Source organism: Vibrio tubiashii (assembly GCF_028551255.1).
In the GTDB taxonomy this organism is placed as follows: Bacteria; Pseudomonadota; Gammaproteobacteria; order Enterobacterales; family Vibrionaceae; genus Vibrio; species Vibrio tubiashii_B.
In genome coordinates, this window is the sequence record NZ_CP117029.1 from 2363387 (window position 1) to 2478729 (window position 115343).

The 115343-nt window shown below is 44.2% G+C and carries 107 protein-coding genes and 17 tRNA genes (2 of these 124 running past the window's edge); 67 read left to right on the plus strand and 57 right to left on the minus strand.

All coding sequences use genetic code 11. The features are described from left to right. The 12 genes from LYZ37_RS10770 to LYZ37_RS10825 form a co-directional block, all read left to right on the plus strand. A tRNA-Leu gene (locus LYZ37_RS10770) sits at positions 1 to 2 on the plus strand (it extends 83 nt beyond the left edge of the window). A gap of 31 nt (positions 3 to 33) precedes the next feature. Beyond that, positions 34 to 108: transfer RNA gene (locus tag LYZ37_RS10775), tRNA-Gln, on the plus strand. Positions 109 to 159: 51 nt separating this feature from the next. Then, positions 160 to 244, plus strand: a tRNA-Leu gene (locus LYZ37_RS10780). A gap of 31 nt (positions 245 to 275) precedes the next feature. Further along, positions 276 to 350, plus strand: a tRNA-Gln gene (locus LYZ37_RS10785). 50 nt (positions 351 to 400) lie between these two features. After that, positions 401 to 485, plus strand: a tRNA-Leu gene (locus LYZ37_RS10790). Positions 486 to 516: 31 nt separating this feature from the next. Continuing rightward, a tRNA-Gln gene (locus tag LYZ37_RS10795) sits at positions 517 to 591 on the plus strand. A 51-nt stretch (positions 592 to 642) separates the two neighbouring features. Continuing rightward, a tRNA-Leu gene (locus LYZ37_RS10800) sits at positions 643 to 727 on the plus strand. 3 nt (positions 728 to 730) lie between these two features. Continuing rightward, positions 731 to 807, plus strand: a tRNA-Met gene (locus LYZ37_RS10805). 49 nt (positions 808 to 856) lie between these two features. Beyond that, positions 857 to 941, plus strand: a tRNA-Leu gene (locus tag LYZ37_RS10810). 25 nt (positions 942 to 966) lie between these two features. Next, a tRNA-Leu gene (locus LYZ37_RS10815) sits at positions 967 to 1051 on the plus strand. A gap of 2 nt (positions 1052 to 1053) precedes the next feature. Continuing rightward, a tRNA-Met gene (locus LYZ37_RS10820) sits at positions 1054 to 1130 on the plus strand. Positions 1131 to 1182: 52 nt separating this feature from the next. Further along, a tRNA-Leu gene (locus LYZ37_RS10825) sits at positions 1183 to 1267 on the plus strand. Between the two features lie 243 nt (positions 1268 to 1510). Here the strand turns inward: LYZ37_RS10825 and LYZ37_RS10830 are convergent. The 15 genes from LYZ37_RS10830 to LYZ37_RS10900 all read right to left on the minus strand — a co-directional run bounded on the left by LYZ37_RS10830 (position 1511) and on the right by LYZ37_RS10900 (position 17548). Next, the gene (locus tag LYZ37_RS10830) at positions 1511 to 2644 is read right to left on the minus strand and encodes a flagellin (protein ID WP_272785489.1); all 1134 of its coding nucleotides are present in this window, start codon (positions 2642 to 2644) and stop codon (positions 1511 to 1513) included. Positions 2645 to 3140: 496 nt separating this feature from the next. Beyond that, positions 3141 to 4286, minus strand: coding sequence for a flagellin (locus LYZ37_RS10835; RefSeq protein ID WP_272785490.1), 1146 nt, complete (start codon positions 4284 to 4286; stop codon positions 3141 to 3143). Between the two features lie 370 nt (positions 4287 to 4656). Continuing rightward, positions 4657 to 5850, minus strand: coding sequence for a flagellar hook-associated protein FlgL (gene flgL, locus LYZ37_RS10840; RefSeq protein WP_272785491.1), 1194 nt, complete (start codon positions 5848 to 5850; stop codon positions 4657 to 4659). 10 nt (positions 5851 to 5860) lie between these two features. After that, the gene (flgK, locus tag LYZ37_RS10845; protein WP_171325229.1) at positions 5861 to 7735 is read right to left on the minus strand and encodes a flagellar hook-associated protein FlgK; all 1875 of its coding nucleotides are present in this window, start codon (positions 7733 to 7735) and stop codon (positions 5861 to 5863) included. Positions 7736 to 7993: 258 nt separating this feature from the next. Next, positions 7994 to 8902 carry a flagellar assembly peptidoglycan hydrolase FlgJ gene (gene flgJ, locus LYZ37_RS10850; protein WP_171325231.1) on the minus strand — a complete coding sequence of 303 codons (909 nt, stop codon included), beginning with the start codon at positions 8900 to 8902 and terminating at the stop codon, positions 7994 to 7996. Positions 8903 to 8912: 10 nt separating this feature from the next. Further along, positions 8913 to 10004, minus strand: a complete 1092-nt coding sequence (locus LYZ37_RS10855) for a flagellar basal body P-ring protein FlgI (RefSeq protein WP_272785492.1) — start codon at positions 10002 to 10004, stop codon at positions 8913 to 8915. A 67-nt stretch (positions 10005 to 10071) separates the two neighbouring features. Continuing rightward, positions 10072 to 10851, minus strand: coding sequence for a flagellar basal body L-ring protein FlgH (flgH, locus tag LYZ37_RS10860; protein WP_171325235.1), 780 nt, complete (start codon positions 10849 to 10851; stop codon positions 10072 to 10074). 25 nt (positions 10852 to 10876) lie between these two features. Next, positions 10877 to 11665: a flagellar basal-body rod protein FlgG gene (gene flgG, locus LYZ37_RS10865; RefSeq protein ID WP_004746763.1), complete on the minus strand. Its 789-nt coding sequence runs from the start codon at positions 11663 to 11665 to the stop codon at positions 10877 to 10879. A gap of 19 nt (positions 11666 to 11684) precedes the next feature. Then, on the minus strand, positions 11685 to 12434 hold the full coding sequence (flgF, locus tag LYZ37_RS10870; protein ID WP_069666949.1) for a flagellar basal-body rod protein FlgF: 750 nt from the start codon (positions 12432 to 12434) through the stop codon (positions 11685 to 11687). A gap of 214 nt (positions 12435 to 12648) precedes the next feature. Then, the gene (gene flgE, locus LYZ37_RS10875) at positions 12649 to 13953 is read right to left on the minus strand and encodes a flagellar hook protein FlgE (RefSeq protein WP_171325237.1); all 1305 of its coding nucleotides are present in this window, start codon (positions 13951 to 13953) and stop codon (positions 12649 to 12651) included. 39 nt (positions 13954 to 13992) lie between these two features. Next, complete coding sequence (flgD, locus tag LYZ37_RS10880; protein WP_004746769.1) at positions 13993 to 14703, minus strand: flagellar hook assembly protein FlgD; 711 nt, start codon at positions 14701 to 14703, stop codon at positions 13993 to 13995. A 15-nt stretch (positions 14704 to 14718) separates the two neighbouring features. Beyond that, positions 14719 to 15135, minus strand: coding sequence for a flagellar basal body rod protein FlgC (flgC, locus tag LYZ37_RS10885; RefSeq protein WP_004746770.1), 417 nt, complete (start codon positions 15133 to 15135; stop codon positions 14719 to 14721). Continuing rightward, positions 15135 to 15533: a flagellar basal body rod protein FlgB gene (flgB, locus tag LYZ37_RS10890; RefSeq protein ID WP_272785493.1), complete on the minus strand. Its 399-nt coding sequence runs from the start codon at positions 15531 to 15533 to the stop codon at positions 15135 to 15137. Before flgB ends, flgC begins: the two co-directional genes overlap by 1 nt. 248 nt (positions 15534 to 15781) lie before the next feature. Next, complete coding sequence (locus LYZ37_RS10895; RefSeq protein WP_004746773.1) at positions 15782 to 16609, minus strand: protein-glutamate O-methyltransferase; 828 nt, start codon at positions 16607 to 16609, stop codon at positions 15782 to 15784. Positions 16610 to 16621: 12 nt separating this feature from the next. Beyond that, positions 16622 to 17548: a chemotaxis protein CheV gene (locus LYZ37_RS10900; RefSeq protein ID WP_272785494.1), complete on the minus strand. Its 927-nt coding sequence runs from the start codon at positions 17546 to 17548 to the stop codon at positions 16622 to 16624. 80 nt (positions 17549 to 17628) lie between these two features. On the opposite strand from LYZ37_RS10900, the gene flgA reads away from it, so the two are divergent. The 3 genes from flgA to LYZ37_RS10915 all read left to right on the plus strand — a co-directional run bounded on the left by flgA (position 17629) and on the right by LYZ37_RS10915 (position 19219). Next, complete coding sequence (gene flgA / locus LYZ37_RS10905) at positions 17629 to 18375, plus strand: flagellar basal body P-ring formation chaperone FlgA (RefSeq protein ID WP_272785495.1); 747 nt, start codon at positions 17629 to 17631, stop codon at positions 18373 to 18375. Positions 18376 to 18460: 85 nt separating this feature from the next. Beyond that, positions 18461 to 18775, plus strand: coding sequence for a flagellar biosynthesis anti-sigma factor FlgM (gene flgM, locus LYZ37_RS10910; RefSeq protein WP_272785496.1), 315 nt, complete (start codon positions 18461 to 18463; stop codon positions 18773 to 18775). Between the two features lie 18 nt (positions 18776 to 18793). After that, positions 18794 to 19219 carry a flagella synthesis protein FlgN gene (locus LYZ37_RS10915; RefSeq protein WP_272785497.1) on the plus strand — a complete coding sequence of 142 codons (426 nt, stop codon included), beginning with the start codon at positions 18794 to 18796 and terminating at the stop codon, positions 19217 to 19219. 64 nt (positions 19220 to 19283) lie between these two features. Here the strand turns inward: LYZ37_RS10915 and flgP are convergent, their stop codons facing one another. Then, positions 19284 to 19715 (minus strand): flagellar assembly lipoprotein FlgP, encoded by a 432-nt coding sequence (gene flgP / locus LYZ37_RS10920; protein WP_272785498.1) that lies wholly within the window; start codon positions 19713 to 19715, stop codon positions 19284 to 19286. 8 nt (positions 19716 to 19723) lie between these two features. Continuing rightward, the gene (locus LYZ37_RS10925) at positions 19724 to 20359 is read right to left on the minus strand and encodes a FlgO family outer membrane protein (RefSeq protein WP_004746784.1); all 636 of its coding nucleotides are present in this window, start codon (positions 20357 to 20359) and stop codon (positions 19724 to 19726) included. A gap of 163 nt (positions 20360 to 20522) precedes the next feature. Here LYZ37_RS10925 and LYZ37_RS10930 point away from each other — a divergent pair, with 163 nt between their 5' ends. The 3 genes from LYZ37_RS10930 to LYZ37_RS10940 all read left to right on the plus strand — a co-directional run bounded on the left by LYZ37_RS10930 (position 20523) and on the right by LYZ37_RS10940 (position 23124). Then, complete coding sequence (locus LYZ37_RS10930) at positions 20523 to 21659, plus strand: flagellar assembly protein FlgT (RefSeq protein ID WP_239825279.1); 1137 nt, start codon at positions 20523 to 20525, stop codon at positions 21657 to 21659. 52 nt (positions 21660 to 21711) lie between these two features. Next, positions 21712 to 21788, plus strand: a tRNA-Arg gene (locus LYZ37_RS10935). A gap of 682 nt (positions 21789 to 22470) precedes the next feature. Further along, positions 22471 to 23124, plus strand: coding sequence for a hypothetical protein (locus LYZ37_RS10940; RefSeq protein ID WP_272785499.1), 654 nt, complete (start codon positions 22471 to 22473; stop codon positions 23122 to 23124). A 282-nt stretch (positions 23125 to 23406) separates the two neighbouring features. Here the strand turns inward: LYZ37_RS10940 and LYZ37_RS10945 are convergent, their stop codons facing one another. Together LYZ37_RS10945 and LYZ37_RS10950 are read right to left on the minus strand one after the other, a co-directional pair. Continuing rightward, entirely contained in the window at positions 23407 to 23988 is a 582-nt protein-coding gene (locus tag LYZ37_RS10945; RefSeq protein ID WP_272785500.1) for an HNH endonuclease, read from the minus strand. After that, positions 23985 to 25226: an AAA family ATPase gene (locus tag LYZ37_RS10950; protein ID WP_272785501.1), complete on the minus strand. Its 1242-nt coding sequence runs from the start codon at positions 25224 to 25226 to the stop codon at positions 23985 to 23987. The genes LYZ37_RS10945 and LYZ37_RS10950 overlap by 4 nt, the downstream gene beginning before the upstream one ends. A 420-nt stretch (positions 25227 to 25646) precedes the next feature. On the opposite strand from LYZ37_RS10950, the gene LYZ37_RS10955 reads away from it, so the two are divergent. Beyond that, on the plus strand, positions 25647 to 26339 hold the full coding sequence (locus LYZ37_RS10955) for a hypothetical protein (protein WP_272785502.1): 693 nt from the start codon (positions 25647 to 25649) through the stop codon (positions 26337 to 26339). A 191-nt stretch (positions 26340 to 26530) separates the two neighbouring features. On the opposite strand, the gene LYZ37_RS10960 is transcribed toward LYZ37_RS10955, so the two are convergent. The 7 genes from LYZ37_RS10960 to LYZ37_RS10990 form a co-directional block, all read right to left on the minus strand. After that, on the minus strand, positions 26531 to 27229 hold the full coding sequence (locus LYZ37_RS10960) for a hypothetical protein (protein ID WP_272785503.1): 699 nt from the start codon (positions 27227 to 27229) through the stop codon (positions 26531 to 26533). Between the two features lie 170 nt (positions 27230 to 27399). Continuing rightward, positions 27400 to 28230: an MBL fold metallo-hydrolase gene (locus tag LYZ37_RS10965; RefSeq protein WP_272785504.1), complete on the minus strand. Its 831-nt coding sequence runs from the start codon at positions 28228 to 28230 to the stop codon at positions 27400 to 27402. 484 nt (positions 28231 to 28714) lie between these two features. Further along, entirely contained in the window at positions 28715 to 30037 is a 1323-nt protein-coding gene (locus tag LYZ37_RS10970; protein ID WP_272785505.1) for a hypothetical protein, read from the minus strand. 170 nt (positions 30038 to 30207) lie between these two features. Next, positions 30208 to 31455 (minus strand): VapE domain-containing protein, encoded by a 1248-nt coding sequence (locus LYZ37_RS10975; protein ID WP_272785506.1) that lies wholly within the window; start codon positions 31453 to 31455, stop codon positions 30208 to 30210. Next, positions 31448 to 31687, minus strand: coding sequence for a helix-turn-helix transcriptional regulator (locus tag LYZ37_RS10980; protein ID WP_069667283.1), 240 nt, complete (start codon positions 31685 to 31687; stop codon positions 31448 to 31450). Before LYZ37_RS10980 ends, LYZ37_RS10975 begins: the two co-directional genes overlap by 8 nt. Before the next feature lie 75 nt (positions 31688 to 31762). Beyond that, a complete protein-coding gene (locus LYZ37_RS10985; protein WP_272785507.1) occupies positions 31763 to 32770 on the minus strand; it encodes a hypothetical protein in 1008 nt (335 codons plus the stop codon). A gap of 21 nt (positions 32771 to 32791) precedes the next feature. After that, entirely contained in the window at positions 32792 to 34021 is a 1230-nt protein-coding gene (locus LYZ37_RS10990; protein ID WP_272785508.1) for a site-specific integrase, read from the minus strand. A 381-nt stretch (positions 34022 to 34402) separates the two neighbouring features. Here LYZ37_RS10990 and LYZ37_RS10995 point away from each other — a divergent pair, with 381 nt between their 5' ends. Continuing rightward, entirely contained in the window at positions 34403 to 34909 is a 507-nt protein-coding gene (locus tag LYZ37_RS10995) for a Fe3+-citrate ABC transporter substrate-binding protein (protein WP_272785509.1), read from the plus strand. A 63-nt stretch (positions 34910 to 34972) separates the two neighbouring features. Here the strand turns inward: LYZ37_RS10995 and LYZ37_RS11000 are convergent, their stop codons facing one another. From LYZ37_RS11000 to LYZ37_RS11015, 4 genes are all read right to left on the minus strand, one after another. Further along, entirely contained in the window at positions 34973 to 35947 is a 975-nt protein-coding gene (locus LYZ37_RS11000) for an OmpA family protein (protein ID WP_272785510.1), read from the minus strand. 271 nt (positions 35948 to 36218) lie between these two features. After that, positions 36219 to 37646 (minus strand): glutamate--tRNA ligase, encoded by a 1428-nt coding sequence (gene gltX / locus LYZ37_RS11005; RefSeq protein WP_272785511.1) that lies wholly within the window; start codon positions 37644 to 37646, stop codon positions 36219 to 36221. 120 nt (positions 37647 to 37766) lie between these two features. After that, a complete protein-coding gene (locus LYZ37_RS11010; RefSeq protein WP_272785512.1) occupies positions 37767 to 38423 on the minus strand; it encodes a DUF2057 family protein in 657 nt (218 codons plus the stop codon). A gap of 75 nt (positions 38424 to 38498) precedes the next feature. Next, a complete protein-coding gene (locus LYZ37_RS11015) occupies positions 38499 to 39644 on the minus strand; it encodes a porin (protein WP_272785513.1) in 1146 nt (381 codons plus the stop codon). 479 nt (positions 39645 to 40123) lie between these two features. Here LYZ37_RS11015 and LYZ37_RS11020 point away from each other — a divergent pair, with 479 nt between their 5' ends. The 4 genes from LYZ37_RS11020 to LYZ37_RS11035 all read left to right on the plus strand — a co-directional run bounded on the left by LYZ37_RS11020 (position 40124) and on the right by LYZ37_RS11035 (position 45808). Beyond that, positions 40124 to 42820, plus strand: a complete 2697-nt coding sequence (locus LYZ37_RS11020) for a heavy metal translocating P-type ATPase (protein ID WP_272785514.1) — start codon at positions 40124 to 40126, stop codon at positions 42818 to 42820. Then, a complete protein-coding gene (locus tag LYZ37_RS11025; protein WP_272785515.1) occupies positions 42817 to 43260 on the plus strand; it encodes a DUF411 domain-containing protein in 444 nt (147 codons plus the stop codon). Before LYZ37_RS11020 ends, LYZ37_RS11025 begins: the two co-directional genes overlap by 4 nt. Before the next feature lie 276 nt (positions 43261 to 43536). Next, positions 43537 to 44163 (plus strand): outer membrane beta-barrel protein, encoded by a 627-nt coding sequence (locus LYZ37_RS11030; RefSeq protein ID WP_272785516.1) that lies wholly within the window; start codon positions 43537 to 43539, stop codon positions 44161 to 44163. 145 nt (positions 44164 to 44308) lie between these two features. Next, positions 44309 to 45808 carry a winged helix-turn-helix domain-containing protein gene (locus tag LYZ37_RS11035; protein ID WP_272785517.1) on the plus strand — a complete coding sequence of 500 codons (1500 nt, stop codon included), beginning with the start codon at positions 44309 to 44311 and terminating at the stop codon, positions 45806 to 45808. 59 nt (positions 45809 to 45867) lie between these two features. On the opposite strand, the gene LYZ37_RS11040 is transcribed toward LYZ37_RS11035, so the two are convergent. The 4 genes from LYZ37_RS11040 to htpG form a co-directional block, all read right to left on the minus strand. Beyond that, positions 45868 to 46554, minus strand: a complete 687-nt coding sequence (locus tag LYZ37_RS11040; protein WP_272785518.1) for an oligogalacturonate-specific porin KdgM family protein — start codon at positions 46552 to 46554, stop codon at positions 45868 to 45870. 479 nt (positions 46555 to 47033) lie between these two features. Further along, positions 47034 to 47993 carry a ferrochelatase gene (gene hemH, locus LYZ37_RS11045; protein WP_272785519.1) on the minus strand — a complete coding sequence of 320 codons (960 nt, stop codon included), beginning with the start codon at positions 47991 to 47993 and terminating at the stop codon, positions 47034 to 47036. A 132-nt stretch (positions 47994 to 48125) separates the two neighbouring features. Further along, complete coding sequence (gene adk / locus LYZ37_RS11050) at positions 48126 to 48770, minus strand: adenylate kinase (protein WP_004748977.1); 645 nt, start codon at positions 48768 to 48770, stop codon at positions 48126 to 48128. Between the two features lie 316 nt (positions 48771 to 49086). Beyond that, complete coding sequence (gene htpG / locus LYZ37_RS11055; protein WP_272785520.1) at positions 49087 to 50991, minus strand: molecular chaperone HtpG; 1905 nt, start codon at positions 50989 to 50991, stop codon at positions 49087 to 49089. Between the two features lie 265 nt (positions 50992 to 51256). Here htpG and LYZ37_RS11060 point away from each other — a divergent pair, with 265 nt between their 5' ends. From LYZ37_RS11060 to LYZ37_RS11075, 4 genes are read left to right on the plus strand one after another with little or no spacing between them, the layout of a single operon-like run. Further along, on the plus strand, positions 51257 to 52123 hold the full coding sequence (locus LYZ37_RS11060) for a transcriptional regulator (RefSeq protein ID WP_272785521.1): 867 nt from the start codon (positions 51257 to 51259) through the stop codon (positions 52121 to 52123). 11 nt (positions 52124 to 52134) lie between these two features. Continuing rightward, entirely contained in the window at positions 52135 to 52650 is a 516-nt protein-coding gene (locus tag LYZ37_RS11065) for a regulatory protein ToxS (RefSeq protein WP_272785522.1), read from the plus strand. Between the two features lie 39 nt (positions 52651 to 52689). After that, positions 52690 to 53445: a sulfite exporter TauE/SafE family protein gene (locus LYZ37_RS11070; protein WP_272787169.1), complete on the plus strand. Its 756-nt coding sequence runs from the start codon at positions 52690 to 52692 to the stop codon at positions 53443 to 53445. 10 nt (positions 53446 to 53455) lie between these two features. Beyond that, positions 53456 to 53734, plus strand: a complete 279-nt coding sequence (locus tag LYZ37_RS11075) for a SelT/SelW/SelH family protein (protein ID WP_004748982.1) — start codon at positions 53456 to 53458, stop codon at positions 53732 to 53734. A gap of 60 nt (positions 53735 to 53794) precedes the next feature. On the opposite strand, the gene yfcE is transcribed toward LYZ37_RS11075, so the two are convergent. The 5 genes from yfcE to LYZ37_RS11100 are packed head-to-tail and all read right to left on the minus strand — an operon-like array spanning position 53795 to position 56660. Next, a complete protein-coding gene (gene yfcE, locus LYZ37_RS11080) occupies positions 53795 to 54343 on the minus strand; it encodes a phosphodiesterase (RefSeq protein WP_272785523.1) in 549 nt (182 codons plus the stop codon). Positions 54344 to 54393: 50 nt separating this feature from the next. Then, positions 54394 to 54798 (minus strand): CBS domain-containing protein, encoded by a 405-nt coding sequence (locus LYZ37_RS11085; RefSeq protein WP_004748984.1) that lies wholly within the window; start codon positions 54796 to 54798, stop codon positions 54394 to 54396. Then, positions 54795 to 55145 carry a P-II family nitrogen regulator gene (locus LYZ37_RS11090; protein ID WP_004748985.1) on the minus strand — a complete coding sequence of 117 codons (351 nt, stop codon included), beginning with the start codon at positions 55143 to 55145 and terminating at the stop codon, positions 54795 to 54797. Before LYZ37_RS11090 ends, LYZ37_RS11085 begins: the two co-directional genes overlap by 4 nt. Continuing rightward, positions 55135 to 55929, minus strand: a complete 795-nt coding sequence (locus tag LYZ37_RS11095; protein WP_272785524.1) for a DUF1538 domain-containing protein — start codon at positions 55927 to 55929, stop codon at positions 55135 to 55137. The genes LYZ37_RS11090 and LYZ37_RS11095 overlap by 11 nt, the downstream gene beginning before the upstream one ends. Next, a complete protein-coding gene (locus LYZ37_RS11100) occupies positions 55926 to 56660 on the minus strand; it encodes a DUF1538 domain-containing protein (protein WP_272785525.1) in 735 nt (244 codons plus the stop codon). The genes LYZ37_RS11095 and LYZ37_RS11100 overlap by 4 nt, the downstream gene beginning before the upstream one ends. Before the next feature lie 229 nt (positions 56661 to 56889). Between LYZ37_RS11100 and LYZ37_RS11105 the strand changes: the two genes are divergently transcribed. From LYZ37_RS11105 to LYZ37_RS11130, 6 genes are all read left to right on the plus strand, one after another. After that, on the plus strand, positions 56890 to 57804 hold the full coding sequence (locus LYZ37_RS11105; protein ID WP_272785526.1) for a TIGR01777 family oxidoreductase: 915 nt from the start codon (positions 56890 to 56892) through the stop codon (positions 57802 to 57804). A gap of 46 nt (positions 57805 to 57850) precedes the next feature. Further along, entirely contained in the window at positions 57851 to 58678 is an 828-nt protein-coding gene (locus LYZ37_RS11110) for an SDR family oxidoreductase (protein ID WP_272785527.1), read from the plus strand. Positions 58679 to 59008: 330 nt separating this feature from the next. Continuing rightward, positions 59009 to 59863, plus strand: a complete 855-nt coding sequence (locus tag LYZ37_RS11115) for a co-chaperone YbbN (RefSeq protein WP_272785528.1) — start codon at positions 59009 to 59011, stop codon at positions 59861 to 59863. A gap of 141 nt (positions 59864 to 60004) precedes the next feature. After that, a complete protein-coding gene (locus tag LYZ37_RS11120; RefSeq protein WP_004748991.1) occupies positions 60005 to 60928 on the plus strand; it encodes an SPFH domain-containing protein in 924 nt (307 codons plus the stop codon). 8 nt (positions 60929 to 60936) lie between these two features. Next, complete coding sequence (locus LYZ37_RS11125; protein ID WP_272785529.1) at positions 60937 to 61392, plus strand: NfeD family protein; 456 nt, start codon at positions 60937 to 60939, stop codon at positions 61390 to 61392. Positions 61393 to 61723: 331 nt separating this feature from the next. Beyond that, positions 61724 to 61891, plus strand: a complete 168-nt coding sequence (locus LYZ37_RS11130) for a hypothetical protein (RefSeq protein WP_239853765.1) — start codon at positions 61724 to 61726, stop codon at positions 61889 to 61891. 88 nt (positions 61892 to 61979) lie between these two features. Here LYZ37_RS11130 and LYZ37_RS11135 read toward each other — a convergent pair whose 3' ends face one another. The 4 genes from LYZ37_RS11135 to zipA all read right to left on the minus strand — a co-directional run bounded on the left by LYZ37_RS11135 (position 61980) and on the right by zipA (position 67628). Further along, positions 61980 to 62786 (minus strand): DUF2057 domain-containing protein, encoded by an 807-nt coding sequence (locus LYZ37_RS11135; protein WP_272785530.1) that lies wholly within the window; start codon positions 62784 to 62786, stop codon positions 61980 to 61982. A gap of 136 nt (positions 62787 to 62922) precedes the next feature. Beyond that, a complete protein-coding gene (locus LYZ37_RS11140) occupies positions 62923 to 64080 on the minus strand; it encodes a porin (protein WP_272785531.1) in 1158 nt (385 codons plus the stop codon). A gap of 496 nt (positions 64081 to 64576) precedes the next feature. Continuing rightward, the gene (ligA, locus tag LYZ37_RS11145) at positions 64577 to 66586 is read right to left on the minus strand and encodes an NAD-dependent DNA ligase LigA (RefSeq protein WP_272785532.1); all 2010 of its coding nucleotides are present in this window, start codon (positions 66584 to 66586) and stop codon (positions 64577 to 64579) included. Between the two features lie 151 nt (positions 66587 to 66737). Further along, the gene (gene zipA, locus LYZ37_RS11150) at positions 66738 to 67628 is read right to left on the minus strand and encodes a cell division protein ZipA (RefSeq protein WP_272785533.1); all 891 of its coding nucleotides are present in this window, start codon (positions 67626 to 67628) and stop codon (positions 66738 to 66740) included. Between the two features lie 194 nt (positions 67629 to 67822). Here zipA and cysZ point away from each other — a divergent pair, with 194 nt between their 5' ends. The 5 genes from cysZ (at position 67823) to crr (ending at position 72974) form a co-directional block, all read left to right on the plus strand. Further along, positions 67823 to 68560, plus strand: coding sequence for a sulfate transporter CysZ (gene cysZ, locus LYZ37_RS11155; protein WP_272785534.1), 738 nt, complete (start codon positions 67823 to 67825; stop codon positions 68558 to 68560). A 411-nt stretch (positions 68561 to 68971) separates the two neighbouring features. After that, a complete protein-coding gene (gene cysK / locus LYZ37_RS11160) occupies positions 68972 to 69940 on the plus strand; it encodes a cysteine synthase A (RefSeq protein WP_004746230.1) in 969 nt (322 codons plus the stop codon). 300 nt (positions 69941 to 70240) lie between these two features. Beyond that, complete coding sequence (locus tag LYZ37_RS11165; protein ID WP_004415108.1) at positions 70241 to 70498, plus strand: HPr family phosphocarrier protein; 258 nt, start codon at positions 70241 to 70243, stop codon at positions 70496 to 70498. Between the two features lie 137 nt (positions 70499 to 70635). Next, the gene (ptsI, locus tag LYZ37_RS11170; RefSeq protein ID WP_171325316.1) at positions 70636 to 72360 is read left to right on the plus strand and encodes a phosphoenolpyruvate-protein phosphotransferase PtsI; all 1725 of its coding nucleotides are present in this window, start codon (positions 70636 to 70638) and stop codon (positions 72358 to 72360) included. Between the two features lie 104 nt (positions 72361 to 72464). Then, positions 72465 to 72974 (plus strand): PTS glucose transporter subunit IIA, encoded by a 510-nt coding sequence (crr, locus tag LYZ37_RS11175; RefSeq protein ID WP_004746232.1) that lies wholly within the window; start codon positions 72465 to 72467, stop codon positions 72972 to 72974. A 72-nt stretch (positions 72975 to 73046) separates the two neighbouring features. On the opposite strand, the gene LYZ37_RS11180 is transcribed toward crr, so the two are convergent. Continuing rightward, positions 73047 to 74225, minus strand: coding sequence for a 2-octaprenyl-3-methyl-6-methoxy-1,4-benzoquinol hydroxylase (locus LYZ37_RS11180; protein WP_272785536.1), 1179 nt, complete (start codon positions 74223 to 74225; stop codon positions 73047 to 73049). A 286-nt stretch (positions 74226 to 74511) separates the two neighbouring features. Here LYZ37_RS11180 and miaB point away from each other — a divergent pair, with 286 nt between their 5' ends. The 5 genes from miaB (at position 74512) to lnt (ending at position 80145) form a co-directional block, all read left to right on the plus strand. Next, positions 74512 to 75936, plus strand: coding sequence for a tRNA (N6-isopentenyl adenosine(37)-C2)-methylthiotransferase MiaB (miaB, locus tag LYZ37_RS11185; protein ID WP_004746234.1), 1425 nt, complete (start codon positions 74512 to 74514; stop codon positions 75934 to 75936). A 108-nt stretch (positions 75937 to 76044) separates the two neighbouring features. Continuing rightward, positions 76045 to 77154 (plus strand): PhoH family protein, encoded by a 1110-nt coding sequence (locus tag LYZ37_RS11190; RefSeq protein ID WP_004746235.1) that lies wholly within the window; start codon positions 76045 to 76047, stop codon positions 77152 to 77154. After that, positions 77151 to 77615, plus strand: coding sequence for an rRNA maturation RNase YbeY (ybeY, locus tag LYZ37_RS11195; protein ID WP_272785537.1), 465 nt, complete (start codon positions 77151 to 77153; stop codon positions 77613 to 77615). Before LYZ37_RS11190 ends, ybeY begins: the two co-directional genes overlap by 4 nt. Positions 77616 to 77691: 76 nt before the next feature. Next, positions 77692 to 78591, plus strand: coding sequence for a CNNM family magnesium/cobalt transport protein CorC (gene corC, locus LYZ37_RS11200; protein WP_004746237.1), 900 nt, complete (start codon positions 77692 to 77694; stop codon positions 78589 to 78591). Positions 78592 to 78627: 36 nt separating this feature from the next. Further along, positions 78628 to 80145, plus strand: a complete 1518-nt coding sequence (gene lnt / locus LYZ37_RS11205; RefSeq protein ID WP_272785538.1) for an apolipoprotein N-acyltransferase — start codon at positions 78628 to 78630, stop codon at positions 80143 to 80145. A 396-nt stretch (positions 80146 to 80541) separates the two neighbouring features. Here the strand turns inward: lnt and LYZ37_RS11210 are convergent, their stop codons facing one another. Next, positions 80542 to 81012, minus strand: coding sequence for a zinc ribbon-containing protein (locus LYZ37_RS11210; protein WP_004746239.1), 471 nt, complete (start codon positions 81010 to 81012; stop codon positions 80542 to 80544). A 189-nt stretch (positions 81013 to 81201) separates the two neighbouring features. Between LYZ37_RS11210 and leuS the strand changes: the two genes are divergently transcribed. The 13 genes from leuS (at position 81202) to LYZ37_RS11275 (ending at position 94337) form a co-directional block, all read left to right on the plus strand. Continuing rightward, on the plus strand, positions 81202 to 83775 hold the full coding sequence (gene leuS, locus LYZ37_RS11215) for a leucine--tRNA ligase (RefSeq protein ID WP_272785539.1): 2574 nt from the start codon (positions 81202 to 81204) through the stop codon (positions 83773 to 83775). A 144-nt stretch (positions 83776 to 83919) separates the two neighbouring features. Beyond that, positions 83920 to 84567: an LPS-assembly lipoprotein LptE gene (locus LYZ37_RS11220; protein WP_004746241.1), complete on the plus strand. Its 648-nt coding sequence runs from the start codon at positions 83920 to 83922 to the stop codon at positions 84565 to 84567. Between the two features lie 8 nt (positions 84568 to 84575). Further along, positions 84576 to 85589 carry a DNA polymerase III subunit delta gene (gene holA, locus LYZ37_RS11225; RefSeq protein ID WP_272785540.1) on the plus strand — a complete coding sequence of 338 codons (1014 nt, stop codon included), beginning with the start codon at positions 84576 to 84578 and terminating at the stop codon, positions 85587 to 85589. Positions 85590 to 85634: 45 nt separating this feature from the next. Further along, complete coding sequence (gene rsfS / locus LYZ37_RS11230) at positions 85635 to 85979, plus strand: ribosome silencing factor (RefSeq protein ID WP_408068355.1); 345 nt, start codon at positions 85635 to 85637, stop codon at positions 85977 to 85979. 3 nt (positions 85980 to 85982) lie between these two features. Beyond that, positions 85983 to 86453, plus strand: coding sequence for a 23S rRNA (pseudouridine(1915)-N(3))-methyltransferase RlmH (gene rlmH, locus LYZ37_RS11235; protein WP_171325349.1), 471 nt, complete (start codon positions 85983 to 85985; stop codon positions 86451 to 86453). A gap of 6 nt (positions 86454 to 86459) precedes the next feature. Then, positions 86460 to 88346, plus strand: a complete 1887-nt coding sequence (gene mrdA / locus LYZ37_RS11240) for a penicillin-binding protein 2 (RefSeq protein ID WP_272785541.1) — start codon at positions 86460 to 86462, stop codon at positions 88344 to 88346. Positions 88347 to 88348: 2 nt separating this feature from the next. Continuing rightward, complete coding sequence (gene rodA / locus LYZ37_RS11245; RefSeq protein WP_171325351.1) at positions 88349 to 89470, plus strand: rod shape-determining protein RodA; 1122 nt, start codon at positions 88349 to 88351, stop codon at positions 89468 to 89470. Further along, positions 89471 to 90253 (plus strand): septal ring lytic transglycosylase RlpA family protein, encoded by a 783-nt coding sequence (locus tag LYZ37_RS11250; protein ID WP_272785542.1) that lies wholly within the window; start codon positions 89471 to 89473, stop codon positions 90251 to 90253. Positions 90254 to 90343: 90 nt separating this feature from the next. Beyond that, positions 90344 to 91522: a serine hydrolase gene (locus LYZ37_RS11255; protein WP_004746248.1), complete on the plus strand. Its 1179-nt coding sequence runs from the start codon at positions 90344 to 90346 to the stop codon at positions 91520 to 91522. A gap of 148 nt (positions 91523 to 91670) precedes the next feature. Beyond that, the gene (ybeD, locus tag LYZ37_RS11260) at positions 91671 to 91949 is read left to right on the plus strand and encodes a DUF493 family protein YbeD (protein ID WP_004415161.1); all 279 of its coding nucleotides are present in this window, start codon (positions 91671 to 91673) and stop codon (positions 91947 to 91949) included. A 178-nt stretch (positions 91950 to 92127) separates the two neighbouring features. Next, a complete protein-coding gene (gene lipB, locus LYZ37_RS11265; RefSeq protein ID WP_171325353.1) occupies positions 92128 to 92796 on the plus strand; it encodes a lipoyl(octanoyl) transferase LipB in 669 nt (222 codons plus the stop codon). A gap of 7 nt (positions 92797 to 92803) precedes the next feature. After that, entirely contained in the window at positions 92804 to 93769 is a 966-nt protein-coding gene (gene lipA / locus LYZ37_RS11270; RefSeq protein WP_004746250.1) for a lipoyl synthase, read from the plus strand. Between the two features lie 241 nt (positions 93770 to 94010). Next, positions 94011 to 94337, plus strand: a complete 327-nt coding sequence (locus tag LYZ37_RS11275) for a hypothetical protein (protein ID WP_171325355.1) — start codon at positions 94011 to 94013, stop codon at positions 94335 to 94337. Between the two features lie 159 nt (positions 94338 to 94496). Here LYZ37_RS11275 and glyA read toward each other — a convergent pair whose 3' ends face one another. Further along, on the minus strand, positions 94497 to 95747 hold the full coding sequence (gene glyA / locus LYZ37_RS11280) for a serine hydroxymethyltransferase (protein ID WP_272785543.1): 1251 nt from the start codon (positions 95745 to 95747) through the stop codon (positions 94497 to 94499). A gap of 363 nt (positions 95748 to 96110) precedes the next feature. Between glyA and LYZ37_RS11285 the strand changes: the two genes are divergently transcribed. Then, on the plus strand, positions 96111 to 96710 hold the full coding sequence (locus LYZ37_RS11285) for a YitT family protein (RefSeq protein WP_171383593.1): 600 nt from the start codon (positions 96111 to 96113) through the stop codon (positions 96708 to 96710). Positions 96711 to 96923: 213 nt separating this feature from the next. Here the strand turns inward: LYZ37_RS11285 and vexH are convergent, their stop codons facing one another. Together vexH and LYZ37_RS11295 are read right to left on the minus strand one after the other, a co-directional pair. Further along, entirely contained in the window at positions 96924 to 100046 is a 3123-nt protein-coding gene (gene vexH / locus LYZ37_RS11290) for a vibriobactin export RND transporter permease subunit VexH (RefSeq protein ID WP_272785544.1), read from the minus strand. Further along, positions 100046 to 101116, minus strand: coding sequence for an efflux RND transporter periplasmic adaptor subunit (locus LYZ37_RS11295; protein WP_272785545.1), 1071 nt, complete (start codon positions 101114 to 101116; stop codon positions 100046 to 100048). Before LYZ37_RS11295 ends, vexH begins: the two co-directional genes overlap by 1 nt. Before the next feature lie 287 nt (positions 101117 to 101403). Here LYZ37_RS11295 and LYZ37_RS11300 point away from each other — a divergent pair. From LYZ37_RS11300 to LYZ37_RS11315, 4 genes are all read left to right on the plus strand, one after another. Beyond that, positions 101404 to 101488, plus strand: a tRNA-Tyr gene (locus LYZ37_RS11300). A gap of 102 nt (positions 101489 to 101590) precedes the next feature. After that, positions 101591 to 101675 (plus strand) — tRNA-Tyr (locus LYZ37_RS11305). A gap of 102 nt (positions 101676 to 101777) precedes the next feature. Then, positions 101778 to 101862: transfer RNA gene (locus LYZ37_RS11310), tRNA-Tyr, on the plus strand. 102 nt (positions 101863 to 101964) lie between these two features. Further along, positions 101965 to 102049: transfer RNA gene (locus LYZ37_RS11315), tRNA-Tyr, on the plus strand. 135 nt (positions 102050 to 102184) lie between these two features. Here LYZ37_RS11315 and treC read toward each other — a convergent pair. The 5 genes from treC to gmhB all read right to left on the minus strand — a co-directional run bounded on the left by treC (position 102185) and on the right by gmhB (position 107539). Beyond that, a complete protein-coding gene (gene treC, locus LYZ37_RS11320) occupies positions 102185 to 103867 on the minus strand; it encodes an alpha,alpha-phosphotrehalase (protein WP_272785546.1) in 1683 nt (560 codons plus the stop codon). A 75-nt stretch (positions 103868 to 103942) separates the two neighbouring features. After that, entirely contained in the window at positions 103943 to 105367 is a 1425-nt protein-coding gene (treB, locus tag LYZ37_RS11325; RefSeq protein ID WP_272785547.1) for a PTS trehalose transporter subunit IIBC, read from the minus strand. Positions 105368 to 105576: 209 nt separating this feature from the next. Continuing rightward, on the minus strand, positions 105577 to 106524 hold the full coding sequence (treR, locus tag LYZ37_RS11330) for a trehalose operon repressor TreR (RefSeq protein WP_272785548.1): 948 nt from the start codon (positions 106522 to 106524) through the stop codon (positions 105577 to 105579). A gap of 70 nt (positions 106525 to 106594) precedes the next feature. Beyond that, positions 106595 to 106939, minus strand: a complete 345-nt coding sequence (locus tag LYZ37_RS11335) for an MliC family protein (protein ID WP_171381776.1) — start codon at positions 106937 to 106939, stop codon at positions 106595 to 106597. 48 nt (positions 106940 to 106987) lie between these two features. Further along, positions 106988 to 107539, minus strand: coding sequence for a D-glycero-beta-D-manno-heptose 1,7-bisphosphate 7-phosphatase (gene gmhB / locus LYZ37_RS11340; protein ID WP_004744827.1), 552 nt, complete (start codon positions 107537 to 107539; stop codon positions 106988 to 106990). Positions 107540 to 107761: 222 nt separating this feature from the next. Between gmhB and metN the strand changes: the two genes are divergently transcribed. The 3 genes from metN to LYZ37_RS11355 are packed head-to-tail and all read left to right on the plus strand — an operon-like array spanning position 107762 to position 110320. Beyond that, complete coding sequence (gene metN / locus LYZ37_RS11345) at positions 107762 to 108796, plus strand: methionine ABC transporter ATP-binding protein MetN (protein ID WP_272785549.1); 1035 nt, start codon at positions 107762 to 107764, stop codon at positions 108794 to 108796. Then, positions 108786 to 109463 (plus strand): methionine ABC transporter permease, encoded by a 678-nt coding sequence (locus tag LYZ37_RS11350; RefSeq protein ID WP_004744825.1) that lies wholly within the window; start codon positions 108786 to 108788, stop codon positions 109461 to 109463. The genes metN and LYZ37_RS11350 overlap by 11 nt, the downstream gene beginning before the upstream one ends. Positions 109464 to 109510: 47 nt before the next feature. After that, positions 109511 to 110320, plus strand: coding sequence for a MetQ/NlpA family lipoprotein (locus LYZ37_RS11355; protein ID WP_239853806.1), 810 nt, complete (start codon positions 109511 to 109513; stop codon positions 110318 to 110320). Between the two features lie 44 nt (positions 110321 to 110364). Here LYZ37_RS11355 and LYZ37_RS11360 read toward each other — a convergent pair whose 3' ends face one another. From LYZ37_RS11360 to LYZ37_RS11375, 4 genes are all read right to left on the minus strand, one after another. Beyond that, positions 110365 to 111147 (minus strand): substrate-binding periplasmic protein, encoded by a 783-nt coding sequence (locus LYZ37_RS11360; RefSeq protein ID WP_171322900.1) that lies wholly within the window; start codon positions 111145 to 111147, stop codon positions 110365 to 110367. Positions 111148 to 111370: 223 nt separating this feature from the next. Then, a complete protein-coding gene (locus LYZ37_RS11365; RefSeq protein ID WP_004744822.1) occupies positions 111371 to 112957 on the minus strand; it encodes an AbgT family transporter in 1587 nt (528 codons plus the stop codon). 388 nt (positions 112958 to 113345) lie between these two features. Continuing rightward, entirely contained in the window at positions 113346 to 113471 is a 126-nt protein-coding gene (ykgO, locus tag LYZ37_RS11370) for a type B 50S ribosomal protein L36 (RefSeq protein ID WP_004744821.1), read from the minus strand. Continuing rightward, positions 113472 to 113732 (minus strand): type B 50S ribosomal protein L31, encoded by a 261-nt coding sequence (locus tag LYZ37_RS11375; RefSeq protein ID WP_272785550.1) that lies wholly within the window; start codon positions 113730 to 113732, stop codon positions 113472 to 113474. It abuts the gene before it with no gap. A gap of 116 nt (positions 113733 to 113848) precedes the next feature. On the opposite strand from LYZ37_RS11375, the gene tsaA reads away from it, so the two are divergent. Both tsaA and LYZ37_RS11385 read left to right on the plus strand, forming a co-directional pair. Further along, on the plus strand, positions 113849 to 114544 hold the full coding sequence (tsaA, locus tag LYZ37_RS11380; RefSeq protein WP_272785551.1) for a tRNA (N6-threonylcarbamoyladenosine(37)-N6)-methyltransferase TrmO: 696 nt from the start codon (positions 113849 to 113851) through the stop codon (positions 114542 to 114544). 111 nt (positions 114545 to 114655) lie between these two features. After that, a protein-coding gene (locus tag LYZ37_RS11385; RefSeq protein ID WP_272785552.1) for a proline--tRNA ligase crosses the window boundary here: on the plus strand, positions 114656 to 115343 show its 5' portion. 1028 nt of this gene lie beyond the right edge of the window; 688 of the gene's 1716 nt are visible here — the first part of the coding sequence; it begins with the start codon at positions 114656 to 114658; its stop codon lies off the right edge, out of view.

Here is a 115343-nt window from a genome sequence, read left to right on the forward strand (position 1 = left end):
CATTATTTGAAGCCTCTTTAATTAGAGCACTGCAGGTCTATCGCCAAGCGGTAAGGCAGCGGCTTTTGATGCCGCCATTCCCTGGTTCGAATCCAGGTAGACCTGCCATTACAATTTCATATGGCTTTTACCAATTAGCGGTATGAATACAAAATTGATGCGGAAGTGGCGGAATTGGTAGACGCACCAGATTTAGGTTCTGGCGCCGCAAGGTGTGAGAGTTCAAGTCTCTCCTTCCGCACCATTATTTGAAGTCTCTTTAATTAGAGCACTGCAGGTCTATCGCCAAGCGGTAAGGCAGCGGCTTTTGATGCCGCCATTCCCTGGTTCGAATCCAGGTAGACCTGCCATTACAATGTCTAGTTGATTCTCCAATTATCAGCTAAGACTAAAAATTGATGCGGAAGTGGCGGAATTGGTAGACGCACCAGATTTAGGTTCTGGCGCCGCAAGGTGTGAGAGTTCAAGTCTCTCCTTCCGCACCATTATTTGAAGTCTCTTTAATTAGAGCACTGCAGGTCTATCGCCAAGCGGTAAGGCAGCGGCTTTTGATGCCGCCATTCCCTGGTTCGAATCCAGGTAGACCTGCCATTACAACGTCTAGTTGATTCTCCAATTATCAGCTAAGACTAAAAAATTGATGCGGAAGTGGCGGAATTGGTAGACGCACCAGATTTAGGTTCTGGCGCCGCAAGGTGTGAGAGTTCAAGTCTCTCCTTCCGCACCATTTGGCTACGTAGCTCAGCTGGTTAGAGCACATCACTCATAATGATGGGGTCACAGGTTCGAATCCCGTCGTAGCCACCATTAGTTTCGATCATTTGTGGTTATACACATGATCACGTAGTTTCAAGATGCGGAAGTGGCGGAATTGGTAGACGCACCAGATTTAGGTTCTGGCGCCGCAAGGTGTGAGAGTTCAAGTCTCTCCTTCCGCACCATCTTGAAGACTACAGCCATATTTATGCGGAAGTGGCGGAATTGGTAGACGCACCAGATTTAGGTTCTGGCGCCGCAAGGTGTGAGAGTTCAAGTCTCTCCTTCCGCACCATTGGCTACGTAGCTCAGCTGGTTAGAGCACATCACTCATAATGATGGGGTCACAGGTTCGAATCCCGTCGTAGCCACCATTTACAACTTCGTATTGCTTTTACCAATTAGCAATATGAATATAGATTTGTTGCGGAAGTGGCGGAATTGGTAGACGCACCAGATTTAGGTTCTGGCGCCGCAAGGTGTGAGAGTTCAAGTCTCTCCTTCCGCACCATTATTTAAAGAAACTCGGCTATTTAGCTGGGTTTTCTTTTATCTGCAATATGCTCTCCTCTACATCTCATACCTATTGGACTAATAGGTGATCAGATATTTATTCTGGTGGTATCACCACGATTCTGCTAATCGCCACTACGTATCTACACGACGCTTTTTGAACAGCTGCAAACATAAAAAATCCAGCCGAAACTGGATTTTAATTAAGTCATGACTTTTTTTGTGCTAAGAGACTAACTCTTTAGCCTAAAAGCCCCAACGCTGAGTTGGGCGCTTGCTTTGCTTGTGCAAGAACAGAACTTGATGCTTGCGATAGGATCTGAGACTTAGTAAGTGCCGTTGTCTCTTTCGCAAAGTCTGTATCCTTGATACGGCTCTTAGACGCATTCACGTTTTCGTTGATATTGTCTAAGTTGTTAATCGCATGGTTGAAACGGTTTTGGAATGCACCAAGCTCAGCACGATGGCTATCAACAAACTTAAGTGCTGAGTCGACAATCGCTACGGCTTGTTGCGAACCACCAACAGTTGTAACATCCATCGTATCGACTGTAACTGCTTGCGCGGCACCAATACTTAACTCACCAGCAAGTGCGCCACCAAAAGTCGCAACACCTTCAACTCGGTTGTTATCCGTGAATAACTGTAGCTTACCATCTTCGTCAACAGACGCTGTTACTAGGTCTGTTTGACCGTTGATGTAAGTGGCTAGCTCTTCGATGTCATCACCTTCTTTGGCATTAATGGTAACGTTTTGAGCCTGGCCAAACTTGTCAGTCAGTGCAATGGTCAGATCATTCGCGCCCGCTTGTACGCTCCAGTCTTTATCTTGACCGTTTGCGGCAACGTAACTATTACCACCCATCATTGCATTATCACTGCGCATGTTGTTCATGGTTAGCATTACTGCCTCACCATTATCCGCACCAATCTGGAAGGATTTGGTAGCAAATGTGCCGTTTAGTAGCTTGTTACCACCAAATGAAGTGGTTTCAGCAATACGGTTTAGCTCATCATTTAGCGCTGTTACTTCCTCTTGGATAGCAACACGCTCAGACTTAGAGTTTGAACCGTTAGCAGATTGAAGTGACAAGTCACGCATACGTTGCAGAATGTTAGTCGTTTCATTCATAGCACCTTCAGCAGTTTGTGCCATTGAAATACCGTCATTCGCGTTACGTACTGCGACATCTAAGCCACGGCTTTGCACATTCAAACGGTTAGAGATCTGAAGACCTGCCGCATCGTCTTTTGCGCTGTTAATCTTAAAGCCAGATGAAAGTCTTTCCATCGACGTTTGTTGGGCAGTAGTCGCACTGTTTAAATAACGCTGTGCTGTCATTGCCGAAACGTTTGTATTTACATTAACCGCCATAGTGGTTTCTCCTATTGATTTCCGTACACCGGAGGTAAAGGGTTTCCGACGTCTCGGTAAACCAATTAGTTCTCTCAAAGTAACCTTATTAACGACGTAAAATTGATTATCTTTAGAGCTAAATTGGCAAATATTTTAAAAAACCAAGGATTAGAAGGAGATATTGACACAGACCACAGATATGAAATCAATTGCTAAAGTTTTTCAATCGTCTGCCGATGCTGCGCGGTTTTGAGTTGAGTGGGGGATAGGAAGTAGATGGAATTTTCTTTAGGCAAAAGAAAAGCCCCTTTCCTTTGAGAGAACCGGGGCTATTTGGTAGCCAATGCCAATATGGAGATCGAGAGAAATGATCACAGCCTGGCTGCCGTGCTACATAAGTGACTCCAGTTATGGAGCAGGTGTGAGAGAGAGCTCCATTACCTGATCACCTATGTTTGCCGTCAAAATCACACTGCCCCTACGTCTAGGTTAATGTCAGTGTAAAGTTTGACTATTACTGCAATAGTGACATTGCAGAGTTAGGCAACTGTTTTGCTTGAGCAAGTATTGATGTACCCGCTTGTTGCAGAATTTGTGCTTTCGTCATCGCCGTCGTCTCTTTCGCGAAGTCTGTATCGCGGATTCGACTGTTCGATGCTTCAACGTTTTCCTGGATGTTAGCTAAGTTGTTGATACTGTGGCTCAGACGGTTTTGTTTCGCACCTAAGTCCGCACGTTGTGAATCCACATACTTAAGAGCCGCATCAATAATGCCTACCGCATTTTGCGCGCCACCTACAGAGCGAACATCAATGTTTTGTACTGAGGTTTGAACACCTGGACCACCACTTAAACCAAGCTCGCCAGCAAGGCCACCTGAAATATTCAAGTTACCCTGAAGGTTTGGTTCCGCGGCAAAGATTTGCAGTCTACCATCTTGGTCTACAGATGCTTTTAGTTTGTCTGTTTGACCATTGATGTAGGTTGCTAATTCTTCGATGTCATCACCCTCTTTGGCAATAACATCTAATGTCACAGCTTCACCATCTTTGGTTGTAAACTCAAACTTCAGATCTTTGGCCGTTGGAGGTACGCCCCAGTCTTTATCTTTCGCCTGTTCAGGTGCAGATATAAAGGATTGACCACCCATACGGAAATCATCCGCACGGATACTGGTCAAGCCCATAATAATAGCCTCACCAGAACTCGCGCCAATTTGGAATGATGCTTCACCAAATGAACCGTTTAGTAGCTTTCGACCACCAAATGATGTTGTTTCCGCGATTCGGTTAAGCTCATCTTGTAGCGCCGATACCTCTTCATGCAGTGCTTGGCGCTCAGAAGCTGAGTTAGTGCCGTTAGCCGACTGTAGTGACAAGTCGCGCATACGTTGAAGAATCGACGTCGACTCATTCATTGCACCTTCCGCTGTTTGAGCGATCGAGATGCCGTCATTTGCGTTGCGCATAGCCACATCTAAACCACGAGACTGAGCCGTCAATCGATTCGAAATTTGTAGGCCTGCCGCATCATCTTTCGCGCTGTTAATTCTTTGACCTGAAGATAGACGTTCCATGGAGGTATTTAACTCTCCAGTCGCCTTATTCAGGTAACGCTGAGCGGTCATCGCCGACACGTTAGTATTTACTGTAATGGTCATACTTTGCTCTCCTATTGAGTTCGCAAGTGCTTGCGAAGCGGCCAGCTTTGTCTCATTTGGAAGCACTGACCGTAAATGACTTGCTAAGTAGATCTATTGCCTACTTAAAACTAATTTGTTTAACTCTGCACTAACCAATTCAAGTTATGTGCCAATTTTAAATTAGTCACCAAATAAATTAATTTCCTTTTATTTATTAGCAACTTAAAAAGCAAGTTTATTATTCACTCGCATTGAACAAATATTACTCACTTAAAACGGCAAATTGATTGCCGCTCTTTTGCCACTAGATTGCCACTACTACCTTGGCCGCTTTATCCAATAGCTGTTTCTATCTCGCACTTATGGCATTGCACATAAGGCTTTGAGCTTAGATATAATTAAATAGTGTCAGGTCTTTGGTTTTGCCAAATGCCTGTTGAGATGCCTGGAGCGCACGAGAGTTCTCATTGAACTCAATGATCGCTTCAGCATAATCAAGATCTTCAAAATTACTTTTGGACTTGGCCAATGTCATATTGAAGTCATCATGCTGCTCTTCTTGAATGTCTAGCGTACTTAATCGAGCACCCACATCTGTACGTGCCTTGTTCAAGTGAATAAAAGCAGAGTGAAATTCTTCCACAACTCGGTGTAACTGAGCGGTGTTTGATGTGTCAGATACAGAGCCTTGCGACAGTGCCATCGCATCTTGAAAGGTTTCAAAAATGCTATAAGTGCGTTTGGGCTCTAAAGTAATTTGGTCACCTTTAGTAATTTGCCCTTTTACTTGAATCGACACATCTTCAAACTTGATACCCACGGCAGGATCGAAGGTATCGGCTTTTACCACTGCACCATCACGCTCAAGTTGATAACCGTATTTTCCATCAGGCATATCAACAAATGTCACCTTGTAAGTAGAGGTATCATCAGGGTTGATATTGTTCGCGCGCTCAAGTAAGAGCTCTGAAGTCTCGTTTAGAGTGTATTTAGGCTCAAAATCACCAAACGGGTTATCAATCTCCATAAACAATTTGCTGCCTGGATCGTTGATTGGCATTTCTAAACTGTTAGAGATTTTCATCTTGCGTTGATAATCATCGCCTGCATATACGACGTCACCATCTTTATCACGAAAGAAAGGCTGATTCTTAGGCTTAGTTCCAGCAAAAATATAGTTCCCAGACTCATCCTGAACATTTACTAGATTCAAGAAGTTATCGGCAATTTCCTGCATTTCACGGCGTTTCGCGAAACGGTCTTCCGGTGACAACGAACCATTGATCATTTCCATTACGGTTCGTTTTGCTTCATCAGCATAATCTTCCGCATTGGAGATAATGACTTCATGATGCTCTAGGCGATTACGGGAAAGAGTAATTGCATCGGTAAACTGACGCAGTTGCTCTTTCTGCTGACCGATGTTCTGTATGTAATGCGTGGCGAGTGGATCGTCACTCGCTTTCATTAACTTTTTACCCGATGCTAATTGCGCTTGGTTGTGATGCACTTTTGCTTCCGAGCGACGTAAGTCGTTCTGCACCGACTGATAGTTATGGAAGCTAGAAATACGATTCATCATTTATGCCTCCTTATCTCAGCGCAAGAATGGTGTTAAAAGTGTCGTTAGCCGCCTGCATGATGCGCGACGACGCCATATAAGCTTGCTGAAACTTCATCATGTTGGCCGCTTCTTCATCCAGGTTAACACCTGAAATCGATGCAACTCTTTCCTGTGCGGCTTCTTTCTCCAAACGAGAAACATCGGTTAAGCGCGAAGCCGTAGACATTTGAAGACCGACATCGGTATTGAGGTTGTGGTAAATGTCGAGAATGGTCGACTCACCATCATTAAGCTTCTTATCCGTTTGGATGTTTTGCATTTTTAGTAGATTGCCGTTGTCACCTTCAGAGGGGACAAGATTTGCCGTAAACTTATCATTTGGCAGAGCGCCTCCAGTAAGCTCAAATGAGGTACCCTGAACCGTTACAGCGCCACTAGGTGGATAAGCTTGTGGTTGAAGTAAAATGTTCCCTTTAGTATCCGTTACTGCAAACTGCTGACCATCAGGTGAAATAATCACTTCAAACTCTCGCAAATCGCCTGCTTGAGCAATGCTAAATTGCGCACTGCCTTGAGCAAAAGTCGTAGAGGCTTCATAACTTTGCGCGGCAATATCACTGGGATCATTGGTAGCCATTTGCATCTGAGCGGCGCCGCTCCGAGTCGGACGAATAAGTACTCTTTCACCGGCCTCTAAACCGTTGCGAATATCAATTCTCAAACCATCTAAAGCGATAGCATTATCGACAACCGGAACAATAAACTGCTCACCTGATGGACGGGTGACATAATAATCACCACCCACATATTGCAAAGAATATTGCCCGCCAACGAGCTGACTGGTGTCTTCGATATAAACCGCCAAGTCCGCTTTTGAGTTAGAAGAAGTGACAACACGGGACTCTGCAATAAAATCGGAGTTCACATCAGTGAACATCAACCCACCAATGTTTCCACGTAAATCTAGACCTTGGGACTGTAAGCTATTGACTTCGTAAGAGAAGGAAGTTGCAAGCTTACCAAGTTCATCCATCAACTGAGGAATCTTTTCGTCACGCATTGTTAGCATGGCACCGATTTTTCCATCAATATCTTTGGTGGTAATCGCTTTGATACCCTTACCTTCAATCATGGCTAAGCGACGTTGATGAACATCTGGATAGCCATCAATCATTTTTAGCTCACTGGCTTCAGTACCTGAAACCAAGGTATGGCCGTTACCAATATGAACGTTAAAACCCTCTGCGTTTTTGCGCGGCGTTACGGTAACTTTGGTGTACTCAGAGAGTTCTGCGATAAGCTTCTCATGCGTATCCATCAAATCATTATGTGGACCAGGTGTACGCATCATAAGACGGTGTAAATCTCGGATCTCTAAAGCAAGCTGGTTTACACGCTCGATACCTAAATCAAGCTTCTTGTTAGTCACATCAGACTGACGACGAACCGTTTCATGGAAGTCATTTAGGTTCTGGGTAATCAAGTTTGCCTTTTCAAGCACAACTTTACGCGCACCCACGTCATTCGGGCTGTCAGCCAATGACTTAACGGCATCAAACCACTCGTTGAGGTTTTCTGGAATTTTTTTCGAAGCAACCGATGACAACATATTGGAAAGCATTTCCAAATTGGCTTCGTCATCGACTTTATGGGCGTAATTGGTGGTGGAGACATTAAGTTCATTAACGGCAAACTGATCCCAAGAGCGGCGAACTTTTTCCACATGAACGCCCATACCATAGGTTTCCCCGCCATATTGGCGTGGCATATTTGTGCCTTGTATCACCGACTGACGGCTATAACCCTCTGTATTCACATTAGAGATGTTATGACCGGTGGTGTTTAATTGTCTCTGAGCTGTGAGAACGCTTTGCGAACCAAGATTCAGAAGATCAGACGACATATTGCCCCCAAGAAACCTTTTAAAATCAGCGTTAACTGAACATCTGAGATAAGAATAGCAATATGTGTGCCAAGTGCGGGATGCGGGATGCGGGATGCGGGATGCGGGATGCGGGATGATTTTATCTAGTTAGAGAGAAGCCCTGTCAATAGCTCCTCTCGCCTCTCGAAACGGAGTGTTCTGTAGGACGAAGTCCGTTCCGATATCTGTAGGGCGAAGCCCGTTCCAGTATCTCAGGACGCAATCCGTCCTTTCGCCTTACATCTGATCAATACGCGCTTTTACGCTGAGAACTTTGTCTGCGTATCTAGGGTCGGTTGCATAGCCTGCTTGGTGGATGCCGCGAATAAATTCTTCGTTATTGCCGCCATGACGTAAAGCTGTGGTATAGCGAGGGTTTTCATTAAGAAAACGCACGTAGTCGTTAAAGCTCTCTTCATAGTTAGCGTACGAGCGGAAAGCGGCATTCTCTTTAACTGGCACGCCTTGGTGATACTCTAAAGTTTGAGTAGAAACTTTATCACCTGACCAGCTTCGATCTGCCTTAATATTGAATAGGTTATTACTGCTGCCACGAGAGTTATTAACTACTTTCTGCCCCCAACCCGTTTCTAACGCGGCTTGAGCCAGTAGAAGCGATGAGTCGATACCAAGCGCTCTTGCCGCTTTTTCAGCATAAGGCTTCATTGACGTGACGAAGGTTTCCGGCGACTCAAAGCGAGATGGTTGAGGCTGTAAAGGTAATTCAACGCTAGTTGCATCAGCACGTTCATGGCGAATACGGTCAATTTTCTCCATCACAGCTTCAAAATCTTCATTGCGCGCTTTGGCACTCTGATTTTCAACGCTGCCCGTAGAAAGTTGAGCGACAATCATATCGGCCAAGCCAAGTGAACCTGAAGCGCTTAGCTCACTGGACATCTGCTCGTCCATCATTTGTCGATAAAACTGCTGGTTTTGACTGTCCATCAAACCCGACTCAAAAGTCGAGTTGGCATCACGCATGGATTTGAACAGCATCGAGGTAAAAATCGCTTCAAATTGCTTGGCTGCCGCGGTTAGCGCTGCTTTTTCACTACCTTCGTCACCTTCCACTGCTTGCTTACGTAACTTATCTAAGCCTGCAATATCGTGAATAAAGCCGATGTCATTACCATTGTTAATCATGCTCTACTCCTTAGATAACGATCAGTTGACCTTCAATCGCCCCTGCTTGCTTAAGCGCTTGCAGAATTGCCATTAAGTCCGAAGGTGCTGCGCCAACTTCATTCACCGCTCGAACCAGATCATCCAATGTCAGACCCGGCTCAAACTTAAACATTTTACCTTGCTCTTCCGTTACCTCGATATCCGTATCAGGCACGACAACGGTTTCTCCGCCACCAAACGCGTTAGGCTGACTAACATTGAGGTTTTCTTTGATCGCCACCGTCATACCGCCATGAGTGACCGCAGCAGGCTTCAAACGCACATGCTTACCCACCACTATCGTACCAGTGCGTGAGTTGACAATGATTTTTGCCGAGCCTTCAGCAGGATTAAATTCGATATTTTCAATTGCAGATAAGAAAGCCACGCGTTGAGTAATGTCACGCGGAGCACGTACTTTCACAGACGTCGCATCAACCGCAGCGGCCATTTGCGGACCAAGGAAATTGTTTACCGCATCAGCCATGCGCTGCGCAGTGGTAAAATCAGATTCAAGCAGGTTAAACGTGATGTAGTCACCACGGCTAAACGGAGTGGGTATCTCACGTTCAACCATAGCGCCATTAGAAATCATGCCCGCTGTCGGGTTATTGCCGACAATTTTTGAGCCATCCGCCCCTGTTGCACTAAAACCACTGACGACAAGGTTGCCCTGTGCTACGGCATAGATTTGCCCATCGAGACCTTTAAGCATTGTCTGCATAAGCGTCCCGCCTCGTAGGCTTTTAGCCGAACCTATCGAGGACACGGTCACATCAATGGTTTGGCCTTGCTTTGAAAAGGCAGGCAGCTCAGCAGTCACAATCACGGCAGCAACGTTCTTACTTTTTGGCTTTGTGCCCGGTGGCATTTGAATGCCAAAGTTTTGCAACATTGCATTAAAGCTTTGATCAGTAAAAGGTGTAGATTCTCCGGTGCCAGGTAAACCTGTGACCAAACCATAGCCAACCAATTGGTTACTACGCACACCAGCAACTTGCGAGACATCTTTGATACGTGCGGCCTGGACCGACGTCGCGACAAACATCATACTGGTTAAAAGGAGAAACAACTTTTTCATGATCATACCCTTGTTCTAATCTCTATGCCCACTTTACACGCTGCCAAAAAAGCGGCATCAGATGGATTTATAGGGAGACATTAAAGAATCGTGCCAAGAATCCCGGTTCTTGCATATCTTGTTGCGTTCCAGTGCCTGAGTACTGAATACGAGCATTAGAAATTCGGTTCGATGCAATCGTATTATCATACTTAATGTCATCCGGACGGATAGTGCCGCTCAAGCGAATGTACTCATCGCCAGTATTAAGTGTAAGCCACTTTTCACCGCGAATAATCAAGTTGCCATTGGCCAGTACTTCGATAACCTCAACCGTAATTGAGCCAGAAATACTGTTGCTCTGGTTGGCTGCTGCACTGCCCTTGAACTTGTTGTCGTTACTTAAGTTATAAGAGAAATTGTAGTCGCCAATATTCAGTTGTTGTCCACCAACTTCTAGTGGGTCCATTGACGCATCATTGTTTTTCGATAGATCTGCATCCGAGCTTTTCGCTGCTTTGGTGCTCTCATCAAGTGTTACGGTAATGATATCTCCAATGCCACGCGGTTTAGAGTCATCATATAGGCTATTAGTGCTTGCCGTGTCGAAGAGTGAACCTGTTGCCGCTGCATAGTGCTCAGGTTTGTGCTTAGGGTGAATTGGCGCCCAAGCCGGATCACCTGAGACAGGGTCTGTACGGTTACGTAGAGAATCAATTAGCCCAGAACTTTCCTGCTCCGATTTATCCCCTTCAACAGCATCGACAGTCGTCGTGCCTTGAGTCACATCTGGGGTTTCAATTGGCGGCTCTAACATCGAGCATCCAGACATCACTGCTACTGTAAAAAGTGCGATTATGCGTTTCATTATTTCTCTCCACCCTAAACAATGATTACAGCTGCTGATTCACGAAGCTCATCATCTTATCGACAGCAGAGATGACTTTAGAATTCATTTCATACACACGCTGAGCTTCGATCATATTCACTAGCTCTTCGGTCACGTTAACGTTGGAGGTTTCTAGCATCGATTGTCTGACTTCACCAAAACCGTCAAAACCCGGTACGCCCTCTTGAGGATCACCACTCGCACCTGTTGGTAAGTAAAGGTTTTGACCAATTGGCTCTAAGCCACCTGGGTTAATGAAATCCACCGTTGCAATCTGACCAACCACTTGGTTGTCTTGCTGACCACGAACGCGAACAGAGACCTCACCATCCGTACCCACCGTAATGCTAATCGCATCTTCTGGGATAGCAATTTCAGGCTCAAGGGCATAACCTGCACCTGAAGTCACAATGACCCCTTCGTCGTTAACAGTAAATTGACCGTTACGAGAATAACCAATGTTGCCGTCTGGCATCAGAATCTGGAAGAAGCCGTCACCTTCAATCATCATATCCAGGCTATTGTTAGTTGTTTGAGTGTTGCCTTGAGTATGGACTTTTTGTGTCGCAACAACCTTAGAACCTGCGCCTAGCATTAAGCCGCTTGGCAGTTCGGTGTTCTGAGAAGACTGACCACCTGGCTGATTGATGTTCTGGTAGAACAAATCTTCAAAAACCGCGCGGCTCTTTTTATAACCAACGGTTGAAGCGTTCGCCAAGTTGTTTGAAATGGTTGAAATATTGGTTTGTTGAGCGTCTAAGCCCGTTTTACTTACCCATAGTGCCGGATGCATAGCTCTCTCCTAGAATCTGTTAGCTCATACGAAGCAGAGAATCAGACGCTTTGTCCATATCTTCTGCTGTGCTCATCATTTTTACTTGCATTTCAAACTGACGTTGCAAGTCAATTAGATTGGTCATCTCGCCAATAGCATTGACGTTACTACCTTCAATTGCGCCTGTGAGCAGTTTTACACTGGCATCCGCTTCGTATGCCGCATTAGGATCTTTTGCACGGAACAAGCCGTTAATATCTTTGAATAGTGATTGATTGTTGGTGCGAGTGAGTTTGATACGGTCAACAACTTCAATTGCATCGGCTGGAGCGCCTTGAGGAACAACTGAAATCGTACCGTCGTTACCAATCTCAACTTTACTGATTGGGATAGGCAATGTGATTGGTGCACCCGTTTCACCTAGAACAAGATTACCGTTGCCGCTAACCAGCAAGCCATTGACATCAATCTTTAGGTTACCGTTGCGCGTAAGACCTTCTTTACCCGTTTTATCAAGTACAGAGATCCAGCCATCACCTTGGATGGTGACATCTAAGTCACGCCCAGTGGTAATCACGCTGCCTTGTTGGAAATTATGTCCCGGACGTTCTGTCATGCTAAACACACGGCTTGGTAGACCATCGCCGTACGCTTGCATTGAGCGAGCTTGCGCCAAATCAGCACGGAAACCCGTGGTACTGACGTTCGCCAAGTTGTTTGCTCTGAGCTGCAAAGCCTGCATATTTTGCTTGGCGCCGCTCATAGCGAGAAACAGTGCACGATCCATAATTTGCTCCAAAAATCACAATTCAGATCAATAAAAGCAATTGGCGTGCCAGTTTTATTTTTACTTAAAAATCAGAATATTAAATAAAAAACGGCAAGAGAATAAGAGGATTTACGGAGGGTTTTGCCGTAGTGGCAACAATAGCAAGCTGATCATTGCCACCAGCTTGCTATTCAGATGATTGCGACATCTCGCTAGGAATACCTTACAAAGATTAACGAATCTGTAAGATGTTCTGTTGCGTTTGGTTATGAACTTCTAGCGAGCGAGAGTTAGCTTGGAAGTTGCGTTGCGCAGAAATCAAGTCAACCAGCTCTTGAGTCATGTCGATATTCGACTGCTCTAGAGTACCGCTACTGATCGTACCGAATGAACCTTTATTGGACTCACCCCAAATCTTGTCACCAGAGAACTGAGTAGAATCCCACTGAGTACCACCCTTCTTATCTAGCCCTTGCTCATTCGCTACACGAACCAATGAAACACGACCTAGAACGATGTTTTCGCCGTTAGAGTAAGTACCTAAAACGCTACCATTCTCATCGAAGTCAACCTTAGTTAAGAAACCTGTCGTCGCACCATCTTCATCGAATTTAGTCAATTCAAATGGAGCAGCAAACTGAGTCGCATCTTGTAGGCCGAATGAAAGAGTCTGGTTTACGTCAGCACCGTTAAGCTCAATTGGATTTGCACCTGTACCTAGAGGCTCAGACACAATGTTTTGACCATTGTTAAGACTCGCTAAAGTACCATCATTATTGAATCTCATCGTATGACCAATATGGCCTGTAGGTGCTGTCGCATCACCACCTACAATATTGATCGGCTTCTCACCCGCACTATCGGTGACTGTATAGTAAGTCTGCCAAGTGTTTGGTTGAGTTTGATCTTTGAGGTAGTAAGTCGTCAGCTTGTACGATTGACCCATAGAGTCATAAATAGTCGATGAAGTTGAACGGTTGTAAGTTTCAGGGTCGGTGTAATCAAATAGCGCAGGATCTTTGAGATCACCACCAGCAGGAAGGTTAACACCTACATCAATGTTTGATGTCTGCTTTGGCTTACCGAACTCTTTTGGAATGTTGATTGGCGAAGGCTCATAAGAAAGAACATCACCTGTATCTTTATTCACCTGATAGCCTAGCAAAAACTCATCGTTCGCCGTGACCATGTAGTTATCTTTGTTTAGGTGGAATGCACCATTACGCGTTAACTCATTGGTCGTTGGTGTTAGACGATCTTTTGCTACTGCAAAAAAGCCAGTGCCGCTAATACGCAAGTCCATCGGGTTGTTAGTATAAATACTAGAGCCTTCGTGGAACTGCTGAGCAACCTTAGCCGCTTGCACACCTTGTCCGGGTGTTGTTTTCGCATGAGTAAAAAGTGAATTTGAGTAAACATCGCCAAATTCAGCACGAGACTCCTTAAAGCCGTACGTGTTCGCGTTCGCAATGTTGTTACTGGTTGTGTTCAGATCTAACTGAGCTGCGGACAAACCGCTTAGTGCAACATATGACATTCCAAAATCTCCTATCTAGCTAGCATATCTACTTATGAGTTACGCTTTGCCAACTTCTAGTACTTCAGCAAGTCGAACTGGCGACTCAAAGCCAGCCAGATTGAGTAGTACGTTACCATCGCCTTTACCTAAGAGAACGCTGTTTACATTAGCGTAGGTCGAAACCTCAAACTCTTTGGCCTTGCCATCTAGTAAACCCGATGCTTTCACATTGTATTTACCTGCCGGCAATGGATTACCGTTTTGATCTTTACCGTCCCATTCAATTCGGCTGTCACCTGGTGGTTTAGAGCCAACATCAAAGGTACGGATTAGCTGACCCATTTGATCTTCCACTCGCACCATCAAGTTATCGACAGATTGAGGAAGTTTCACCATGGCAGCCATTGAGCCGTCATCTGCTTTAACTCCTGCTGCACCAGGGACGAGAACGTCTCGACCAACAAGAGAAGAAGCTTGAAGCGCTTGGTTAGAAGTCATCGACGCATTCAGTGTTTCAAACTGATTGTTCATTTTGCCGATTCCGTCCACCGTCGCGAATGACGCCATCTGTGCAATCATCTGGTCATTGCTAACCGGCTTAAATGGGTCTTGCTGGGCAAGTTGCTTAGTGAGCAGAGATAAGAAGTCTTCTTGTTTAAGATCCTGCTTACCTGTTGTCTCGTTGGGCTTGTTCTTGTCCTGAAGCTGTTTAAGCTGGTCTACATAGGACAAGCCGCTTTGACCAACATTATTAATGCCATCGGCCATAGTTACCTCCTATCCTTATTGACCCATCTGCAGCGTACGCAGCAGCATTTGTTTGCTTGCATCTGCTACTTGAACGTTCGTTTGGTAAGAACGTGAAGCAGAAATCATGTTAGCCATCTCTTCCATCACATTAACGTTAGGTTTGTAGATATACCCTTCGTCATTTGCGAGTGGATGGTCAGGGTTGTACTCCGCATCTAGCGGCTTATCGCTTTCTACAATACCCATCACTTTCACTGGCACCGTATGATCGCGGCCATACTTTGCCTTACTTAACTCCGCACCGAACACAGCATGGCGGGCTTTATAAGTGTCTTTCGCTGAACTAGAGACACTGTCCGCATTGGCTAAGTTACTTGAGGTCGTATTTAGACGAACAGATTCAGCGCTCATGGCAGAACCAGTTACATTGAAAACGTTAAATAAGCTCATCAGTTACCACCTTTAATTGCTTTAGTTAAGTTCTTGAATTTACTTCCTAAGAAGTCAAGTGAAGCTTGGTGTCTGATTTGATTTTGCATAAACAAGTTACGCTCTAAATCCACATCAACCGTGTTGCCATCACCTGTGTCAGGTTGTGTAGGAAGACGATACAAGACTTCCCCTGTCACCCTAGTAGAGGCAGGAATATGCCGACTATCAGTACGGCTAAGCCCGATGCTTGCCTCTGATGTTGCCGCCTGCAAGGCCTTTTGGAAGTCCATTCCTTTCGATTTGTAGCCTGGCGTGTTCGCTTGAGCAATGTTGGTGGAAATCACCTCAGCATTGCGCTCACGTACGCCCACCGTGTGTTGGTGGATACCTAATGCGTTGTCGAAAGAAATAGCCATGTTAACCTCTACTCAAGAACTGACCGTTACTATTAAATCTAAAAGCAATTAGCGTACCAACTTTAGAAAAAACTTGTTCCACCGTTGCTTTCAATTGGATATTTAGCAATAAGTACGCCAACTCATATGGCGCCAGCATGCTAGAGAGTTTGGAATGACTCGTAAAAAAGTATACAAGTTAAATAGGGATTAAGTACAAAAATGCCCAGCATAAAGCTGGGCATTTGAAAGATTAAGACTCGATTCGATTATTTGAGTTTGTAGATAATACCTGGGTTACATCGAACCATCTCAAACCGGTCAGTAAGACCCGTTAAAGATTCAGATGCCCCCAACAGCAAGTAGCCACCAGGGTTTAAGCTATTTGCCATCTGGTTCAATACTTGCGACTTCATATCTGGCGAAAAGTAGATAAGTACGTTTCGACAGAAAATAATGTCGAATTTACCTAGCAATGCGTAACTGTCCATTAAATTCTGCGGTCGGAAGTTAACCAGACGCTTCACATTGTCTTTGACCTTCATTCGGCCATCGCCGGCATCTTCAAAAAAGTTGCGTCGACGTTCAGGTGAGAGACCTCGACCTAACGCCAGATTGTCGTAGACACCAGCGCGACACATATCAAGCATGCTCGCTGAGATATCAGTTGCAGTAATAGACACGCTCGGTAGCATGCCGGGCTTACGCTGCTGAGTCTCAAGTATCGTCATCGCCATGGAATACGGTTCTTGACCGGAAGAGCTTGCCGCAGACCAGATTTTAATTGGGCGCTTATTTGCCGCCGCTTCAGGTAACAGCTTATTAGCTAACACTTCAAACGGGTAAGTATCACGAAACCACAGCGTCTCGTTGGTGGTCATTGCATCAACAGCGGCAACACGCAATTCACGATTACGCCCAGTCACCACATCTCTAAGCAAGTCAGACAAAGTCGCTAACTTAAACTTAGTGACCAGTGGGCTTAGTCGGCTTCTTACTAGGTATTGCTTACTATCACCAAGCACAATGCCACATTGTGACTCTAAGAATCGGCTGAAATCACGATACTCTTGATCGCTTATAGTTATCGCTGTCATTAACTACTCTTTTTATTCTGTAAGTGCGGATTTCACCGCATTACCAAGCTCATCTGGATTGAATTTCGCAATAAAGGAGTTAGCTCCTACACGCTCAACCATCGCTTGGTTAAATACACCACTGAGTGATGAGTGAAGAATAACATACAGATCTTTAAGATCAGGATGGCGCCTCACCTCTGCTGTAAGAGTATAGCCGTCCATCTCTGGCATTTCGATATCTGAGATAACCAAAGAGATCTGATCGTAAATACTTCCTTCAGACGCCATCTCAATCAATTTATCGTATGCCTCTTTGCCGTCTTTGACCGAAACGACTTCAAACCCAAGCGAAGTAATTGCACGCTCTACCTGCTTACGTGCAACCGTCGAGTCATCCGCAATCAAAATACGACGAACAATTTCTTTCTCTGTCTCAACCTGAGCGATCTCTTCACTGATTGAAGAATCCATCGTCTCATCGATTGGCGCAATTTCTGCAAGGATCTTCTCTACATCGAGAATCTCTACGAGTTCGTTATCAATATTGGTTACCGCGGTTAGATAGTTCGCTTTGCCTGCCCCTTCTGGAGGTGGCAAAATCTCTTCCCAGTGCATATTAATAATACGCTCGACAGAAGTAACTAAAAACGCCTGCATAGTTCGGTTGAACTCAGCAATAACAACAAACGCTTTATCAACATCAACAGTTGGGCGGCCACCAATCGCTAAACTCAGATCGATAACCGAAACAGTATGGCCACGAATATGAGCCACACCTTTAACCAAGTGGTGTAAGTTTGGCATTGAAGTAAGCTTAGGGCACTGAAGTACCTCTTTTACTTTAAATACGTTAATTCCATAACGTTGACGCCCCATCAGGCGAAAAGTTAGGAGTTCTAATCGGTTTTGTCCGACGAGTTGCGTACGCTGATTCACAGAATCAAGAATACCCGACATAAGCTCATCTCCATCTCAAACTTTAATGCTAAAAAAAATGGTAGTCTACTAACGGCCATGTAAAACTTTAGAGAAACAGAATGACATACTTTAAATCACACTTATGCTCATTTTCCATAACTAATTGTAGAGCTTTCTATAAAAAGTTTTATAAGTCTATCGGCTTTTTGTTGTTTTTCTTTAGTTTTTCAGCGACATCTGCAACAGAAAACCAAATTCAAATTATTCAACAAGCTGCAGAAGAGTACATTCTTGCAACTATTGAGTGGCCTTCAGGTGGCACACTAGAGGCCAAAGCGGCAAATTTAGATAGCCGAATTTTCGCAACAGATTGCCCAAGCTCACTGAATAGCTCGTCTTCATCTACTAACCCCAACGCCAGTAATATTACCGTACTGGTGGAATGCCCCGACGATGATTGGCGAGTTTACGTTCCGGTACGTTTAACTCGCACTGGACCACAAGTTGTACTCACTACGCCACTATCACGTGGGCAAATTATTGGTGCTCAAGACATCACTATTAATATGGTAGACTTACAACGCTTTAGGCGGCAAGGCTTTTCCACAATTGATGCTGTAATAGGCGCAAAAGCAAAGAAAAACCTTCGCTCTGGTGACATTATAGAAGCTAGAGATATTTGCGTCGTATGTCGCAATGAAACCGTCACAATTAAAGCGGTAAAGTCTGGTATGACGATCACCACAAAAGGCGTTGCGCTCACAGATGGTTCACATGGTGAACAGATTAGAGTGAAAAATAGTAAATCCAACCGTATAATTGAAGGACGTGTAACTGGAATTTCAGAAGTGACGGTCATCTTTTAGAACTTTTTAAAAAAAGCTAAAGTTTTAACCGTGTTCGTCGATATTGACAGTACATATCGATAAATCTTCAAAAGGCTCAACAATTATGGCAGGTATTGACAACATACGCTCAGGGCAAACGCTATCGACTTCGACGCGTAGTTCTGTTCGTAACGAAAGCAGTCCAACAAGCAGCTCAGATTCAGCAAAAAAGTCTGATGTTGCTCAGGATGCAGTTTCACTCAGCTCACAAGGCAAGGCGGTGGGAGAAATGCATAATCAAATGGTCAGCCAACCTAGCTTTGACAAAGCTAAAGTAGCCGCAATCAAAGAAGCGATTGCCAACGGCTCATACAATGTCGATCCTCAAAAACTTGCCGACAATATGATTAAGTTCGAAAAAGAGCTTGGCGGATTATAATCTGCGAGATTGTTGACCATGGCTGCAATTTTAAGTTTGATCGAGTTTCAATTAAAAAATGCCCAAGAGCTGACTGATGTTCTTGAGCAAGAAAGAGCTGCGATTGCGAATCGAGTATCAAAAGATATCGAAGCCATCGCCAAAAAGAAAATAGTCTTAATTGAGCAGTTGCAGACCACTGACGAACGTCTTCGTCGACACCCTGAAGTAGACAGCTTATCGAGTGATCCAGAGTTGAGCCCTCTGGTTGATCAGATTCGCGCTTTAGTCAGTGATTGCCAACAAGCCAATGAAGTCAATGGCCAAGCACTGCAACGTGCGCAGCTAAGCTTTAATAAACTCAATAACTTAATGCAGCAATCTCAAGGCAAATTAGGTATGACCTATACAGCGGAAGGTCAAACTAAGAATGTCACCACGTTAGGCACTAATATCAAAGCTTAGCAACAGAAAACAAAAAGCGGCAACCAATGGTTGCCGCTTTTTGTTTGTTCGGAGATTCGAGTTTTTAAAATAGTGTCTGTTGACGTTTTTCAGGAACGGTTTGCACCTCACCATAGTCACGCAGTTTATTCATTTTCTGAATATCTAGTCTTAACTCTGTGACATAGCTATCGCCGACTTTATAACTGCGCACGACTTCAGCACCACGTATCACACCATCAACCGCACCAGATGTCAGTTCAGTGCCAAGACGTTGGTCTTGAAGATCCGCTCGGCCACTTACGCGCATCCCGTAGACTTGCTCAGCTAACTCACGATAAGCATCGATTTTAGACGCACGCATCGCACGAACTTGTTTCTCTTCTTCATTGCGACCTTTTTGTTCACTGATGCTCGCATAGCCAACAGCTGTTAACCAGTCATCTTTACGCATATCGCTCAATGGTTGGCAGCCGACCATAACTAAAGCAACAATCAGGAGTAATAGCTTTTTCATCTTGTCTCCTATGGACGCAATATAACCGTGTAAGGCTGAGTAATTGTTGGATCAGAACGGATTAAAACACCATCTTGGGTACGAATACTATTAAGGGTATCAAGATCTCGACCAATACGATCCGCTGGTAAGAAACCTTGCGCCGTAGCAACCACAACACGCGACTGCATGCCTACAACACGAGCGTTTACCAATACACCACCTTCTTGGCGTAACATCGTACCCGTTAGTACGTATTGAATATCTTGCTCTTGCGCCAAGTCTTTCCAATCGCGACTAAAGGCAAAATCGCCTTGATGCGTTACCTGAATAGACCCGGTTGTTTTGAAGTCTACCACTTTAAAGCCGCGACGTTGGAACTGATGGATAAAACCTTCAGACACAGAGTTACCTAACCAGTTGGTCGCATCCATATTTTGTAAGTCAACGAACGAGGTAACGGCAATTGGCGTGCGCGCAGACACACTGGTGTTCGAAACCATTAAATCTTCCGTCATACTCTCTACAAAGAAGTCAAGAGTATGACGCGGGCTCTCCATAAGCATAAACTGCGAGCCTGGGTACGGTTCTTTACCGTTATATATTGGAGCATAGGCACAAGCAGTGAGAAACACCACAGGGACTAGCGATAGCCATTTTTTCATTCTCAAATCTCCGATACATTAAGGCTTAAAATGTCAGATCTTTTAGCTCTCTTCTAAAAGTGGAACATTCCTTGCTTTTCTAAGTTTGCAACTATTTAGAAAGGCAATGCCTAAATCAGCTAAGATTTAACTAGCAAGAAATGAACCAACTTGGTAACTAGATATGAAAAAATCGCTTCTTCTCTTCTTCTCCACACTTTACCTAAGCGTATTTGCTACCACGGCATCTGCGGCGTGGTTCGAAGTGACAGGGACTGCCACTGTTGTCTCTTCGGAAGAAGTCGCACGTATCCATGCCTTGGAGGATGCTCTGTTCAAAGCCGTTAGCTTCTCAGGTGCAGATATTGGTAGTATTGCGAATCTACGCCCACTATTAGAAAGCGATAGAAAAGAGTATCAGTTTACCAATAGCGAAGTGCGCTACATATTAGTTGATGAGCAAAAAACGCGCAGTGGCGTTATGTTTGTCAAAGCTCGCATTGATATTTACCCATCGGCAACGGGTTGCCACGTTAGCCAGTATAAGAAGACGTTTCTAGTCGGCAATATAGACATTGCTTCTCCTCAACAAGCGGTAATGGGGCAAATCTATAGCGTGGGTGATGACTTCGCTAATGTCATCAATCGTCAGTTAGATCAGCAATCTGCCAACTTCGTTTCTGTTGGCACCACAGATTTTGAAATTAACAAGCGTTACCCAGAGCGACTTAAAATGATCGCTGAAGACACTGGCGCTCAATACATCATTGGGGGTGTGATTACAGATTTAACTGCCACCATTGAAGCGGGTGGTTTACTCAGTGATGACGTGATTAACCGCCAGTTTGCTTTGGAGATGCAAGTATTTGACGGAAAGACAGGCAACGAAGTCTATAACCGTAATTATCGCGAAGTCGCACGTTGGCCGTTTGCTAAAACCAGTCAGGTCGACACTCGTAGTGCGCGCTTTTGGGCTTCGACCTATGGCGACATGATGCTGCGCGTAAGCCGCAATATTATGTTAGACCTAGAGTCAGAAGTCTCTTGTAAAATCACCTTGCCAGAAGTGGTGGCCAAATGGGATAACACCATCACAATCGATCTCGGGCGCATTCACGGCGTAATGGAAGGCGACAAACTGCAATTGTGGCATACAGGTTCATTCATCGACCAACGTGGATTACCACGAAACAAGGTCACTGAAACCGATATTACACTAACGGTATCTCGCGTATACGAAAACGAAGCGGAGCTTACTGTTGACCAAGCAGAGCTTTCAGGAAGCATTCAAATCGGCGATGTCATGCACAAGCTACTATAAAAAACCACTTCGGACTTAACTTATGATTTGAAATCAGTATCATAAGAATAAAGCTCCCGTGGCACAGCTGGATAGCGCGATCCCCTCCTAAGGGATAGGTCACAGGTTCGAATCCTGTCGGGAGCGCCATATAAATAAAGGCCTGAGAGCAATTTTTCTGTCAGGCCTTTTTGGTATTTTGATCTATGTGTAGCAAATATGTAGCAAATGATTGTACTTGAAGGAAGTCACCTTGCATGGATTTGGACATAAATGCGTTACTAAAAATCGAATATTAGCAACTCACTAATAACTTTTCACAAGGCAAACATTGCAAGTCAATACTCCTTCGTACAGTACGCACTTAGCGTGTTTATGTTTAATGGAACTGGTATCGCATTAAATTATGAGCTCTTGCACTTTAGCGAGAGTAAATCACGAAGTATCACGAAATGACTAAAAACTACTTTTTTCGTGAATTTGAATGTGGATTGTCTGTAGAACAGACTGCTCAACTTTGTTTAAAGAGTGTGAGGACAGTCAAGGAATGGACAAAGGCAGAATAATACCTCGAGAATACCCCCCATATGCGCATGTCAAAAGTTAAAGAACTCTCTGTCTCAAAAGAGTGGCAATGGGTTGAATTGCACGGTGACAAGCCATTGATTCTGGAGAAAAAAAGTGTCACCACAAGAAGTGGTTACTGGAATCGCTTTACGAGATACGAGAAATTCAATCCGAATTAGAGATAAATACAACAACTAAAATATGTAAGAACAATAAAAGTGATAAAATTGCGCGAAAATACATGCTAGGAAATTCAGAGGATTGAATGAACAAAATAACAATAATGAACAACACGGTTAAAACAACATTGTGGATGTCAAGAGGCTTAGCAACCATTTCATTTGGCTATTTCATAGCAAGCTATGGCTTAGGGGCGGATAAAAGTAGCAGCCATTGGATGGAGCTACTAAATTTTTCATTCGCTATTTCATTAATCTCGAATACATTCGTTTGGTTTGTCGCAATGATTTATGACAATGACGTTAGGCGCTTTAATGAACACTTTACTATGGGCTACATAAGGTGGATACCAAGTATTAGCGCATTAATAGGGTTAGTCTCTGTTTTGGCCTTACTTTATTACATGTCAACTTATGTGTTAGTCGCATTTTTCTTATTATGTATATTGATTCCATATTTGTACAAGCTTTCATCCGATTATGAACGACAACCATCTGTTCAAGATATTCGTTCTGCGCAAAGGAGGATGTGGGATTTAACGGAAGAAATAGAGGCATTAAGGTACAAAAGCGACCTGATTAATGCGGAGGCTGATTATGTTAAAGAACATGATGTGAAAGAAGCACTTACAAAGCGACAGCAAGCAATCGAAGACCACATCAATTTTCTAAAAAAGATTCGAACTGACACACTTGCAACAATAAACGTTAACTCGGCTAAGCTTAAGAAAAGCGAGTAATATTTGAACTTTCGCCCCGTATTACATCTCGGGGACTAACAGCCAATAGCATGGGAAGAGTCGATAATTTTTAGTATTGCAAAAAACCGTGAATAGGGTGTGAATGAGTAAAAAGTCTAGCCAATAATGGGGCACTTTTGAGTTACAAAGTGCCAACTATGAAGGTTCTAGACATTTCTAAGTCAAATTAACTACTAATTTGATATGGATAACTTAAGTTATTGCATAGTCACTTGATACATTGTCCAGTCTTACTGGTGCCAATCAGTACAACGAGCTCACTTAGGCTGCATTTAACGCCATAAAGGATTTAACAAATAATGACAGTTCTTTATCTGCCTCACTCTCTTTTCGCAGTTCAGCTAAAGCCGCTTCTCGCAATACCTGAGAGGATGTTCTGAAACAAGCGTCAATTGAGCTTTTAAATTCCTCAATTCTCAATTGCCTTTTTTCTAGTAAATCAGGTCTATTAAGTTGTAAATCAGAGATAGTTAAATCACCTCTTTCGCACCCATTTTTAGAAAACAAATAAGTCCCAAATGCAACCAAATAATTCTCAGGTTCTTCATCATATGGGTTAATATATGGTGTATCCTCATAATACTTATCAGACTTAGCATTGTTACACTTTGGACAAGCATAACCTAGGTTGCTCCAAGTAAATTCTAACTCTGGATATTTTCCTTCTGCTTTCGGTTTTATGTGCTCTACGTGTGCAAAGTCAATATGTGATATCTTACATTCGCAGTACATACACTTATCATTGCTTGCATTTTTAAGCGCTTCTTTATTAATAGGATGTTTATAATTATTGGAGGCCAACGCTTCAGGGTGAGGACATGCTGGTCGTGTTAATCTAATCATTGCTTACTCTCCAATAATTTCTCAATTGCTTGAGGGAGTAGCTTTTCAAGTCCTAACTCTGCTAAGTCTTGTCTCATTTGAGAAAATATTCTCGGATCTTCTGCACCAGAAGAATATTTTTCATTAATGAAGTTTAATTTATCTTCTACCCAAATAGGCATGGTAAAAGATACACCTAATATTTCATCTAATACTTCGATAGCATTCTTAGCTTGATTATTAAGGTCAAGCCTATGTGAATCAACTTTTCCATTCGAATTGTTTTTTAGTGCATAAATAGAAGACTCTTTTACAGAACCAACAACTAAAGGACTATGAGTAGAAACAATAAACCGAGCTTTTGGGAATGCGTTTACAAGATCGGGTAAAATTCTTCTTTGCATTATAGGATGCAAATGGTTTTCAACTTCATCAATTAGTACTGTAAAATCGGATTTTTCACTTGTTGAAAACATATAAATTTGCCAAGCAATATCAATTAAAGCGCTTATCCCACCTGAAGCAGTCTCAAGTACAAATTCGTCGTCACCACCATTGCATACAAAAACGACTTCCATATTTCTAATTTCGATCTGCTCAAATCCGATATTTTGAGGAAGTATCTCTCGCAAAACCTGTTGGAACCCTTCAAAATTTTGAATTTGCTCCTGATCTGAAGGCATTATGGCTTGATTGGCGTTATGAACACCGTACCCTTGGATGACCCAGCCAATCAGAGTATTCTTCATAAAGAAACTACTAGATTGACTGTGGTTGCCGTTGTATCTCTGGATATTGCTTTGAGAAACCTCTTGAAAGGCACTTTGTTTATTTTTTTTCACTGTAGGAATACTTCCTACTTGCTGATACTTAAAAATTGACCTGTGTGAAGGAATATAAAAAGATTGAATGCCTTGCTGGTTTTGAATTGCTACATGATATTGAGCAGAATTTCCGTTGTTAGCTACTAAAGGGGAATTAATGTCATTAGAATAAATAATACTACCAATCGAGTTATTACTGCCTTTATCTTTACCTGAAAAAAAACGTGAGAAATATTTTATTACCCCAGTACTAGACTCAGCTTTAGGAGTGGCTAAAGAAACGCTATTCCAACCACTATGTCTCGCCAATATATTTAGAATAGTTGTTTTACCACTTCCATTTCCTCCCGTTAGAATAGTAACGCGATCATGAAAATCGATGTCTATGGTTTGAAATTGTTGCCATTCATTTAGGCTTATGTTTTTGAAGTACATGCTCTTCCTTCTTCATGCAGCATAACGCTTATCTACGGATCAAACCCGTACATTTAATTATGAGTTAAAATGCATATCAATTCGTTATAGTTCAAATTATCACCTAATACCCTAAAAAACAACAATGGCGATAATAGCATTGATATTTGTATGCCCCCCCCCCGAAGAAGACAAAACAAACTGTGGGACAATTTCATGTTACATGCCCTAGTGGTTCTGCTCTAGACAGAGATAAGTTAGCCGAAGCTTAGGCTTACAAATAGTGCTCTCAAGCATGTTTAAGCCTTTCAATTAATTGAATTATCGTATCTATCTCCTTATAATCCGGCATTTCCATCTAATCTACAGTTCATAATCTTAATGACAACATTACTCGCTCGACATCTTCATTTCATCATTGGCGACACATTGTGGACAGGTATGGATAACCAACCTGTGTATAGCCCTTGGAGAAAGTATATTAGTGAGCCTGATATCATAACGTTCTATGCAGGTGATGAATGTCCTATCGTACTAGAGAAAGCTCTTGCACTTGAGATTATTGATGACAATGTTTTTGACTATTTATGTAAACATCTAGATGAAGATGAAAGAGCAGCCTCTATAGCTTTTAGCTCTAGCGGCGAATTCCTTCCACAGATGTCAAATGATTGGGACTTCATAAAACTACCTTCTGATCTTGAAGGCGAAGTTTTGCACGCTGGGACTGGTGGAAAACCTGCTGCCGAATTTTATGTAAATAGTTGGGGAATACCTTTTGCAAATGAATCTACGAGAGTTGAAGCATCTATGACTGCTGCATTCGGAGCAGATCAATGTTCTGGTGGCCCATTGTCATTAAAAACTTGGGGAGATGAGTCCTCAAAAATTGACAATCTAGAACCAGTCTGTGTAAGATATAAACAGCGAATAGAGCAAGAGATTAAAGAATATATTCAATTTGCCAATGAGCAGGAAGAAGATATGAATAAGCAAGAATCTAAAGGCAAAGCGGCCTTAAAATCAGTACGTAAAACATCTCTCGGCGTCAATGGCTCTAAGTTTAACTCTCAGGCTGCATTAGCAAGAGCTGCCGCCAGAAAAGCTTACAGAGCAGAAATGGCAGCCCAATAATCAATCCTCTAAACACCCAAGCAGTTGCTTGGGTGTTTTGTTTAGACTCTATAAACAAACGCTTCTCGAGCATCGCTTTTAGATAACCTCTACTATACCAATGACACAGATTACAGTTATCAGCTATCAATCCAAGCAAAAGCGACTGAAATAATTCAATTCTCAATATGAGAGCGTCATACCTGTTGAGATCACTCGACAATAACTGGTTCTGGGTCATTAATTTTTAGCTTTGAGTTACTGTTGATGAATTGTGTGAAAAACAAATCCGCAGCCATGATAACCCCGTACATAGAGTTTATTAACTCTTCAAATTTCTCTTCAGAAATTGACTCCGTCTTATGTGGGTTATGGATAAGGAAGTGTCGAATTTCAAAAAGCTCTTGTAGATTATCCACATCATGTTTGTATAGCTGGTGAGCGTCTTTATCGTCGCTTTCACTCATTTTCCACTTTAGCTTTAATAGTTTCGCGATGAATCTATCATCAATTAAGATACTGAATACCTTATTAATATTTTCAGTGCTCTGGAAACTGTGAGAGGTTGCGATCAACTCTAGAGGGTGTATTTTATTTTCGTAAATGGAGATTACTTCATCAATTTTGTAACTTTTGTCGTGAAGCTTTCTTAATTTCGAGTTAAATACCTCTCGGTCACACATTCTAAATATGGCATCAATCATGTCTCTAAAGTAAACCTCTACAGCAGTTACCATATTTATAATCTGATTGTTTTTGAGCGTGTTCATAGTATTGACAGATAGATCCAACGTTGCAATCTCTTCCATCGCATTTGTAGTTGCCTGTGATATATCCATAAATGTAGCGAAAGGCCTTGGATTCCTACTGTTTCTAGCATTTCTATTTTTGTTTATCTTATTGATATCCATTAGTTAGTCACATAGCTTTTGATTGTCGGTATACATTACTAGTATAAGAAAAACTAAGTCAAATTAGCCCTAATGATTTGAGTTTTAAGATGTGTGAAATACGTAATGGGGCAAAGATAAGCCAACTGAGATCCTACTGACTCGAAGTTGGATAGGAGATAGTTTAGTGCTTAGTTGAGCTTAGTCACCTTTCCTTTAGCTAAGCTTTCTTGTTGCTCAATGAATTTAAAAAAATTGCTTTCACTAATGAATGGATTTCCGTTATTGCCAAGTTTATCTCTGTTCTCAAACAGATAGTTTTTGTGTGGATGATTGGAAAGGTTCACGCTAACAATTGGTGGCTGAAGCGCGATTTTTCTTATCTTACCCATACTGTTCAAAAACATTCCAATCATCTCTGGTTTTTTACCACTGTAGCTATGACCACCAACAATGAAGGCTCTATATTCTTTGTCGCTATCCTCGACAGTGAAATCCAATGAGTAGTCGCCAAGAGTATGACCAGGAGTAAGGTAAAACTTGAATTCTTTACCGCCAAATTCCATTGAGACATCGTCTTTGATAACAATATCTAGCTTGGGGGGTATGAACTTGTTTTGTTCCTTTACTCCCTTCGATTGTTGTAGAGACAGTTCGTGAGCACTCTTTGTCATTACAACCTTCGCATCATACATTTCTTGTAAATACTGGGCTCCACCAACGTGATCTGAGTGACCATGAGTCACTAGAACATGCGTGACTCCCCTATCTTCAAGTCCTAGCTTTCTAAGGTTTATAGGAATCCACTTAGAATAAGGGAAGTCAAGAGAATCAATTATCACTAACCCGTCATTGGTTTCTACCGCGTAAGAAGAAACCCATTTATCACCAACGTAATACAAATTATCGAACATCTTGAATGGTTCTATATAACCATTTTTATCGGTCATTTCTGGCGCTTGTTCGCCCGCCAATACAAACCCAGAACAAGACATAAGAAGACCTAGTAGAAACCTTTTCATTGAGTTACCGTTTATTGCTTATGCGAAATATAAGTGCGCTCGTGGTGCGTGGTATAGGTTTTTCACATTGGGATAGTTGCTACCAATACGATTAGGATAACCATCACGAACATAGTGACAGCTTATAGTGAGATAGCTAGAGCTAAGGCTATACAGGCAAAAAAGCTCCAACACCACAAAGAGTTAAGGAACATGATTACTTTAAATTTCGTCGAGTCAGTCTTGACTCTATGTTTTATAAAAGGGTAAGCAATACAATAACGATGGTATCTCCCACCAACGGATACAAGTGACTTACTTAACCAGCTGGATTCTAGTTTACGGGGTTCTAATGATAGCTGTTCATCCATGAACTTCATTCTCTCTGAATCACCAAGTATTGTCCTAGCCGAAATAAACACAAAAGGTAGAGTCCAGATAATCACATACCCCCAGAGAACCACTGCAATTATTTTTAATGCTAAATCTAATGAACCCAAATCAGCTACTCCTGCCCAATAAATGAATCATATACTTCTTCAGAAAACTCATACATAACATCAGCTAAAGCTTTACTACCCGCAGATCCAGCAAAGCCACCTGCAGCACCACCAACTACCGCTCCCCCAATAGCTGCAACCGCGAGAACAGGAGCCGAAGTAACTCCAACAACACCTAGAATAAGAACTGTACCTGCTGCAGCTAGTTCACCGCCAACCCAACCACCGAGCCAACCGCCACCGAAACCAACAATCTCTCTTGAAACCGTTTTTCCACATTCGCCTTGTCCATCTATAGAACAAGCATCAATAACATTTTTAGCGCCGCTTGCAGCGCCTAGAGCTAAACCGACATACCCAACACCTTTCGCACTAGAGACGCCTTTTGCAACGTTCGCTATGCGTTTACCTAAGTTTGGTACGACACCTTTAGCAATAATATGCTCAGCATTATGGACAACAGACTTTGTTGATAAATTCAGTGCCCTACGTATTTGAGATTGAGGTGGTAACTGAACCGTTCGTTTGGAAAGACTAGCAAAAGAACCGTCAAGCTTCTTAAATAGAGTTGCACGTTGAGATGTAAACTCTCCGTAATTTACCCCACCAGTTCTACTCGCCATAGCAACTTGGGCTACATATAAATCGTTAATTTCCTGCAAGACGTTATTAATGTTGGTAAGGTGTTGTCCTACACCTGTCGCTACAGCACCTACACCAACAGAGCTATATGCATAATAGTCACTAGGAAGCCCATCCGCTTTGAAACGCTCTAGTGCATTTGAAACATAGTAATCCAAGACCTCGAAATGTCTATTTACAGTTGTAAGCTCTTCATCGTTGAGAGCATTTAAGCTTTTACTTGCTGCACTAGCCTCTTCTATTAGCGCATATAACTGCTTTTGCTCATTCGCATCTGTCGGCTCTACTGTAGGGAGAACAACTATCTCACCTTGGCGTACTGGATTATTTAGGTGAGCATTAGCCTTTTTAACCAATTGTTTTTGTTCTGGCGTCGTTTCAGAAGTAAATAAACTTTCCCAAAGCTCACCTTGGGATTGGGTAGCCTCGCACTGCATCCAACCTAACGCAAATGCGACAGCTTTTTCCTGTTCCGTATTGTTAGCTTGAATTTGATTCCAGTTATTTTCACTCGCAGCGTGATTCTCTCTTCGCTGCTGGTCTAAACGTTCTTTAGTGCTTAGTTTTGGTTTTACTTCTTCTTTAGGGGCAAGTTCACGAGGGCCGAAACCCATAGGTGTTCCTATATCACGATATAAGTCTGTATTCTTTAATTTCTTGCCAAAGAATTCTTCTTCTAACGACATGATTTTAATACCAGTTCAACTAACGTTTTGGCGTAGCATACACTACTAATATTCAGGGTAAAAACTTGCTCAGACAGGCAGTTTTTCTCACCTAAAATCCCTGTAAACCTCCTCCACTTCCCCCACCTCAATAGCCGCCAAGTGGGGTAAGTGGATTGGAGTTCAAACCTTCATAAAGACTCCAAAGGAGTCACGGTGGGAAAACAATATCTATTCGTTCCATTGAGTAATTTCCTTTCTAATTTTCCTTCCTTACTTAACAGGGATAACGCTTTACCCACTGCATTACCTCTAGAGACATTTATGCCTATAAACTCGCAGATCTGTTTGGTCGTCATCCACTCTCGCGCTTTGTCTTCACAAGCGTTGATATGTTCTGAAAGCATGTTGTACCAAACACCCTTATCAACATACTTTTCGGATTCTTCTGCAATAAGCCTTTGTTCATCTCTAGTCAACGTCCAAGCATAGCCTTCGTTTAAAAGTAGATGCTTTACCTCAAGCCAAAACTGCTTCAACCGTTCGGGATTGATTAGCACCAACTCTCCAGAGCGAGAAAAGCGCCACCCTAAAACTTCATTGAGTAATGACATGTCTATCTCTTTCACTAACTCAATCACCGCATATCTTGAGTTTCCCGTTTCATCTTTAAGGAAGTCGGTACCATTTACGGTGGCGATTAAGTTCGTCTGTCTGGGCTTCTTAATATCCGTTCTCGCATACGGTGGTCTTATCGTGTCGCATGAGCGCGTAATAAAAGCCTTCAACGCTCCCTGACAGTTTCGCGTCGAACGCTCTAACTCTCCGAGTTCAACAATCCATGACCGAATTACCGAAAGAACGTTATCTTTATTGTCAGGGTTAAGCTCCGAGCCTTCTAAAAAGGCACCATGCATCACAGTAGCAAGACGCTCTACAAACGCTGTTTTTCGAAACGACTGTTCCCCTTGTAGAACTGGCACTAACTTCGACTTAAAGTTAGGGACGTATAGAGATGCAACGCATCCAACTAACCATCGTTTTATAACAACTGAAGCAAGTCCGTTGTTTTTGGCTCTCAAACAACTGATAACTTTGTCTACTCGCTTTTTTCCATCCCATGAGTCATTCAACCATTCCTCTATAGGGTGGTAACTATTTTCCAGTGCCACTGCTGCAAAGTGGTCATCAATTGAGGCTCTAGGTAGAGAGTGAATCGAGGCTAGGGATATCAATTCACTTCTGATGACTTCAGGAGTGCCTATGCACTCCTGACCACTATAGATATCCTGCTCCAATGTCATTTTGTTGTGTTTTGCTTCGTATCCCGCATATTCGAGTAACGCCTTCAGGTTGCTGGCTGTATTGAGTACGATTAGCTTTCCTGAATCCGTATACTTCACATGGGGAAATTGAAGTGTTTCCCCATCATTAGACATTGCTCAGCTCCCCCTGAAGAACATGCTCCAGTTTAGAATGGTTATCTAACCAGCTGTCTAGATCCTCTTTTAGATAGCGGACGGAACGGCCAATCTTGATAAATGGTGGTGCTGCAGTTCGATTGCCTCTCAGTCCTTCCATTCTCGCCTGTCTAAGAAAAGAACGACTCATTCCAATGTATTCTGCGGTTTCCTGCTCTGTATATGCTCGTTTGTTTAAGTAGACTGACATAACACTCATCTCCTTCGTTGTTCGTGACGGAACAATAAGAAAATGGATTATCTTCACGTGCATAAAACCGTGCATTTAGCCGTGCATGTTTTTCCTAACCTCACTCAAAATGTTTTGAAAACGTCGGTAGGACAGCCCTTCTTCTCCAGAACTTTTGTATATCAACCTTTCATCACTGATCTCATCTACAACCATATCAATATCGAATTCATAGACTTCTGTCCGAATATCCTGACGAATGCGATTCCAGACTTCTCTAGACTGAGCATCTGGATACTTCTCTAAAACTCGTTTCTGAATTTCTTTTATAGGATGTGTCTCTACCGATTGGTTAAACTCGGTTAGGTTTAGGTTGTCGTTTCGGTTAGCTAACCGCATAGAATCTGGAGATTGATAACTTCCTACAGCGCCAGTATTCACTTGGTTTGCTTCGGTTACTGTAACCGAATCTAAATGGTTACCTAAATCGAAATGCTGATAGAGAGCTTGACGGCTTAACCTAATAGACTCTGTTTTTAAACTAATAGGTTGCAGCATTAAATTACGAGTACTCTTAGAAAAAGCACTGATCCCTGAGTCAAAGATCTTCAGCGCTGCCGCAAAGCCCACTTCATTTGGCTTTTCATCCAATCTACACCCCATTTCTTTCTCAAAGGAATGCTTGAGGCTCGATTGTTCAGGAATCCCGAGTACTACACGTGAAACAATGTATTCAAGGCCTTCAAGCTCATCTAAGGAAGTAGCAATACGATTAAAACAACCCTCTGCACATTTGGGAAAAACATCACTAACTAATCTGTGTTTTGAACAACTCAAAAATTTAACGACTTCCAACGTTGTCAGCTTCAAGCTGCCGTCATTGATTAAAGAGAGAGACTGCTTATTGGTAAGTTTTACAATTCCTCTAAAATCAAAAATCGCTAGTAACGTGTTGTCGCTAGAAACTCCACCTGCACCCTGTAAATTTACTAGTGCGTTCAAGCAGAATCTGTCGTACTCAATCGCATCCATCACTTGCTCACGACTGACCGGAGTTATTTTTTCTAGCTCGGATAACCTTATAAACTCGCGCTTATCTTCCATGATTGATTCCAACATAATCAATTAGCCTATAAGACTAACGGCTGCGGCTTTGTGCTCCGGTGCTAAGTGGGCATACCTCAAGGTCATTTTCAGATCAGAGTGTCCCAATAGCTCACGTACCGTGTTTAAATCCACTCCAACCATGACTAATTTGCTAGCGAAGTGGTGACGGAGATCATGAAATCGAAAGTCGGTTATTTTTGCTTCCCGAAGAACCCTTAACCATGGCTTTTTAATATCTTTGATAGGAACATCAGACCTAGATGCAAACACATATTCGCGCTTCTTATTTTGAAGCTGCCAAGACTCCAAAACTTCTAAGACGGTATCATTGAGAGGGATATTGCGACTTTTTTTAGCTTTTGCGTTCTGGGCTCTCACGGAAAGATATTGCTGCTCAAAATCAACATCGTCCCACTTCAAAGCCAGTAATTCTCCTCTGCGTAAACCGGTGTTTATTGCCGTGATTACAAGGGGCTCTAGGTAATCGACAAATCTAACGTTATCAAAAGTTGGGTAAAGGTGTTGATTTCTCTCTTGTCGGTGTCGATTTCCAGAACGTCTCTGAGCTCTAATTTGCTCGTCTCTATTTCTAAGAGCTCGCATTAGTGTTCGTTCCTCCGTCTCTGACAAATACCGAACACGTGTGTTTTCTTCTCTTACTAACTTAACTTTGTTCAAGTTATGAGATTCAATCCACTCCCATTCAACAGCACGGTTGAACGCGGCTTTTAATCGATTAACGGCGTAGCTGATAGTGGCGGGAGAGCGACCAAGTTTACGCCGCTCCGTTACCCATTTCTGTATGTCCCAAGCATTAACCTCAGCCAGCGGTTTCTTGAGGATTGATTTGAAACTAGACGTGATAACTCGATAAGCATGGCGAGATGTTTTGGGGTTTAAAGATTCAAGATAGGGCAAATACGTTTCTTCAAGGTAAGCCCCAAGTGTTAGTTTAATTGTCTTTGCGGTTTTCAGCTCTCGCTTGTCGATATGAACATCAACACCACTAGCCACAAGCCCAGCAACTTCTTTTGCCTTGTCTCTTGCTTGATTCGGCGAGAGTACAGAACCAGAGCCAATAAAGTAGTTTCGTTGTTTACCATCGACACGGTAGTAGAAGTAATACTTCACTTTCCCCTGCAATGAGATGCGTGCATGAAAACCGTGAATTTCGGTATCATTAATTCTCCTATCCTCGATACGAAGACTCTTAATCGTTGAAACTGTTATCTTCTTCGTGATTGGCATTACGCGATTTCCATGTAGCAAATATGTAGCAGATGAAGCGTAGTTCCATCGACAAAGATGAACAATGAAGAACAAGATTATTAAAGTTAATTTATATATTTCAATGTGTTATAGCTCACCCTTGTACATCGCTGTTTATACATAAACAATTGAAAAATATACTCCTAAGGGATAGGTCACAGGTTCGAATCCTGTCGGGAGCGCCAGATATTATAAGGGGCTAAATAATCATTATTTAGCCCCTTTTGCATTTTGTCAGGTTCGGCAACAGCTATTTTGTAGCTCAGATGATACAAAAAGGCGGCCATTAAAAATCAAACCTTCTACATTTGTGGACATTCAACTAAAATAGCTATTAATAAAACTATTTATAAAAAATGAATGACCAAAAGTAACTTGACCACTAACACTGGTCACCGCTTTATTTCAAAAGCCAAGACAGCATTTAAGATTCATATCCACACTCCTGATGACAAAGTTCTTCATCGCTCAGTGGGATACGTACGTATTGGTGAGAAAAAAGGGTTAAAGAAAGCGATCAAACTTCGCAACGAACTTGGTTCAGAAATGTGGGGCAAGTTTTGGCGTAAGTTACTCAAAGACCCTTATTTGATGACTCGTCTGCCACATTCGCTAGAGCCTAAGATCATCTTTAAACCTAGACCAACGAAAGATAACCCAACTGCCAAAGACGAATGCTACATCGCTGCTTGGCGTAATTATGATGAGAATGGCAAACTGATCTATAAGAGTGTGGTGTGTTCAATCAAAAAACATGGTCGATTAGCCGCCTACTCGAAAACGAAAAAAGCCTTATTGGCAGCTAACAAAGAGAATCTAGAAATCCTAGAGTTTATGGGTCGATTAAACAGTATCGATTTGAAGTGATACCCGAGTGGATTGAAACAAAAGCCTTGGCACAACGCCAAGGCTTTTTGGATCTTATAGAGGTTACTCTGCTTCGTATTCAAACGCAGGGACAATGATTTCAACACGTCGGTTTTGTGCGCGACCTTCAACGGTGTCATTTGAAGCGATTGGGTTGTTCTCACCTTCACCTTTCGCCGTAATACGTGAACTGTCGATTCCTTCTTCTAGCAATGCATTCTCAATCGATTTAGCACGCTTTTCAGACAGTTTTTGGTTGTATGCAGCCGCACCACTTGAATCTGTGTAACCGGTGATTTCAACATTTGATTGAGGGTACTGCTTCATAAACTGCACTAATTCCTCTAGCATCGGTAAGCTTTCAGGCTTTAGTTCGGCACTATTTAAAGCAAACGCACCAGAGTCAACCACCTTAGTTTCAAAAGTCTTCAGAACTGGCGTGACAACCACTGTCTCTTCAACAACAACTTCTTCAACTACTTTCTCTTCTGCCACATACGGTTCAGAAACAGGCTGCTCACTAGCACCAAACTTATAAACAAACCCTAGCGTCGCTGAGTTCACTGCCGCACGTACATAATCGTTGTTTACGTCAGTTAAGCGCTGATACTCAAGACGAACTGTCACGTTTTTGTGCGAGTCTAGCTCAAAACCAACCGCACCAAGAAATGAGTTGTCATTCTTGTTGCCGTAATCGACACGTGCGCCACCGAACTTGCCGTAAAGAGAAATATCTTCAGTCAAAGACAGGTTGAGCTTAGGTGCTATAGTGAAGGCTTTTACTTTCTCATCAGCTAAACCGTCTGCTGTAAATTCACCTAGATAGTCATAGCCCGCTTCTAGCGATAGGAAATCCATGAACTGGTAACCCGCTAAAACACCTACTGTCATTGAATCATCATCACAATTGGCAGTAATTGAAGTACAAGCGTCATCCAACCATGACTTACCGACTTTACCACCTAAATAGAAATCTGCGTTTGCATTCATTGATGCCAGTGCAAGCGTACTTGAAATTACCACTGCTAACTTTTTCATGAGTCCTTCCCCATTTTTCATTATGTTTATGCCAATCAAACTACTTTAGACCAACTGCTCTAGTTTAGTCATAGAACTAGACGATAGCATTACTATTGCATATGCCAAGCAAAATAAATTGCAAGCCAGATTACCTGCGTCATTATAATTGGCTTAACCGTCTTACAAATAAGACATCACTACAACCAGTAACAGATATTGGGTCATCTCTCAGGCAACAAAAAAACCGCAGCAATTTGCTGCGGTTTTGGTTTCGATTCAGGCGAGCTTGCTATGCGTTAGCTTCGCGCTCAGCAACAAACTCTAGTGCCATCTTGATGCGAGCAATAACGCGCTCTTTGCCTACGAGTTCCATTACTGCGTCAACTGATGGAGATTGACCACCGCCAGTTACCGCAACACGCAGTGGCATACCGATTTTGCCCATGCCGATCTCTAGTTCTTCACAAACCGCTGCGATCACGCCTTGTTTGATGTTGTCCGTTGTCCACTCTTCTAGCGCTTCAACTTTTTCTAATGCTAGTGCTAGAGGCTCTTTAGCAACGCCACGAAGGTGCTTCTTCGCTGCACCCGCTTCAAACTCAGAGAAATCTTCGTAGAAGTAACGGATTTGCTCAGCTAGCTCCACAAGCGTATTACAACGCTCGCCAACTAAAGTGATCACTTCCGTGATTGCTGGGCCGTTTTCAACGTTTAGTTTTTGGTTATCTAGGTGCCATTGCAGATGCTCAGCTACGTATTCAGGAGCTGAAGTCTTGATGTAATGGTTGTTCAACCAAAGTAGCTTTTCAGTATTGAAGGCAGATGCTGACTTCGAAATCGCGCTCAAGCTAAATAGATCAATCATCTCTTGCTCTGAGAAGATCTCTTGGTCACCGTGAGACCAACCTAGACGTACTAGGTAGTTGTTCAGTGCATTCGGGAGGTAACCTTCATCACGGTACTGCATCACAGAGACCGCACCATGGCGCTTAGACAGCTTGGCACCATCATCACCAAGAATCATCGCACAGTGTGCAAATGTTGGTACAGGTGCACCTAGCGCTTCATAAATGTTGATTTGACGAGGCGTGTTGTTGATGTGATCTTCACCGCGAACAACATGAGTAATACCCATATCCCAGTCATCCACCACAACAACAAAGTTGTATGTTGGCGCACCATCAGTACGACGAATAATCAGATCATCTAACTGGCTGTTTGCGATTTCAATACGGCCACGGATTTGATCTTCAAATACCACGCTGCCTTCTTTTGGGTTACGGAAACGGATAACAAACGCGTCACCCTCTTTCGCTTCTGCGTTTGCAGCAACGATTTTCGGATGGTTTGCATCGTAGCGAGGCATCTCTTTCGCCGCTTCTTGCTCAGCACGGATCTCATCTAATAGCTCTTTAGATGCGTAACACTTGTATGCTTTGTCTTCAGCTAGCAGCTTATCAACCATTTCGTTGTAACGGTCAAAACGCTTAGATTGGAAGTAAGGACCTTCATTCCACTCTAAACCCATCCATTGCATACCTTCTAGGATCGCATCTACCGCTTCCTGAGAGTTACGTTCTAGGTCCGTATCTTCGATACGTAGAACAAATTCACCACCTTGGTTTTTAGCGTAAAGCCAAGAATAAAGTGCAGTACGAGCACCACCAACGTGTAGGTAGCCTGTTGGGCTAGGAGCAAAACGAGTTTTAACCGTCATGTAAAATACCTTGATTGTCTAAATGACCGCACCACTCTATTCAAATGAGGATGGTGCCAAAATTGCGCGTTATTTTAGCACCGATATGCAAATCTACAATCCATCTACAGCATGTTTTGTTTATTCATTGATGTGTTTGACTGCCCAAGAGATAAACTCTTGACGCTGAGTCGGCGTCATAGACAAGAAGTCGCTTTTAATTGAACTGCTTGAAGTCGAGATAGCTGTCTTCATCTCTGCTTGAGCACCTGTGCTCTTGATTTTCTCAGTGTGGCTTGCGTGAGGTGCTACAGCATCTGTGTGGGAGATAGAGGCAATGCCCCCAACTTGGTTATACTCAGCCACTGCCGCTTCATAATCATTGAACTGAGAAAAGCCTTTAATGTGTAGCAGATCAACCTGATAATCAACAGCCTTACCCTGAGCATCCAATAGTGAGAAATCCAATGCTTTACGGAACGTTTTTGCTTGGTCAACATGACGAAAAACCGGATAGCTAAGGGTGACCGGAGCAGACGCGGCATCAAATTTAATTACGACTGACGGAAACACCAGTTTGTTTCGACGACCATCTTCAACAACCAGTTGGTCAAGGGCGAACAAGAGCTGGTTTTGACCCTCTTGCAAATTAATCACTTGAGCGCTTTTATAATCGTTACGAGTCAGCTCTTTTCCATTTAGCACTAACGGCTCAATCTCGTTAATAATAGTCAGCTCAGCCGCTCCCACTGGCAGTGCCATCGCAGCGAATAAAAGTGCGCTTGTTAGTTTTTTCATAGATTCCTCGACGTCAAAGCGAATAGTAAACAACGAAGGGCGGCATAAAGCCGCCCATATAATTTTAATTAATAGTTAGAACCAGTATTCGATACCGACAGACGCTTCATCAAAGCTGTCTGACTTCCAACGGCCTTGGTAACCTTCACCAGTAGTACCAGTGTTTTCTAGGTCATTCATTGCGTAACGAGCGTACACAACCGCGTTAGTATCAACCGAGTACATTAACTGCATCGAAGTCACGTTGTCTTTAGTGCCTTCAATGTCTTTACCGTCCACTTCTAGGCCAAGGTTTTCAGCGCGAGCGATCTTCGCTTGCCACTTGTTACCTTCACCAAAGTTGTAGGTTAGACCCACTGAGTAAGAGTGCTCTGTCTCATCGCTGCCTTTGGTATCTTGCGCTTCAGCAATACGGTAGTAAGCAAAGTAGCCTAAGCCGTTAGAGAAACCACCTTGAGAGCCCAATAGGTAAGTTTGGTTATCCCAGTACTTTTCGTTCTTGCCTTCCATTGTGTCGTAGTTCATTTCGTACGCTAAGTCGAACTGAACCCAACCCCAGTCACCGTTGAACTGCTGGTGAGCAGCCATACCGTGCCAGTAGTTGCTACCCGCTTTTGTGCTACTTGTACCGCCCGCCCGATCTTGACCAGCACCTGCTGCGATATCCATGGTGAAGCCTTTCCACAACTCATTGGTATCCCAGCGAATGGTGTCGGATTGACGGTCATTAAAGTTGTTACCGCCAATATTGCCACCCCAGTCCCAAACGTTACCCATACCTGGGTTGGTCGCTGGCCAGTCAATCAATTCGTAAATTGGCGTTAGTACGCGGCCTAGGCGAACTTTACCAATCGTGTCATGTTCAAAACCAACAAAGGTATCACGACGACCTAGATAGCCATTACCACCATCTTCACCTGCAAATGACTCATCAACGTAGCCTGACTCGATTTGCCACAAGAATGTCCAGTTATCCCAGCTATCGAACTTCGCTGTACCACGCCAACCAAGGCGAGATTCGTTGTTGAACTGAACACCATCGTTCTGTGGTGAGTTGTCGTAATCACGGTTTGCTACCTGCATAGCAATCAAACCATAGATACCTTGCTCATATTTAGCTTCTGCGGGATTCAGGTTCGTATCTGCGGCGGCCATGCCAGAGAAACCTAATACAACGGTAGAAACCGCTGCGCCAAGAAGTGTCTTTTTGAACATAGACATAGTATTAACCCCTAGTAATTATTCATTTTGGTCGTTTTTCTTAGTACCCCTCTCCCACTTATCAATTGGTGTTCGAGGGGAACTATTTATGGACAGGGGCATGGTGACAAACTTTTTTCGCTGCAAAAAACGAGGCGAAAAATAATCTGACTACGTTCAAATCAAAAAAAACACAAACAAGATAAAACATTTAAAAACAGCAAGTTAAAATCACAAATCAATAAACAAAAACGTCAAAACACTCAGTTACAATCAAATCAACCAGTTAACTAAGGGAAATTTTCGGCGCAGATCACCGTAAATTTTTATTCCTTTATAGGTATTAACAAGTTTCCCAGTAAAAGTTTGAAATCTCTCGCAATCATCTGAGCTAACAATTTTCAAATAATTCTAATTTTGACGTTTTGGTTTAAAGGCTTGACCTTACCCTTGAGGTAAGGTTTAGGCTAAGTAACAGTTCCATTTTTCGAGGTGTTGATATGTCTAAGTTTGATATTCCATTGTCAGGATTAAACTGTATGGGATGCGCACGTAATGTAGAGCGAGCCCTTACCGCAGAACACCAAGTACAGATTCACCAGCTGTCCCCAACCTTTATCTCGTTGGATACCGACAGTTCATTCTCATCAATCGCGAAAGTGGTGGAGAAACTCGGCTATTCAGCAGGCAATCAGCATCATTTTTTCTTAACTGGACTAAATTGTGGTAAATGCGTCGCCAAACTTGAGCAAGCATTGGCACAAGATCCGCTCAATGGCACATTCGCAGTTTCGAAAACAGAATTAGCCATTACTACCCTACGAACAGCTGACGAAGTTACACAGTTAGTTGCATCACTTGGCTATCAAGCTAACCAAGAGACAATTGAACTTGATGAAATTGAAACTTCTACCACTGAGGCAGATATCCCTGTCAGCCCTATAGAAGAAGTATCGGCTCACTCCTTCCATCTACTTATATCCGGCATGACCTGTGCGAGCTGTGTCTCATCCGTGGAGAAGGCTCTGATTTCTGTTAAAGGCGTTCAAAAAGCTCAGGTCAATTTAGCAGAGCAAAGCGCGTTAGTTTTTAGTACAGAACCAAAAGAGCAGATTGAAGCCGAGCTTGTTACCACTGTCAAAGAAGCAGGTTATCAAGCTCAAATCATTGATGACCCAGCAACGCAGCAACAAAAACAGATTGAGCAACAAGAGCAGGCGCAAACACAGCATAGAAAAAGTGCGTTAGCAGGTATTGTTGTCGGTGCTCCACTGATGCTCTGGGGAGTGTTTGGCGGCAACATGATGATTCGCAACAGCCAAGACCAACTGGCTTGGGGAGTCATTGGTGTTATCTGCTTTTGGCTATTAGCAACCGCAGGGCGAAGCTTTTTTACTAATGCATGGCAAGCGCTTACTCACAAACGAGCGACGATGGATACCTTAGTCGCGCTTGGTACAGGCGCAGCTTGGTTGTTTTCCATGTTAGTAGTCACTATCCCAGAATGGTTTCCACTTTCTTCAAGACACGTTTACTTTGAGGCGAGCGCGATGATCGTCGGATTAATCTCACTCGGTCACTATATAGAGGCTAAAGCGAAAGCTAAAACGACCCGCTCGCTACAAGCCTTAGTGAATCTTCAACCACAGAACGCCACTCTAGTCACTGGGGATGGTGAACGTGAGATTCCGCTTGAGCAAGTCACCTTAGGCATGAAACTAAGAGTCAAACCCGGTGAGAAGGTGCCCGTAGATGGTGTGGTCGAGAGTGGCGAGTCTTATCTGGATGAATCTATGCTCACCGGCGAGCCAGTTCCAGTATACAAAGCATTAGGTGAGACAGTTTCAGCAGGCACCATCAATCAAGATGGCAGCTTAGTGATAACCGCTTCAGGCATCGGTAGCGATACCATGCTGTCGAGAATCATCACTATGGTTCGAGAAGCTCAAAGCAGTAAACCTGCAATTGCCAAGCTCGCCGATCAAATTTCATCGATATTCGTACCGGTTGTGGTTGCCATCGCGATTGTTTCTGCACTTGTATGGTTTATGTTTGGTCCAGAGCCAAAAGCCAGTTATATGTTAGTAGTGACTACCACAGTGCTAATCATCGCTTGCCCTTGTGCGCTAGGGCTAGCAACACCATTGTCAGTTACAGTTGGAATAGGTAAAGCTGCTGAGATGGGTATTTTAATCAAAGATGCCGATGTCCTTCAGTTCGCAAGCAAAATAGATACGGTTGTATTTGATAAGACCGGAACCTTGACCAAAGGGAAGCCGCAAGTTCAAGCCGTTCATTCAGTCTCCAATGACGTTGACCGCCTACTTGCCTTGGCCGCTTCAGTTGAAAAACAATCAGAGCATCCTCTGGCTAAAGCCATTGTTAATCAAGCCAACGAGAAGCAACTCACTCTCGTTGATGTAGAGAACTTTGAGAGTCGCCGTGGGCAAGGTGTTTTTGCCCAGTATCAACACGAAGAGATTGCGATTGTCTCACTCAACTATGCTCAGGCGCAGTCGTGGGAAATGTCCTCTATAGAGGCAGAAATTCGTCATTACTTAGATAACGCTTGGACTCCGGTGGTTATCTCGGTGAACGCTGAAGTCGTTGGTACTATCGCTATTGCCGATCCGATTAAGGAAGACGCAAAGCAAGCGGTCTCCATGCTAAAAGCAATGGGTATTACACCTGTCATGCTCACAGGAGACAACCAATCCGTCGCACAAGCCATCGCGACTCAATTAGGTATTGAACGCGTCATCGCTCAGGTGCTGCCAGATCAGAAAGCGAGCCATATTGAACAACTTCAGAGTGAAGGTCGTACGGTTGCCATGATTGGTGATGGCGTCAACGATGCACCCGCTCTCGCTTTAGCTAATATCGGTATCGCAATGGGCAGCGGCAGCGACGTCGCGATTGAAAGCGCACAAATTACCTTGATCAACTCATCGCCAGTCTCTGTTATCAAGGCCATTGAGTTGTCGAAAGCAACACTGCGTAACATGAAACAAAACCTATTTGGCGCATTCATCTACAATTCACTAGGTATCCCACTTGCCGCCGGGGTACTTTATCCAGCTTTCGGCTTTTTGCTCAGCCCTGTTATCGCAGGTGCAGCAATGGCCCTATCATCAATAACGGTGGTGAGTAACGCCAACCGTCTAAGACTATTTAACACTTCCGAGAGGTCACTATGAATAGAAAAGCTCTAAGTTTGGCTACCCTTGCACTTTTGTCTGGTCAAGCGTTAGCTGCTGATGTCATCAACCATAAATCACCTTATTGTGGTTGCTGTACGGAGTGGACCAAACACATGCAAGATGCTGGGTTTAATGTCGATGAAAAACTGCATGAAAACATGAACCCTATAAAACAGAAACTCGGAATTACACCAGAGCTTGCTTCGTGTCATACAGCTGAGATCAATGGCTATGTATTTGAAGGGCATATCCCGGCCGAAGACATTAAAGCCTTCTTAGAAAACCCACCACGTAATGCAAAAGGGCTTGCGGTTCCAGGCATGCCGATGGGCTCTCCAGGTATGGAATATGGCAATGAAAAAGATGAGTATTCCGTCTATGCATTTAATGAAAAGGGTCAAGTATTCGCTTACCGACACTACGAAGGTAATAAATAACGGATTCTGTTGACTCAGTTTGTGTTGCACTTTAATTCAGTTTGACGAGTTAAAGTGCAATAAAGATCCAATTAAATCAAAAATATAGATCTAAATTAACATCAAGTGTAACTACGTTTACTTTTGTTTTTCGCATTATTCCTCTCTCTCAGATAACTTTCTCGCCAACTTAACGACGCCCAGTAAATGGCGTTCAATCAACTCTAGTTGCAACCCGTCTACTTGTACCGGAAGGCAGCAATGAGTACTCGTTACCTAACAAAATTGAGAAGCACTATGCGTAAACATCTACTGATTGCAGCGGCAGCTGCTGTGGTTTCACTACCAACTTTCGCTAATTCACCTTACATTGCGGTAGAACTTGCTGGCGGTAAATACAGCACTTCAGCGGCAGATGCCGAAAGCAAAACTATCGTTGATAAACTTGACAATGCAGGCTCTTTTGCAATTAAAGGCGGCTCTTACCTAACTGAGAATGTACGTGTTTATGGTTACTTGCAATACAACGGCGAGTCAGAATTGAGCATCATCGATCCTGAAGAAAATGCTCAAGTTAAGTTTCAGCTAGATGGATACCAGTTTGGCGCAGGTTCTGACTACGTTTATCACATTGACAAAAGTTTCTATGTACTAGCCGGCGGTTCACTAGGTTACTACAACAGTGAACTTGAAACTAAAGTGACGCCAGCTATGGGCTTGAGCGCTTCAACAACGAGCAAAAACTCAGGCTTAACCTATGGCCTAAATGCAGGTCTAGGCTACATGTTTACTGACCACTTTGGCATGGAAGCTGGCTACCGATTCAACTACTTTACTGGCAACGAGCATAAAGTAGATGACGAAGTGCTTGGTAAGTTTAAGTCTTCAAACCAAGGCTACATCAACGCGACTTACAAGTTCTAATTATTGAAGTTAACTCGGTGTGTGTACCCCTAACGCACCGAGTTTCTCACAAATGATACAGCCAAACTTACTTATGAAGGGATCTATAAGTCGGAAGAATATTTTTGTAGAATGCGCGGCGTCTTTTCGCTCCCCTGTGACTCGTATGAATATACTCGCTCAAGCCAAGCAAAGCGGCCAACTCATCGCTATTGCTCACTTACTCTATGATCCTGAACATAAAACGCTGACCAATGGCGGCAATGAAATTGCGCTAGAGCCGCGTAATGTCGCTTTGTTAGAGGTATTGCTATCCAATGTCGGTGAGCCAACCTCCATCGAGCAGTTTATTGAGCAAGTTTGGGAAAATCAGTACATCTCAAAAAATGTGGTCACAAACCGCATCAGTTTGCTACGCAACCTGCTAAGAGAACATGTCCCTGATATTGACTCGACCAAATTGATCGTGACCTATCCTAAAAGAGGCTACTACATACCAAACAGTCATGTGCAATTGGTCAGTTCATCTAATGTAAACCTAGATTCAGACAAACAGACCTCTGCAAGTCATCAACGAAAGCTAAAACCATCAAAGTTTGCTTTTTGGAGCTCGGCGTTTGTTATTGCGGTTCTATTAGCGGCAGTAACTTTGGTCAATACATTTTTTGATGTAAAGCTTGAGTCAAAAGATCAGGCTCTGTACGTACCTCAAGTTCGCTTGCTGCTCGATCAAATCTCTTCGTCACGACAATCAATGCAGGAAGATGCTTTAAAGCTCAAAGTATTGTTACTCCATGCTTACAGCCATTCTCCTTATATCCACTTGGCCAATATGCGCTCACCGAGTTACTACTTGATGAGCTTAAGCGAGCACCATCACTTCCCGGGTTCAGATGCAATCAATGATTCGGATTATAAGTTGACGTTTAACCTGATAAAGGACAAAGAGGCAACAGATACACTAGAGGTCATCCTTTACCATTCGGCGTCCGCTCGTGTTGCGTGGCGTAACTTATATTCGCTTGAAGACAGTGAGTTGGTTGCAACAGTTAACGAATTAAACTCTGATTTGACCGAATACTTTAAGCTACCAACGCCTATTTTGCGCATCGATCAGGAACTTAAAACCAGTCTCACTCAACTATCTGAAGCTGAGTTCGATAAGTTAATTGAGCAAAATATGAGTGGCGCAGAGATTAGCTTCTATACCCGAGAGCTACTATTTAGCGACCAACCCTCTGATGTGCTTCGCCATTGGATTGACAAGGTTAAACAAAGTACGCCAACACCTTCTCCTGAGCTGCATATGCTGCTCGCACTACTTACCTATCGATCTGGTGAGATAGAGAAAAGCTTACAGATGCTACAGCGGGAGTATGTGGCAGAAATTCCAAACAACGCACTTATCTTAATGCTGCAAGCCAATATTAGCCGTAAAAAACGCAATATAGAGCAATATTTAAGTAACTACCTAAAAGCGACAGCAGCACTCACCAGTAGCATTTCGGCTAAGCAAGTCTTAGCGCACTATACGAGTGACAATAAGCAAGCCGCCTGCTTAGGTTTATGGAAAGACGCGCTATCAAACATAGAATACATGCAAATGCCGGATAGTATACTTTGGCAAGGTGTAGAACGCTTCTGCGCACCAATCAAAACAGCATGATACGAAAAAGGCCCAGTAACAACTGGGCCTTAGTGTTAGGACAGTAGATTTAGGCTGACTTAGAAGCCGTAAGAAGCACCGAATACGAATGCTGTGTTCTCTTTCTTGTCAGAACCGTCAGCATTTTTCGCACCGTGACCTTGGCTACGTAGCTCGAAGTATGGTTGAACGCCTTCGCGAGTCCAAGTTGCACGGAACTCGTGGTCCATTGTGTTTTCAGCTTTATCGTTACGTACGTAAACGTTGTTGTACGCTAGAGCTAGAGGCATATCGGCTACTGCGTAACCGATACGGTTGTCAAAACGCAGTTGGTCATTGTCGCTGTTCTTAACGTTATGGTAACGAGTACGGTTGCTGATTGCTAGGCCGTTGTCGAAGTTATAGCCAATTTTCACTAGTGGACGATTTTGTACCGTTTCACCGTTGTTTAGTAGGTGGTGGTAACCTGCAGCAACCCATAGGTTATCGTTGATTGAGTAGCTCTGCTCAATACCTAGCGTGATGTAAGGCGTTGTACCTGCGCCTTCGTTGAACTCACCTTCGTAGCTACCTAGAGAAATACCATCAAACTCTGTTAGTAGTGTTGTACCAGTATCAAATGTGTGGCCTGCTTCTAGTGTAGAAGTCGCATTAGGGTTTTTGTTTTCACTGTGGAACTGGACATTACCTGTTACGTAAGAAGAACCTGCGTATGCAGTAGATGCGAAAGCAAGCGTGATTGCGCTAAGAGTTAGTAGTTTTTTCATTATAGTCTGCCTTTAATAACTAAAATGTGCTGCGGCTGTGTCTTGGTAGTTCTTCACCGTTAACCGCTAAATAGGTTTGCCTTCCTGGCTTGGCAGTCATAATGTCGGATTTAATTCACGATAAAAAATTAATCCATTTTTTGTGCGACGCACTTCAACGTAAAAAAGAGAAAAGTAATTTAATTCTTAATTTTCATACCCTTACAAAAACAAAAAAATTAATAAAATAGAGATTGGTGATCACTATCACCTAGAGTTTCTTTATTAATCAGATTAACAGTATCGAGATCACACAGCTTTTAGCTTTTTATTAATTTTCGATAATAATAATCTGATCTTGATCACCAAAACATCGATCAGGCGAATAACTAGTAAAGTCGTTTTTTAACGATAGGCTATGGGAAAATTGACGTTAGATGGCATGACTAGATACAAAAAAGACCGCTAACGCGGCCTTCTTAAGCATACAATCGCTACCTTTAATGACGTGAAATCAAATCCACCATCATCTGAATATGCAGCTCATCGTCGTTTAGGCACGGGATATAAGTAAACTGCTCACCACCATGCTCCATAAACAGCTCACAACACTGTTCTGAAATCTCTTCTAATGTTTCCAGACAGTCTGCTGAGAAGGCTGGCGCCATAATATCGAGTTTTTTGATCCCTTTGGCTGGCAAGGTTTCTAATGTTTTGTCTGTATAAGGCTGTAACCATTCCTCACGACCAAAACGCGATTGATATGTCATACCAATTTTGTCAGGTGACAAACCGAGTTCCTCGCCAAGAAGCGCAGTTGTTCGCTCACAATGTTGAGGATAAATATCACCATTGTCGGCAAAGCGTTTAGGAATGCCATGATATGAACAAAGCAGATAATCTCCTTGACCGTTCTCTTGCCAAGAACGCTTAACACTTTCAGCCAATGCTTTGATATACAGAGGGTGCTCGTGGTAGTCGCGAATAAACTGAAAACTAGGTATTACAGGCATCTGCTTGAATGCTTTAGTTAATCCATCAGATACCGTAGCCGACGTTGTTCCAGAATACTGAGGGTATAGCGGCAAGACGATAATCTCTTCTACCCCTTGAGCTAGTAAAGTCTCTACGCCAACTTTTAGGCTCGGATTGCCATAAGTCATCCCTAACTCAACCGGTATATCAAGCTGCTGGCGAAGTTTTTCAGCTTGCTTCTTAGAGTAAACCAGAAGTGGAGAGCCCTCTTCCATCCATACGGTTTGATATAGCTTCGCTACTTTTGGCGCGCGAATTGGCAAAATCACACCATGCAAGATTGGACACCATAACCAACGCGTCATATCGACGACACGCTTGTCATGCAGAAACTGACTTAAAAAGCGCTTAACCGCAGGAGCGGTGGCCTCATCGGGCGTACCTAAGTTAACCAGGAGTACACCTTGTTTTTTGTTATTTTGCATAGCTTCCTATCGACACTAAAAAGGCTCTCTACGTACCTATCTCAGAAATGGATCAAACTAAGAGCATAAAAAAAGCGACCCTAAAAAGGATCGCTTCACTATAGCAAATTTTCAAAATTCGCGGTTAGCTATTTATGCTAGTGCTTTCTCGATATCTGCACTAACTTCAGCAACTTGCTTAGTACCGTCGAACTTAAGGTACTTAGTATTACCTGCTTCAGCTTCTTTACCGTAGTAAGAGATAAGCGGTGCAGTTTGCTCATGGTATACACCTAGACGAGCGCGTACTGTCTCTTCTTTGTCGTCATCACGAACAACTAGATCTTCGCCAGTTACGTCGTCTTTGCCTTCAACTTTAGGCGGGTTGTAAACAACGTGGTAAGTACGACCAGAAGGTAGGTGAGCACGGCGACCAGCCATACGCTCAACGATTACGTCGTCAGCAACATCAAATTCGATTACGTAGTCTACATCTACACCCATTTCTTTCAGACCATCAGCCTGAGGAATAGTGCGAGGGAAACCATCTAGTAGGAAACCTTTTTCGCAGTCATCTTGAGCGATACGCTCTTTGATTAGACCAAGGATGATTTCATCAGAAACTAGCTGACCAGCGTCAATAACAGCTTTAGCTTGTTTACCAAGCTCTGTACCTGCTTTGATAGCAGCACGTAGCATGTCACCAGTAGAGATTTGCGGAACACCGTATTTTTCCATGATGAAATTAGCTTGTGTGCCTTTACCTGCACCTGGAGCACCTAGAAGAATGATGCGCATGTTGAATCCTCTTAAGATAATAATGATTTATACCGAAGCTCACTATGGGGTGACCAAATGAACACATCTAGCGCTCACGGTAAGTTTCGGTATAACTGTTCTACAGTTAACAATAAAGCAGGCGTGCACATTACACGCCTGCTCATTGGGTTTCAAGGTTGCATTCTATCATACAATTTAAAACCAAAGCGCGAATTACGACTAAAGAATGCTTAAACACTCACACAAGTCTGCAACTTCTCGCGGTTTTATTCATGATTAACGCAAATAAATCAAAAAGCCCGCAAGATGCGAGCTTTTTGGTGTTTTTAGGCTATTAGCCCTTAGTCAAAAGCGTGTTGATTGCACCTAAGAACTGCGATGGATCTTCCATCGAACCGCGTTCAGCCAACATCGCTTGACCTAACAGCAGTTCTACCCAGCGACCAAACGCTTCTTCGTCGGCTTCATCGGCCATGCGCTTAACAAGTGCATGCTCAGGGTTAATTTCAAAGATGTACTTCACTTCTGGAGCGGCCTGACCTGCTGCTTCAAGTAGCTTAGCCATTTGTGTGCCCATCTCGAAGTCATCCGTCACCACTACCGCTGGAGTATTGGCTAGCTTAAAGGTCGTGCGAACCTCTTTGACGCGCTCACCTAAATACTCTTTGGTGCGCTCAACGACAGACTTAAACTCTTCTTCGGTCTCTTTCTGCTTTTCTTTCTCTGCTTCGTCTTCAAACTTGCTCAGATCAAGACCCGCTTTAGTGATTGACTGGAACTGCTTACCATCAAACTCGGTCAGGTAGTTCATCAGCCACTCATCAATACGGTCAAACATCAGAATTACTTCGATGCCTTTGGCTTTGAACTGCTCTAAGTGAGGGCTGTTCTTAGCTGCTGCGTAGCTGTCTGCAGTCAGGTAGTAAATCTTGTCTTGATCTTCTTTCATGCGTTCTACATAAGACGCTAGACCAACAGTTTGCTCAGCAGAGTCAACGTCAGTAGACGCAAAACGAAGTAGTGCTGCGACTTTCTCTTTGTTGCTCATGTCTTCTGCTGGGCCTTCTTTTAGAACCAGACCAAACTCTTTCCAAAACGATTGGTATTTCTCTTCATCGTTTTTCGCCATACGCTCAAGCATAGTAAGCACACGCTTAGTACAAGCATTACGTAGCGATTGGGTAACTTTGTTGTCTTGCAGAATTTCGCGCGATACGTTGAGTGGCAGATCGTTTGAATCTATTAGACCGCGAACAAAGCGTAAGTATGAAGGCATGAACTGCTCAGCATCATCCATAATAAACACGCGCTGCACATACAGTTTAAGACCAGATTTGTGGTCGCGGTTCATCATGTCCCAAGGTGCTTTCGCTGGAATGTATAGCAAGCTTGTGTAGTCGTTTTTACCTTCTACGCGGTTATGGCTCCATACCAGTGGATCTGCGAAGTCATGAGAAACATGCTTGTAAAATTCTTGGTACTCTTCTTCAGAGATATCCGACTTATTACGCGTCCAAAGTGCCTGAGCCTTGTTGATCTGCTCCCACTTTTTCTCACCGGTTTCTTTGCCTTCTTCATCACGCTCAGCGGTCTGAATAGCCACAGGAATACCGATGTGATCTGAGTACTTGCTGATCACTTCACGCAAGCGCCACTCGTTTAAGAACTCTTTACCTTCCTCACGCATGTGAAGAATGATGTCTGTACCGCGACTCTCCTTAGAGATAGTTTCGATGGTGTATTCACCTTCACCCGCCGAATGCCATTGAACGCCCTCTTGAGCATCTAAGCCTGCTGCACGCGTACGAACCGTGACTGCATCAGCGACAATGAATGCTGAGTAAAAGCCAACACCAAATTGACCAATTAGCTGTGAGTCTTTCGATTGATCTTCAGACAACTTTGAGAAGAATTCAGCCGTACCTGATTTTGCGATAGTGCCTAAATGCTCAATCACATCCTCACGGCTCATACCAATACCGTTGTCAGAGATTGTCAGAGTATTCGCTGATTCGTCGAAAGAAAGCTTCACACCAAGGTCTGCATCACCTTGGTACAGTTCTGAATTTGACAAAGCTTGAAAGCGCAGTTTGTCAGAAGCGTCAGACGCATTTGAAATTAGCTCACGAAGGAAAATCTCTTTGTTTGAGTAAAGAGAGTGAATCATAAGGTGAAGTAATTGTTTTACTTCAGACTGAAAGCCACGAGTTTCTTTGTTTTGAGTTGCTGTATCGCTCATGATAACTCCATAAGTTCTATACTTATCAAGCCAATACATTCATAATAATGATGTCTATTTGGCCTAAATCTGCCAATTAACATGAGGGTGACAAATGTAAATTCAAGGTCAAGAATCATAAAAACAGTGTTTTTTTTGTTTTATTTTGACTATCCTTTGCCACGCCAAAAAATCAAAAAATATAAACTGATTTCACCGAAATTGGTTGTATTGAGCGCTTTAACAACTTAACTGTCTGAAACCTCTAATATAGTGGCCGCAATTAATGAGTAACATAGGTACTAAGTTTAATCTTGATAATAGATTTACCTTTGACCCAAACACTAACTCTCTCGTCGACAAAGAGAATAACAACGAGCTAATTCGTTTAGGTAGTAACGAAAGCCGTATCCTGCTGTTGTTGTGTGAGAAGCCTAGCGAGATTGTCTCTCGTAACGATCTGCATGACTTTGTTTGGCGCAAACAAGGCTTCGAAGTTGATGACTCAAGCTTGACTCAAGCAATCTCTACGCTGCGAAAACTACTCAAAGACTCTACAAAATCACCGATGTTCGTTAAAACGGTGCCAAAACGTGGTTATCAATTGATTTGTTCTGTAGAGCGCGCAACTACACTAATGAGTGGTGAATCACTTGAGGAAGAAAACTCAGAGCTTGAAACCGTTGAGGTTACCGAGCAAATCAAAGTCGAAGAGACAGTTGAAACGCCTGTAGCACCAAAGACGGTTAGCCCTGTTAGTGAGACAGCTGAAACACAAACTCCAGCACGTAAATCAAGTTCGCTACTTTCTAAGCTGCTTGTTTTGTTGGCGATCCTGATTCCATTGTGTGTAATCTTATTCACTAATCCTGCTGAGTCTAAGTTCAGACAGTTAGGTGTCTTCGATAACACAGTTGTCAAAGCACCTATGAATCATCCAGATCTTAGCAAGTGGTATCCGTCCATTGAGCAATGTGTGAAAAAGTACAATGAAACACATGTTGAAGCACTGGCTCCAGTGGAAGTGATCGCAACAGGTGGTCAGAACAATCAACTTATCCTGAACTACATCCACTCTTTGGATAATTCAGGTGAAAACATTACTTTGCGTATCTTCGCAGAGCAGCAAGATCTCAGTAAAGTTTGCCAGTAGGAAGAACACCGATGAATCAAAAAATTGCAGCTAGCCTACTTGTTATCTCCGCTGTATTTAGCGCTTGGTTATACTGGGGCAGCGATCTTAAAGTTGAACAGGTTCTTACTTCAAACGAGTGGCAATCGAAAATGGTGACGGTTATCACCGAGCCGCTTCAAGAAGAATCTGTTGGCTCACTTCGTAAAGTCGATGTGGTATCTAACGTTAAGTACTTACCAAACAATACTTACATTCGTGTAGCGACAGTACGTTTGTACCCTTTCAATGCTAAGACAGAGAGCGTGATAAACATTTCTGAAACTGGTGAGTGGGACATTAGTGATAATTACCTATTGGTCTCTCCGACAGAGTTTAAAGATGTCTCTTCTGCGCAAAGTAAAGACTTCACCGCCGAGCAGTTAGACTTGATTACTCAGATCTTTAAGATGGATGCTCAGCAAAGCCGTCGTATCGATATCGTTAACGAAAAGACACTGCTACTGACGAGCCTAAGTCACGGCTCTACCGTTCTATTTTCTAATTAGATTCGATAAAGGGGCATGATGCCCCTTTTCTTTTTTCATATGGATTGGATAAACACCTTCGGCCTATTATTGGGCTCACTTATTGCGAACACTCTCGCCTCATTCTCTGGTGGCGGCGCAGGTTTACTGCAATTTCCACTACTGATTTTCTTCGGCCTGCCTTTCTCTATCGCTTTGGCTACCCACAAGATCGCCAGTGTCGCCCTTGGTCTCGGGGCTGCCTACACCCACATCAAACAGAAAAGCTTCAGCTACCAAGTAGCTTTGTATCTTATTAGTGTGGGAAGCATAGGGGTCATTATTGGCGCCAATATTGTCTTGCTGATTCCCGGTGACCTTGCTGAGAAACTGCTGGGTGGGATGATACTTTGCCTTGGTATCTATTCACGTTTTAAAAAGCAGCTTGGACAACAAGAACTGCCACTAAATCGCGATACCAAAGGTTGGATAATTGGTGGATTAGGCTTAATGCTCATTGGGGTGATTAACGGATCGCTGACGGCAGGCTCGGGCTTATTGGTCACATTGTTTTTAGTCCGCTGGTTCGGTTACAGCTATAAGCAGGCTGTTGCGCTCACCATGTTATGCGTCGGCCTATTCTGGAATGGCATTGGCGGCATAGCGATGGTGCAGGCTGGCGCTCCGGTTTATTGGCCTTGGTTACCTGCTCTGCTGCTAGGCTCGTTCATTGGCGGCAGCTTAGGCGCTTACCTAACCACTCGTTACAGCAATCAGTTCATCAAGATATGTTTTGAAATACTGACTTTCGCCGTTGGTATCAAGCTTTTGTTTTAAGGGAATTTTCATGGATAAAGCCATCATAGATATTTACTACTGCCGCCAATGTAATTGGATGCTACGTTCTACCTGGCTATCTCAAGAGCTGCTGCATACTTTTAGCGAAGAGATAGAGACAGTATCTCTCCACCCAGACACAGGGGGCCGCTTTGAAATTCATTGTAATGGTCAGCTTATATGGGAACGCAAACGCGACGGTGGATTCCCAGAAGCGAAAGTACTGAAGCAAAAAGTGCGCGATATCATCGACCCAGAAAGAGACTTAGGTCATTCAGATTCGAAATAGTGCGAAGTTAAATACAAAGGCAGCTCACTGAGCTGCCTTTGTTTCATTTTGGCTCAGTACTTAATTAATTAGTACCGAGACCAGTACCTCACCAGAAAACGTCACTACTTTAAGTTCATTACCTTCTAACAAGCCGTAACTGGCAGAAAATCCATTGCGCGGAAAGGTGATTGAGCCCGGGTTAAATATAAACTGCTCCCCCTCTCGCTGAGCAACAGGAATATGGGTATGCCCGTGAGCCAACACATCTCCCTGCTTTAGCGCAGGACGCTTACTGGAATTGTAGAGATGACCATGAGTTAAAAACAGTCGCTGTCCAGATTCTAATAACACCCAAGCGTAATCCATCATCATTGGGAACGAGAGCAGCATCTGATCGACTTCACTGTCACAATTACCACGCACCGCAATAATTTGGTCAGCATATTGATTGAGCAGCTCACTCACCGCTGGCGGGTTGTAACCTTCAGGGACAGGATTACGTGGGCCATGGTTTAATATGTCACCAAGTAGTACTAGCGTCTCAGCACCAGATTTTTCATATTCAGCAAGAACTTGCTGGGTTGCAGGCAAGCTGCCATGCAAGTCAGAGGCAAAAAAGAGTTTCACGACATCATCTCCTCAAAATTAATGAGGAGATTCTACGCACTCTCCGGCTATTAGTCATCATGTACCATGCCGTTAATGACGATGTTGTTGTAACTGACCATTCCGATGATTTTACCTGCTTCAATTACTGGCGCGCGGCTAATACCAAAGCGTTCGAACAAACGGGCGCAGTATTTTACATTCATATCAGGATCGACCGATAACGCGGGCTTAGTCATGATCTCATAGATGTTAGTACGATCTGGAGAACGGTTTTGCGCGAGCACTTTTTTAGCGATGTCATTCATCAATACCAATCCGTACTCATCATCTTCATTACGCTTATTGACCACCAGCGCTTTCACTTCGTGGCTACGAGCTAGCTGAATACCTTCTTTTACCGTTGTTAGGCCATCAATGACGACATAGTTGTTGGTCATTACATCCCGAACTCGAACCTTTTTGTGTGTGCTCATAACTCATCCTCTACCACTTTGGTTAACTTCTCGACTTGATGCGCGACTCCAACGGCATCTTCAATATCAATCTGAACCGCAATCCCTTGGCCTGACTCTTGGTCAAACTCTCCGACTTCGCCAATCGTCTCTAAAATATGTCGGGATAAATGTTCTTCAACCACAAACAACAAAACGTCTTTCTGTACATCTAGGGTGAGGCCAAAAAAGGTTTTCTTTTGATTCAGCCCCTCCCCTCTCGCGTTATTGATCACTGTTGCGCCTGTCGCTCCAGCCTTACGAGCGGCATCAAGCACCACGTCTGTTTTACTGTCTTCAACGAAAGCCAATAACAATTTAAAGCGCATTTTCTTCATCCTCCCGCTCAGCACCTTTGTTTAGTCGCTGAGTGATTTGTGCATACCCCATAACCGAAATCATGGGAAATAAACTAGCGAACGCTATCAGTCCAAAACCATCTATCATTGGATTGCGCCCCGGAACCGTCGAGGCCAACCCTAAACCTAACGCCGCCACTAACGGAACCGTGACCGTAGAAGTCGTCACCCCGCCAGAGTCGTAAGCAAGGGGAATAATAAGCTTTGGTGCATAAAAGGTTTGTATTACTACTACGATGTAACCGACGATAATGTAGTAATGAATGGGATCGCCAACGACAATCCGGTAGCTGCCTAAAGAAATGCCCACCGCAACGCCAATCGCCACTGCAATCCTTAATCCATTGACACTGATACTCCCACCAGAAACCTGATTGGCTTTAATCGCCACAGCTATCAGAGAGGGCTCTGCTATCGTGGTGCTAAAGCCAATGAAGAAGGCAAACAGATAAACCCAGTAGTAATCCATCCATTCGAACACGGTTCCTGCAGAAAGCTTAAACTGCTGAATAAAGCTTGGAGCGGTAAGCTGCTGCGCCATGGTTTCGCCAAGAGGAAACAGGGCCAAATCGAGGCCAAGTAAAAACAGTGATAGACCAAGAATGACGTAGAAAAAACCAAGAATCACTTTTGGCAGGTTAGTCACTGGTCGTCTGAGAACGGCAAACTGAAAACCAAAAATGATGGTAGCGATCGGCAATACATCGGTAATAGTGCCAATAAAGGTATCTAAGAAATGTGTCCAGCCAATCATGCCACCACCATTCCATAGACCATCACGAACATCATGGGTAACAGGGAGGCAAAAGCAATCAACCCAAATCCATCTATCATTGGATTACGTCCTTTAATCGCCGAAGCAAGTCCGACACCAAGCGCGGTCACTAGAGGCACAGTAATGGTTGAAGTCGTTACGCCGCCTGAATCATAAGCGACACCAATAATGCTCTGTGGTGCAAACATAGTTAGGACCACCACACCGATATAGCCACCAATGATCATATATTGGATGGGCCACCCTTTGAGAATGCGCAACACGCCGAGTAAAATCGCAATCCCGACCGACAATGCGACGGTGTAGCGCAATCCGTTTGCGTACTCCTCCATAGACTCCTCGTTGTGGAGAATCATCCCTCCTTCTGCAGCCACTTCTGCCGCTTCATCGGCAACAGCAGTTAATGCAGGCTCTGCGACAGTGGTACCAAAGCCTAAACAAAATGCAAATATGAGCAGCCAAAACACGCTCCCCTTACGAGCAAACGCTTGAGCCATGGTTTCACCGATAGGGAATAAACCCATCTCTAGGCCAAAGATAAAAAACGTTAAGCCAAAGACAACTAATACAAGACCAAGCAAAATAGACAGTAAATTGGGGAGAGGCTCTTGCAATACAACAAGCTGAAAAAAAGCGATGACAACAATAATGGGTAATAGATCCCGTAAACTTCCTAATAGCGCTTTAAACAACGCCGTCGCTGCTTCCACTGAACCTCCTTGCAAGTCAGTTAATCGCTAATCTTTTCTCTAGCATGGCAAACAATTTCGCTTTCTTATGTGATACCCGCAACGTCGATAAGGATAAACGTAACAAAATGTGAATTTTGTGATATTGCCACTAGTGATCACATTTGCTGCTAAGTAACTATAATTAGTAACAATAGTTCACTATGGTTAAGATTGGACTTGTCTGCTCTGCACAATAAGAGGATTAGGAATGAAGGTATTGCTCACTGGGGGAACTGGCTTTATCGGCCGAGAGTTGCTTAAGCATTTGACGACTCATGAAGTAGTCTTGCTTACTCGTGAGCCTAGGCATGCCAAAATGCTCCTTAGCCACACCGACAGGGGCAACGTCACTTACATTTCCTCACTGGATGATTTTCATCACCTCAACGATTTTGATGCCGTCATCAACCTCGCAGGGGAACCGATAGCCAATAAACGTTGGACCAAAAAGCAGAAACAAACCATCTGCGACAGTCGCTGGAAACTGACTGAAACCATAGTTGAGCTTATTCATGCTAGTACTACCCCACCTGAAGTTTTTATCAGTGGTTCTGCGGTAGGCTACTACGGCGATCAACAAGAGCACCCTTTTGATGAAAGCCTGCATGTAAATTGCCAGGGCTTTCCACACCACGTATGCAGTAAGTGGGAACAGATTGCAAATCGAGCCCGCTCTGAGATGACACGCGTCTGTATTTTACGCACTGGCGTGGTGCTCGCTCCACAGGGGGGAGCACTATTGAAAATGCTTCCACCTTACCGTTTGGGCTTAGGCGGACCACTGGGGCATGGTCGCCAATATATGCCTTGGATTCATATGTTGGATATGGTCCGCGGTATTATCTACTTGCTCGACACACCCCATGCTCACGGGGAATTTAATCTCTGTGCGCCGCACCCAGTGTCGAATAAGCAGTTCAGCCAAACATTGGCTAAAACACTCAAGCGTCCACACCTTCTTTTCACACCTAAATGGGTAATGTCAGTGGCGATGGGAGAAAGCTCTGTACTGCTATTTGATAGTATTAGAGCCAAACCCAAGAAGTTAACTGAACTCGGATTCCGCTTCAGTTACTCGCGCCTTGAGCCTGCACTAAAAAACTTGTTACAACACCACGAATAATCCAGTAACCTAACTCCAGTTAAAAGAATCAATGGGTTAGATCGCGATGGATAAATCGATATTAATTACGGGCTGTTCAAGCGGAATTGGCTATGTCTGTGCCCACGCTCTTCATCAGCGAGGCTATCAAGTCATTGCATCTTGTCGCCAGCAACAAGACGTTGAAAGACTGCAAGCAGAAGGGCTTACCTGCATCCAGATTGATCTCGCAGACAGCCAGAGCATTACCAAAGGGGTAGAGCAAACATTAGCACTCACCAATGGCAAGCTTGATGCTCTGTTTAATAATGGGGCTTATGGCCAACCTGGTGCGTTAGAAGACCTACCTACTGATGGTTTAAGAGAACAGTTCGAAACCAACTTTTTTGGTTGGCATCAATTGGTATGCGAACTCCTTCCAACTATGCGCAAACAGGGTTATGGTCGAATTGTCCAAAATAGTTCCGTGCTCGGCTTTGCGGCGATGAAGTATCGCGGTGCATACAATGCTTCTAAGTTTGCGATTGAAGGTTGGAGTGATACGTTAAGACTCGAACTCATGGATACCGATATCCACATAAGCCTGATAGAGCCAGGGCCAATTGAAACCGAGTTTCGCTCTAATGCCCTTATCGCCTTTAAGAAATGGATCACAGTTGAAGGCAGCGCCCATGAAAAGCAGTACCGTCAACAAATGGAAAGGCTGAACAACGACACCTCAAGCAATGCGTTTGTTTTGCCAGCAGAATCGTGCATAGCTCCCCTTGTTCATGCGCTAGAAGCAAAAAGGCCTAAGATTCGTTACCGTATTACTACGCCGACTAAGGTGTTTGCTGTCTTAAAGCGCCTACTGCCAACCCGAGCTCTAGACAAAATATTGCGACAAGCTGCATGATATTTTCTGCAACTTTGTAATTATTCCGTAACAATAAGACGTTAGATTAACACTTAGGGCAAGCCCTAATTATAAAATTCAAGCGCTACATTCGGTATAATAATATGACTTTAAACCAGTTAAACTGGCTGAGTGTGGGTGTTGCGCTAACGTTGTTTATCGTTTTATAGACACCTTCGCTTACCCTTTCGGGAGAACATTAACACCGCCACAGCAGGCGGTGTTTTTGTTTCTGCCAACAATATAATCTCAAATTCAAGCTCTTAACTTGAACTCTCCTCTCCTAGCCCATATCTTTGATCCATAGAACAAGTCGCAAGGAATTCATAGATGCAGTCTCCATTTATTGTTGAGCTATACGAACAAAACTTCCGTCAAGTGCTAGAAGGGTCAATGCAGACCCCAGTGCTAATCCACTTTTGGGCGCCAATGAGCGAAGAAAGTGCGCAAGTGATACCTGACCTGCAAATGCTAGCGCAGCAATATAACGGAGCCTTCACATTAGCTCTTTTGAACTGCGAGCAAGAACAAGCGATTGCAAGCCAGTTTGGTGTTCAAGCCTTGCCTACCATTGCCTTATTCGTAAATGGCCAGCCAGTCGATGGTCTTGGTGGTCCACAAACAGTTGCTGCTATTCAACAGATGCTAGCGAAACATCTCCCTAGCCAAGACGAACTAAACTTAAAGCAAGCACTTGAGCTCATCCAAGCAGGTCAACATGCCCAAGCTCTCCCGCTTCTAGAAGCTATCGCCGAGGAATTGAAACAAAGGGGCGATGTAAAACTTGCTCTAGCAGATTGCTATTTAGAAACACAAAATTTTGACCAAGCTAAATTGCTGCTGGAAAATATTCCTCTTGAGTACCAAGATAATTACTACAAAGGCCTGGTGGCTAAATTAGAGCTTCATGCGCAAGCAGCAAACAGCCCTGAGATTCAGTCTTTAGAAGAAGCGTTGGCACAGAACCCAAGTGACCTAAAACTGGCTAACGAACTGGCGCTTAACTACCACCAAGTCAATCGCGACGAAGAAGCATTAGAGATTCTATGGAATGCTTTACGTACAGATTTGAACGCGCTAGATGGCGAAATGAAAAAGTCATTTATGGATATACTCGCCGCGCTTGGGCAAGGTAACCCGATCGCGGGTAAATACCGCCGTCAACTTTACTCCATCCTTTATTAGTTCATTCTAAATCATAGACTTAAAGTCGGCACTGTCCGGCTTTAATTTTGCCCAAATTTCGCAAAAGTTCTCACTTCTGCCATTGTCACAAGCGGCTCTATAGGCAACAATCAATAGACTATTCTCATAAGGAACTCAGATATGGCTATTGATTCATTGATTACTATCGGCGTGTTTCTCGTTGTTGTCATTGCGCTGATTATCGCCGGCGTAAAAACCGTCCCTCAGGGCAACAACTGGACCGTTGAGCGATTTGGTCGCTATACCCATACCTTAAAGCCAGGCTTAAACATCATCATTCCATTTATTGATGGTATTGGTCATAAAATCAATATGATGGAAAGAGTGCTCGATATTCCTGCTCAGGAAGTTATTTCTAAAGACAACGCGAATGTCACCATCGATGCGGTCTGCTTTGTTCAAGTGATTGATGCAGCCCAAGCGGCTTATGAGGTTAACGACTTAGAGCACGCGATTCGTAACTTAACATTGACGAACATTCGTACCGTTCTGGGCTCCATGGAGCTAGATGAAATGCTCAGTCAGCGCGATATGATCAATACCAAACTGCTCTCTATTGTTGATGAAGCGACCAACCCTTGGGGCGTAAAAGTCACGCGTATCGAAATCAAAGATGTTCAGCCACCGTCAGATCTTACCGCTGCAATGAACGCTCAAATGAAAGCGGAACGAAACAAGCGCGCAGAAGTACTCGAAGCGGAAGGTATCCGCCAGGCAGAGATTTTACGAGCAGAAGGCCACAAGCAATCCGAGATTCTTAAAGCGGAAGGTGATAAACAAGCGGCTATTCTTCAAGCCGAGGCTCGGGAGCGTGCGGCTGAAGCGGAAGCGCGCGCAACCACTATGGTATCAGAAGCGATCGCTAAAGGTGATATGCAAGCCGTTAATTACTTTATTGCTCAAGGCTATACCGACGCACTCAAGTCAATCGGCCAAGCTGAGAATGGCAAGATCATCATGCTTCCACTTGAAGCGTCTGGCCTAATGGGCTCTGTCGCGGGTATCGCCGAAATGTTTAAGCAGTCGAAAGAGTCAACTAAGTAGAGGCTAATGTGTTTGAATTACTAGATAGTATCAATCATTGGCATTGGCTAGCCTTCGGGCTAGCTTTACTTGCCATCGAGCTGCTCGGCACCGCAGGTTATTTTTTATGGCTTGGGCTATCAGCCTTAATCGTGGGTATTTTGCTCACATTTATTCCTATGAGTTGGCAGCTACAGTGGGTCGCCTTTGCCACATTTGCTTTGGTAACCACTTGGTTGTGGTGGCGCAGACAATTTAAATCAGATAGACAATCCGACGCCAACCGTGAACTTAATCAGAAAAGTAAGCAGTTAGTTGGTCAAATCATTCGCCTCAATGAAGATTTTCCAGCCGGGAAAGGACGCTTAAAGGTGGGTGACACCACATGGAGTGCTCAGGCAGAAAGCGCGATTAGTGCAGGTCAACAGGTTGAAATTACCAAAGTGAGCGGAATTATTTTAACCATAAAACCACGAGATAATTAGACTAATCACTTCAATTGACGCACTTTATTCGTTTTTAATTAAAATAAAATCGGTAACTAGTTAAATAAACTCTATTTTTTTAAGTTTAATTCGAGAAATAAAGTATTTAACTAGTTATCAAAACATACAAATACATTTATCAGAACTATTAAGCCCTAAAAAATAATAACCAGAGCTTTCATACATTTAAAAATAGCTCCCTCTTTCCCCTTCCAACTTAATAAACTTTAAAAAATTTGATTTCTTGCAATTATTTTTGATCCTTCGTGGTCTATTGCCATACTAGTCAATATCTCTGACTAGGAGATTTTAAGACACAAGGAGAAATGTTATGAGAAAACTAGCTTCAATATTTGTCGGTTTATTGTTTAGCGCTGCTGTTTTGGCAGGTAACGGAAGTGGTCAAACAGGACCAAATGTAGAGTGTGAATTAAAAGATGGAAAGGTTCGGTACATCCCTATCATGATTTGCAAAGCCGAAGGTGGGAAGGTCTTATAGACCAATCTTCATCCCATTAAAATAGAATACTCACGCTTCACCTAAATATAAAAAGGAACCATATTGGCTCCTTTTTATATCAGTTAATCTATTTATTGATCAGTTCAACCAATATCGTTTTCTTTTCAGATTCATTGGCCTTGTTAAACCAATAAGAGAACATTTGCTCAGCCTGATCGGCGGTGTCTAGTTTAGCCGCTGCGTTTTTACGATTGGAAACCGCCCAATTAGTTACGCTTTCCTGCTGCTTGTCGTCAAGCTGTTCAAACCAATACATTGCCATCTCTTGTGACTTAGACTTCTCAGTTGAGTCTTGGGCAATTGCAGTTGTTGCAACAACTGGCGCTACGATAGTCGCTGCACTAGGCGCTGGCTTATTATCTACACTATTTCTAATTGCTTTGATGTAGCCTGCGGCGACGTCAAAGAAGACTTTATTTTGATCAGATGAAGCTAAAGCAAATCTCAACCCTTGCAGCTCACCCTTAGATAAAGACTCTTCTGAGACATCAAACCTAAATAACTGCCTTTGTGTACAAATATCACTGCATGTTTCAGCTGTAGGAGCTAAAGACTTCAGAGGAATTTTCTTACCGTCAATTTCAACATATTTGTATTCACTGTAATTCTTAAAATACTTTACTTCCATGACGATAAACGAGCTAGGAACTGCTGACTGACCATGAGGTGCGACATAGTTCAATGCTAAGTTGGATTGCGTAAGCTGCGCACCTTTACTAACTTCCACATCAGGCAAAAAGCTCTTGCCCTCTACCAAATAATAGTTTTGTTTAGTTTCAACTTGGGCTACAACATCAGTAAAGCTACTGTCTGAATCCAGTGTGGTGCAACCAACCATCAATGCGACTAAAGACGCGATTACGCATTTTTTCATATTAATTCCCTATTTGAAAACTTCTTTTTATATTACAAACATTTAACTAATTTCGACAGAGAGTAACTCCACATATTAGAGACTAAAACGCTGGCCTCAGGGGCCAGCGTAAAAACAGTAGGGTTCTGGTACTCTATTAGAAGCCGTACTCTAGACCTACACGAACAACAAAGATTTCTGAGTTAACGCCTTTGTCATCCTTAAGGTCACGTTGTGCGACACGTACGTACGGTACAAAACCGTTGTGAACGTACATTAGCTGACCAGAAATGATGCTATCTTCATCATTCTGTTTAACTCCAGCTTTTTCAGACTCCATGTTAGCTGCATAGCCTAGCTTGAAGCCCCATGGACCATTCCAGTACTGACCAATAACAGAGTAAGAAGCTTGCTCAGATTTAACGCCAGTTGTATCTTTAGACTCACCTGCTTTGTATGCTGCGGCCAAGCCGAAACCTGCTGGAAGTGAAGCTTCAAAGCCTAAGATATAACCAAACGTATCAGCATTAACTTGAGCTGCCGCTGCTGTGCTTTGGTAAACATCACCAGGATTAAAGGTCGCTTTATTTACATCTGTACAAGTCTTACCTGGCGCAACCGTACACACTTCATACGCTGCAGCAACACTGTCTGAAATCTTACGATCGTCTTCAGTTTCTACACCAGCATGAATCGTAAAGCTATCGCCCAGTTTGTAGTGAGCATTCGCACCGTAGAAGTAATTATCTTTAACGCTAGATTCACCACGACCCGCCGCAAGAGCAAAACTGAAGCCATTGTAATCTTTTGAGTCAAAACGAGCCATATCACCGTGACGATCGCGGTTGTACTTAACTGTTGATCCCCAGTCAAAGGCGGCACCTAGACCTGGGTTAGAGTATGGCCAGTCGATGATTTCGTACATTGGTGTTAGCATACGACCAAAGCGAACTTTACCCCAATCACCTTGAAGACCAAGGAACGTATCACGGTTGCCTAATGTAGCACCATCACCGTTTTCACCCACGTAACCAGATTCGATCTGCATAAATACGTTAAGGTCATCAAACATGTCTTTGCTAGCACGGAAACCAATACGAGATTCGTTTTCGTAGTCGTAACCAGTACTCTTATCAGTTACAACGCCAGTGCTCATATTTGTTTCATCAGTGTCGTAGTTAACTACCGAAATAGCTGCTACACCGTACGCTTCTACTTGGAAGTCACTGTTAACACCAACTTGCTTAGCCATTACACCAGTTGACGCTACTGCCACTGCTGCACCTAAAAGTGTACGTTTAAACATTTTGTCCATGGAAAAACTCCTAAAAATGGATATAGCTGTCTTTTCATTTTTCTCACCTTAAGTTGGCCGCCGAAGGGAGAAATCATTTCCTATGTGAAAACCTTGGATTAATCATTAATTCTTAGTTTTCTATTTCCTGCATACACACCGTGTATCCATGTGTCTCAGACTAACTTCGCGACAAAAAACATCAACCAGAACTTAATTTTCATGTAAAAAAATATGACCCGCTACAAATTTTTATAATTCCAGTGATCCAGATCGACAATCACTCCCACCACAAGTTCCAAAAATATTTAAGCAATAAAAAACAAATACTTAAAGATAAAAAATTTCTAAATCACATTGAAGTGCGTCGCATAATTTTATTTAAGATTCACATAATTACATCTAACAAGATCCTCATCACAGAAGATCTGAGCATATTATGAGGTTCAAAAAGGCACTTTATTTATGACAAAAAAAAGCCACCAAAAGTGGTGGCTTTAAGATAGGATTTAGTCGGTTACATTAATGAAATGAGGTCTTCTTCGGTACGAATTTCAATGCCCAACTCTTGCGCTTTAGCAAGCTTAGAGCCCGCATTTTCACCAGCAAAAAGAATGTCAGTTTTCTTAGAAACACTGCCGGTTACTTTTGCCCCTAGTGCTTGCAGAGCCGCTTTTGCATCAGAACGAGTAAGCTGAGATAGTGAGCCAGTTAAGACTACGGTTTTACCGTCAAGCGGCTGAGGGGCGTCTTCATCTTTCTCTGCTATGTCAGGCCAGCTCACCCCTTGTTCGATCAGTTCATCAATCACACTTTGGTTTTTATCTTGAGCAAAAAATGCCGTGATATGGCTCGCAACTATATCGCCAATATCTTGAACTTCGACAAGCTTTTCATGGCTTGCAGCTTTAACTAAGTCCAAAGTTTTAAAATGTTGCGCAAGGTTTGCCGCGGTTGCTTCACCTACTTCACGAATACCTAATGAATATAAGAACCTAGCTAAGGTTGTTTGCTTAGCTTTGTTCAGAGCATCAACCACATTTTGCGCAGATTTTGGTCCCATTCGGTCAAGTACAGTAATCACACCGGCAGATAGTTTAAACAGGTCTGCAGGTGTTTCTACCATTTCGCGATCAACAAGCTGCTCAATCACTTTCTCACCTAGCCCATCAACATCTAGCGCCTTACGTGATACAAAATGCTTCAATGCTTCTTTACGTTGCGCCTGACAAACGAGACCACCACTACAGCGTGCAACCGCTTCGCCTTCTACTCGTTCCACTTGTGATTTACACACAGGGCAGTTTTCCGGGAAAACAATCGCTCGGGCGCTCTCTGGACGACGATCAGTCACCACAGAAACAATCTGAGGGATAACGTCACCCGCTCTTCGTATCACAACCGTATCGCCAACCATGACGCCCAAGCGCTCTATCTCATCGGCATTGTGAAGGGTTGCATTACTGACGGTGACGCCACCCACAAATACAGGCTCCAGCTTAGCAACAGGCGTAATAGCGCCTGTACGTCCAACTTGGAACTCGACATCATTTAGCGTAGTGATTTCTTCTTGAGCAGGGAACTTGTAAGCAATAGCCCAACGTGGTGCCCTGGCGACAAAGCCTAGTTGTTCTTGAAGAGCGATCTCATCAACTTTAATCACTACCCCGTCTATTTCGTACGCTAATGACTCACGTCGTTCGAGGATATCTTGATAATAAGCTTTCACTTCATCGAGATTGTTTACTCGCTTCGTCTCTGGGCACATTGGCAATCCCCAGCCTTTCAGCTGGATGAATCGTTGATAGTGGCTCGAAGAAAGCTCAACACCCTCAACCACACCGACACTGTAGGCATAGAAGCTCAATGGGCGAGTTGCTGTTATACGTGAATCCAATTGACGCAAACTACCTGCCGCTGCGTTGCGCGGGTTAACGAAAACTTTTTCGCCTTTCTTTAGTGCTTGCTCGTTAAGTTTGTCAAAACCCGCTTTAGGCATGAACACTTCGCCACGCACTTCAATGCGTGCCGGCCAACCTTCACCTTGAAGCTTCAGGGGAATGGCTTTGATGGTACGAACATTCTCGGTGATATTTTCGCCTGTTGCACCATCGCCGCGTGTTGCTGCTTGGACCAGAACCCCATTTTCATACAGCAGACTAACCGCGAGGCCATCTAGCTTGGGTTCACAACAGAAAACATCAAACTTGGCCGTTGGAATACGATCGCCCATACGCTTATGAAAGCTTTCTAGCTCACCATCATCAAAAGCGTTATCTAATGAAAGCATTGGGATCTCGTGCGTGACCGAGTCAAAGCCATCTAATGGCGCGCCGCCGACTCGTTGGCTTGGTGAGTCTATGGTGACAAGTTCTGGGTTTTGAGACTCAAGCTCCATAAGCTCGCGCATGAGCCTGTCATATTCAGCATCCGGTATTTCAGGATTATCCTCAACGTAGTACTTCACTCCATGGTAGTGCAGCGTTTGACGCAATTGATTAAGCTTCTCTTGAATCTCTGTAGACATAGCTAACTCTATAATTATTACTTCTAACGGTGCTAAAAACGGCTCGTTCTTAGCGGCCAATGCAGGCAGTATGAACACGCCTTGCAACGTTCGCAACTGAGAATGAATGAAAAAAGGCTCCATACGGAGCCTTTCTGACGAATAGGAATGTTTAGGCTTGTTGCGCCGCCTTAAACTCTTGAATCTGAGCTCGGTAGCTGTCTAGTCGATTTGGCGTCATCAAGTTACGCGCATCATCTAAAACATTAGCACCTAAGTCATCAGCAATTTGCTGAGCCGTCTTAAGCATCAGCTTGAAGTTTTGTTCTGCATCGCCAAAACAAGGCATGGTCATAAAGAAAGAGATCCCCTTAGTAGAGAACTCGGCAGGATCGTCATGCTTTAATGTCCCCGGCTGCATCATGTTGGCAACACTAAATAGGACTTTGCCTGTACCTGATAGATCAGCATGGCGGTGGAAAATGTCCATTTCGCCGTAAATCAGGCCGTTTTGCTGCATACTGTCGAACAGTTTAGTACCAACAAAAGGTTCTTCACCGGAGCAATGTACATTGAGGACAATAACTTCTAACGGCGCTTCTTCTTCCGCTGGTTGCGTCTCAGGCTCTTGCACTGGTGATGACTCGGCAATAGGTTCAAGCACTTCTTTGTGTGCGACTTCGACGACCTCTTCAACTTCATCCAATGACTTACTTGAGAAAGAAGGCACATCCAAATCTACGTCATCTTTATCAGTCGTAGATGGATTAACTTCTGGTGATGTTTCTTGGTAAGTATCGATGAGCGGATCTGCGATGACTTCATCTCGGTCTATAAAGCCGGGCTCTTTACGCTCTTTCTTGATGATTTCAAAATCATCTTCTGGAGCAAAAGCGCGCTCAGGGACTAGGTCCGAGTCTTCATTGTCGACATCCAGCTTGCCAATCGGTTTGCTACCAAACTTGGCTTTCCCTTCTTTTTTACTCGTCCATAAACCGTGGAACAGCAAAGCGGCAATCGCCAAAGCTCCAACAATTATGAGTACAAATCGCAGTTCCTGCATTTTTAGCTCTCATTTGCTCGATAGTAAACGGGTTACATCGAATCTGTTTAAACCTAACTTTGAGTTACTCTACCAAAACTCGCCCCTGTTTTAGAACAACTTAATGTGAGAAGTTCCTGAAATGTTGTGATTTTGAACACGCTTTTTTCTTGTTAAGATAGAAAACGTTCGTTTTTACACCACAAAAGCAAAATATGAATACACAGATTAGACAGCGTTCTGGCTTTGGCTACTTCTTCCACGGTTTAGAACTGGCACGCACTCCGGGCATTCGCCAATTTGTTATATTACCGCTACTGGCCAACATTATCTTAGTTGGTGGAGCCCTCTACTACCTGTTCTCCAACCTAGATGCTTGGATAGGACAACTGATAGGACAGTTACCCGAGTTTTTGTCTTGGCTTAGTTACCTACTCTGGCCTCTGTTAGTCCTGACAATACTCGCAACGTTTTCATACTTCTTCAGTACCTTGGCCAACTTTATTGCTGCCCCATTCAATGGATTACTGGCTGAAAAAGTCGAAGAGTATCTAACCCAACAGAAAGTCAATGAAGATGGCATGATGGCAGTCATTAAAGACACACCAAGAATCATGGCTCGTGAATGGCGTAAACTGGTGTACGTGCTACCTAAAGCCATCGGTCTATTCCTGTTGCTGCTCATCCCAGCTCTGGGTCAAACCGTAGGACCGTTTCTATGGTTTATCTTCACGGCGTGGATTTTGGCGATTCAATACTGTGACTACCCATTTGATAATCACAAAGTGCCGTTTAATGACATGCGAAACAATTTGAAACAAAAACAAGGCAAAGCCTATAGCTTTGGCGCTTTGGTCTCTGTTTTCACCACAATTCCAATTTTGAACTTGTTTGTGATGCCAATTGCCGTCTGCGGTGCCACCTCAATGTGGGTTGCTGAGTTTAAGAAGTAAGAGCTGAAGAGCTAGAGAAATGCTCTTGGGTTAGCACGTAGCGTCAGCCTCTATTATTGTCATCCCCGAGAACGAGGGACTAGTGAGTTGGGGATCTCTTGAAACGAGCCGAAAACTGAATGAGATTCCCTACTCGCTCCTCCGTCGCTCTATGGAATGACGGGAGATAAGGTTTCCCTCCACTACGGCGAAGCCCAGTCCAGCTATCCAGAAGCGCAGCGTTCCCGCATCCCGGAGGACGAAGTCCGCTCCCAGAATCTCCCCTTTCATATCATATAACTATTTAATCCTTTTCTCGTTTTTTAACCTAGCCTAATCTCTATCCTACAAATCAATTCACTAGAACTGCATCTATTTGAAGCATTGGCTTTGAAATAGACTTGAAACAGAACAGAGATGAAGGATCACACCATGAGTAAAATCTACGAAGACAATTCTCAAACTATTGGTAACACACCTCTTGTACGCCTAAACAAAGTTAGTAACGGCAAAGTGCTAGCAAAAGTTGAAGCACGTAACCCTAGCTTCAGCGTTAAATGTCGTATCGGTGCCAACATGATTTGGGAAGCGGAAAAGGCTGGCACACTTAAGCCTGGCGTAGAGCTTGTTGAACCTACAAGTGGTAACACTGGTGTGGCACTGGCTTTCGTTGCTGCTGCGCGTGGTTACAAGCTAACGCTAACAATGCCTGAGTCAATGAGCCTAGAGCGTCGTAAGCTACTTAAAGCACTAGGTGCAAACCTTGAGCTAACAGAAGCAGCAAAAGGTATGAAAGGCGCGATTGCTAAAGCAGAAGAGATTGTTGCTAGCAACCCTGAAAAATACCTACTATTACAACAGTTCAACAACCCTGCAAACCCACAAATTCACGAGAAGACGACTGGCCCTGAAATCTGGGATGCAACAGACGGTGAAGTTGACGTATTCGTAGCGGGTGTGGGTACAGGTGGTACTATCACAGGTACAAGCCGATACATTAAAGGCGAAAAAGGCAAAAACATTGTTTCTGTTGCCGTAGAGCCAGCAGAGTCTCCAGTGATTGCTCAAGCGCTTGCAGGTGACGAAATTCAACCTGCTCCGCATAAAATCCAAGGGATCGGTGCTGGATTTATCCCTGGCAACTTAGATTTAGAGCTTGTAGACCGTGTTGAAGCGGTTACATCAGAAGAAGCAATCGCGATGGCTCGTCGCCTAATGGAAGAAGAAGGTATCCTAGCCGGTATCTCATCAGGTGCAGCTGTTGTTGCAGCAAACCGCTTAGCAGAACTCCCTGAATTTGCTGGGAAAACAATTGTTACAGTTCTTCCAAGTTCAGGTGAACGTTACCTAAGCACAGCCCTGTTTGCGGGCATCTTTACCGAGAAAGAGAACGAACAGTAATATGTGTTCAAATCAATTTTTCGTCTAAAAAAGCCCCATTCAGGGGCTTTTTTGTTGATCCCTGCCTCACCTTTGGTAATATCAGGACTGTTTTATTTCTAGCATCAAAATAAAGAGCTAGATGAGAATTTCTCTCAATGGCGAACAACAGCATAGACTGGCGACGCGATTGTTAAATTTACAACCAGTATCAGTTCTGACACGAAATGAACGTTATGCGCCTAGCAGAATAGTTCATTTACCGTTAAGCTAAATCTGGTTAAGAAACTATCAAAATATAAATCAATTGGGGTATATAACATGTACGAGAAGCAAGTAGAAATCACTGCAGAAAACGGTCTTCACACTCGTCCAGCTGCACAGTTCGTTAAAGAAGCTAAAGCATTCGACGCGGACATCACTGTGACTTCTAACGGTAAAAGCGCTAGCGCGAAGAGCCTTTTCAAGCTACAAACTCTTGGCCTAGTAAAAGGTACAGTAGTTTCTATCTCAGCTGAGGGCCCACAAGCTCAACAAGCTGTTGACCACCTAGTTGCTCTAATGGATCAACTACACTAATCCGGTCTCCTATTTTCAAAGCCATTTTGTGAAAGCAAAATGGCTTTGTTGGAAATAGGGCCAAATATAAGCTACAAATATTCGTTAGCGCACTCATTATTCTCCCGTTTTAAAGTTGACCAATTTAAGGTAAGGCTATGATTTCAGGCATCCTAGCATCTCCTGGTATTGCTATCGGTAAAGCACTACTACTTCAAGAAGATGAAATTGTCCTAAACACAAACACTATTTCTGATGATCAAGTAGAAGCAGAAGTTGCCCGTTTCTTCGACGCGCGTAACAAATCATCTGCTCAGCTTGAAACTATCAAGCAGAAAGCACTTGAAACCTTCGGTGAAGAAAAAGAAGCGATCTTTGAAGGTCACATCATGCTTCTTGAAGACGAAGAGCTAGAGGAAGAAATCCTAGCGCTAATCAAAAATGACAAGATGCACGCAGATAACGCTATCCACACAGTTATCGAAGAGCAAGCATCTGCTCTAGAATCTCTAGACGACGAATACCTAAAAGAACGTGCAACAGATATCCGTGATATCGGCACGCGCTTTGTTAAAAACGCACTAGGTATCAATATCGTTTCTCTTAGCGATATTAACGAAGAAGTTATCCTAGTCGCTTACGACCTAACGCCATCTGAAACAGCACAAATCAACCTAGACTACGTTCTTGGTTTCGCTTGTGACATCGGCGGTCGCACTTCTCACACTTCTATCATGGCGCGCTCTCTTGAGCTTCCAGCGATTGTGGGTACTAACGACATCACTAAACAGGTTAAGAACGGCGACATGCTGATTCTTGATGCGATGAACAACAAGATCGTTATCAACCCTTCTGAAGGCGAACTAGCAGAAGCGAAAGCAGTAAAAGCTGCCTTCATCGCTGAAAAAGAAGAGCTAGCGAAGCTGAAAGACCTACACGCTGAAACAACTGACGGTCACCGCGTAGAAGTTTGCGGTAACATCGGTACTGTTAAAGACTGTGACGGTATCATCCGTAACGGTGGTGAAGGTGTTGGTCTGTACCGTACTGAGTTCCTATTTATGGACCGTGATGCTCTACCAACTGAAGAAGAGCAGTACCAAGCGTACAAAGAAGTTGCGGAAGCAATGAACGGTGAATCAGTAATCATCCGTACAATGGACATCGGTGGTGATAAAGATCTTCCATACATGGATCTTCCACAAGAGATGAACCCATTCCTAGGCTGGCGTGCAGTACGTATCAGCTTAGACCGTCGTGAAATCCTTCGTGACCAGCTACGCGGCATCCTACGTGCTTCTGCACACGGTAAACTGCGTATCATGTTCCCAATGATCATCTCTGTAGAAGAAATTCGTGAGCTTAAGAAAGCAATCGAAGAGTACAAAGCAGAGCTTCGCGCTGAAGGCCACGCATTCGATGAAGAAATCGAAATCGGTGTAATGGTTGAAACTCCAGCAGCAGCAGCTATCGCGCACCACCTAGCAAAAGAAGTGGCATTCTTCTCTATCGGTACTAACGACCTAACTCAGTACACGCTAGCGGTAGACCGTGGTAATGAGATGATCTCTCACCTATACAACCCACTATCACCAGCAGTGCTGACTGTAATCAAGCAAGTGATCGACGCGTCTCACGCTGAAGGTAAATGGACTGGTATGTGTGGTGAGCTTGCAGGTGATGAGCGCGCAACGCTTCTTCTACTAGGTATGGGTCTAGACGAGTTCTCAATGAGCGGCATCTCTATTCCTAAAGTGAAGAAAGTCATCCGTAATTCTAACTTTGCTGAAGTGAAAGCAATGGCTGAAGAAGCGCTTTCACTACCAACAGCAGCAGAGATTGAAGCGGTTGTAGAAAAATTCATCGCAGAGAAAACTCAATAATCAGCTAATTCCAATAAGATAGGCGGCAAAAATTGTCGTCTATCTTCTGAGATTGGTATACTATAATTCGACAGAATTAAATAAAACGTTAGGAGCATGACACAATGGGTCTGTTTGACAAACTTAAGAAGCTAGTATCTGACGACAGCGCAGAAGCAGGTGCAATCGAAATTATCGCACCTCTATCTGGTGAAATCGTAAATATCGAAGATGTGCCAGATGTTGTTTTCGCTGAGAAAATCGTTGGTGACGGTATCGCGATCAAGCCTGCTGGCAACAAGATGGTAGCTCCTGTAAACGGTACTATCGGTAAGATCTTCGAAACTAACCACGCATTCTCTATCGAGTCTGACGATGGCGTTGAACTATTCGTTCACTTCGGTATCGACACAGTTGAGCTAAAAGGCGAAGGCTTCAAGCGTATCGCTGAAGAAGGTCAATCAGTTAAAGCTGGCGACACTATCATCGAGTTTGATCTAGCGCTACTAGAAGAGAAGGCAAAGTCTACTCTAACTCCTGTTGTTATCTCTAACATGGACGAAATCAAAGAGCTGAACAAGCTTTCTGGTTCTGTAACTGTTGGTGAAACTCCAGTACTACGTGTAACTAAGTAATTCCTACTTAGCAACGCACAAAAAACGCAGCCAATAGGCTGCGTTTTTGTTTTCTATCTCTCTCACGTTTAATCACTTCAAACCCAAGGCATATTTGAGAACCTGTGTTTTAAGAGGCCCGGTATTCTCCACGATTTTAAGTGCCGCATTACGAAGCAGTTTTAGTGGACCAATATCGTTACTGAACCCTTTGTAGAACAGATCCATTCCTGATTGCATTAACAGATTATCTGGTCGGCGTTTGCGCTCATATTGCTTCAGCACAGAGTCATCAATAGAGGTTTTACCCTCACACTCCGCAAGCAAGATTGCGACATCTTTAAATCCAAGATTGACGCCTTGCCCTGCCAATGGATTAATGGTGTGTGCAGAGTCACCCACCAGCACACAATTCTTATTGGAATAGGCTTGCGCATGACGACGAGTTAAAGGAAAAGAACCAAACTGCAGCACTTTGATATCGCCAAGTTCAGCAGGAAAATGGGTTAAGACTTCTTCTCTCAATTGTTCAGGCGTCAGCGAACAGAGCTGCTTTATGCGCTTCGGGCTGTCATACCAGACTAATGAACCTTGTCCTGTTCCCTGTGATTGAGAAGCTAATGTCGCTAAAGGCAAAAAAGAGCGAGGCCCATGCGGGGTAAACTGCTGCCAAGTAATGTCCTGTTGAGCAAGCTCCGTTTCGACATTAATCAACATACAATGCTGCCTGTAATCCCAAGCGGTAATACCGATTCCTGCCAAGTGACGTACTTTAGAATTCGCTCCATCAGCACCAACGATCAATTCAGCGTCAAAGCTCTCTCCAGACGAGAGTTCGACTCGATTGACCTCATCAAACTTGATGCTTTCTAACGTGTCTGGGCAATACAGCGTAATATTTTCGAACTGCTCTAGTTGTCGCCACAAACCAAGCTGAATCAGTCTATTTTCAACGATATAACCAAGTTGCTGCATGTTTAGAGCATCAGAGTGAAAACGAGTGCGGCATTCAGGGTGTTCCCACGTTTCTAAGCGGCGATATGGGCAGACGCGCATTTGCTCAATTTTTTGCCAAGCGCCAAGTTCATCGAGTATGGAAACAGAATGCTCAGAGATAGCAGAAACGCGAATATCCATTGACTGCTCTGGAGAAAAAGCTTTTGGCGCATAACCTTCGACAAGCGCGACTTTCCTACCCTGCTTGGCAAACCCGATAGCAGTAGCCGCTCCAACCATGCCACCACCAATCACTGCAACATCAAACTTGGTCATAATTTATACTTCATCATATTGATTATTTGGCTGTTTTTTATTGTACGTTTTCATTACTAAAATGTAACGAAAAACCTCAGGAGCACTATGGGCAAATCCCTTGATTAATAACGCTTTGAATAGATTTTACAGCAACACTAGTCAGTAGGTTTTTAAACCAGTACAATACGCCGCTTGCCAATCTATAGGCACAAAATTTAGTCATACATTAAACTCAAATGGATGACTTACTGGAAACATTGGGCGATTTGCTCCCTTAATTTAAACTAACGATCGAGCGAACAAAATGAGTAAGAAACTGCTAATCAAAACCTGGGGCTGCCAGATGAACGAATACGATTCATCAAAAATGGCGGATCTACTGAACGCGGCTAACGGCTATGAGCTGACGGAAGAACCAGAAGAGGCAGATGTACTACTTCTTAATACCTGTTCAATTCGCGAAAAAGCGCAAGAAAAAGTATTCCACCAGCTTGGTCGTTGGAAAACGCTAAAAGATAAAAAAGAAGGTGTGGTAATTGGTGTTGGCGGCTGTGTTGCTACTCAAGAAGGTGACCACATCCGCGAGCGTGCGCCATTTGTTGACGTTATCTTTGGCCCACAAACTCTGCACCGTCTGCCTGAGATGATCAAACAGTCACAGTCAAATGAAGCGCCTGTTATGGATATCTCTTTCCCAGAGATCGAGAAGTTTGACCGCCTACCAGAGCCTCGTGCTGAAGGTGCAACAGCGTTCGTTTCAATCATGGAAGGCTGTTCTAAGTACTGTACTTACTGCGTAGTACCTTACACTCGCGGCGAAGAAGTTAGCCGTCCAATGGATGACGTACTATTCGAAATCGCGCAGCTTGCTGATCAAGGTGTACGTGAAGTAAACCTATTAGGTCAAAACGTTAACGCGTACCGTGGCCCAACCCACGAAGGCGATATTTGCTCTTTCGCAGAATTGCTACGCCTTGTTGCTTCTATTGATGGCATTGACCGCATTCGCTTTACGACTAGCCACCCACTAGAGTTCACTGACGACATCATCGCCGTCTACGAAGATACACCAGAGCTTGTGAGCTTCCTGCACCTACCAGTACAAAGTGGTAGTGACCGCATTCTAACTATGATGAAGCGTCCACACACAGCGATTGAATACAAGTCGATCATTCGTAAGCTGCGTAAAGCGCGTCCTGATATTCAAATCAGTTCTGACTTCATTGTTGGCTTCCCTGGCGAAACGGCGAAAGATCACCAAGATACGATGAAGCTAATCAAAGACGTTGATTTTGATATGAGCTTTAGCTTTATCTTCTCTCCTCGTCCGGGAACGCCAGCGGCGGACTACCCATGTGACGTACCAGAGCAAGAAAAGAAAGAACGTCTATACGAACTGCAGCAAACCGTAAACGCGCAAGCTATGCGTTACTCTCGCTTGATGCTCGATACTGAACAACGCGTTCTTGTTGAAGGTCCATCGAAAAAGAATCTAATGGAACTTCGCGCACGTACAGAGAACAACCGCGTGGTTAACTTCGAAGGCAGCGCAGACTTAATCGGTCAGTTTGTTGACGTGAAGATCACTGACGTTTTCGCTAACTCACTACGTGGCGAATTGGTTCGTACTGAAAAAGATATGGACCTACGATCTATCATTTCACCAACACAAATGATGGCTCGCACCAAACGTGAAGATGAGCTAGGTGTAGCGACTTTTACGCCTTAAGCTTGAAAATAGCTGTATAAGTTACCATCTTAGAGATAGGTAACGATCGCCATTAGAAGCCCGGTCTAAATCGGGCTTCTTTCGAATGGCATATTTTGAGAGGCAACTTTGAGCAATAAAATTGTAACTCTAGAAATCAATCTAGAACCTTCTGATAACCGCCGCTTAGCCAGTTTGTGCGGTCCTTTCGATGACAATATCAAGCACTTAGAGCGTCGTTTAGGCGTTGAAATCAGCTACCGTGGCAACTTCTTTACTATCGTTGGTAAACCACATACTAGCGCTGCAGCACTTGAAATCATCAAAACACTTTACGTCAATACCGCTCCTGTTCGTGGCAATATCCCAGACGTAGAACCCGATGAAATTCATCTTGCGATCAAAGAGACAGGTGTTTTAGAGCAAGACCTTGAGTCAAGCTTCGAGCACGGTAAAGAAGTGTTCATCAAGACCAAAAAAGGTGTCATCAAACCGCGTACACCTAACCAAGGTCAGTACCTGATGAACATGGTGACTCATGATATCTCTTTCGGTATCGGTCCTGCGGGTACAGGTAAAACCTACCTTGCGGTTGCGGCAGCGGTAGATGCTTTAGAGCGTCAAGAAATTCGTCGCATCTTGCTGACTCGCCCTGCAGTTGAGGCGGGTGAGAAACTCGGCTTCTTGCCGGGTGATTTGAGCCAGAAAGTAGACCCGTACCTTCGTCCGCTCTATGACGCCCTATTTGAAATGCTCGGCTTCGAGAAGGTTGAAAAACTGATTGAACGCAACGTAATTGAAGTTGCGCCACTGGCTTATATGCGTGGTCGTACGCTCAATGATGCTTTCATCATTTTGGATGAGAGCCAAAACACTACCGTGGAGCAGATGAAAATGTTCCTAACGCGTATTGGTTTTAACTCGCGCGCCGTGATCACAGGTGATATCACCCAGATCGACTTGCCTCGCGGGGCTAAGTCAGGGCTACGCCATGCCATTGAGGTGTTGAGCGAAGTTGATGACATCAGCTTTAACTTCTTCCAGTCTGATGACGTTGTTCGCCACCCAGTTGTTGCACGTATCGTCAATGCGTATGAGAAATGGGAAGCGAAAGATCAAAAAGAACGCAAAGAGTTCGAAAAGAAACGTCGTGAAGAGCGCGAAGCACAATTGATCGAAACGGCTAAAGCTGAGCTTTCAAAAAAAGTACAAGCAGAAACCGCTGAAGGTAAGTCATGAGTATCGAACTAGATCTACAATTAGCGGTCGAAGATGAAAAAGGCTTACCAAGTTTTGAGGATATTCATCTTTGGTTAAGCTCAGCGGTGACAAAATTCCAACCGCAAGCCGAAGTGACTGTGCGTTTGGTTGATGAACAAGAAAGCCATCAACTAAACCATGACTACCGTGGCAAAGATAAGCCGACCAATGTGCTCTCTTTTCCATTTGAAGCGCCTCCAGGTATTGAGATGGATTTGCTCGGCGATCTGATCATCTGCCGACAAGTTGTAGAACGTGAAGCGGTAGAGCAAAACAAACCTCTAATGGCTCACTGGGCGCATATGGTTGTACATGGTAGCCTGCATCTGCTAGGTTATGATCATATCGATGATGACGAAGCGGAAGAGATGGAGTCACTCGAAACAGAAATCATGCAAAGTATGGGTTTCGAAGACCCCTACATTGATGAGAAAGCGTAAAATCGAGACTGTTTTCAACTCGGTTTTACCAACGTGAGCTATCACACATCTGATAGCGTTACTTAAATGAGAAACAATGAACGAAGACAATTCGCCCTCTTCTCTAGAAGGTAAGAAAGAAAAATCTGAAGGTCCGAGTAGAAAGTCCTTCTTCGGACGCCTAGGTCAACTTTTTCAAGGTGAACCAAAAGATCGCCAAGAGCTTGTGGATGTTATCCGCGACTCTGAAGAAAATGACCTGATCGACCACGATACCCGAGACATGCTTGAAGGTGTTATGGAGATCTCTGAAATGCGTGTGCGTGACATCATGTTACCGCGCTCGCAAATGGTTACGGTTGACCGCAGTGACGATTTAGACGCACTGATCAACCTTATCACTGATGCTCAGCACTCGCGCTACCCAGTAATCAGTGAAGATAAAGACCATGTTGAAGGTATTCTGTTAGCGAAGGACTTACTTAAATACTTAGGTTCTGGCAGCGAACCATTTGATATCGAGCAAGTTATCCGCCCTGCGGTCGTTGTTCCTGAGAGTAAGCGTGTCGATCGCCTACTCAAAGAGTTCCGCGAGGAACGTTATCATATGTCTATCGTTGTTGATGAATTTGGCGGCGTATCCGGCCTTGTTACCATCGAGGACATCCTTGAAGAAATCGTTGGTGAAATCGAAGATGAATTCGACGATGAAGAAGAACTGGATATTCGCAAGCTAAGCAAACACACTTTTGCAGTGAAGGCTCTAACCACTATCGAAGAATTTAACGATACGTTTGGAACCTCTTTCAGCGACGAAGAAGTCGACACTGTAGGTGGTATGGTTATGACAGCATTTGGTCATCTACCTTCTCGTGGCGAAGTGGTAGAAATTGAAGGATATAACTTCAAAGTGACTTCAGCAGATAACCGTCGTGTTGTGCAGCTACAAGTTACCATTCCTGACGAAGAGCTCATTGCAGACTCTACTGAAGAGTAACGCTAACCTCCCTTAGGGGAAGAGATAATATATACGATGATAAATTCCCTTTTTCATCGCCTAAAACGGCCGCTTGCGGCCGTTTTTGTTGGCGCTTTAACCACACTTGCATTTGCACCTTATCAATTATGGCCGCTAGCGATTGTTAGCCCTGCCATTCTTCTGCTCCTTATCCACCAGCAATCAGCTAAACGTGCACTTTGGATTGGTTACGCATGGGGACTTGGTCAATTTTCGACTGGCATCAGCTGGGTCCATGTCAGCATCGATAATTTTGGCGGTATGCCAAAAATTGCCAGCGTCTTTCTCATGGCGCTGCTAGTCGGTTACTTAGCCATCTACTCAGCCCTGTTCACTTGGAGTCTTAATCGCTTTTTCCCAGCATCAACACGTACTCGATACATGTTGGTCGCACCTGCGCTATGGCTTATCTGTGACTGGCTCCGTGGTTGGGTCATGACGGGTTTCCCCTGGTTATGGCTAGGTTACAGCCAAATAGACAGCCCATTGGGTAATTTCGCTCCCCTTGGCGGCGTCGAGTTTATAACCTTACTAGTGGTTGTCAGTGCAGGAGCGATGGCTTATGCAAGCTTACATCGTCAATGGTTACTCCTGCTCATCCCATCAGTGATCTTTATGACAGGTTTTGGTTTGCAGTCCGCTGCGTGGGTAACACCAAACCCAGAGCAAACAACCAAAGTTGCACTCATTCAAGGTAACATTGCGCAAGAGTTAAAGTGGCAACCAAGCCAACGCTGGCCAACCATTATGAAGTACACCGACCTTACTCGTGAGAACTGGGATGCGGACATCATCATTTGGCCAGAAGCAGCGATACCAGCGCTTGAGTATGAGATTTCCTCTTTCCTAAGTAATCTCGATTCTGCAGCACGTATGAATAACAGTGCGGTGATAACAGGAATCGTCAATCAAGGCGAAGATAAGAAGTTCTACAACAGCATTCTCACTCTGGGTAAAAATCCGAATGGGGATTACAGCTACGACATGAATCTTCGTTACCATAAACATCACCTGCTGCCGTTTGGTGAGTTTGTCCCATTCGAAGAAGTGCTGCGACCGATCGCGCCATTTTTTAATCTACCGATGTCTTCATTCAGTCGTGGGGATTTTATCCAGCCCAACATTGACGCCAATGGCAAACAAATGGCCCCAGCTCTTTGTTATGAAATCATCTTTAATGAGCAGGTAAGACAAAACGTCAATCAAGACACAGATTTTATCCTCACTCTGTCTAACGACGCTTGGTTCGGACACTCAATTGGTCCGCTGCAGCATATGGAAATCGCCCGTATGCGAGCACTTGAGCTTGGTAAGCCTGTTATTCGCGCCACCAATAACGGTGTCACAGCCGTAACAGACCATAAAGGTCATATCACAGCTCAAGTACCGCAATTCGAAACTGCAGTGTTACGCGCCGAGATCCCATCAACATCCGGTGAAACCCCTTACCGTCAGTTTGGTACATGGCCGATGTATTTTTGGGTTGTGTTGAGTTTGATTGTTGGTTGGAGAGCTAGGGCAATAGCGAGTTAGGGAACGCTACGCTTATGGATGTAGGAACGGACTTCGTCCTACAGATAACTGGATAACTGGATAACTGGATAACTGGATAACTGGATAGTTTTTAAGGGTTGGTACATGGTATCAACCCTTTTTGTTTTCAATAAATTACTCTGTCATCCTCAAGAGCGAGGGACGAGCGAGTTGGGGATCTCTAGAAGCGAGTCGAATACATTAAGGGATTCCCTACTCCTTCCTTCGTCAGTCTATGGAATGACAGTTTACCTTTCGAAGGGTGTTGTCCACCCTAGGCTATCAACACGTAGCCATCCAGCAGGGCGAAGCCCGATCCCGCTTTCCCGAAACGAAGTATTCCATAGGACAAAGGTCCGTTCCCGCATCCCGTAGGACGAAGTCCGTTCCATCTATTTAAGGTTTGAGCGCCTGACGACTAAACCCTTTATGTCCGCAATTGGTACAAGGGATGATCACCGTTGGGTGGTTATATTGTGTCTTATGTCCACATTCATCACAGACCAATACCCCTAATCCAATCACTTCACCAGCCTGATACAGACCTTGATGTTCGAGATCTTGGAACAGCTCTACCCACTCCACTTTAGTCCGGTCAGTAATATCTAACAGACCCTGCCAAATCGAGTCAGCGACCATCAAATAGAATGGTCCACCTTTGGATTCTTCGTAGTTATCGGCGAACTCTTTTAAATCCGACTTCACGTACGCTGAAACCAAGGCCAACTCATCTTTGGTGAGATCATTGGCGGCTTGTGCTACTTTCCCAGAAGTTTCAATAACATGGTTAACTTCATCTGGGCTGTGCTTGAGCGTTTCCACAACGTCTTCAAGCATCTCTTCATAACCTGCTTTTCTTTTTGGCATCGCTGACCTCCGTAATGAATCTCACAAACAAACTCGATATGTCGACTCAAGGTCGCCCCCTAACCATTTAAAGCTAAGGAGAGTATGGATTGGCTATTGTTGTGCACCTTTCCTTTAGGTATTCTATGACGATCTATTTAAGTCTGTTCTAACCGAACTCACAAATTCCAAGATAACCGGACATCATCGATGCAAGAACAATACAACCCGCAAGATATTGAACAAAAAGTTCAACAGCACTGGGACAACAACAAGACCTTTGTTGTAAGTGAAGACCCAAATAAAGAAAAATTCTACTGTCTATCCATGTTCCCTTACCCAAGTGGCCGACTGCACATGGGTCACGTGCGTAACTACACTATCGGTGATGTAGTCTCTCGTTTCCAACGCCTGCAAGGTAAAAACGTAATGCAACCAATCGGTTGGGATGCATTTGGTCTACCGGCAGAAAACGCGGCTGTGAAGAACAACACAGCGCCTGCACCATGGACTTACGAAAACATCGAGTACATGAAAAACCAGCTTAAGCTTCTAGGCTTTGGTTACGACTGGAACCGTGAGTTCGCGACTTGTACGCCTGAGTACTACCGTTGGGAACAAGAGTTCTTCACTAAGCTTTACAACAAAGGCTTAGTTTACAAGAAGACTTCTTCAGTTAACTGGTGTCCAAACGACCAAACTGTTCTTGCAAACGAGCAGGTTGAAGATGGCTGCTGCTGGCGCTGTGATACTCCAGTAGAGCAAAAAGAGATTCCACAGTGGTTCATCAAGATCACTGAATACGCTCAAGAGCTACTAGACGATTTAGACAACCTAGATGGCTGGCCTGAAATGGTTAAGACTATGCAGCGCAACTGGATCGGTCGCTCTGAAGGTGTTGAGCTTAAGTTTGAAGTTAAGGGTCAACAAGACCTAGAAGTTTACACAACACGTCCAGACACACTAATGGGTGTGACTTACGTTGGTATCGCAGCAGGTCACCCTCTAGCGGCAATCGCAGCTGAGAACAACCCTGAGCTTGCAGCGTTCATCGAAGAGTGTAAGAACAACAAGGTAGCAGAGGCTGAGCTTGCGACAATGGAAAAGAAAGGTATGGCGACTGGCCTTACTGCTATTCACCCATTGAACGGTCGTGAAGTTCCAGTTTACGTGGCTAACTTCGTACTGATGGACTACGGTACAGGCGCTGTAATGGCAGTACCTGCACACGACCAACGCGATTACGAATTCGCAACTAAGTACGGCCTAGATATCGTACCTGTGATCAAGCCTGCTGACGACAGCGAGCTGAACATCTCTGAAGAAGCGTACACCGAGAAAGGCGTACTGTTTGATTCAGGTGAGTTCGACGGTCTTGAATTCCAAGCAGCATTCGATGCAATCGCAGCCAAACTAGAAGCAGAAGGCAAAGGCACTAAGACAGTTAACTTCCGTCTACGTGACTGGGGTGTATCTCGTCAACGTTACTGGGGCGCACCAATCCCAATGGTCACCACTGAAGATGGTGAAGTTCACCCAGTACCAGCTGACCAACTACCAGTGATTCTTCCAGAAGACGTGGTGATGGATGGCGTAACAAGCCCAATCAAAGCTGATAAAGAGTGGGCAAAGACTACCTTTAACGGCGAACCTGCTCTACGTGAGACAGATACGTTCGATACCTTCATGGAGTCTTCTTGGTACTACGCACGTTACTGTTCACCACAAGCTGATGACATTCTAGATCCAGAAAAAGCGAACTACTGGCTACCAGTAGACCAATACATTGGTGGTATTGAGCACGCTTGTATGCACCTACTGTACTCGCGCTTCTTCCACAAACTGCTACGTGACGCAGGTTACGTAACATCTGACGAGCCATTCAAGCAACTACTATGTCAAGGCATGGTACTAGCAGATGCGTTCTACCACGAGAACGACAAAGGCGGTAAAGAGTGGGTTGCTCCAACTGACGTTGCTGTAGAGCGTGACGGTAAAGGCCGCATCACTTCGGCTAAAGACAACGAAGGTCGTGACGTAACACACTCAGGCATGATCAAGATGTCTAAGTCGAAGAATAACGGTATCGACCCACAAGAGATGGTAGACAAGTACGGTGCTGACACAGTACGTCTATTTATGATGTTTGCATCACCTGCAGATATGACGCTTGAGTGGCAAGAATCTGGCGTAGAAGGTGCTAACCGCTTCCTAAAACGTGTTTGGAAACTTGTTAACGAGCACGCATCGAAAGGCGCGGCAGAAACTGTTGATGCATCTGCACTGTCTGGCGACCAAAAAGCACTTCGTCGTGACGTTCACAAGACTATCGCCAAAGTGACTGACGATATCGCTCGTCGCCAAACGTTCAACACAGCAATCGCAGCAATCATGGAACTTATGAACAAGCTAGCGAAAGCACCTCAAGAATCAGCGCAAGATCGTGCAATCCTTGACGAAGCTCTGAAAGCAGTTGTTGCAATGCTTTACCCAATCACTCCGCACATCTCATTCGAAATGTGGGCGGCGTTGGGTCAAGAAGATATCGACAACGCAGCATGGCCAACTCACGACGAGAAAGCACTGGTTGAAGACGAGAAGCTGATCATCGTTCAAGTAAACGGCAAGCTACGTGCGAAACTGACGGTACCGGCGGATATCTCTAAAGAAGATATTGAAGCTCTAGGTCTAAACGACGAAAACGTTACTAAGTTCACAGAAGATAAAACGATTCGTAAAGTGATTTACGTACCGGGTAAACTTCTAAACATTGTTGCAAATTAAAGAATAGTTGCGAACTAATCGTCGCTTCTTAAGTCATAAGCAGGGTATATTGTTACCCTGCTTTACTTATCTTAGTGTTTTATCAGCTATTCTAGGTATTAGAACCCTAAGATAAGTATTCCAATAATCGAGAGCCCTAAATCCATGTTTCGTAGTGCGTCGCGCCTTATTTCATTTTCTTCTGTAAAACTCACCAGTGTTGTTCTAATGGCAAGTTTATTGTCTGCTTGTGGTTTCCATCTACGTGGTGACTACTCGGTTCCTGAAGAGTTAGAAACCATGTCTCTCACCAGCTACGACCAATACAGCAGCTTTACACGTATGATGAAAGGGCAACTGCGTATGAGCGAAATTGATGTCGTTCCGCCAGCCGCTAACATTCCTAACTTACACCTACTTAGCGAAGGTGTGGGTGAGCGTACACTATCGCTTTACCAAAACACACGTGCAGCGGAAATCGAGCTTACCTTCCGTGCCTCTTACCGCGTGACGGTTCCAGAGCTAGGCTCAAAGACCTTCTCTACCAGCGTAACGCGTAGCTACCTAGATAACCCGTTAACCGCACTTGCTAAGTCAGTAGAACGAGACATGATTGAAGATGAAATGCGTAAGCTAGCCGCTTCACAGATCATTCGTCAAATGGCTCGCTTGAAAGCAGACATTGAAGCAAACGAGCTGTTGGAAGAAGAGCAAGAAGCTTTACTTAAAGTGGAAGAAGAGCAATACCGCGTGAAAACATTTTACGCTGAAGATGCTCAGGGTAACGTCACTTCTGAAGTCCCAGCTAACTAATTACCATTATGCGAATCTTCGCCGACCGTTTAGTGGAGCAGCTTAACAAGCAGCTCCACCCTACTTACCTTATCTTTGGCAACGAACCACTCCTTATCCAAGAGTCTCGCCAGTCGATTCAAAAAGCCGCCTTTGCACAAGGATTCGAAGAAAGACACCGCTTTGCTATCGATAGTTCATTTGACTGGAATCTTGTTTATGACAGCTGTCAGGCCATGAGTTTGTTTTCAGCCAGACAAGTCATTGAACTGGAACTGCCTGAGTCAGGAGTCAATGCCGCTATCGCTAAAGAGCTAGTTGCTGTTGCTGAATTGCTTCATAGCGATGTGTTGTTAGTTGTCATTGGTAGCAAACTGACCAAAGCTCAAGAAAACGCAAAATGGTTTAAAGCGCTGTCTGCCCAAGGTTGTTGGGTGAATTGCTTAACACCTGATATCCAAAGATTGCCGCAATTCGTGCAAGCGCGTTGCCGAGCACTCAACCTTAAGCCAGATCAAGAAGCAGTACAGATGCTCGCCCAGTGGCATGAGGGCAACTTGTTTGCTTTAACTCAAAGCCTCGAAAAACTCGCATTACTCTACCCTGATGGCGTATTGAATTTGGTGCGTTTAGAGGAATCTCTCAGCCGCCACAACCACTTCACCGCTTTTCATTGGGTAGATGCCTTATTAGCGGGTAAGGCTAAGCGCTCACAACGTATTTTACGCCAACTTGAGGCGGAAGGAATTGAGAGCGTGATACTCGCGCGTACGATACAAAAAGAGCTCGCTCAGCTTCTCAACATGGCGACCCAAATTAAAACTAAGCCAATCGGCCAAGTTTTTGAAAGCTACCGTATTTGGCAATCAAAACGCCCATTGTACTCGTCAGCTTTAAATCGCTTACAACCCGAAAAAATCATGCAGCTTCTCCAGTTGCTCGCCAAGATTGAGCTATTGGTAAAAACACAATACGACCAGTCTAGCTGGCCACTATTACACCAGTTGAGTACTGAGATTTGCTTGCCGCAAGTGAAGCTGTAAAAAGCGTGATATACTTCGCCGCCGCAAACAATCAACCCTGTGTATATGCACAACACCAACGAGGACAACACCTTGCAATTTGAAGAGTTAAACAACTTCCTTGCTGACAAAGCTGACGACATGAAAGCTCAAGATATCAAAACCATCGATGTTCAGGGCAAATCAAGTATTACAGACTTCATGATCGTTTGTACTGGCACATCAAAGCGCCACGTTGTTTCTATCGCCGAGCATGTTGCTAAAGAATCAAAACTAGCTGGTCTGGAGCCACTAGGTATTGACGGTGAAGCCGAAGGCGAATGGGTCGTAGTAGATATGGGCAGCACTATTGTTCATGTGATGCAAGAAGAGCATCGTGAGCTTTACCAACTGGAAAAGCTTTGGGGCTAAGCGATGAAAATACAGCTCGTTGCCGTTGGAACTAAGATGCCCAAGTGGGTCGAAGAAGGCTTCCAAGAGTATCGCCGCCGTTTTCCTCATGATATGCCACTTGAGCTTGTCGAAATAAGCGCCGGAAAACGCGGAAAAAATGCCGATATTGCAAGAATTCTGCAAAAAGAAGGCGAAGCCATGTTGGCAGCCGTGCCAAAAGGCAATCGAATTGTTACTCTCGACATCCCTGGCAAAAAGTGGGATACCCCACAATTAGCGCAGCAATTAGAGAGCTGGAAGCTGGACGGAAGAGATGTGTCGATTCTAATCGGTGGTCCTGAAGGTCTCGCCCCAGCATGTAAAGCCGCAGCCGATCAAAGCTGGTCTTTATCAGCATTAACCTTGCCTCACCCATTAGTACGCATTGTCATGGCTGAGAGTTTATATAGAGCGTGGAGCATCACTGCTAACCACCCTTACCATCGAGAATAACGATTAATGTTAAGGAAGCGTACCCGGATAAGGGATTACCATGAAGAAGCACGACTGTTTAGAAGTCGTGCTATCGTCGCTTTCATTGGTATTGTGGCACTAGTAGGCGTGTTGATCACCAACCTATACAACATCCAGATCAATCAGTACCAAGACTATAAAACTCGCTCTAACGACAACCGCATTAAGGTTGTACCTATCGCCCCTAATCGCGGGCTGATCTATGATCGCAACGGACAACTACTGGCAGAGAACCGTCCAGTGTTTAGTCTTGAGATCACCCCAGAGAAAGTTAAGGATATGGACGATACTATCCGTCGTCTACAAGAGCTCCTAACCATTACCCCCGAACAGATAGAGCGTTTTAAGCGTGAACGTCGTCAGACACGTCGCTTTAAATCCGTGCCTATCCTGACTCAGTTAACTCAAGAACAAGCCGCGAAGTTCTCGGTCAACCAGCACAACTTCCCTGGGGTATCGATTAATGCCGCCCTTAAGCGTCACTACCCATACGGTGAAGTGCTTACTCATGTGATTGGCTATGTCTCTCGAATTAATGACCGAGACATTCAACGCCTGATCCGTGAAGAAAAAGAAGCAAACTATCAAGCGACACGTGACATCGGTAAGCTAGGTATTGAACGCTTCTACGAAGACTTACTGCATGGGACAGCGGGCTACCAAGAAGTTGAAGTGAACAGCCGTGGCCGAGTGATTCGAACGCTAAAATATGTGCCCCCTGTTCCTGGTAAAGATATCGTTCTAAACCTCGATATTGATTTACAGCTCTATATTCATGAACTGCTTGCCGAGCGTCGTGGCAGCGCAATTGTTTTAGATCCTAAAGACAATGGCGTTTTAGCCATGGTATCGAGCCCAAGCTACGATCCCAATGCGTTTGTACATGGTATTTCGGGCAAGGCCTACAGTGCTCTCTTAAACGACAAAAACCGCCCACTGGTTAACCGCGCGACGCTTGGTATTTATCCTCCGGCCTCAACCATCAAACCGTTTATGGCCGTGGCCGCTTTGGAAGAAGGGGTTATCACACCTTATACAACGCGTAACGACCCAGGTTATTGGAGAATACCAAATTCAAAAACACGACCTTTCCGCGACTGGTTAGCATGGGGACATGGTAAAGTTGATATCGTTAAGTCGATCGAGGAATCTGTCGATACCTTCTTCTATCAAATTGCTTATGACATGGGCATTGACCGCATCTCCCGCTGGATGATGATGTTTGGTTTCGGAGACTATACGGGTATCGATATCCACGAAGAGAGCAAAGCCAATATGCCAACTCGTGAGTGGAAAATGGCTCGCCACCGTGTGCCATGGTACCAAGGTGACACGATTCCTGTTGGTATCGGACAAGGCTACTGGACAGCAACACCGATGCAGATAGCCAAAGCAACGTCTGTTTTGGTTAACCGAGGCAAGCGCGTTGCACCGCACCTACTCAGGGCGACCATAGTTAATGGTGAAAAGTTTGAAAGACATGAACTGTCGACATTAGAAACGTATACCTACCCTCCGATTGAAGGCGTTAAAAAACGTTACTGGGACTTAGCTATTGAAGGCATGCGCTTGGTAAACCATGGCAAAAAAGGGACGGCACGCCGCGCCTTCTATAAAACGCCTTATATGAGTGGAGGAAAGTCGGGTACCGCTCAGGTCTTTGGTCTCGGTGAAGACGAAGAATACAATGCTGACGAAATTGCTGAACACCTACGCGATCACGCTCTGTTTACCGGTTTCGCTCCGATTGAAGATCCACAGCTAATAGTCACTATCGTTTTAGAAAATGCTGGCGGTGGTTCTTCTCAAGCGGCTCCGGTAGTAAGAAGACTATTTGACCACGTTCTCGTAGACAATCAAGAGGCGAAATAACCATGGATTTGAACCCTGCAACCGGTCAAAACCGCGCTCTGTTTGAACGTTTCCACCTCGATCTCCCTCTGTTGTTGGGAATATTGGTGCTAATGGGCTTTGGTCTCGTCGTTATGTACAGTGCGAGCGGACAAAGTTTAGCTATGATGGACAGACAAGCGATGCGTATGGCGCTTTCGCTAGGCGTCATGTTAATCCTCGCTCAAATTCCACCTCGAACCTATGAGGCTCTTGCGCCCCTGATGTTTGTCGGTGGCGTTGTTTTGCTACTCGGCGTACTGTTCTTTGGTGAAGCCTCCAAAGGGGCGCAGCGTTGGCTAAACTTAGGTTTTGTTCGCTTTCAGCCCTCCGAGCTATTAAAGCTCGCGGTGCCACTGATGATTGCTCGCTACATTGGTAAACGCCCTCTTCCCCCGACTTTCCAGACTCTGGTCATGTCGTTGGTGATGGTGTTTGTACCAACTATCTTGATCGCGAAACAACCAGACTTAGGCACTTCAATCCTTATTGCTGCATCGGGCATATTCGTTATTTTCTTAGCGGGTATTAGCTGGAAAATCATCTTTGCTGCGGCGTGTGGATTAGGCGCTTTCCTCCCTATTCTGTGGTTCTTCTTGATGCGCGAGTATCAGAAAGTTCGCGTGAGGACTCTGTTTAACCCAGAATCCGATCCTCTCGGTGCGGGTTACCATATTATCCAGAGTAAAATCGCCATAGGTTCAGGCGGTATCTCAGGAAAGGGTTGGCTGCAAGGGACGCAATCCCAGTTGGAGTTTCTTCCAGAACGCCACACCGACTTTATTTTCGCGGTGATAGCAGAAGAGTGGGGGCTAATTGGTATCCTTATTCTCCTTAGCCTCTACCTATTTATCATTGGACGTGGGCTTGTTCTAGCAAGTAAAGCCCAAACGGCATTTGGTCGTATGATGGCGGGCAGTATTGTTCTCAGCTTCTTCGTCTATGTTTTCGTCAACATCGGCATGGTAAGTGGCATATTACCCGTGGTAGGTGTCCCACTGCCTCTTATTAGCTATGGTGGAACTTCAATGGTGACCCTCATGGCAGGCTTTGGCATCTTGATGTCGATCCATACCCATAGAAAAGCATTCTCTAAGGCAATCTAAATGATAAACAAGCAATTATTGCTCACTGCAGCGGCCACCAGCCTGATCTTGGCTGGCTGCTCTTCAGCACCGTCAAAGCGCTACACCATTGACGACGACATTGCCCCTGATGCACCAATCAGTGTTGAGCATATTGAAGATGCCACACCTATGTATGAATCGTACAGCCTTGGGGGGAATAGTAATTACACCTTAAGAGGTAAAGATTACACCATTATAAAAGAGCCAAAAGGCTTTCAACAACAAGGTATCGCTTCTTGGTATGGCAAGAAATTCCACGGCCACTTAACCTCTAACGGTGAAATCTATGACATGTACTCAATGTCGGCTGCGCATAAAGAGCTGCCGATTCCGAGCTATGTCAAAGTCACCAACAAGGATAACGGCAAAACGGCCATTGTCCGTGTCAATGACCGCGGTCCTTTTCATGAAGGGCGAATCATTGACCTTAGCTACGCGGCGGCGCTAAAACTCGACGTGATTCGTACCGGCACCGCCAACGTTGCCATTGAAGTGATTACTGTCGACAGACCGACTCAAGTACACAAACAAGAGGCCTTGCCAAAGTTTGTCGTACAGGTAGCTTCATCACAACATCAAGACCGAGTTGAAACTTTAGCGCAAGATTTGAGTCAAAAACTTTCGGTTAAGAGTTATGTCAGTTCTGGCGACAAGCTTCACCGAGTGTTTTTAGGTCCATTTAGCGACTATATGCATAGCCAAAAAGCACTTGAGCAAGTGAAAGACTTGGGTTACACCAGTGCTTTCATAAAATCCCACTAGTCCTCAATCCAGTGTATCCAAACACCTACACTGGCTTGAGAGATTGATTCTGTTAAGATATGGACAGTAAACGATAATTCTGTAGTCAATATGAAAAAAACAACGCTAATTAAATCAGCTTTTGCGTCTTCTATTGCGCTTTCTGCAACTTTCGCATCTTCTGCATTCGCATCACCAATTGTGGTTCCTGACGCACCTCAAATCGCAGCCAAAGGCTACGTATTGATGGATTACCATTCAGGTAAAGTACTTGCTGAAAAAGAGATGAACACTAAGTTATCTCCAGCAAGTTTGACTAAGATGATGACCAGTTATGTCATCGGCCAAGAATTAGAGCGTGGCAACATCTCACTTCAAGATGATGTCACTATCAGTAAAAACGCTTGGGCGAAGAACTTCCCTGATTCTTCAAAAATGTTTATCGAAGTCGGCACTACGGTAAAAGTAGAAGACCTAAACCGCGGTATCATTGTTCAGTCTGGTAACGATGCTTGTGTTGCCATGGCAGAGCACATTGCAGGTTCAGAAGACGCATTTGTCGACCTGATGAACGCTTGGGCAGACACTATCGGCATGAAAGACACGCACTTTGCTAACGTGCATGGTCTAGATAACCCCAACCTATACTCAACGCCTTACGATATGGCTTTATTGGGTAGCGCGCTGATCCGTGACGTACCAGACGAGTACCGAATCTACTCAGACAAAAAGTTCACTTACAACGGCATCACCCAATACAACCGCAACGGTCTGCTTTGGGATAAGAGCATGAACGTTGACGGCATCAAAACTGGACACACGAGCAACGCAGGTTACAGCCTAGTTAGCTCAGCGACAGAAGGCAAAATGCGCCTAGTTGCGGTAGTTATGGGAACTAAAAATGCAAATGCGCGTAAATCTGAAAGCAAAAAGCTTCTGAGCTACGGTTTCCGTTTCTTCGAAACAGTTGCTCCTCACAAAGCCGGTGAAACCTTCGTTGAAGAAAAGATCTGGATGGGTAACAAAGATACAGTTGCGTTAGGTCTGGACCAAGATACCTATGTAACCCTACCTCGCGGCCAAGCGAAAAACCTTAAGGCAAGCTTCATCCTTGAAAAAGAGCTAGAAGCCCCAATTATGAAAGGTGACGTAGTTGGTAAGCTATACTATCAACTAGAAGGTGAAGATATTGCAGAGTACCCACTTCTTGCTCTAGAAGATGTGGAAGAAGGTAGCCTATTCAGCCGCCTATGGGATTACATTGTAATGCTGTTCAAAAGCTTCTTGTAATTCGAGTACTTAGCTTTGAAAAGCCGCCTAGTGCGGCTTTTTTGTTTTTCACGCTTTCGACATAGCGCAGAGGGTATCTTGAGTTCATCCTCGATAGACAGTACTATTCGGCGCTGCTAACAACGACTTCCCAACTTGGAGTTTCAAAATGCTGAACATTAATTCAGATGCAAAACTGAAAGACCTGCTTGAGTTCCCTTGTTCGTTTACCTACAAGGTAATGGGCTATGCTAAGCCTGAGCTTCCTGAAAAGGTTCTTGAAGTCATCCAACGCCATGCTCCAGGTGATTACAGCCCAACCGTAAAGCCAAGTGCTAAGGGCAATTACCACTCAGTGTCTGTCAATATCACCGCAACTTCTATCGAGCAAGTTGAAACGCTTTACAAAGAGCTCGGTGAGATCGACATTGTACGCATGGTGCTATAAAAAATTTGAGTTAACTCAATTTTTTTTGAAGGCAGCGAAAGCTGCTTTCTTTCTAGATATCAAACAGATAATTATCCTACAAAAAGTCTAGGGTTAAAAATGTGTTACTGGTATATAGTCCCTTGACCAGAAGCAGTTTATAATCCGTTAACTTTATTAACCGACGATGGAAAGCGGAATGCAAAACCAGCTTGTTGTAAAACATCTAGGAAGACAAGATTACGAGCCAATTTGGCAAGCAATGCATGACTTCACAGATAACCGGACAGAAGACACCGCTGACGAGGTGTGGCTTGTTGAACACAATCCAGTCTTCACACAAGGGCAAGCAGGTAAGGCGGAACACCTACTTAATACGGGTGATATCCCCGTTGTTCAGAGCGATCGTGGTGGCCAAGTCACCTACCACGGACCTGGTCAGCTTGTTGCTTACTTTCTGATTAACCTTCGTCGTAAAAAAATGGGAGTACGAGATCTTGTTACTCATATTGAGAATCTCGTAATTAATACCCTAAAAGCATACAATATCGACTCAGCTGCACGCCCTGATGCACCAGGTGTCTATGTAGATGGGAAGAAAATCTGTTCCTTAGGATTACGAATCCGTAAAGGTTGTTCGTTCCACGGCTTAGCACTAAATGTGAATATGGATCTTACGCCATTTCTACGTATAAACCCTTGTGGTTACGCAGGAATGGAAATGGTTCAAGTCAGCCAACTTGGCGGACCTGACGACATGACTCAAGTAGAGACAAAACTAGTCGAAGAACTGGTTGATTTACTTAACTATGAACAGGTTAATGTCGACACACAAGCAGGCCACAAGACCAACAATAACGAGAAGTAAGAGAAGCATGAGTAAACCAATCCAAATGGAAAAAGGCGTTAAGTACCGCGACGCTGATAAAATGGCACTGATTCCAGTAAAGAACATGCCTACAGAGCAAAAAGAAGTTCTTCGTAAACCAGACTGGATGAAGATCAAGCTACCTGCGGACAGCCAGCGCATTCAAGATATTAAATCGGCAATGCGTAAAAACAACTTACACTCCGTTTGTGAAGAAGCTTCATGCCCTAACCTTGCAGAATGTTTTAACCACGGTACTGCAACCTTTATGATTTTGGGTGCAATTTGTACCCGTCGTTGCCCATTCTGCGACGTTGCTCATGGACGTCCACTGACTCCTGAAGCAGATGAGCCGAAGAAATTGGCTAAAACTATTCAAGACATGAAACTGAAGTACGTGGTTATTACTTCCGTTGACCGTGACGATCTCCGAGATGGTGGTGCGCAGCATTTTGCCGACTGTAACCGTGAGATCCGCGAACTGAATCCGAACATTAAGATTGAAACGCTTGTACCAGATTTCCGTGGTCGTATGGACGTTGCTCTTGAGTTGCTAAAAGACAATCCACCGGATGTTTTCAACCACAACTTAGAGACAGCACCTCGTCTGTATCGTAAAGCGCGCCCAGGTGCGAACTACAAGTGGTCATTGCAGCTGCTACAAAAATTCAAAGAACAGCACCCAAATATTCCGACTAAGTCAGGCATTATGATGGGCTTGGGTGAAACAAAAGAAGAGATCGTCGAAGTATTGAAAGATCTTCGTGCTCACGGTGTCACTATGCTGACGTTAGGCCAATACCTAGCACCTAGCCGCCATCACCTACCGGTTGAACGTTACGTTCCACCGTCAGAGTTTGATGAGCTAAAAGAAATCGCACTTGAGCTTGGCTTTACTCACGCAGCATGTGGTCCATTTGTGCGTTCTTCGTACCATGCAGACTTACAAGCTCAAGGCGTAGAAGTAAGCTAAATTACAGTAAGACAATCACTTATCTATGCCTCTCGTTTTTGAACGTGAGGCATATTTTATTTGTAGCGATTTTACTCACCCGCCACAATCCACTACCATATCAAGTATTGAAACAACTTTGATACTAGAATGAAACTCTAGGTTTGATATAATACCTAAATCAAACTTTGTTCATGCCAATAACGTTATGTTCAGATAAATGATGGGATTGGCTTAAATACTCGAAATATTGGATAGACGCATGAAAAACATTTTTGCTGCCGCTGTTGTGGCTATTACTCTTGCAGGTTGTGCATCTGAACCCACTCAGCAAGACAACTACATGGACGCTTCTTTCGAACTTTGTAACACTGAAGTGAAAACTTACTCAGTCAGTGACGATGGTCGAGTACGCATTGTATGTGCTGATGGCTCTAAGTTTGCTCTTCGCACAGAAGCAACTCTAGATACTATGCGTGATATCAACGCTGACTACTGTAGTGGTGAAGGTCTATCTAAGTTCAACGAAAGCACTAAGTACTACCAGTTCCGTTGTAAATCTGGTGAGACAATCAGCGTAAACAAATAAGCTGAACTAAGATCTGAAACGGCAGCCCAACAAGGCTGCCGTTTTTATTTTGTACCTATCAGAAAAACAGGTGCTCAGACATTGATTCTGGTTGGTATTGTAGGCATAAAAAAACACCTCCAACAAGTTGGAGGTGTTTTCGATTAAGCAGAAACCTGATTAAGCGTAAACTGGTAGACGCTTACAAATTTCAAGAACCTTAGCTTTAGTCGCTTCGATAACTTCTTCGTTGCCGATGTTATCTAGAACGTCACACATCCAGTTCGCTAGATCTTTTGCATCGTCTTCAGTGAAACCACGGCGAGTGATTGCTGGAGAACCTACACGGATACCAGAAGTAACGAATGGGCTACGTGGGTCGTTTGGTACTGAGTTTTTGTTTACTGTGATGTTGGCTGCACCTAGTGCTGCATCTGCATCTTTACCTGTGATGTCTTTGTCGATCAGATCAACTAGGAACAGGTGGTTCTCTGTACCGTTAGAAACGATTTTGTAACCGCGCTCTTGGAACTGAGCAACCATAGCTTTTGCATTCTTAACAACGCGCGCTTGGTACTCTTTAAACTCTGGCTCCATTGCTTCTTTAAATGCAACCGCTTTACCCGCGATAACGTGCATTAGAGGGCCACCCTGACCACCAGGGAATACAGCAGAGTTCAGTTTCTTGTACATCTCTTCGCCAACATTAGACAGGATTAGACCACCACGTGGACCTGCTAGCGTTTTGTGTGTCGTTGTTGTCACAACGTGAGCGTGTGGCACTGGCGTTGGGTATACACCTGCAGCAATTAGACCTGCTACGTGAGCCATATCAACAAACAACCAAGCACCGGCTTTGTCTGCGATTTCACGCATGCGAGCCCAATCTACGATTTGAGAGTAAGCTGAGAAACCACCGATAATCATCTTAGGCTTGTGCTCAAGAGCCAGTTGCTCCATTTCGTCGTAGTTGATTTGACCCGCTTCGTCGATACCGTAAGGAATAACGTTGTAGTGCTTACCAGAGAAGTTTACTGGTGAACCGTGAGTCAGGTGACCACCGTGCGCTAGGCTCATACCTAGAACAGTATCGCCTGGGTTTAAAAGTGCCATGTAAACAGCACTGTTTGCTTGAGAACCAGAGTGTGGCTGTACGTTTGCATACTCACAACCGAAAAGCTCACATGCACGGTCGATAGCAAGAGCTTCTGCTTTATCTACGTACTCACAACCACCGTAGTAACGCTTGCCTGGGTAACCTTCAGCGTATTTGTTAGTTAGCTGAGAACCTTGAGCTTCCATTACACGTGGGCTTGTGTAGTTTTCAGAAGCGATTAGTTCAATGTGTTCTTCCTGGCGAAGAGTTTCTTCTTGGATTGCTGCGAACAGTTCCGCATCGTAATCTGCGATGTTCATATCACGCTTTAGCATCTGTATCTCCTGACTCAGATTAAGACTTAAAGTTTAAAAAAACTGATTTATGACCTCAATACCGACGTTTTTACCTGACGCAAACGTTTGCATTAAGCTAATGACGCGCATTCTACATAATTTGATCTAGGTCATAAAGAGAAAATTGAAATTTTTCTCATGCAGTTTTTTCATAATGCTTTACAAGGAATGTCATATTGAACATTTCTCCAAATGATGACTTAGAAAAGTGTCAATTTTATCCTTTACACTCCGTAAAACGATAATTACATAGGTTTACCTTAATTTTCCCTCTCAAGCTACCGAAATCCTCAATTTTTAAATAGTATGCACGCCAATATTCAGCAGTTAAATTTAAAATTGATGGAAAAACACTCAAGAAGAGAAGACTGGATCGCAATTCTGACCGGGACTTTTCTGGTTGCCCAAGGGGTTTTCTTTTTACAATCAGCGTCATTGCTCACTGGCGGCACAACCGGACTGGCACTGTTAGCTAGCCAGTTTGTTTCGTTCTCTTTTGGTACTCTCTACTTTATTGCCAATTGTCCTTTTTACCTTTTGGCATGGAAACGATTCGGTTCGCGTTTTGCTTTTAATAGTGCGATTTCTGGCGCCTTGGTCTCTGTATTTGCCGATCACCTCTATTTAGTGATTAGCTTAGATACCATTAACGAAGTCTACTGTGCAGTCGCAGGTGGTTTATTAATGGGATTGGGGATGTTGATACTCTTCCGCCATCGCTCTAGTTTGGGCGGTTTCAATGTTCTATGTCTGTTTATCCAAGATAAATTCGGCATTTCGGTTGGAAAATCTCAGCTAGCTATCGATTTTACTATTTTAGTCGCATCGTTTTTCTTTGTGTCACCGCAAGTTATCGTACTTTCTATCATTGGTGCTATCGCGTTAAACCTAGTGTTGGCAATGAACCACAAGCCAACCCGTTATAGTGTGAATTACGGTTAGAAACTGGATAACTGGATAACTGGATAACTGGATAACTGGATAACTGGATAACTGGAAAGTTTTTGAGGGTTGATACATGGTATCAACCCTTTTTATTTAGGAACGCTTCGCTATGGATTCGGGATGCGGGAACGAAAAACTCTCGCAGGGCGAAGCCCGATCCCGTTTTCCCGAAACGAAGTGTTCCATAGGGCATCGCCCGTTCCGGGCCCTTTACTCCAACTCCCCATGCGAGACACGTGCTTTCACATCGTGGCTTAGTTCTTTGTTTAGCTCAGCTTCCACATGACCCGGCGACTGAGTCGTTGCTGAAATCAAGCGGTACATTGCAGGGATAACGAACAAGGTTACTAAAGTCGCAAAACCCATACCAAAGAAGATCACCGTACCTACAGCCACACGGCTTTCATAGCCCGCCCCCGTCGACATAATCAGCGGTATAGCACCAGCAAGAGTCGTGAATGCTGTCATCATAATAGGGCGCAGGCGGCGCGCAGACGCATCAACAATAGCCTTCTCAAACTCAATGCCGCGATCGCGAAGTTGGTTAGCAAACTCAACAATCAAGATACCGTTCTTAGTTACCATACCGATCAGCATGATCATACCAATCTGGCTATAGATGTTGAGGCCTTGTCCCATCACAAACAGCCCAAGGAAGCCACCAAACACTCCCATAGGGACGGTAAACATAACAACTAACGGGTTGATAAAGCTTTCAAACTGCGCAGCAAGAACGAGATAAGCCACCAGCAGCGCTAAACCAAACACAACTAAGATACTCGACTGGTTCTCTTTATAGTCTTTTGACTCACCAGAGTAGCTCACCGAAATGTCACCCGGTAATAGCTCTATCGCTTGTTGGTCTAAGAAATCGAGCGCATCCCCTAAGGTATAACCGTCAGAAAGGTTGGCAGTAATCGTCACTGCCTTCTGCTTGTTGTAGTGCGATAGACGAATCGATGAGGCAACCTCTTCAATCTTAGTGACCGCATCAAGAGTGACCAATTCACCAGAAGCCGTACGCATATAAATTTGGCTCAGATCCGCGGCATTGTTAAAGCTGTTCTCATCACCACGCAAATAAACATCATACTCTTCACCGCGCTCAACAAAGGTCGTCTCACTCTTACCACCCAACATAATCTCAAGTGTTTCAGAGATCGCTTCCACGCTGATCCCAAGCTCGGCTGCGCGCTGTTTATCTACTGACACAACCAGCTCTGGTGTTCTTTCCGAGTAGTTGATGTCTGCCCCTTCCATAAACGGCGAATCTTCAGCAAGTTGCTCTAGTTTTTCTGCCCACGTTTTAAGTTCAGCATAATCAGAGCCACCAAGAACAAACTGAACAGGTTCGCTAGAGCCACCACGGAAACCTGGCATAAATGGGAATACTCTAACATCAGCGATACCCGCTAGCGCTTTGCGAACTTCGCCCAGAGCTTGCTGTGCGGTGACATCACGATCATTCCAATCTTCAAGGATCATGATAACAAAGCCTGTTTGGTCGCCCGCATTACCCCCAAAAGCTGGCGATTGAATGCTAAAGGATTTGAGGAAACCTTGTCCAAGCAGAGGCATCAAGCGTTCCTCAATGATATCCATGTTCGCCGCCATACGGTTATAACTGGTTGCATCTGCACCGCGAGCAAAAGCAAAGATAACACCGCGGTCCTCTGAAGGCGCTAATTGAGCAGGAACCTGCTGCATGAGTCCCCAACTACCGCCAACACACGCCATGATGACAAGTGGCGCCGCCCATTTCCAACTTAAAGCCCCTTTCAGAACCTTACGATAGCCTGATTCAAGGTGGCTAAACATATTATCGATAAACAGATTAAAGCGGTTTGGCTTAACATTGGCTTTTAGCAGCTTGCTGCCTAAGACTGGCGTCAAGGTTAATGCGATCAACGAAGAGAAGATAACCGACATCGCCAACAGTACCGAGAACTCCGTAAACAGTAAGCCGACCATGCCATCCATAAAGGAAATTGGTAGGAAGACCATGACTAGGACCAAGGTTGTCGCTACAACTGCGAAACCCACTTCACGTGTGCCTTTATAAGCAGCTAACAGGGGTTTCTCGCCACGCTCAATATGGTGGAAGATGTTCTCCACGACCACAATCGCATCATCAACAACCAGACCAATCGATAGGATCAAGGCCATTAAAGTGATCAGGTTGATTGAAAAACCAAAATAGTAAGCGGCGATAAATGATGAGATCAAAGAAACAGGAACGGTTACCGCTGGGATTAACGTCGCTCTTGCTTGGCCGATAAAGATGTACAGCACCAAGATAACGAGACCACCGGTAATAAACAACGTACTGTAAACTTCCGCAATTGAACGCTCGATAAACACAGTTGAATCATAATCAATGGCTAAGCGCGTTCCTTCAGGTAAGAACTGTTGAATATTCTCGACCTCTTTGTGCACTCTTGTCGCAACTTCAAGCGGGTTAGCATCCGATTGGGGTACGATACCCATACTTACGTTAACGACACCATCACTTTTAAAGGTCGAGTTTTCGTTCTCTGCGCCAATGAAAACATCCGCTACGTCTTTCAGATAGATTGGCGAGTTATCTGAAGCACGCTTGACGACCAGATACTCAAAGTCTTCAGCTTGGTTATAGCTGCGAGCAGTACGTACAGACATAACGATTTGATCGTTACGCACTTCACCACCCGGATTTTCAACGTTTTCACTGCGTAAGGCGGTTGTAATATCGGATGCCGTCACGCCACGCCCTGCCATTTTATCTGGTTTAAGCTTGACGTACATCACCTTGTACAAGCCACCGGAAACATCAACCGAGCTCACCCCAGAAATAAGGCTAAAACGGTCAAGTAGCACTCGGTCAACGTAATCGGTTAGCTGAGTCCGATCCATCTCGGATGAACTTAGGTTGATATAAAGAGAGGCTTCACCTGATCCATTGTTCTTAAAAACAACCGGGTCATCGGCTTCATCAGGCAACGCTCGCTGAGCCCTTGCTACCGCATCTCGAACGTCGCTGACGCCCGTATTCAGATCGTAGCCAAGCTCAAACGTAATAGTGATTCTCGAACTACTATTACGTGTTGTCGAAGAAATTTCATCGATACCACTGATGCCCGAAAGCTGATCTTCAAGTACCGACGTTATTTGGCTTTCAATGATGGTTGCCGAAGCTCCATCGTAACGTGTGTTGATCGAGACCACAGGGCTCTCGATATCTGGCATCTCACGCACCGCAAGCTTGCTAAATGAGACGATACCAAACACACACAGTAGAAGGCTGAGTACAACCGCAGCAACAGGTCTCTTTACTGAAACATCAGATAACAGCATTAGTCAGACCCTTCTTGGCTCTTTTGCGCGTTTTTAGGACGGCCATCGCTACCTAACTCAGAAACAGCGACACCATCGCGCATATTGACGATACCTTGCACAACGATCTTATCGCCGATAGAAAGCCCTTCTTCAATCACCACTTGGTTATCGACGCGCGCACCCAAAATAACTTCAGTACGTGTCGCCGTCCCCTCTTCATTTACGACATAGACGAAACGCTTGGTTCCCGAATATTCGAGAGCTTGAACCGGAATGATAGGTGCTTCAATGGCAGGAAAGTCCATTGCAGCCGAAACTAGCATACCCGGCTTTAACTGCTGCTCTGGATTAGAGAAGTGAATGCGAACCCGCAAGTTCAAGGTTTCTTGGTTAATGCGAGAGTCTATACCGACCACTTCACCACTGAAGGATTGACCTTGCCACGCTGCCGTCGTTGCGGTGACTTTCATACCATTAGAAAGTTGCGACAAATAACGCTCTGGCACCTGCAGGTCTAAGCGCATGATCGATAAATCATCTAAACTCAATAGCTCTGTGCCCGCGCTCACCATCTTACCGCGGCTAAAATCAATAAAGCCCACGGTTCCTGAAAACGGTGCGCTGATATATAAATCGTTAAGATCAGCATTAGCGGCATCTAATCGCGCTTTGGCGATGTCGACACTTGCCTCTTGCGCATCGATCTCTGTTTGAGTAATCGCATTGCGCTTAACCAAACGCTCAAATTCTTTAAGTTTACGTTGCTCATCTTTCAGATACGCTTTCGCTTCAGCCACCGAAGCCTTAGCTCTGTCATCGTCAAGTTGAATCAACAGTTGCCCTTCTCGAACAACTTGATTGGCTTTAACGGCAATCACGTCAACTTTGCCCGCCACTTCAGGCGAAATGATAACGGACTGCTCTGCATCCAATTTACCGACGAGTACAAGAGACTGGGATACTTGATGGGTTTGTACTTGCTCAGTGACAACAGTTACCTTCGATGGACCTTGTCTCTTGGCATACGATGCAGGAGCAGCAGCCAAAATAGACAGAGACAATAAACTCAGAACAATTTTATTTTTCATGGTTAGATTCTGCATAGATAAACTAGACATATTGTATCCGGTAATTCGCATTCTGAACGTCAACTAATGTAAAGAGCGAGAAATATTATGTAAGTAAAGCCGTTGATTGTTTGAGCTTTATGGTTAATTCCTGCCATCTTTGCCCAAAAAGGCATCATTCAATTCAAAATTATAAGAAAACGCTTTACAGCTTTTACGAGTTTGCTATGATGCGCTCCGCACTTGAGAGATGTGTTGGGAAAACATCACTTAAGCCTATTCCTTGATTGAGAGTAGGAAAACACCCTGGAGGGGTTCCCGAGTGGCCAAAGGGATCAGACTGTAAATCTGCTGGCACTGCCTTCGATGGTTCGAATCCGTCCCCCTCCACCATATTTCTTCTTATGACTACTCTGAGTGGATAACCCATTCAATAAGTTGTGAGAAACACTTGAATAATGTGTTGGGAAAACATTACCAAGTATAAAACACCCTGGAGGGGTTCCCGAGTGGCCAAAGGGATCAGACTGTAAATCTGCTGGCACTGCCTTCGATGGTTCGAATCCGTCCCCCTCCACCATATTTTCTTATAATAGTCTGCTCGGTGAATAAACCGTTAGATATGTTGTGAGAAAGACTTGAATAGTGTGTTGGGAAAACACTACCAAGTATAAAATACCCTGGAGGGGTTCCCGAGTGGCCAAAGGGATCAGACTGTAAATCTGCTGGCACTGCCTTCGATGGTTCGAATCCGTCCCCCTCCACCATATTTCTTCTTATGACTACTCTGAGTGGATAACCCATCCAATAAGTTGTGAGAAACACTTGAATAGTGTGTTGGGAAAACATTACCAAGTATAAAATACCCTGGAGGGGTTCCCGAGTGGCCAAAGGGATCAGACTGTAAATCTGCTGGCACTGCCTTCGATGGTTCGAATCCGTCCCCCTCCACCATACACAGAAAACCAGCTCATTGAGCTGGTTTTTTTGTACCTATTGAAAATCTAAGCGCACTTCTATTCTCTATTCTCGCAAGCATAAAAAAAGCCCCGTCCTGCGGGGCTAAACAAACTAACAACTATAGGGGGGTTAGTTTTCTAAAAGAATAATGCGTGTTTCATAAGGGCGAAGCACTTGATGCTGAGATACCTTGTCACCAGAAAGCTCATAGTTCCCCAAAACGTACTGTGCTTTATCGCAATCAAACCCTTCAGGTAAGACACATTCTGTTTCGGCTGCGTAATAGTTATTCAAACAAATTAGGGTCTGACTTTGTGACTGACGCTGATAACCGAATACCGCCTTATGCTCAGGATAGAGATCGACATAGCTACCTGTAGTGATCACTTCAATCTCTTTACGTAACTGAATCAATTGCTGATAAAAGTAGAATACTGAGTTTTTATCTGCTACTGCTTTATCTGCGTTAATTTCCGCATAGTTACTTGCCACTTCAAGCCAAGGCTGCGCTTTTGAGAAGCCAGCATACTGCTGCCCATTCCACTGCATCGGCGTACGAGAGTTATCACGAGATTTTTGTGCTAGAATCGCCATCATTTCTTGATGTTCAACGCCTTGCTCATTGACCATGATGTCATACATATTGGTGCTTTCTACATCACGATATTGCTCGATAGAGGTGTAACCTGGATTGGTCATACCAATCTCTTCACCTTGGTAGATATATGGCGTCCCTTGCATCATATGCACAGAAGCTGCGAGCATTTTGGCCGATTCCAAACGATAGTGTTTGTCGTCACCCAGTCGGCTTACCACTCGTGGCTGATCATGGTTACACCAGAATAGTGCACCCCACCCTTTGCCATTTAAACCTGTCTGCCAATGATTAAAGATCTGCTTCAACTGAGAGAAATCGAACGGCGCTTTGGTCCACTTTTCACCATTTGGATAATCGACCTTTAAGTGGTGGAAATTAAACACCATCGACAACTCTTTGTTATCAAGCGATGAATATTGCTGACAATGCTCTAGGGTCGTCGAAGACATTTCACCCACCGTCACACTGCCGTACTTCTGGAATACCGCCTCGCTAATCTCTTGCAGATATTCGTGTACGCGAGGTCCATCGGTATAAAAGCGTCGACCATCGCCAAGGTGATCATCGGGGAAGTCCTGCTGTTTAGAAATTAGGTTGATTACATCCAGACGGAAGCCATCTACACCTTTTTCAGCCCAGAAGCTGATCACTTCTTTGACTTCGCCGCGAACTTTCGGGTTTTCCCAGTTTAGGTCGGCCTGCTCTTTGGCGAAGAGATGCAAAAAGTACTGACCCGTTTTTTCATCAAGCTCCCAAGCACTGCCACCAAATTTTGATTGCCAGTTGTTAGGGATTCCGCCATCAACCGGATCTTTCCAAATGTAGTAATCACGATAAGGACTGTTTTTATCACCGAGCGCAGACTGGAACCACTCATGCTCAGTCGATGTATGGTTGACTACGATATCCATAATAATGCGAATACCACGCTGATGAGCTTCAGAAAGAAGCTGGTCAAAATCATCCATGGTGCCAAAATCAGGATTGATCGCGTAGTAGTCTGAGATATCGTAACCATTGTCAATCATTGGTGACTGATAAACAGGTGTTAGCCAAATCGCATCAACACCCAATAGTTTCAAGTAATCAAGCTTAGAAATAATGCCTTGAATATCCCCTGTTCCTTTACTGCCACTGTCGCAAAAGCTCTTAGGGTAAATCTGATAGATCGAGGCGGTTTTCCACCAATTTGCATCATTAGCGATAGTTGTCATTGCTAAACTCACTTACCAAAAAAATAATAAACTTTGAAAAAGGAGCGACGAAATGTCGCTCCGAAAAATGAAGGGTTACGCGTTCGCTGGCTCTAACTCGCCTTTTATTTGCGCACGCTTGTAGAAGAACAGGGTCAATGCGGCAGGTACCGCAATTGCCACTAGCATTGCGATAGCAAAGATGCCCCAGAATTGTGGTTGGATAGATAAGATACCTGGTAGACCACCCACACCAATACCGTTCGCCATAACGCCCGCACTACCACAAATGGCCGCTGCAATTGCACTACCAATCATTGCGCTTAGCATTGGGAACTTGTACTTCAAGTTAATACCGTACATCGCAGGCTCAGTTACTCCTAGGTAAGCAGAAATCGCCGCTGGAACTGAAATGTCACGCTCGCCATGTTTTTTGCTGATGATGATAATGCCGACAACCGCTGAAGCTTGAGCAATGTTTGATAGAGCGATCAATGGCCAAATTGGCGTACCACCTAGGTCTTGCATTAGTTGCAGATCGACGGCGTTAGTCGTGTGGTGAATACCAGTGATAACAAGTGGCGCGTATAGGAAACCAAATACCATTGAACCTATAACAGCAAAGTCTCCGGTCATCGCCGCTTTCGCTGCAAATGCCACACCATCGCCTAATACACGGCCGAATGGACCAATTAGAGAGTGCGCCAATACCACAGAAACAATGATAGAAACGAAAGGAACGACAACTAAGTAAAGGTAAGAAGGAACAATACGTTTAAGGTTAGTTTCAATAAACGCTAGCGCCATACCCGCTAACATCGCAGGAATCACCTGAGCTTGGTAACCGACTTTTTCAATCACGAATAGACCAAAGTCCCACACTTCTGGGGCTTGCTTACCGATAAGATAGGCATTCATCAACTGTGGAGAGACCAGAGTCACACCTAGAGTGATACCTAAAATTGGTGTGCCTCCTAGCTTCTTCACTGTTGACCAACATACCCCAACAGGCAGGAAGAAGAAGATCGCTTCACCGATTAACCATAAGAAGCTATGAACCGTTGCCCAGAACTGACTAATTTCAGTTAACGACTGGCCATCAAACATCTTGATGTCACCAATCACATTACGGAAACCTAAGATCAAACCACCAGTGATGATTGCCGGAAGCAGCGGTACAAAAATTTCAGCAAGATGGGAAATACCACGTTCCAATACATTCATATTTTGGCGAGCAGCAAGTTTCGCTTCATCTTTTGACGCCTCGCTTTTACCTGATAGCTCAATCAGCACTTTATACACTTCATCAACTTCAGTACCGATCACTACCTGGAACTGACCCGCATTGGTAAAGCAACCTTTTACGATTGGCAACGCCTCTAGCGCTTTCTCATCTGCCTTATCGGTATCATTCAATACAAAGCGAAGGCGAGTTAGACAGTGGCTTACACTCGCGATGTTTTCGCGACCACCTACTAATTCAATCAGACGCTCAACTTCTTGTTTCGCAATCTTACTCATATCCATGTCCACCCTAATTGGATTCTCATTCATCTGTTGTCAACAATGTTGACGATTCAAACTGACTAAGCTTGTTGTTTTTCTACTTATGGGAACATTCCCAATTGTGCTTATTATATTGTCAGATCTATTTACAGATAAAAATGGGAACAGTCCCATTAATTGAAAGAGATCACAGTATAATTTTAAATCACTTTGAAAATAATGGCTTAGATTGAGATAGGTTCTTGAGTGATATGAACTTGCTCAAGCTCACCATTAATTTGAGAAATCAGCAACTTAGCAGCCCTTTCGCCGGCTAAAGAGTAACCTGGGTCAATACTAAATACTTTGGGAAATAGGAAGGAAAGCAGTTCATTTCCACCCACACCAGTGACAACCACATCCTCACGATTAAGCTCTTGTAAACGCTTAATGACCCCTAAAGCTAAGGTGTCACTGGCACAAACAATCGCTTGAACGTCTTGGTTCAAGACATCGTCCACCAGCAAATAAGCGCTCTCGTGGTTTAGTTGCCCTGTCTGATAGTTCGGTGAAATAGAGTGAGATTGGCACCAATCGAGGTAAGCGTCTAAACGCAACTTACCTGTGGTTTTATCACTAGGGTCAACACCGATAAATGCGACGTTGTTGAGGCTCTTTTGTTCTAAGAATTGCAACGCCTTAACAATGACTTGTCTATTGTCGTAGTTGATTGACGAAACTTTATCTGTGTCCATCGCGATAACCACAGTGCGATTGTGCCAGCTCGCGAGCTTAGCAATATCAAAGTCACTAAAGCCGAACACGATGACGCCATCAACATTGCGCTTTTTCAGCACATCCAAATGGTCGTTAGTCTTTGCTCGGTCGAACTGGCTCTCCATAATGACAACATCATAGCCCGCGCTATATAAGGTATTAAGCATACTGCCCACGGCTTTGTTTTCTGATGGAGAATCGAGACGAGAGATAATGACCCCTACCACTTTTTGACTTCCTCCACGCATCGCTTGCGCTGATTTTGAAGGAACATAACCAGATTCCTGAATCACCTGTTCGACCTTAGCACGTGTTTCTGGCTTAACTTTAGGATCGTTAGTCAGAACACGAGAGACGGTCGATTTGCCTACGCCGGATAACCGGGCAATATCAAGAATGGTTAGTTTTTTTCTCATAAAATCGTGGGTCTAGTAGTTGAACGTTGCAAGGAGGCGATACGCCTCCAGACACGCTATCGTAAAAGATCTATTGGGTAATGCAATTTTTATACACCAAGTGGCCAAGCTCTAAGCGAGCTTCTTTGCCTTTGGTATAGAGGGTCACTGGGTTTTGTATTTCTGCGGTGCCATCGTGGAGAATGTACTTAGTGCCAGAGCCAGAGGGAACCTGGATCATGCGATAGTCTTTCTTAGGTAACCTTAGCAGTGCCGTATAATCATTGGGCATTATGGCTAACTTGAAGGTTTCGCCACCACTACATTGATAGAATAGAAAATCACCTTGATAGTGGTTTTCACGTTCCATCGAAGTAAAAGAGCACGCTGACACGCTCAGCCCTACTGCGAGTGCAATTAACAACCGATATCTCATGATTCCCTCCAAACAAAACAAAGGCCGCCCTTGGCAGCCTTTTTCAGTTTATTTTGCTAAATACGCTGGGACTTCTTTAATACTGTCGAGTACCACAGACGCGATAGCTTCGCCCTTCTCTGTGACAGGTTTGCCTGTACGGACAAGGATTTTGGTGCCAACACCGGCTGCTTCGGCTGCCATCATGTCTTCGGCTTTATCGCCCACCATAACAGAGTTCGCCATATCAATTTTCAAGAAGTCACGCGCTGAGATAAACATCCCAGGCTTTGGCTTACGGCAATCACAATCTTGCTTATATTTGCCTTGACCGTGTTCAGCATGGTGTGGACAGTAGTAAATACCATCAAACTCAACGCCGTTATCGACAAAGTTCCAGTCCATCCATTGGGTCAAAGATAGAAAGCGATCTTCACTGAACTTACCACGAGCAATCCCCGACTGGTTTGTCACCAATACCAGTTGGTAGCCCATATCTTTCAGTTTCTTGGTCGCTTCAAATACGCCATCAACAAACTCAAAATCGTGCTCATCATGAACATAGCCGTGATCGATGTTAATCACGCCATCTCTGTCTAAAAAGACTGCTGGTTTTGCCAAAATATGCTTCTCTATGTACTTTGCTTTACAAGAATTATTGCACGCTTTATTTCTTTCATCACTATCTAATTACTAATCGATTGAGCAAAAGATACGTTTAGACGTCTAGACGTAAAAATATCTATTGACAGAAAACATGTAAGACCATAGCATCATCTACTAAATGAGATGTAGCTCAACATTATCTGCTGCTCTTCATCTAATCTGATAGCGGGTCTCTCGATGATTGAAATTAATCAAGTAAATAAGGTGTTCTACCAAGGCAGTAAGGAAATACATGCCTTAAAGGAGATCAACCTTCATATTCCACAGGGAACAATCTTTGGTGTTATTGGCTCATCGGGAGCAGGGAAAAGTACGCTTATTCGTTGTGTAAACATGTTAGAAGCACCGACAACAGGCTCGATTGTTGTTGATGGTGTCGATCTCACAACACTAAGTAAATCGCAACTTAGCGAAGCTCGCCGTAACATCGGTATGATCTTCCAGCATTTCAACCTACTGTCATCGCGCACAGTTTTTGACAACGTTGCTCTACCACTTGAGTTAGCAGGCAGAGATAAAGCGCACATCAGCACTAAAGTGACTGAGCTGTTGAAACTGGTCGGCCTTGAAGATAAGCATGAAAGTTACCCTTCAAACCTAAGTGGTGGTCAAAAGCAGCGTGTCGCGATTGCACGTGCTCTTGCGTCTGACCCAAAGGTTCTCCTGTGTGATGAAGCGACTAGCGCATTGGATCCGGCAACCACTCAGTCGATTCTAGAGCTGCTAAAAGAGATCAACCGCAAACTCAACATCACTATACTTTTGATTACTCACGAAATGGACGTGGTCAAAAGCATTTGTCACGAAGTAGCGATCATTGGCGGTGGTGAGCTAGTCGAAAAAGGGACTGTCGGTGAAATTTTCGCTCATCCAAAAACAGAACTGGCGCATCAATTCATTCGTTCTACACTCGACTTGTCGATTCCAGAAGATTACCAAATTCGCTTGCAAGCAACGCGTGTGGAAGGCAGTTACCCATTGGTGCGTCTAGAGTTCACAGGCGCAACGGTTGATGCTCCTTTGATGACGCAAATTGCCCGTAAATTCAACATTGATGTCAGCATTCTCAGCTCTGACCTCGATTACGCCGGTGGTGTGAAATTCGGCATGATGGTCGCAGAACTATTTGGTAATGAACAAGATGACAATGCAGCGATTGAGTTTCTGCGTGAGCACAAGGTAAAAGTAGAGGTGCTAGGCTATGTCCTTTAACGAAATTTCACAGTGGCTGAGCTTAAACAGCAATCTACTTATTGGCGCGACTTGGGATACTATCTACATGGTTGCTGTGGCGGGCATTGTTGGCTTTGCCGTTGGTATTCCACTCGGTGTGATTCTGCATATCACCAAGAAAGGTGGCTTACTCGAGAACACGAAACTAAACAGTGTACTCGGCGCTATTGTTAACGTGGGTCGTTCCGTACCTTTCCTAGTGCTGATGGTCGCCATTATTCCAGTTACCAAACTATTAGTTGGCACATTCATCGGTACAACAGCAGCCATCGTGCCTCTTACAATCGGCGCGATCCCATTTGTTGCTCGTCTTATCGAAGGTGCTCTACTTGAAGTCCCAACGGGATTAGTTGAAGCAGCACAATCGATGGGCGCAACTCCGATTCAAATTATTTCTAAGGTACTGCTTCCTGAAGCAATGCCTACCATCGTTAACTCGGTAACCATTACACTCGTCACGCTTGTCAGTTACTCAGCAATGGCAGGAACAGTTGGCGGAGGCGGTCTAGGTGACGTCGCCATTCGATACGGTTTCCACCGCTATGACGTGGTCATTATGGCCGTGACTGTGGTAATGCTTATCGTGCTAGTTCAAATCATTCAGTCCATTGGTGATGCGATTGTCCGTCGTGTCGATCACCGCTAAGAATACAATAAAGAATACTCACAGATTTAATTTATAAGGAGATAGTGATGAAATTCAGTCTTAAAGGTCTATTAACTATCGCAGCTGCTGCATCAGCATTGGTACTAGCAGGTTGTGGAGAAAAAGAAGCAGATACTAGCAAGATCAAAGTTGGTGTTATGGCTGGTGCAGAAGCACAAGTTGCTGAAGTTGCAGCTAAAGTCGCTAAAGAAAAATACGGCCTAGATGTAGAGCTGGTTACTTTTACTGATTACGTAACACCAAACGCAGCACTAGACGATGGCTCTATCGACATCAACGCGTTCCAACACAAGCCATACTTAGATCAGCAGGTTGCCGATCGCGGTTACAAACTAACTATCGCGGGTAACACGTTTGTTTACCCAATCGCAGGTTACTCTAAGCAAGTGAAAGCGGTAGACGAAATTCAAGAAGGTGCTCGTATCGCAGTACCTAACGATCCTACAAACCTAGGTCGTTCACTGATTCTACTTGAGCAACAAGGACTGCTGAAACTGCGTGAAAACGTTGGCCTGCTAGCAACAGTGCGCGACATCGTTGAAAACCCGAAAAACATCACTATTGTTGAGCTAGACGCAGCACAGCTACCACGCTCTCTAGATGACGTTGCGCTTTCTGTTATCAACACAACTTACGCAAGCTCTATCAACCTAACACCACAAAAAGACGGTGTATTTGTTGAAGACAAAGAGTCTCCATACGTAAACCTAATCGTGTCGCGTGAAGACAACGCACAAGCGGAAAACGTCCAAAACTTTGTTAAGTCGTACCAGACTGAAGAAGTTTACACAGCGGCTTCTGATATCTTCCAAGGTGGCGTAGTTAAAGGTTGGTAATCACTTACTTTTACTAACTTAAGCTCTCAAGGGTTGACGTAATGTCAGCCCTTTTCTTTTGGTGGCACTGTTTTTAGACTATCGAAGTAGTCATCAATGATGGCTTCATAGCGTCCATCATCCTTCATTTCTCTTAGCACTTGGTCGAATCTGTCTCTAAGCCACTGATGCTCTTTCAGCTTAGAAAACGCGATATAGCTGGGTGTGGCCTCGATTGGCGGCGAGAGTATTTCCAGTGCTTGTTCCATTTGTTCACTAGCCAGAATGCTTCGCGCACCAAAATCATTATTTACCCACACATCAGCACGCCCCGTCCTGACCAAGCGAGCACAATCTTCAGTTCGGTTGCGCCAAAAGACTAGCCTAAAGCGCCCATCCGCCAATAAAGCATCCATCTGCTTACCATAACTGACTCGATTCACAGCGCAGATAGCGACCGCTGAAACATCACGGGATAAAAAATCATAGCTACTTATTTTACTGCTTCTTTTTACTACTAGGCTGATATTCTGCGTAAACAAAATCTCATTAGAGTAATCGGCAAACTTTTCACGTGTTGGATTTTTAAATGCGGTAAAAATAGCGTCAGCACGACCAAACTGAACATTACTCAAGGCTCGTGCCCAAGGTAAAACTTCTATTGATATCGGGACATCGAGTTCATCAAACACGGCCTCAACAAGCTCGACGGCCACACCAGATAACTCCCCTTCGCGATGGACGATATAGGGCGGATAGTCAAGCGTGACTAACTGCACTGTGGTTGAACTGACTGCGGGAAGAGAGCACAACCATATCAATAGCGACAAAGCCCAAAGCTTACCCATGCTCGTTGGCTTGAATTACGGAATGATATGAGCCTGAAGAAAGCTCGGGATTGGAAAGAGCTGAGTTTGCTGAATCATTTTACCTCCAAGGCATGGCACTCTACCGATAAGTAAAGTTCACCCCTACCACTTGTCAACTCTTCAGGCTGTACAGAAAAACCTTTAGGTACAAAAAAGCCGGAGCAATGAGCTCCGGCTAAATCGTTCAATAAAGTACGTGTGATTAAGGCGTGTAGTACGTCGCCGCACCAGGACCTACAGGTAGACCCAAGATAAACACCCAAACGTAGAACAGCAAACTCCAACCCACGATGAACACGATTGAGTAAGGTAGCATGGTCGCAATCAGCGTACCGATACCTAGGTTCTTCATGTATCGCGTTGCTACAGCAAGGATAAGACCGAAGTAGCTCATCATAGGCGTGATGATGTTAGTAGTCGAATCACCGATACGGTAAGCCGCCTGAATAGTTTCTGGCGCGTAGCCAACTAGCATCAACATAGGAACAAAAATTGGTGCTGTTACTGCCCATTGTGCAGATGCTGAACCGATCATTAGGTTGATGAAGCCACACATAAGAATGAAGGCGAAGAACAGCATTGGGCCAGTTAGACCAATCTCTTGTAGGAAGCTCGCGCCTGCAACAGCGAAAACTTGACCAAAGTTAGTCCACTTGAAGAATGCTACAAATTGAGCAGCGAAGAATACCAGTACAATGTACATGCCCATTGAAGACATAGACTTAGACATTGCATCGATAACATCGCGATCTGTCTTCATCGTGCCAACAACTTTACCGTAAACAAAGCCAGGTACAGCAAAGAATACAAAGATAAAGGCTACGATACTCTTCAGGAATGGTGAGCCAGCAATAGTACCTGCGTCAGAGCGAAGGATGCCGTCTGCTGGAACGACTGTCCATGCAAGAAGCGCTGAAACCGCTAGTACCGCAAGACCAGCAAGCTTAAGACCTTTTTTCTCTACAGCAGTTAGACCACCCATCTTGTCTTGAGACAGGTCTTCTGACGCTTCTTCATCATTGTATTTGCCTAGCTTAGGCTCAACGATTTTCTCAGTAACAAAAGCACCAGTGATCGCAATGAAGAAAGTCGACACAAACATGAAGTACCAGTTAACTTCAGGTCCAACCGTGTAAGTTGGGTCAATCATTTGCGCAGCAGTTTCTGTAATACCAGACAGCAGTGGGTCAACAGTACCGATTAGCAGGTTTGCAGAGTAGCCACCTGAAACACCAGCGAATGCCGCAGCAAGACCAGCTAGAGGGTGACGACCTAAAGAGTGGAATAGCATTGCCGCTAGCGGGATAAGTACCACGTAACCTAGCTCAGATGCCGTATTAGAAATGATACCTGCGAATACAACCGTTACTGTAACCATGCGCTTAGATGCGCCCATTACCATGCCGCGCATTGCCGCTGACAATAGACCAGAATGTTCAGCAATCGCAACACCTAGCATAGCAACTAACACTGTACCTAGCGGTGCAAAACCAACAAAGTTTTTCACTAAGTTAGTAACGATTAGCTCCAAACCATCAGCATTTAAAAGGCTGACAACGTGGATCATGCCATCTGCTGCACGACCTTTCGCACCTTCAGGGCGCGGGTCCATAACAGATACTTCAAAGTAACCTGCAATACCAGATAGCACTAAGATAGCTAAACAGAAGATGGCGAATAGAGTGATAGGATGGGGTAATAGGTTCCCCAAATATTCAACAGCGTCTAAGAAACGCGTAAATAGCGGTTTCTTAGGTGAATTTTGTTTAATTGAAGCAGATGAACTCATCTGTTCCCTCCTTGTAGTTATTCCTGCGCAAATGTGACAAAAATGTTCCAAATGCCAGCGCAGGGTACTCGACAAAATACTCAATTAGAAATGCAAAATGTTACAAAGTGTGTAACAAATCATATTATTTAACGCATTTTGCACAAATAATTAGCAAATATCACCAAAACAAAACCAAATAACAGAATTATAATTTATATAAATGCATTCATTCTGTTTATTTAATGGCCTTTAAGTCGTTGATTGGTATAAGGAGGAAACTCAACCACCAAAGAGAGGCATAAATTACGCTTATCTATAACCAAGCACTCTGGTGGTTTAAGAGAGGGGGACAAGCCTCAAACTACGATAGTCAAAAATGAGAGCTTTATCCGATTGAGATTGGAGGTTACTTTTGTACCGCTTTAAATCTTGGATTGGTTTTGCAGATAACGTACAAACGCCCTCTTCTTTTAACGATTTGACAATCAGGATGGCGATTTTTAGCACTCTTAAGAGATTTTACGACCTTCATTTATTTGTCCCCTTTAGAAAATTGACCAAATCGACGCTTAAAGTTAGCGACACGACCTTCCTGATGAATGACACGCTGCTTACCTGTGTAGAAAGGGTGTGATCTAGAAGAAACTTCAATCGTAAAGTACGGGTAGGTTTTGCCATCTTTCCACTCAATAGTGCGATCAGTTTGCAATGTTGAACCGATAAGGAAGTACTCATCAATGCTTGTATCATGGAAAACCACGGTTCGGTATTCAGGGTGAATGTTGGGTTGCATAATTACCTCAATAAAAACTGTTATGTTATAACGTTTTAAATAATAATCATTATCAACAAGTTTTACTACTCTTTTTTGTGATACTTTTTCCTCATCACCAAATTGAGAGAAAAGAGATGTATTCCATAGAGCCGATCGGTTTTATTGAAAGCCCATATAAAGAGAAGTTCGCCGTTCCTCGACAGCCGAGCTTAGTGCCAGCTGCTCGCTCGCGAGTAAAACTAGTTGGAGAGGCGAATAGTCCCGAAGCGGTACGCGGGTTGGAGCAATTCTCCCATGCTTGGTTATTGTTTCTGTTTGACCAGAATTTAGCGGCAGGATGGAAGCCTACTGTCAGACCACCTCGACTGGGTGGCAATGAGCGTGTAGGTGTATTTGCTTCTCGTTCGACGTTTAGACCCAATGGGATTGGTATGTCTGCGGTTGAAATTAAAGGGATCACAAAACAAGGCGATCAGATCTATCTCGATCTTGGCAATGTTGATTTAGTCGATGGCACTCCCATCATCGACATCAAGCCGTATATCCCTTATTCAGACTCGATTCCTCAAGCACTAGGAAGCTACGCAGAAGCGGAACCTGAAAAGTCTCAAGTACTGTTCTCGTCATTGGCCACAGAGCAGTTAGAAACCCGAGGCTATCTTGACTATCAAAAGACCGTGATTGAGCAGGTGTTAGCACAAGACCCTCGCCCGGCGTACAAAAAGAACAAGCCTGATAGTAAAGAATATGCGGTAAATTTGTTCGATCTGAATGTGAAGTTTACCGTTAACGATAACTTAATAACGGTTACTGTGATTGAAAGCTTTTGACAATGGCATTTGGCTGATATTATAAGCGGCTAACAATTTTCCCCTCGTGGGACTTCCATACTCCTGTCCATTCTGGCTTGAGTATCTAACTTTAATAAACGGATAAGTTAAATGCGTACCAGTAATTATCTTCTTTCTACTCTGAAGGAGACTCCAAACGACGCAGAAGTAGTGAGCCACCAGCTCATGCTACGTGCAGGTATGATCCGTAAGCTGGCTTCAGGTCTCTACACCTGGCTACCTACTGGTCTACGTGTACTGCGTAAAGTCGAAAACATCGTTCGTCAAGAGATCGACAATGCAGGCGCAGTCGAAACATTGATGCCCGTTGTTCAGCCGTTTGAACTATGGGAAGAGACAGGCCGCAGCGAGAAGATGGGTCCTGAGCTACTTCGCTTTACTGACCGACACACTCGTCCGTTTGTTCTTAGTCCAACAGCTGAAGAAGTGATCACTAGCCTAGTGCGCAATGAAGTGAGCTCTTACAAACAGCTACCGCTAAACCTGTACCAAATCCAAACTAAGTTCCGTGATGAGCGTCGCCCACGTTTTGGCGTAATGCGTGCACGCGAATTCTGCATGATGGATGCGTACAGCTTTGATATTGATAAAGAAGGTCTACAGAAGTCTTACGATGCAATGCACGATGCTTACTGTAAAGCCTTCGACCGTATGGGACTTGAGTACCGCCCAGTACTGGCTGACTCAGGTGCTATCGGTGGTAGCGGTTCTCAAGAGTTCCACGTACTTGCGGAAAGTGGTGAAGACCTAATTGCCTTCTCTACTGAGTCTGACTACG

Coding starts and splice junctions, on each gene's coding strand:
- LYZ37_RS10955 (WP_272785502.1), top strand. CDS start 25,647: ATGGATAACCAACCTGTGTATAGCCCTTGGAGAAAGTATATTAGTGAG.
- LYZ37_RS11020 (WP_272785514.1), top strand. CDS start 40,124: ATGTCTAAGTTTGATATTCCATTGTCAGGATTAAACTGTATGGGATGC.
- LYZ37_RS11035 (WP_272785517.1), top strand. CDS start 44,309: ATGAATATACTCGCTCAAGCCAAGCAAAGCGGCCAACTCATCGCTATT.
- LYZ37_RS11350 (WP_004744825.1), top strand. CDS start 108,786: ATGTCCTTTAACGAAATTTCACAGTGGCTGAGCTTAAACAGCAATCTA.
- LYZ37_RS11295 (WP_272785545.1), bottom strand. CDS start 101,116: ATGAAAAATAAAATTGTTCTGAGTTTATTGTCTCTGTCTATTTTGGCT.
- zipA (WP_272785533.1), bottom strand. CDS start 67,628: ATGCAGGAACTGCGATTTGTACTCATAATTGTTGGAGCTTTGGCGATT.
- LYZ37_RS10980 (WP_069667283.1), bottom strand. CDS start 31,687: ATGTCAGTCTACTTAAACAAACGAGCATATACAGAGCAGGAAACCGCA.
- flgK (WP_171325229.1), bottom strand. CDS start 7,735: ATGTCGTCTGATCTTCTGAATCTTGGTTCGCAAAGCGTTCTCACAGCT.
- LYZ37_RS11070 (WP_272787169.1), top strand. CDS start 52,690: ATGGATTGGATAAACACCTTCGGCCTATTATTGGGCTCACTTATTGCG.
- LYZ37_RS11115 (WP_272785528.1), top strand. CDS start 59,009: ATGCAGTCTCCATTTATTGTTGAGCTATACGAACAAAACTTCCGTCAA.
- LYZ37_RS11355 (WP_239853806.1), top strand. CDS start 109,511: ATGAAATTCAGTCTTAAAGGTCTATTAACTATCGCAGCTGCTGCATCA.
- LYZ37_RS11360 (WP_171322900.1), bottom strand. CDS start 111,147: ATGGGTAAGCTTTGGGCTTTGTCGCTATTGATATGGTTGTGCTCTCTT.
- LYZ37_RS10900 (WP_272785494.1), bottom strand. CDS start 17,548: ATGTCGGGTATTCTTGATTCTGTGAATCAGCGTACGCAACTCGTCGGA.
- flgM (WP_272785496.1), top strand. CDS start 18,461: ATGGCAGGTATTGACAACATACGCTCAGGGCAAACGCTATCGACTTCG.
- rodA (WP_171325351.1), top strand. CDS start 88,349: ATGGATTTGAACCCTGCAACCGGTCAAAACCGCGCTCTGTTTGAACGT.
- LYZ37_RS11060 (WP_272785521.1), top strand. CDS start 51,257: ATGAGTAACATAGGTACTAAGTTTAATCTTGATAATAGATTTACCTTT.
- leuS (WP_272785539.1), top strand. CDS start 81,202: ATGCAAGAACAATACAACCCGCAAGATATTGAACAAAAAGTTCAACAG.
- LYZ37_RS10945 (WP_272785500.1), bottom strand. CDS start 23,988: ATGATTAGATTAACACGACCAGCATGTCCTCACCCTGAAGCGTTGGCC.
- rlmH (WP_171325349.1), top strand. CDS start 85,983: ATGAAAATACAGCTCGTTGCCGTTGGAACTAAGATGCCCAAGTGGGTC.
- LYZ37_RS11030 (WP_272785516.1), top strand. CDS start 43,537: ATGCGTAAACATCTACTGATTGCAGCGGCAGCTGCTGTGGTTTCACTA.
- flgJ (WP_171325231.1), bottom strand. CDS start 8,902: ATGATTAACAATGGTAATGACATCGGCTTTATTCACGATATTGCAGGC.
- flgH (WP_171325235.1), bottom strand. CDS start 10,851: ATGAAACGCATAATCGCACTTTTTACAGTAGCAGTGATGTCTGGATGC.
- ligA (WP_272785532.1), bottom strand. CDS start 66,586: ATGTCTACAGAGATTCAAGAGAAGCTTAATCAATTGCGTCAAACGCTG.
- LYZ37_RS11010 (WP_272785512.1), bottom strand. CDS start 38,423: ATGAAAAAACTAACAAGCGCACTTTTATTCGCTGCGATGGCACTGCCA.
- glyA (WP_272785543.1), bottom strand. CDS start 95,747: ATGCTAAAGCGTGATATGAACATCGCAGATTACGATGCGGAACTGTTC.
- flgL (WP_272785491.1), bottom strand. CDS start 5,850: ATGATGAATCGTATTTCTAGCTTCCATAACTATCAGTCGGTGCAGAAC.
- metN (WP_272785549.1), top strand. CDS start 107,762: ATGATTGAAATTAATCAAGTAAATAAGGTGTTCTACCAAGGCAGTAAG.
- LYZ37_RS10975 (WP_272785506.1), bottom strand. CDS start 31,455: ATGTCTAATGATGGGGAAACACTTCAATTTCCCCATGTGAAGTATACG.
- LYZ37_RS10990 (WP_272785508.1), bottom strand. CDS start 34,021: ATGCCAATCACGAAGAAGATAACAGTTTCAACGATTAAGAGTCTTCGT.
- LYZ37_RS11090 (WP_004748985.1), bottom strand. CDS start 55,145: ATGCGCTTTAAATTGTTATTGGCTTTCGTTGAAGACAGTAAAACAGAC.
- LYZ37_RS11250 (WP_272785542.1), top strand. CDS start 89,471: ATGATAAACAAGCAATTATTGCTCACTGCAGCGGCCACCAGCCTGATC.
- LYZ37_RS11130 (WP_239853765.1), top strand. CDS start 61,724: ATGAGAAAACTAGCTTCAATATTTGTCGGTTTATTGTTTAGCGCTGCT.
- lnt (WP_272785538.1), top strand. CDS start 78,628: ATGATAAATTCCCTTTTTCATCGCCTAAAACGGCCGCTTGCGGCCGTT.
- ybeD (WP_004415161.1), top strand. CDS start 91,671: ATGCTGAACATTAATTCAGATGCAAAACTGAAAGACCTGCTTGAGTTC.
- cysZ (WP_272785534.1), top strand. CDS start 67,823: ATGAATACACAGATTAGACAGCGTTCTGGCTTTGGCTACTTCTTCCAC.
- LYZ37_RS10950 (WP_272785501.1), bottom strand. CDS start 25,226: ATGTACTTCAAAAACATAAGCCTAAATGAATGGCAACAATTTCAAACC.
- LYZ37_RS11000 (WP_272785510.1), bottom strand. CDS start 35,947: ATGAAAAAGTTAGCAGTGGTAATTTCAAGTACGCTTGCACTGGCATCA.
- lipA (WP_004746250.1), top strand. CDS start 92,804: ATGAGTAAACCAATCCAAATGGAAAAAGGCGTTAAGTACCGCGACGCT.
- LYZ37_RS11135 (WP_272785530.1), bottom strand. CDS start 62,786: ATGAAAAAATGCGTAATCGCGTCTTTAGTCGCATTGATGGTTGGTTGC.
- flgE (WP_171325237.1), bottom strand. CDS start 13,953: ATGTCATATGTTGCACTAAGCGGTTTGTCCGCAGCTCAGTTAGATCTG.
- treC (WP_272785546.1), bottom strand. CDS start 103,867: ATGACAACTATCGCTAATGATGCAAATTGGTGGAAAACCGCCTCGATC.
- cysK (WP_004746230.1), top strand. CDS start 68,972: ATGAGTAAAATCTACGAAGACAATTCTCAAACTATTGGTAACACACCT.
- lipB (WP_171325353.1), top strand. CDS start 92,128: ATGCAAAACCAGCTTGTTGTAAAACATCTAGGAAGACAAGATTACGAG.
- crr (WP_004746232.1), top strand. CDS start 72,465: ATGGGTCTGTTTGACAAACTTAAGAAGCTAGTATCTGACGACAGCGCA.
- LYZ37_RS10895 (WP_004746773.1), bottom strand. CDS start 16,609: ATGACAGCGATAACTATAAGCGATCAAGAGTATCGTGATTTCAGCCGA.
- corC (WP_004746237.1), top strand. CDS start 77,692: ATGAACGAAGACAATTCGCCCTCTTCTCTAGAAGGTAAGAAAGAAAAA.
- LYZ37_RS10970 (WP_272785505.1), bottom strand. CDS start 30,037: ATGTCGTTAGAAGAAGAATTCTTTGGCAAGAAATTAAAGAATACAGAC.
- LYZ37_RS11085 (WP_004748984.1), bottom strand. CDS start 54,798: ATGAGCACACACAAAAAGGTTCGAGTTCGGGATGTAATGACCAACAAC.
- LYZ37_RS11095 (WP_272785524.1), bottom strand. CDS start 55,929: ATGATTGGCTGGACACATTTCTTAGATACCTTTATTGGCACTATTACC.
- LYZ37_RS11065 (WP_272785522.1), top strand. CDS start 52,135: ATGAATCAAAAAATTGCAGCTAGCCTACTTGTTATCTCCGCTGTATTT.
- LYZ37_RS10995 (WP_272785509.1), top strand. CDS start 34,403: ATGACCAAAAGTAACTTGACCACTAACACTGGTCACCGCTTTATTTCA.
- LYZ37_RS10940 (WP_272785499.1), top strand. CDS start 22,471: ATGAACAAAATAACAATAATGAACAACACGGTTAAAACAACATTGTGG.
- LYZ37_RS10925 (WP_004746784.1), bottom strand. CDS start 20,359: ATGAAAAAATGGCTATCGCTAGTCCCTGTGGTGTTTCTCACTGCTTGT.
- LYZ37_RS10835 (WP_272785490.1), bottom strand. CDS start 4,286: ATGACCATTACAGTAAATACTAACGTGTCGGCGATGACCGCTCAGCGT.
- flgG (WP_004746763.1), bottom strand. CDS start 11,665: ATGCATCCGGCACTATGGGTAAGTAAAACGGGCTTAGACGCTCAACAA.
- hemH (WP_272785519.1), bottom strand. CDS start 47,993: ATGCAAAATAACAAAAAACAAGGTGTACTCCTGGTTAACTTAGGTACG.
- rsfS (WP_408068355.1), top strand. CDS start 85,635: ATGCACAACACCAACGAGGACAACACCTTGCAATTTGAAGAGTTAAAC.
- LYZ37_RS11120 (WP_004748991.1), top strand. CDS start 60,005: ATGGCTATTGATTCATTGATTACTATCGGCGTGTTTCTCGTTGTTGTC.
- ptsI (WP_171325316.1), top strand. CDS start 70,636: ATGATTTCAGGCATCCTAGCATCTCCTGGTATTGCTATCGGTAAAGCA.
- flgF (WP_069666949.1), bottom strand. CDS start 12,434: ATGGATCGTGCACTGTTTCTCGCTATGAGCGGCGCCAAGCAAAATATG.
- LYZ37_RS11015 (WP_272785513.1), bottom strand. CDS start 39,644: ATGTCTATGTTCAAAAAGACACTTCTTGGCGCAGCGGTTTCTACCGTT.
- flgB (WP_272785493.1), bottom strand. CDS start 15,533: ATGGCTATTTCTTTCGACAACGCATTAGGTATCCACCAACACACGGTG.
- ykgO (WP_004744821.1), bottom strand. CDS start 113,471: ATGAAGGTCGTAAAATCTCTTAAGAGTGCTAAAAATCGCCATCCTGAT.
- vexH (WP_272785544.1), bottom strand. CDS start 100,046: ATGCTGTTATCTGATGTTTCAGTAAAGAGACCTGTTGCTGCGGTTGTA.
- treR (WP_272785548.1), bottom strand. CDS start 106,524: ATGAGAAAAAAACTAACCATTCTTGATATTGCCCGGTTATCCGGCGTA.
- LYZ37_RS11365 (WP_004744822.1), bottom strand. CDS start 112,957: ATGAGTTCATCTGCTTCAATTAAACAAAATTCACCTAAGAAACCGCTA.
- LYZ37_RS11025 (WP_272785515.1), top strand. CDS start 42,817: ATGAATAGAAAAGCTCTAAGTTTGGCTACCCTTGCACTTTTGTCTGGT.
- LYZ37_RS10930 (WP_239825279.1), top strand. CDS start 20,523: ATGAAAAAATCGCTTCTTCTCTTCTTCTCCACACTTTACCTAAGCGTA.
- LYZ37_RS11275 (WP_171325355.1), top strand. CDS start 94,011: ATGAAAAACATTTTTGCTGCCGCTGTTGTGGCTATTACTCTTGCAGGT.
- ybeY (WP_272785537.1), top strand. CDS start 77,151: ATGAGTATCGAACTAGATCTACAATTAGCGGTCGAAGATGAAAAAGGC.
- flgA (WP_272785495.1), top strand. CDS start 17,629: ATGACATACTTTAAATCACACTTATGCTCATTTTCCATAACTAATTGT.
- tsaA (WP_272785551.1), top strand. CDS start 113,849: ATGTATTCCATAGAGCCGATCGGTTTTATTGAAAGCCCATATAAAGAG.
- LYZ37_RS11075 (WP_004748982.1), top strand. CDS start 53,456: ATGGATAAAGCCATCATAGATATTTACTACTGCCGCCAATGTAATTGG.
- LYZ37_RS11140 (WP_272785531.1), bottom strand. CDS start 64,080: ATGGACAAAATGTTTAAACGTACACTTTTAGGTGCAGCAGTGGCAGTA.
- flgC (WP_004746770.1), bottom strand. CDS start 15,135: ATGAGCTTATTTAACGTTTTCAATGTAACTGGTTCTGCCATGAGCGCT.
- LYZ37_RS11285 (WP_171383593.1), top strand. CDS start 96,111: ATGGAAAAACACTCAAGAAGAGAAGACTGGATCGCAATTCTGACCGGG.
- LYZ37_RS10960 (WP_272785503.1), bottom strand. CDS start 27,229: ATGGATATCAATAAGATAAACAAAAATAGAAATGCTAGAAACAGTAGG.
- flgP (WP_272785498.1), bottom strand. CDS start 19,715: ATGAAAAAGCTATTACTCCTGATTGTTGCTTTAGTTATGGTCGGCTGC.
- LYZ37_RS11220 (WP_004746241.1), top strand. CDS start 83,920: ATGTTTCGTAGTGCGTCGCGCCTTATTTCATTTTCTTCTGTAAAACTC.
- LYZ37_RS11375 (WP_272785550.1), bottom strand. CDS start 113,732: ATGCAACCCAACATTCACCCTGAATACCGAACCGTGGTTTTCCATGAT.
- holA (WP_272785540.1), top strand. CDS start 84,576: ATGCGAATCTTCGCCGACCGTTTAGTGGAGCAGCTTAACAAGCAGCTC.
- mrdA (WP_272785541.1), top strand. CDS start 86,460: ATGTTAAGGAAGCGTACCCGGATAAGGGATTACCATGAAGAAGCACGA.
- LYZ37_RS11040 (WP_272785518.1), bottom strand. CDS start 46,554: ATGAAAAAACTACTAACTCTTAGCGCAATCACGCTTGCTTTCGCATCT.
- LYZ37_RS11255 (WP_004746248.1), top strand. CDS start 90,344: ATGAAAAAAACAACGCTAATTAAATCAGCTTTTGCGTCTTCTATTGCG.
- LYZ37_RS11105 (WP_272785526.1), top strand. CDS start 56,890: ATGAAGGTATTGCTCACTGGGGGAACTGGCTTTATCGGCCGAGAGTTG.
- LYZ37_RS10855 (WP_272785492.1), bottom strand. CDS start 10,004: ATGAAAAAGTTGTTTCTCCTTTTAACCAGTATGATGTTTGTCGCGACG.
- LYZ37_RS10915 (WP_272785497.1), top strand. CDS start 18,794: ATGGCTGCAATTTTAAGTTTGATCGAGTTTCAATTAAAAAATGCCCAA.
- LYZ37_RS11110 (WP_272785527.1), top strand. CDS start 57,851: ATGGATAAATCGATATTAATTACGGGCTGTTCAAGCGGAATTGGCTAT.
- adk (WP_004748977.1), bottom strand. CDS start 48,770: ATGCGCATCATTCTTCTAGGTGCTCCAGGTGCAGGTAAAGGCACACAA.
- treB (WP_272785547.1), bottom strand. CDS start 105,367: ATGAGTAAGATTGCGAAACAAGAAGTTGAGCGTCTGATTGAATTAGTA.
- LYZ37_RS11210 (WP_004746239.1), bottom strand. CDS start 81,012: ATGCCAAAAAGAAAAGCAGGTTATGAAGAGATGCTTGAAGACGTTGTG.
- flgD (WP_004746769.1), bottom strand. CDS start 14,703: ATGGCCGATGGCATTAATAATGTTGGTCAAAGCGGCTTGTCCTATGTA.
- LYZ37_RS10965 (WP_272785504.1), bottom strand. CDS start 28,230: ATGAAAAGGTTTCTACTAGGTCTTCTTATGTCTTGTTCTGGGTTTGTA.
- htpG (WP_272785520.1), bottom strand. CDS start 50,991: ATGAGCGATACAGCAACTCAAAACAAAGAAACTCGTGGCTTTCAGTCT.
- LYZ37_RS11335 (WP_171381776.1), bottom strand. CDS start 106,939: ATGAGATATCGGTTGTTAATTGCACTCGCAGTAGGGCTGAGCGTGTCA.
- LYZ37_RS10985 (WP_272785507.1), bottom strand. CDS start 32,770: ATGGAAGATAAGCGCGAGTTTATAAGGTTATCCGAGCTAGAAAAAATA.
- LYZ37_RS10830 (WP_272785489.1), bottom strand. CDS start 2,644: ATGGCGGTTAATGTAAATACAAACGTTTCGGCAATGACAGCACAGCGT.
- LYZ37_RS11180 (WP_272785536.1), bottom strand. CDS start 74,225: ATGACCAAGTTTGATGTTGCAGTGATTGGTGGTGGCATGGTTGGAGCG.
- gltX (WP_272785511.1), bottom strand. CDS start 37,646: ATGACGGTTAAAACTCGTTTTGCTCCTAGCCCAACAGGCTACCTACAC.
- miaB (WP_004746234.1), top strand. CDS start 74,512: ATGAGTAAGAAACTGCTAATCAAAACCTGGGGCTGCCAGATGAACGAA.
- LYZ37_RS11165 (WP_004415108.1), top strand. CDS start 70,241: ATGTACGAGAAGCAAGTAGAAATCACTGCAGAAAACGGTCTTCACACT.